Below are 111,102 nucleotides of genomic sequence, written 5' to 3'. Positions count from 1 at the left end.
ATCGATACGCGAGGAGTAGACCACGACTTCATCGGCGGCCTGGGCGGCGCTGCCAATGAATGTGAGGGCCAGGGCAGTCAGTAGACGCTTCGGTGCCAACATGGGAGCAGTCTCTCGATTTCGAAATGAGGCGAAATGATAAGGAGTCCCATTTGCTAGCTCAACCGAACCCGGCGCCGAGGCGTTACCAGATGTTGCGTGGGGCCGCTCTTCAGCACGTTTCGCCGGCGAACCGGCTCCTAGGCTCTGGCCAGCTCAGGGAGATCGCCGCTCAGGCCCAGGGCCTGGCGCACGAAGACCGCCTTGGCCTCGGGCATCTGCTCGATCACCTTGAGGCCGGTGTTGCGCAGCCAGCGCAGTGGCAGCGGATCGGCCTGGAACAACCGTTCGAAGCCTTCCATGGCCGCCATCAGCGCCAGGTTGTGAGGCATGCGCCGGCGCTCGAAACGACTGAGGACCTTGACCTCGGCCAGGCGCTCGCCACGACCGGCCGCTTGCAGCAGCACTTCGGCCAGTACCGCGGCATCAAGGAAGCCCAGGTTGACCCCCTGCCCCGCCAACGGATGGATGGTGTGGGCAGCATCGCCAATCAGCGCCAGGCCTTCGGCCACATAGCGCTTGGCGTGCCGCTGGCGCAGCGGTACGCAGAGCCGCGGGTCGGCACCGAGCACCTGGCCTAGACGGCCTTCGAAGGCGCGCTCCAGCTCAAAGCAGAAGCTCTCGTCGTCCAGGGCCATCAGGCGCTCGGCTTCAGTGGGCGTGGTGGACCAGACAATCGAGCACCAATCCTGCTGCCCATCCCGCACCAGCGGCAGGAAGGCCAGCGGGCCGGTATCGGTGAAGCGCTGCCAGGCGGTCATTTGGTGAGGCCGGCTGCTGCGCACGCTGGTGACAATGGCGTGGTGCAGGTAGTCCCATTCGCGGGTGGCACAACCGGTGAGGCGGCGTACCGCCGAGTTGGCACCGTCGGCGGCGATCACCAGCGGTGCCCGCAACACCCGGCCATCGGCCAGGGTCAGCAGCCAGTCATCGCCGGAGCGGCGCATCTGTTCCAGGCGGGCATTGGCCAGCAGGCCGATATCGCATTCGTGCAGACGTTCGAGCAGGGCGTCCTGCACCACCCGGTTCTCGACGATATGCCCCAGCACCTCGGCATGCACGCTGGACGCCGAGAAGTGGATCTGCCCGGTGCCGCTGCCATCCCAGACCTGCATCTCGCAGTAGGGGCTGCTGCGCCGCCGGACGATGCCGTCCCAGGCGCCCAGGCGTTCGAGGATGCGCTGGCTGGCCGCCGACAAGGCGCTGACCCGGGGTTCGAACGCTGACTCGCCGGCGAAGGGTTTGACACTCAAGGAGCCGCCATCGAGCAGCAGCACTTCCAGGCCGCTGCCCTGCAACGCCAACGCCAAGGCACTGCCGACCATTCCGGCTCCGACAATCAGCACATCTGCGCGCATTTCCATGCTTTAGGCCTGTCTCACTGGCGGCTTACGCCGCACATAAAGGGTTTTATCGACCCGCGCCACCAGGGTGCCGGAGCCGTCATGAATCTCGACCTGCAACTGCGGCAGGTACTTCTCGCCACTGGCGGTCTGCCGGCGGATCTCGTCAAGCAGCGCCGGGTCGAGACTGAACCGGGCGAACACCGGTCCCCTGCCCGGGGCGATGAAATCGATGGCTGCCGCCTTGTCCCAGACGATGTAGTCGCGCCCCAGGTTCTCCATCAGCATCAGCATGAAGAACGGGTCCACCATGGAATACAGGCTGCCACCGAACTGGGTGCCGACATAGTTGCGGTTGTACCAGCCCAGGCCCATGCGAACCTCGACCTCGCGGAAATCCACGCTGATCCGACGTACCCGCACTCCGGCCCCCAGATAGGGTGGATACAGGCTCATCAAGCAGCGCAACAGGCGGGCCTTGCCGAACCGTCGGGTCAGCCACTCACGCATCCGGACGAGTACCCAGGCCCATGGCCTGGCGGGCGAACCAGCGCTTGGCCGGGGGCAGCAGGTCCAGTCCGAGCAAACCGAGATTGCGGCCCACCGACAGCAGCGGCAGCTTGCTGCCAAACAGTCGGGTGACCTGGTCGGAGAACCCCACGGTCAGGCTCTGATCCAGGCGCTGGCGCTCGCGATAGGCCTGCAGCACGGCAAAATCCCCCGGCAACTGCTCGCTGGCCAGCAAGGCATCCGCCAGGGCCTGGGCGTCACGCAGCGACAGGTTGAAGCCCTGGCCGGCAATCGGGTGAAGGCTGTGGGCGGCGTTGCCCAGCACCACCAGATGCGGGCGGACCTGTTCTTCGGCCTCCACCAGGGACAGCGGATACAGATGCCGCGCCCCCACTTGTTTCAGGGTGCCCAGGCGATAACCGAACACGCCCTGCAGTTCGCTGAGGAAACTGCGCTCGTCCAGATCGGCCAGACGCTGGGCGTCCATGCCCTGGCGCGTCCAGATCAGCGCGCAGCGGTTGTCCGGCAAGGGCAGCAGCGCCATCGGGCCATCGTCGGTGAAGCGCTCGAAGGCCATGCCGTTGTGAGCTTCGCTGGGGGTGATGTTGGCAATCAGCGCACTCTGGTTGTAAGGGCGATTCCTGACCCCGATCCCCAGCTGTTCGCGCAAGCCGGAACGACCGCCATCGGCAAGCACCGCCAGATCGCATTCCAGGGTGGTTTCGTCATTCAGGGTCAGCCGATAGCCGCCTTCCAGAGGCTCCAGGCGGGTGACTTCCGCCGGGCAGCGCCAACTGATCACGTCCTTGTCCAGGCCCTGCCACAGGCATTGGCCGAGCCAGGCGTTTTCCACCACATAGCCCAGGGCCGGTACGCCTTCTTCCATGGCCGACAAGCGCGCCGTGGAGAAGCGCCCGCGATCGGACACATGAATCTGTTTGATCGGCTCGGCCCGCCGGGAAATCGCCTGCCACAGGCCCAGGCGCTGGGAGATTTGCCGGGCGCCGAAGGACAGCGCCGAGGAGCGAGCATCGTAGCTGGGCTGGAAGCTGTCGCCGGGGGCGAACGGCTCGATCAGCACGATCTTCCAGCCCCGGGCCTTGGCTCCGGCCTGCAGGGCCAGGGCCAGGCTGGCGCCGACCAGGCCGCCACCGATGATGGCCAGATTGACCCGGCTCATGACGCCTGGACCCGTGCTGCGGCCATCAACGCCTCGATCTCGGCGACGCTCTTCGGTACGCCGCCCGTCAGAATTTCACAGCCCTGCTTGGTTACTACCACGTCGTCCTCGATGCGCACGCCAATGCCGCGCCACTTCTTAGCCACCTGCTGGTTGTCCGGGGAGATATAGATGCCCGGCTCCACGGTCAGCGCCATGCCAACCTCCAACACCCGCCACTCGCCGCCGACCTTGTACTCGCCGACATCGTGTACATCCATGCCCAGCCAGTGTCCGGCGCGGTGCATGTAGAACGCTTTGTAGGCCTCGCTGGCAATCAGCTCATCGACCGCGCCTTCCAGCAGGCCCAACTTCACCAGGCCGGCGGTGATGACCCGAACCGTCGCCTCGTGGGCCTGGTTCCAGTGCTTGTTCGGGGCGATCTCGGCAAACGCCGCTTCCTGGGCTGCCAGCACCAGTTCATAGATCGCCTTCTGCTCGGGCGAGAACGTGCCGTTGACCGGCCAGGTCCGGGTGATATCGCTGGCGTAGCAGTCGATTTCACAACCGGCGTCGATCAGCACCAGATCGCCATCCTTGAGCAGGGCGTCATTCTGTTGGTAGTGCAGGATGCAACTGTTGCGCCCCGCCGCGACGATGGAACCATAAGCCGGCATCTTCGCCCCGCCCTTGCGGAACTCGTAATCCAGTTCGGCCTCCAGACTGAACTCGTGCAGCCCGGGGCGACTGGCCTGCATGGCCCGGATATGGGCCTGGGCGGAAATCCGTGCGGCTTCGCGCATCACCTTCACTTCCGCCGCCGATTTATACAGGCGCATGTCGTGCAGCAGATGATCCAGGGCAACGAATTCGTTCGGCGGCTGGGCGCCAAGGTGCGCTTTGGAGCGGATCACGTTGATCCATTCCATCAGGTGACGATCGAACTCGGGGTTGCTGCCCATGGCCGAATAGACCCGGTCACGACCTTCGATCAGGCCCGGGAGAATGTCGTCGATGTCGGTGATGGGAAACGCATCGTCCGCGCCGTGGTCGCGGATCGCGCCTTCCTGGCCTGCCCGCAGGCCATCCCAGAGCTCGCGCTCGGCATTGCGCTCGCGGCAGAACAGCACGTACTCGCCATGCTCGCGACCGGGCATGAGCACAATCACGGCCTGGGGTTCGGGGAAGCCGCTGAGGTACTGAAAATCACTGTCCTGGCGGTAGACATGCTCCACATCGCGGTTGCGAATGGCCACGGCTGCCGCCGGCAGGATCGCAATGCTGTTGGGCTCCATCTGCGCCATGAGCGCCTTGCGGCGACGACTGTATTCCGTTTTAGGGATATGAATCATGGGCAGATGCAGTTCCCTGTCGATCAGTGCAGAGAAGGCTTGGCAGCCGGTGCAACGGTCTTGTTGGTTTCGGTGAACAGCAGCAACGGCGCGACCCGCAGGTACTCCATCACTTCCATGTAGTCGCTTTCACCGTCGTCGGACTCTTCCAGCGCATCCTGGACCTGGGCGATGGCCGCAAGGTCCTGCAACACTTCAGTGGCCTCGGCGCTCAGAGCGCTGCTGTCACGGGAGTTGAGGCCGAAACCGGCGAGGAAGCCCTGGCACCACTGGCCCAGGGCCGCGGCACGCTCGGTCAGGGGAGCGTCGTCGCTGGGCAGCAGCAGGACCACGGTCATGTCGTCGCTGGTGAGTTCGCCCTTGACCATCTCCTGCAGGCCGATCAAGGCGTTGCGCACGTTGTCTTGCGGCTCGCCTTCGAGCAGCTCGGCGGCGTCCACCAGCCAGCCATCGACCTCGAACCCGGCGCCGGCGCAACTGCGGCCCAGCAACAGGCCGTGCAATTCGGCAGGAGAAACAGGATGGCCACTGCTGCTGAGCAGGGTGGCGAAGGCGTTGTACGGGGAATTCTGAATGGGCATGGGCAGCTAGGCGCCAAGCGGCGCAATGTCTAGAATGAAGGCCTTGTATCGTAGGGCGTGTCATCATTCATTGCCAGCGCCGCGTTGCGCCCAGCGCCCCGTTACAGCGGTCCGCCGGGCCTTGGGCGACGGACAGATTGCCGACCGGACAGCACCGAATGCGCAAGGACCGCTCAGGCCCCCCAGGCGCTGTCCAGCCAGTTGCCACTCATCAGACCAACTTCAGTGGGACACAATGGAAGACACCGACCTGCACGCACTGATGGCCAGACTCGAACTGCTTATTACCCGGGTCGAGCAACTAAAGAGTCAAAACGCACTCTTATTAGCTCAGGAAAAGACCTGGCGCGAGGAACGCGCGCACCTCATTGAAAAAAACGAAATCGCCCGGCGTAAGGTCGAATCGATGATTTCGCGCCTCAAGGCCCTGGAGCAAGACTCATGAGTTCAAGCAATAGCGTTACCGTGCAGATCCTCGACAAAGAATATTCGATCATCTGCCCCCAGGAAGAGCGCAGCAATCTGGTGAGTGCCGCCCGTTACCTGGACGGCAAGATGCGCGAGATCCGCAGCAGCGGCAAAGTCATCGGCGCCGATCGCATCGCGGTCATGGCCGCGCTGAACATCACCCACGACCTGCTGCATCGCCAGGAGCGTCCGGACGTGCAGGCCAGCGCCACCACTCGCGAACAGGTACGGGATCTGCTGGAACGTGTTGACCTGGTCCTGGCCACCGATTCGGACGCAAGCAAAGCTGATTCCTGACAGCGGTTGCGGTATACTCCCGCCACTCCCTGGGGTGCTTGCCAGTTGGCGATGTCCCTGAGCCGATTCGCACTACCCTGGAAGTTGCACGTTGGGCTGGTGTGCATGTCCGCTAGACGGAAAGCCTTAAAGCCTGCTGCATCTTCCGCCTTGAACTTTCGGGTTCAAGGGCTAAGTCGACAGCGGTTCGCCCGGGGAGCCTGAATTGTCAGCCAATGCCAGTTATCCATGCTGGCATTGGTTTTTCCGGGTAGGCTGTTCTGCCATGTCCGACTCTCCATAGCCTCCTCAATGACCGAACCTGCGCCGCTTTCCCGCCCGCAACTTCGACGCATGCTGCGTAAAGCCCGTCGCGCCCTCACGCCAGCCCAGCAACGCCAGGCCGCCCGTGACCTGTACCGCCAACTGGCGCAGAACCCGGTGTTTCGTCGGGCCCGACACCTGTCCCTGTATTTGCCCACCGATGGCGAAATCGATCCGCGCCTGCTGCTGCGCGCTGCCCAACGCCGGGGCAAGGCCACCTACTTGCCTGTGCTCAGTGCCTGGCCACGAACCAAGATGGTGTTCCAGCGCATCCGCTCAGGAGAAAAACTGCGTCCCAATCGCTTTCGCATCCTCGAACCGCGGATCAACGCCGCACGCCAGCGCAAGGTCTGGGCACTGGATCTGGTGCTCCTGCCCCTGGTGGGATTCGATGAAGAGGGAGGTCGCCTGGGAATGGGCGGTGGCTTCTACGACCGCAGCCTGGCGTACCTGGCGCGCCGTCAGAGCTGGCGCAAGCCGACACTGCTGGGCCTGGCTCATGAGTGCCAGAAAGTCGCGAGACTGGATCAGGCCAGCTGGGATGTGCCGCTGCAAGGCAGCGTGACGGATCAGGGATGGTACTGCGCCCGATAGACGTCGTGCTTGCTCAGCGACGCCAGGGCAGGTTCAGCGCTTGAAGGGTTGCGGCTGTTGGGCGATCTCGATCGGAGCATCGGTCTTGTTGGCCCACAAGCTTTGCGCATAACCGGTAGTTACAACGCCCAAACCGAACAAAATAACCAAAATCCATAGTAAATCCGGTTGGCGTTTCATCGATTGCCCCCCCTCGGGCAAGTCACACACGATGACAGCAACGGTTTCCATAACAGGCCGTGCAGCAGCGTCAAGCTTAAAATCCCGGCATTTTGCGATAACGTGAACCGACACGCAAACGCTGGCGTCAACCGACCGTCGGTTTGTCATAAAATCCTCCGACGACCTGCCCAATCACCCTTTGGAGGGTAAGAAACATGGCCTATTGGCTGATGAAATCCGAGCCGGACGAACTCTCGATCCTCGGCCTGCAGCAGCTTGGCCAAGCCCGTTGGGATGGCGTACGCAACTATCAGGCGCGCAATTTTCTGCGCACCATGGCCGTCGGTGACGAGTTCTTTTTCTATCACTCCAGCTGCCCGGAGCCCGGCATCGCCGGTATCGGCCGGATCATCAAGGCGGCCTACCCGGACCCGACCGCCCTGGAGCCGGACAGCCACTACTTCGACCCCAAGGCCAGCGCCGAAAAAAATGCCTGGAGCGCAATCGACGTGGCCCACGTGCGAACTTTCGACAAGGTCCTGCGCCTGGACTACCTCAAGCAGCAGACCGCGCTCGCCGAAATGCCCCTGGTGCAAAAGGGCAGCCGCTTGTCGGTGATGCCAGTCACCGCCGAACAATGGGCTGCCGTCCTCGCCCTGCTCTGAGCATCCTGCTCGTCGCCGGGGCCCGACCCGGGCTGCGGCGGCAGTGACGGCTTTTTTGCCCCGATCGCCATGCAGCCTGCGGACAATAGGTTTAGTCTTGCCCCTTTCATTTGACGAGCATCAAGCGGGCGAGAGCCTGGCTCTGTCAGACTTGGACGCTATTGCCGCAGGACGCAGAATTCATGTCGACGAACCACCGTTCTTCCCGCATTTTCGCTGTTTCCCTCTTGATTCTGTTACTCGCCGCTGGTGGCTTCGGCTACTGGAAGTCGCTCCAGGATCGCCTGCCGGAAGGCCTGAGCATGGGCAATGGCCGTCTCGAGGCCACCGAGGTGCAGATCGCCAGCAAGATCCCCGGACGCCTGGCGGAAGTGCGAGTCAACGAAGGCGACAAAGTGCTCCAGGGACAACTGCTGGCCCGCATGGACACCCGCACCCTGGAGGCCCAGCGCAACCAGGCCGAGGCCGAAGTGCTGCGGGCGCGGGAAAATCTGTCGGCCGCCGAAGCCAACGTCCAACTGCGCCAGAGCGAGCAACTGCTGGCCAACCAGGAGCTCAAGCGCTCCCAGGAACTGTTCCGCCGCGGCTTCGCCAGCCAGCAGATCATCGATCAACAACAGGCTCGGTTGAACACCGGAAATGCCGCCGTACAGGCAGCCCAAGCCCAGGTTGCCGCGGTCAAGGCCGCTGTCGGCGCCGCCCAGGCCCAAGTTGCCCAGCTCACCAGCGAGATCGACGACAGCAGCCTGCGGGCGCCCATCGACGGCATCATCCAGTTGCGCCTGGCCGAGCCCGGCGAAGTCCTGGGTGCCGGCGGCCGGGTGCTGCTGCTGATCGACCCCAACGATCAATACATGAACCTCTACCTGCCGGCCTCGGTGACCGGTCGCCTGACCGTTGGCGATGAGTCTCGAATCCTCCTCGATGCCCTGCCCAACCAGCCACTGCCGGCGAAGATCAGCTTCGTCGCCGCCAAGTCCCAGTTCACCCCCAAAGAAGTAGAAACCCGAGACGAGCGCCAGAAGCTGGTGTTTCGGGTCAAGGTGCGCCTGACTCAACCTGCCGCCGTGCCCCAGGCCAAGCCGGGAATGCCCGGTGCCGGTTATGTGCGCACGGCTCCCGTGGACTGGCCGGCTAACCTGAAATGAGCGGCCTGGCGCTGCAAGCCAGCGGCATTGGTCATCGCTACGGCTCACAGCAGGCCCTGATCGATATCAGCTTCAACCTGCCAGCGGGCACCCGCTGCGGTTTGATCGGGCCGGACGGCGCCGGCAAGTCCAGCCTTCTGGGCTTGATCGCCGGGGTCAAGAAGCTCCAGCAGGGTGAGCTGGAGGTGCTCGGCGGGGCGATTTCCCAGCGCCGTCACCGCCGCAGTCTTTATCCGCGTATCGCCTTCATGCCCCAGGGCCTGGGGGGCAACCTGTACCCCGACCTGTCCATCAGCGAAAACATCCGCTTCTTCGCCACCCTGTTCGGCCTGCCCCGTGACGAATGCGAACAGCGCATGCACAGCTTGCTGCTGGCCACCGACCTGCTGCGCTTTGCCGAGCGTCCGGCGGGCAAGCTGTCCGGCGGGATGAAACAGAAACTCGGCCTGTGCTGCGCATTGATCCATGAACCGGACCTGCTGATTCTCGACGAGCCCACCACCGGGGTCGATCCGCTGTCCCGGCGGCGCTTCTGGGAACTGGTGGAAGACGTGCGCCAACAGCGTCCGCAACTGACCCTGCTGGTGGCCACCGCCTACATGGAAGAAGCCGAGCAGTTCGAACACTGCCTGATGCTCGACAAAGGCCGGATGATTGCCCAGGGCCTGAGCCAGGAACTGGCGAAAGTGACGACCAGCGGCAAGCTGGATGACGCCTTCACCCACTTCCAGGGCGACACGGGCCACGACAATCAGCCGCTGGTCATCCCGCCCCGCTCCGGCGACAACCACGACATCGCCATCGAGGCCCACGAACTGACCCTGCGCTTTGGCGACTTCACCGCGGTCAATAAAGTCAGCTTCGCCATCGGACGCGGAGAAATCTTCGGTTTCCTCGGTTCCAACGGCTGCGGCAAGACCACCACCATGAAGGTCCTCACCGGGCTGATGCCCGCCACCGAAGGCAGCGCCAAACTGCTGGGCAACCCGGTGGACGCCAAGGACCTGGCCACCCGCAAACGGGTCGGCTTCATGTCCCAGAGCTTTTCCCTGTATGGCGAGCTCAGCGTGCGCCAGAACCTGGACCTGCACGCCCGCCTGTTCGATTTGCCGCCGGCGGAAAGCAGCCCGCGCATCGAGGAACTGATCCAGCGCTTCGATCTCGGGGCGATTGCCGAGCAACAGTCCGGCGCCCTGCCCCTGGGCCTGCGCCAGCGCCTGTCCCTGGCGGTGGCGGTGCTGCACCGTCCGGAGGTGCTGATCCTCGACGAGCCCACTTCCGGGGTCGACCCGGCCGCCCGTGACGACTTCTGGCGCCTGCTGATCGAACTGTCCCGGGAACAGGGCGTGACCATCTTCCTCTCCACTCACTTCATGAACGAAGCCCAGCGCTGCGACCGCATTTCGTTGATGCACGCCGGCAAGGTACTGGCCTGTGACACGCCCGCGGCGCTGCAACAGCAGTTTGCCGGCGACACCCTGGAAGCCGCCTTCGTCCGCTGCCTGGAAGAAGCTCAAGGCGCCGCGGATACAGCGCCAGCGCCGCCTCCGGCGGCAGCCACCAGCCACGCCATCGCCCCTCCACGCTCAGGCCTGAGCCTGGCCCGGCTGCTGGCGGTGGCCACCCGCGAAGGCAAGGAACTGCTGCGGGACAAGGTGCGCTTGGGTTTTGCCCTGCTGGGGGCGATCTTCATGATGGTGATCTTTGGCTACGGCATTTCCCTGGATGTGGAAAAGCTCGCCTTCGCCGTCTACGACCAGGACCAGACGCCGCAAAGCCGCGCCTACCTGGAGGCTTTTCGCGGCTCACGCTACTTCGAGGAAAAACCGAGCATCCGCAGCGCCCCTGAACTGCACCGACGCCTGCAACGTTCGGAGATCAAGCTGGCCCTGGAGATCCCGCCCGGCTTTGGCCGCGATCTGTATGCCGGGCGCCAGCCGACTGTGGCCGCCTGGCTGGACGGCGGCATGCCGTTTCGCGCGGAAACCAGCCGCAACTACGTCGAGGCGGTACACCAGGCCAACCTCGAACTCCTGGCCGAACACAGCAGCCCGGCACTGAACTCAAGGCCTGCCGCCAAGCTGGAAACCCGCTTTCGCTACAACCAGGACGTGGTCAGCGTCAACGCCATCGGGCCTGGGGTCATGGCGCTGATCCTGGCGTTCATTCCGGCCATGCTCACCGCCCTGGGTATCGTTCGCGAGAAGGAACTGGGCTCGATCACCAACTTCTATGCCACGCCCCTGACCCGCCTGGAGTTTCTCCTGGGCAAGCAGGCGCCCTACCTGGCGGTGAGCCTGATCAACCTGGGCTTGCTGGTGGCCATGAACCGCTGGTTGTTCGGCGTGCCCTTCAAGGGCAGCGGCCTGACCCTGGCCCTGGGCGGGGTGCTCTACGTGCTGGCCACCACCAGCATGGGCCTGCTGATCTCGGCCTTCACCCGCACCCAGATCGCGGCGATCCTCGGCACCATGATCATCACCAGCCTGCCGACCATTCAGTTCTCCGGCTTGATCGTGCCGCGCTCGTCCCTGGAGGGATCGGCGGCGATCATGGGCCAGCTGTTCCCCGCCGGGCACTTCCTCGACATCGCCGTCGGCACCTTCACCAAAGCCCTGGACCTGCGTGAGCTCTGGCCTCAATGCCTGGCCCTGATCGGGTTCTTCCTTGGCTTCACCGGGCTCAGCCTGGTCATGTTGAAAAAGCAGGAGGTCTGATGAACCGGCTCGCCCATATCCTGCGCCTGGGGTTCAAGGAGCTCACCAGCCTGCGCCACGACAGCGTCCTGCTGCTGTTCCTGTTCTACGCCTTCACCGTGGCCATCTACCTGCCGGCGGCCGGCTCGGTCATCGGCGTGCACCATGCCAGCGTGGCCCTGGTGGACGAGGACCACAGCCCGCTGTCGCGACAGTTGGCAGAATCCCTGCAACCGCCGGAGTTCCAGGTCCCGGCCGCCCTGCCCTACGACCAGTTGGACAACGTCATGGACAGTGGCCAGTACACCTTCGTGATCAACATTCCCGCCAACTTCCAGAGTGACCTGCTGGCCGGCCGCCAGCCGGCGGTGCAGGTCAACGTCGACGCCACCGCCATGAGCCAGGCGTTCATGGGCGCCGGCTACATCGGTCGGATCTTCCAGCGTGAGCTGCTCAACTATGCCAATCAGGCGGATACCGCGAGCAAGGCCCCGGCCCTGCTGACCACCCGTGCCCTGTTCAATACCAATCTGCAAGGCGGCTGGTTCCTGGCGGTGATCCAGATCGTCAACAACATCACCATCCTGGCCATCATCCTCACCGGTACCGCGCTGCTGCGCGAACGCGAGCACGGCACCCTCGACCACCTGCTGGTGCTGCCGCTGACGGCGCTGGAAATCATGCTGGCGAAGGTCTGGAGCAACATGCTGGTGGTGGTGCTGTGCACCTGGATATCACTGGAAGTGATCGTCAAGGGCGTGCTGGGCGTGCCGCTGGCGGGCTCGATGGGGCTGTTCCTGATGGTCACGGCGCTGTATCTGTTCGCCAGCACCGCCCTGGGAATCTTCCTCGCCACCCTGGCCCGTTCGACCCCGCAATTCGGCCTGCTGGCGATCCCGGTGATCATTCCGATGCTGCTGCTGTCCGGCGGCAGCACACCGTTGGACAGCATGCCGCAGTGGCTGCAGTGGGTGATGCAGGGCTCGCCATCCACGCACTTCGTCAGCCTCAGCGCGGCGATCCTGTTTCGTGATGCGGGAGTCAGTGTGGTCTGGCCCGACCTGCTGGCGCTGGCGACGATCGGCCTGTTGTTCTTCACCATTGCCCTGGCGCGCTTTCGCAAGAGCCTGGCCTCGTGAGCCACGCCTTGTAGGAGCCGGCTTGCCGGCGAAGGGGCCTCAGCCCTGTATCGCCCTCTCGGACGTCTTCGCTGGCAAACCGGCTCCTACAGCGGGCAGGCCTATTGGATGATCAGGTTGTTGAACAACAGGTCTTCCACCACCGGCTTGCCGGTTTCATCGTTCATCACCTGTTGCACCTGCTTGAGGGCTTCCTGGCGCAGCTTTTCCTTGGCCTCGACGTTGTTCATGGTCTCGGTGGTCTGCTGGGCAAACAGCGCCACCAGCTGATTGCGAATCAGCGGCTCATTGGCCTTGACCGCCTGGGCCGAGGCATCGCCAGTCACTCGCAGGGCCACATCGGCCTTGTAGACCTTGAGCTTGGGGCCGCCATCCAGGCCGTAGTTGCCGACAAAGGGCGGGCTCAGGCTGATGTAGCTGACTTTCGGTGCTTCGCCTTCTTTGGCCTCTTCAGCCCCGGCTGCCATGGGCAGGGAGAGGGCCAGCAGCAACATGATCCACGCTTTCACAATTCGCTCCTTAATCCGGTTTGCGGCCTAGCATAAAGGCCCGCCCGCCTGAGCCCAAGCACAAGCTTATGGCTGCCCATCAGGGCTGGGCATGCTCGTTGACCGCCTGATTCACACTCCTACACTTATCGGCCACCAACCCCAAAGGAATAGCCCTGATGAAAGCCGTGCTGTGCAAAGCCTTCGGCCCCGCCGAAACACTGGTGCTGGAAGAGGTCGCAAGTCCCGTGCCGAAGAAGAACGAGATCCTCCTGGACGTGCATGCCGCTGGGGTGAATTTTCCGGATACCCTGATCATCGAGGGCAAATACCAGTTCAAGCCACCCTTCCCCTTCTCCCCGGGTGGCGAAGCGGCCGGGATCGTCAGTGCGGTGGGCGAGAAGATCAGCCATCTCAAGGTCGGTGAGCGGGTCATGGCCCTGACCGGCTGGGGCAGCTTTGCCGAACAGGTGGCGGTGCCGGGCTACAACGTGCTGCCGATTCCCGCGGCCATGGACTTCAACACCGCCGCCGCTTTCAGCATGACCTACGGCACCTCGATGCATGCCCTCAAGCAGCGCGGCAACCTGCAGCCCGGTGAAACCCTGTTGGTGCTCGGCGCCTCGGGCGGAGTCGGACTGGCGGCGGTGGAAATCGGCAAGGCCATGGGCGCCCGGGTGATCGCCGCCGCCAGCAGCGCGCAAAAGCTCGCCGTGGCCAAGGCCGCCGGCGCTGATGAACTGATCAACTACAGCGAAAGCAACCTGAAGGACGAGGTCAAGCGCCTGACCGACGGCAACGGCGCCGACGTGATCTACGACCCGGTGGGCGGCGACCTGTTCGATCAGGCCGTGCGCTCCATCGCCTGGAATGGCCGCCTGCTGGTGGTGGGCTTTGCCAGCGGACGCATTCCCGAATTGCCAGTGAACCTGGCACTGCTCAAGGGCGCGGCGGTGGTGGGCGTGTTCTGGGGCTCCTTCGCTCAGCGCCAGCCTCAGGACAACGTGGCGAACTTCCAGCAGCTGTTCGGCTGGTTCGCCGCGGGCAAGCTCAAGCCGCTGGTATCCCAGGTCTATCCTCTGACGGCAGCTGCCCGGGCCATCGATGATCTGGGACAGCGCAAGGCGGTGGGCAAGGTGGTGGTGCAAGTCCGCTGAGCCTGTGGCGGCCCCGGAATAATGCTTCGGGCCCTGTTGTCCCGGGGATTTTCGTCTTCACTGATGGACAGGCTCGCCGCACCGCTGCGGCGAATCCCTTGCCAACCCGAGGACGAATGATGAGCACGATGCTACGCAAACTGTTACTGGGGCTGCTGGCCCTGCCCGGACTGATCATCGGCGCCCAGGCGCCGGCTCAGGCCGATGCCAATGGGCTGCGCAACGCCACGGTACTGATTGTCCGCCACGCCGAGAAACCGGACCAGGGCAGCGGCCTGAGCCCAAGGGGTGAAGAGCGTGCCCAAGCCTACGCCAGGTATTTTGACCCGTTGCAACTGGACGGCCAGAGCCTGGTGCCTCAGCGCCTGATCGCCACCAGCGATACGCCCGACAGCGCGCGGCCACGGCTGACCCTGGAACCCTTGGCCCAGCGACTGAAGCTCGGTATCGAGCAGCCCTATGCCGACAAGCAGGTGGACAAGCTGGTCAAATCCCTGAGCAAGGACAATCAGGCCCAGGTGCTGCTGATTGCCTGGCACCACGGCAAGATCTTTCAACTGATCAATGCTTTTGGCGGCGACGCCCAAGCCCTGGTAGGAGCCAAGTCCTGGCCGGAATCGGTGTACGACTGGCTGATAGTGCTGCGCTTCGACGACCACGGAAAGCTGCGTAAGGCCCACAGCCAGAAGATCCAGGAGCACCTGCTGCCGGGCGACGGCAGTTGAGCCGGCTCAAGCCGAAGCCACGGCCCCTGAAGACTTGCAGCGCTTGAGCCGCGCCTCCAGATTGCGATCCGGCATGGCATGGCTGCGCAGAGCCTGAACCGTCTGCTCGACATAATCGCGGGTGGTGCCATAACGCCCGCAAGCGCTCTCGAACACCTGGCTCAGCACATGATCCGGCAGATTGCCGGCATAGCTGGGCAGGTGCCGCTCCAGCACGAATCCCAGGGCCTGGACCTGGCTACCATCCTCAAGACGGCAGTTGAGCCAGTGCGGACGGTAAGAGGGATAAGGCATTTCACGTTGCCACAGGGCATACAACGAGGCGTCCAGATGCTCCTCCGGCAGCCGGTAGGCGAAGCCGCTGCAGGAGCCGCCACGATCCAGGCCGAACACCAGGCCCGGCATTTCCGGCGTGCCGCGATGCTCGTGTGACCACAGATACAGACCGCGATGATAGCCATGCACCCGTCCGCGCATGCGCTCGACCGCCGAACACTCCGGGCGCCAGATCAATGAACCGTAGGCAAACAACCAGACCGGACCACCCTTGTGCCGGGCCATGGTGGATTGCATGGAACTGCGAAGTTGTTCGTGGGTCAGCTGCGGCCCCAGATCGAGCCGCGGAGGGTAAGCCAGATTCAGATAACTGGATTCAAGGGCTGTCATGGCGAATAGCGTTCGGCTCCCCGCGTAAAAGAAGTTACTTAATAGAACGCCTGGAAGTAACTACAAGACACATAAGTTTCAAGGCAAGTTAAGTGCCACTAGAGCAGCACTCAAGTTGAAGGCTTATATATAACCTACCGGTATTTATCTAATTAGATAAATACCGATGGGCTATATACAGAGTTATAACGGACAGCCCCGACCAGATGCCGTCAGGGGCGCGGAGCGTAGGCGAACACGTCGGCCCGCATCTGATGAGCGTCCATCCCGGCATTCACCAGCGCGTCCAGGGTGGCGTAGATCATGGCCGGCGAGCCGCTGGCATAGACGTGTACTGCCGACAGATCGGTGATGTCCTCGCACACCGCCTCGTGCAGCATGCCGCAGCGTCCCTCCCAGCCGCACAGGTCGCTGACCACCTTGTGCAGGTACAGGTTGGGCAACTGCTGCCATTCATCCCAGTGTTCCAGCTGGTAGAAGTCCTCTGGCCGACGCACGCCCCAATACAGATGCACCGGGTGCTTGAAGCCCTTGGCCCGGCAGTGCTCGATCAGGCTGTGCATCTGCGCCATGCCGGTCCCGGCGGCGATCAGCACCAGCGGACCGTCCGGCAGCTCGGCCAGGTGGGTATCGCCGAACGGCATCTCGACCCGCGCCATGCGCTCGCGTTGCAGCTGCTGCATCAGGCTTTGCGCACTGTTTTCGCGCACCAGCACGTGCAACTCCAGGTCCCGCCCGCAATGGGGCGCCGAAGCCAGGGAGAACGCCGACTTCTCGCCGTTATCGCGTTCCAGCATCAGGTACTGGCCGGCGTGATAGCGGGGTGGCTTGCCGGCCGGAGCCCGCAGCCTGACCCGCCAGACATCGCCGCCGACTTCCAGGCATTCAGTGAGCTGACACGACAGGCTGCGCACCGGCAACTCTCCCAGCGCAAGGACGCCATCCCACAGCACGATGCAGTCTTCCAGCGGCTCTGCAATGCAAGTGTAGAACTCGCCGTGATCACGCACATCGCCGGCTTGCTGCACGCTGCCTTCCACCAGCAGCGCCGCACACACATGGCAGTTGCCATTGCGACAGCTTTGCGGGCATTCATAGCCCAGGCGCCGCGCCGCATCGAGAATCCGCTCGCCGGGCAGCGTCTCAAGCACCGCTCCGGAGGGCTGCAAGGTTACACGCATCAATCTATTCCTAACTGATTCCAGATGGCATCGATCCGGCGGGTGACCGCCTCATCCTTGACGATGACCCGGCCCCACTCTCGGGTGGTTTCTCCGGGCCACTTGTGAGTGGCGTCGAGCCCCATCTTCGAACCCAGGCCGGATACCGGCGAGGCGAAGTCGAGGTAGTCGATCGGGGTATTGTCGATCATCACCGTGTCGCGCTTGGGGTCCATGCGCGTGGTGATGGCCCAGATCACATCGTTCCAGTCCCGGGCATTGATATCGTCGTCGGTGACGATAACGAACTTGGTGTACATGAACTGTCGCAAAAACGACCAGACACCCAGCATCACGCGCTTGGCGTGCCCCGGGTACTGCTTCTTCATGGTCACCACCGCCATGCGGTAGGAGCAGCCCTCGGGTGGCAGGTAGAAGTCGGTGATCTCCGGGAACTGCTTCTGCAGGATCGGCACGAACACTTCGTTCAGCGCCACGCCGAGGATCGCCGGCTCATCCGGTGGCCGCCCGGTGTAGGTGCTGTGGTAGATCGGCTTGATGCGATGGGTGATGCGCTCCACGGTGAACACCGGGAAGCTGTCGACTTCGTTGTAGTAACCGGTGTGGTCGCCGTACGGACCTTCATCGGCCATTTCGCCGGGGTGAATCACCCCTTCGAGAACGATTTCTGCGGAGGCCGGAACCTGCAGGTCGTTGCCGCGGCACTTCACCAGCTCGGTGCGATTGCCCCGCAGCAGGCCGGCGAAGGCGTATTCGGAAAGGCTGTCCGGCACTGGGGTCACCGCGCCGAGAATGGTTGCCGGGTCCGCGCCCAGGGCCACGGACACCGGGAACGGCTGGCCCGGGTGCTTCTCGCACCACTCGCGGTAATCCAGCGCGCCGCCACGGTGGCTCAACCAGCGCATGATCACCTTGTTGCGGCCAATCACCTGCTGGCGATAGATCCCCAGGTTCTGCCGGTCCTTGTTCGGGCCCTTGGTCACCGTCAGGCCCCAAGTGATCAGCGGGCCGACATCGCCGGGCCAGCAGGTCTGCACCGGCAGCATGCCGAGGTCGACGTCGTCGCCTTCGATCACCACTTCCTGGCACACCGCATCCTTGACCACCTTGGGCGCCATGGAAATGATCTTGCGGAAGATCGGCAGCTTGGACCAGGCGTCCTTCAAGCCCTTGGGCGGCTCCGGCTCCTTGAGGAAGGCCAGCAACTTGCCGATCTCGCGCAGCTCGCTGACCGCATCGGCGCCCATCCCCAGGGCCACGCGCTCGGGGGTGCCGAACAGGTTGCCGAGCACGGGAATGTCGTAACCGGTGGGGTTTTCAAACAGCAGGGCCGGGCCTTTGGCGCGCAAGGTGCGATCGCAGACCTCGGTCATTTCCAGCACTGGGGACACCGGGACCTGGATGCGCTTGAGTTCCGAGCGCTGTTCCAGGCCGCTGATAAAGTCGCGCAAGTCGCGATACTGCATGCGTGAGCCTCGTTTTCGCCGTGGCATTCGGGGCAGGCAGTTTAGCGCCGAACCCACAGGTTCAGAATAGAGAATGTCAGATAGCAAAAAGCCGGGTTTCCCCGGCTCTTGCTGGCCTGATCGATTTACTTGCGCTTCATCGACAGGAAGAACTCATCGTTGGTCTTGGTCTGTTTCAGCTTGTCGACCAGGAACTCGATGGCAGCGACTTCATCCATCGGATGCAGCAGCTTGCGCAGGATCCACATGCGCTGCAGCTCGTCATCGGCAGTCAGCAGCTCTTCACGGCGGGTGCCGGACTTGTTGATGTTGATGGCCGGGAATACGCGTTTCTCGGCAATACGGCGGTCCAGGGGCAGCTCCATGTTGCCGGTACCCTTGAACTCTTCGTAGATCACTTCATCCATCTTCGAGCCGGTTTCAACCAGCGCGGTAGCGATGATGGTCAGCGAGCCGCCTTCTTCGATGTTGCGCGCGGCGCCGAAGAAACGCTTCGGTTTCTCCAGGGCGTGGGCATCGACACCACCGGTCAGGACCTTGCCGGAGCTCGGGATCACGGTGTTGTAGGCACGGGCCAGACGGGTGATGGAGTCCAGCAGGATCACCACGTCCTTCTTGTGCTCGACCAGGCGCTTGGCCTTCTCGATCACCATCTCGGCCACTTGCACGTGACGGGTTGGCGGCTCGTCGAAGGTGGAAGCAACCACTTCGCCACGCACGGTGCGCTGCATCTCGGTTACTTCTTCCGGACGCTCGTCGATCAACAGCACGATCAGATGAACTTCCGGGTTATTACGCGTGATGTTCGCCGCAATGTTCTGCAGCATGATGGTCTTGCCCGCCTTCGGCGGAGCAACGATCAGACCGCGCTGGCCCTTGCCGATCGGCGCGCACAGGTCGATGACACGGCCGGTCAGGTCTTCGGTGGAACCGTTGCCGGCTTCCATCTTCATGCGCACGGTCGGGAACAGCGGCGTCAGGTTTTCGAACAGAATCTTGTTCTTGGCGTTCTCGGGACGGTCGTAGTTGATGGTATCGACCTTGAGCAGCGCGAAGTAACGCTCGCCTTCCTTGGGAGGGCGGATCTTGCCAACGATGGTGTCACCGGTGCGCAAGTTGAAGCGACGGATCTGGCTTGGCGAGACGTAGATATCGTCCGGGCCGGCCAGGTAGGAGGCGTCGGAGGAGCGAAGGAAGCCGAAGCCGTCCTGGAGGATCTCCAGCACGCCATCACCGGAGATTTCCTCACCGCTTTTCGCGTGCTTTTTCAGCAGGGAGAAAATCACGTCCTGCTTGCGCGAACGGGCCATATTTTCTATGCCCATCTGTTCGGCCAATTCGAGCAGTTCGGTAATCGGCTTTTGCTTGAGTTCAGTCAGATTCATATAGGAATGACGTAATCATTTATAGAGGGGGGAAATTAAGCTTTTGGCTTAATGAGGCCGCGCCGCGGAGAAGGCGACAGGATCGCGTACTTATTCGAAAAGGAGAGCGTCGGCGACGGCTTGCAGGGGGCACTGGAGAAACCAGTGCGGGGCCGAATGTAACACCTGAGTTTCGGAGCGTCTAGCCCTCGATCACGAAAAAGCCCCGCATTTTGCGGGGCTTTTCCAGGGCACTGAAATCGACGCTTAGATGTTGGCGTCGAGGAAAGCGGCCAGTTGCGACTTGGACAGTGCGCCGACCTTGGTGGCCTCGACATTGCCGTTCTTGAACAGCATCAGAGTCGGGATACCACGCACGCCGTGCTTGGCCGGGGTTTCCGAGTTTTCGTCGATGTTCAGCTTGGCAACGGTCAATTTGCCTTTGTAGGTTTCAGCAATTTCGTCCAGAACCGGAGCGATCATCTTGCATGGGCCGCACCACTCAGCCCAGTAGTCGACCAGTACAGCGCCTTCGGCTTTGAGTACGTCGGTCTCGAAGCTGGCGTCGCTGACGTGTTTGATAAGATCGCTGCTCATGGAATTCTCCAGGTTGTAAGCAAAAAAACGTGGCCCATCATATCTGCCCTTCCCGCGTTCAGGAAGCCGGAGATGATTGACTCTCACTATGGTGCCCCATGAGTTTGGGTATAGCTCAGCTCAGGCAGACGCGGGGGTCACAAAGGCGATTCCAGTGCGCAGGGCAGCATTGCGCACATGCTCCTGCATGGCCTTTTGCGCCGCTCCGGAAGCATGCCGGACCAGGGCCCGGAGGATCTTGCGATGCTCCTGCCAGGTTTCCATGGCCCGCTCGGGCCGGATGAACGGTAGCTTCTGACTCTCCAGGAAGATCTCGGCACTGGCGCTGAGGATACTCAGCATCGCCTGATTGCCGCTGGCCAGGAGGATCTTCTGGTGAAACTCGAAGTCCAGCCGCGCCGCCGCCTCGAAATCCCCGGCCCGCAACTCACTGCGCATGGCCTGCACATTGTCTTCCAGGGCATCCAGCTCATCGGCGGTCAGGGTCACCGCCGCCAGACCCGCAGCGAACCCCTCCAGGGCATAACGCAACTGAAAGATATCCACCGGCGAGGCCTGGGCGGCGAACGGCCAGCTCAATCCGGCACCGGCCGGAACCGTTTCAGGCACCTGGACGAACACCCCCTTGCCCGGCTGCACGCTGATCATCCCCAGGGCACTCAAGGATGACAGAGCCTCGCGCAGCGACGCCCGACTGACCCCCAATTGCACCGCCAGCTCCCGCTGCGAGGGCAGCGCATCCCCCGGACCAAAGCCCCGTTCGATGATCAATTGGCGAATGGCTTGCAGGGCCAGTTCGGGTACGGCACGGGTGATCGAATTCATGGATGGGCGGTTGACCGGTGCAGGAAAAGCTCCCTTGTAAAGCTATTCGCCGAACCCGGCAAGTCGTGCCCCACAGGGGTTCGGTGCTGTCCGGTGATGCTCGATCCAGGTGCGAAAAAACGCCCAACTGTTCAGACCAGTAAGACCGAAAAAACCACGGTGAACCGCGTATCCACGGCCTTTTCCGGGTATTGGCATGGCCTGTGCTCTGTCGCCACACAGCATTCACTTCCCAAGACCTGCGGAGATTCGCCATGACCAAACGCTGTTGCGCCCTGCTCTCTGCCCTGTTCGCCAGCCTGCTGCTGAGCCAGGCCCCGGCCCAGGCCAGCGCCCTGGACGACGTGCTGGCCCGCGGTACCCTCAAGGTGGCCGTGCCCCAGGATTTCCCGCCGTTCGGTTCGGTGGGCCCGGACATGCAGCCCCGCGGCCTGGACATCGACACCGCCCGCCTGCTGGCCGAACAGCTCAAGGTCAAGCTGGAGCTGACCCCGGTGAACAGCACCAACCGAATTCCGTTCCTCACCACCGGCAAGGTCGACCTGGTGATTTCCAGCCTCGGCAAGAACCCGGAACGGGAAAAGGTCATCGATTTCTCTCGGGCTTACGCACCCTTCTACCTCGCGGTGTTCGGCCCGCCCGATGCCGCCATCGCCAGCCTCGACGACCTCAAGGGCAAGACCATCAGCGTCACCCGTGGCGCCATCGAAGACATCGAGCTGACCGCCGTGGCGCCCCAGGGCGCGACCATCAAGCGCTTCGAGGACAACAACTCGACCATCGCCGCCTACCTCGCCGGCCAGGTCGACCTGATCGCCAGCGGCAACGTGGTGATGGTCGCCATCAGCCAGCGCAACCCGAAGCGCATCCCGGCGATGAAGATCAAGCTCAAGGACTCGCCGGTCTACGTCGGGGTCAACAAGAACCAGCCGGAGCTGCTGGACAAGGTCAACCAGATCCTCACTGCCGCCAAGGCCGACGGCGCCCTGGAGAAAAACTCCCAGCAGTGGCTCAAGGAGCCGCTGCCGGCCGACCTTTGACCGCCCACCCGGAGCTAGAGCATGGCTTATCAGTTCGACTTCCTGCCGGTGCTGGAAAACACCGGCCTGCTGCTGCGCGGCGCGCTGTTCACCCTGGAACTGACCACCATCGGCACGCTGCTCGGGGTCAGCCTGGGGATCATCGGCGCCCTGGTGCGGGCCTGGAGGATTCAGCCCCTGGCGGCGGCGTTCGGCGTCTACGTCGAGCTGATCCGCAATACCCCGTTCCTGGTGCAGCTGTTCTTCATCTTCTTCGGCCTGCCGTCCCTGGGCCTGCAGATTTCCGAGTGGCAGGCGGCAGTGCTGGCCATGGTGATCAACCTCGGCGCCTATTCCACGGAAATCATCCGCGCCGGCATCCAGGCAATCCCCAAGGGCCAGCTGGAAGCCGCCGCAGCCCTGGCCATGAGCCGTTTCGAAGCCTTTCGCCACGTGGTGCTGCTGCCAGCCCTGGGCAAGGTCTGGCCGGCCCTGTGCAGCCAGATCATCATCGTCATGCTGGGCTCTGCGGTGTGCTCGCAGATCGCCACCGAGGAACTGAGCTTCGCCGCCAACTTCATTCAATCGCGCAATTTCCGCGCCTTTGAAACCTACGCCCTGACCACCCTGATCTACCTGTGCATGGCCTTGCTGATCCGTCAGTTGCTGAACTGGATCGGTCAGCGCTACATCCTGAGGAGCAGCCGATGAGCGACTTCAGTTTCTGGGACATCCTGCGCAACCTGCTCAGCGGCCTGCAGTGGACCCTGCTGCTATCCCTGGTGGCCTTTATCGGCGGCGGCCTGATCGGCCTGCTGATCATGACCCTGCGGATCTCCGACAAGGGCTGGGCCCGCTCCTGCGCCCGCACCTATATAGAACTGTTCCAGGGCACACCGCTGCTGATGCAGCTGTTCCTGGTGTTCTTCGGCATCGCCCTGCTGGGGGTGGATATCTCACCCTGGCTGGCCGCCGCCATCGCCCTGACCCTGTTCACCAGCGCCTACCTGGCGGAGATCTGGCGCGGCTGCGTCGAGTCGATTCCCCATGGCCAGTGGGAAGCCTCGTCAAGCCTGGCCCTGAGCCCCTATGAACAGCTGCGCCACGTGATCCTGCCACAAGCGCTGCGCATCGCCGTGGCGCCCACCGTGGGCTTCTCGGTGCAAGTGGTCAAAGGCACCGCGGTGACCTCGATCATCGGTTTCACCGAGCTGACCAAGACCGGCAGCATGCTGGCCAACGCCACCTTCGAGCCCTTCATGGTCTATGGCCTGGTGGCCCTCGGTTACTTCCTGCTGTGCTACCCCCTGTCCCTCAGTGCCCGCTACCTGGAAAGGAAACTGCATGCCTCTGCTTAGAATTTCCGCCCTGCATAAATACTACGGCGACCACCATGTGCTCAAAGGCATCGACCTGAGCATCGAGGAAGGCCAGGTGGTGGCGATCATCGGACGCAGCGGCTCGGGCAAGAGCACTCTGCTACGCACCCTCAACGGCCTGGAGTCGATCAACGACGGGGTCATCGAGGTTGACGGTGAATACCTGGATGCCGCCCGCGCCGACCTGCGCAGCCTGCGGCAGAAGGTCGGCATGGTGTTCCAGCAGTTCAATCTGTTCCCCCACCTGAGCGTGGGCGAGAACGTGATGCTGGCCCCGCAGGTGGTGCAGAAGGTGCCCAAGGCCCGGGCTGCCGAGCTGGCGCGGCAGATGCTGGCCCGGGTCGGCCTGGCGGAGAAATTCGACGCCTTCCCCGATCGCCTGTCCGGCGGTCAGCAACAACGGGTGGCGATCGCCCGGGCCTTGGCGATGTCGCCCAAGGTGCTGCTGTGCGATGAAATCACCTCGGCCCTGGACCCTGAGCTGGTCAATGAAGTGCTCAGCGTGGTGCGCCAGCTGGCCCGGGACGGCATGACCCTGATCATGGTCACCCATGAGATGCGCTTTGCCCGGGAAGTGGGTGACAAACTGGTGTTCATGCACCAGGGCAAGGTGCATGAAGTGGGCGATCCGAAGCTATTGTTCGCCAACCCGCAGACCGCCGAACTGGCGAACTTCATCGGCAGCACCGAGCAGGCTTGAGGCCAGCCGGTCGCAGGGGCCGGCTGACGGGCGTACAGCGACAGCAGCGCCTGCCGCAGGTTTTGTGCGTTGAATCAACGCATTGGACACTGCGCGTTGGCGCAGGCCGTTGATCGTGGCAGGATGGCGAGGTTATCGACCGAGACCCCCAACCATGCCCCAATCCCAAGCCAAGAATCTGTCCCTGATCGCCGCAATCGATCTGGGCTCCAACAGCTTTCACATGGTCGTGGCCAAGGCCCGGAACGGTGAGATCCGCATACTCGAGCGGCTCGGTGAGAAGGTCCAACTGGCCGCCGGCATCGACGAAGAACGCCAGCTCAACGAAGAATCCATGCAGCGCGGGCTCGACTGCCTCAAGCGCTTCGCCCAACTGATCAACGGCATGCCGCCGGGCACGGTGCGTATCGTCGGCACCAACGCCCTGCGCGAGGCGCGCAACCGTGGCGAATTCATTCGCCGTGCCGAAGAAATCCTCGGCCACCCGGTGGAAGTCATCTCCGGCCGTGAAGAAGCCCGCCTGATCTACCTCGGGGTGTCCCACACCCTGGCCGACACCCCGGGTAAACGCCTGGTGGCCGACATCGGCGGCGGCAGTACCGAATTCATCATCGGTCAGCGCTTCGAGCCGCTGCTGCGCGAGAGCCTGCAGATGGGTTGTGTGAGCTTCACCCAGCGCTACTTCCGCGACGGCAAGGTCACCCCCGCCCGCTACGCCCAGGCCTACACCGCCGCGCGCCTGGAAATCATGAGCATCGAACATGCCTTGCATCGCCTGACCTGGGACGAAGCCATCGGCTCGTCCGGAACCATCCGCGCCATCGGCCTGGCCCTCAAGGCCGGCGGCCAGGGCACTGGCGAAGTCAACGCCGAAGGCCTGGCCTGGCTCAAGCGCAAGCTGTTCAAGCTGGGCGACGCCGAGAAGATCGACTTCGAAGGCATCAAGCCCGACCGCCGGGCGATCTTCCCAGCGGGCCTGGCGATTCTCGAAGCGATCTTCGACGCCCTGGAACTGCAGCGCATGGACCACTGCGAGGGCGCCCTGCGTGAAGGCGTGCTCTACGACCTGCTGGGCCGTCACCACCACGAAGACGTCCGCGAACGCACCCTCAGCTCGTTGATGGAGCGTTACCACGTCGACCTGGAACAGGCCTCGCGCGTCGAAGGCAAGGCCCTGCGTGCCTTCGACCAGGTCGCCGCGGACTGGGACCTGGAAGACGGCGTCTGGCGCGAACTGCTGGGCTGGGCGGCCAAGGTCCACGAAGTGGGCCTGGATATCGCCCACTACCACTACCACAAGCACGGCGCCTACCTGATCGAGCACTCGGACCTGGCCGGTTTCTCCCGGGAAGACCAGCAGATGCTGGCGCTGCTGGTGCGTGGCCACCGCCGCAACATCCCCAAGGAAAAATTCGCCGAGTTCGGCGACGACGGCATCAAGCTGATCCGTCTGTGCGTGCTGCTGCGTTTCGCCATCCTGTTCCACCACATCCGCGGCACTCAGCAGATGCCCCAGGTGAGCCTGCGCGCCAGCGGCGATCAGCTGGATGTGGAGTTCCCGGAGCACTGGCTGGATGAAAACCAGCTGACCCAGGCCGACTTCGCCCTGGAAGCCGAATGGCTGACCCGGGTCGGCATCGTGCTCAACGTCCGCTGACCTGCCACGGACCTGTAGGAGCCGGCTTGCCGGCGAAGAGGCCGCGAAACCTTGCATCACTCGCTGGGAAGTCTTCGCTGGCAAGCCAGCTCCTACAGCTCTTGCAAACCGCACAAAAAAGGCCAGCCCGGTACTCGGGCTGGCCTTTTTCATTGACGCCTGTCGCGCTTAACGCACCGGCAACACCGGGCTGCCAAGGCGCTCCAGCAAGGTCGCCTGGGCACTGCGCGGATTCTGGTTGCCGGTCGGCGTGTTACGGATGTAACGACCGTCGGACTGCAGGCTCCAGCTGTGGGTGTTATCGGTGAGATAGCTTTCCAGCTCTTTCTTGACCCGCAGGATCAGCTTCTTGCCTTCCACCGGGAAGCAGGTTTCGACCCGTTTATCGAGGTTGCGCTCCATCCAGTCGGCACTGGACAGGAACATCTGTTCCTCGCCGCCGTTGAGGAAGTAGAACACCCGGGTGTGCTCCAGGAAGCGGCCGATGATCGAGCGCACGTGGATGTTGTGCGATACCCCGGCAATCCCCGGACGCAGGCAGCACATGCCGCGCACCACCAGATCGATGCGCACGCCGGACTGGCTGGCCTTGTACAACGCGCGAATGATCTTCGGATCGGTCAGCGAGTTGAACTTGGCGATGATGTGCGCGGGCTTGCCGTCCAGGGCGAACTGAGTCTCCCGGGCGATCATGTCGAGCATGCCCTTCTTCAGGGTGAACGGCGCATGCAACAGCTTCTTCATGCGCAGGGTCTTGCCCATGCCGATCAGCTGGCTGAACAGTTTGCCAACGTCTTCGCACAAGGCGTCATCGGAGGTCAGCAAGCTGTAGTCGGTGTACAGACGGGCGTTGGCCGCGTGGTAGTTGCCGGTGCCCAGGTGCGCATAACGCACGATTTCGCCGGCTTCGCGACGCAGGATCAGCATCATCTTGGCGTGGGTCTTGAAACCCACCACGCCGTAGATCACCACCGCGCCGGCCGCTTGCAGGCGGCTGGCCATCTGCAGGTTGGATTCTTCGTCGAACCGCGCCCGCAATTCGATCACCGCGGTGACCTCCTTGCCATTGCGCGCCGCATCCACCAGGGCATCGACGATTTCCGAGTTGGCGCCGCTGCGGTACAGGGTCTGGCGCACCGCCAGCACGTGCGGGTCCTTGGCGGCCTGGCGCAGCAGGTCGACCACCGGGGTGAAGGATTCGAACGGGTGCAGCAGCAGGATGTCCTGCTTGCTGACGACGCTGAAGATGTTCTCGCTGTTCTGCAGCAGCTTGGGAATCTGCGGGGTGAACGGGGTGTATTGCAGCTCCGGGTGGCTGTCCAGGCCGGTGATGCTGAACAACCGCGTCAGGTTCACCGGGCCATTGACCTGATACAGCTCGGTTTCGTGCAGGTTGAACTGCTTGAGCAGGTAATCCGACAGGTGTTTCGGGCAGGTGTCGGCCACTTCCAGGCGCACGGCGTCACCGTAGCGCCGGGAGAACAGCTCGCCGCGCAGGGCGCGGGCCAGGTCTTCGACGTCCTCGGTGTCCACCGCCAGGTCGGCGTTACGGGTCAGGCGGAACTGATAGCAGCCTTTTACCTTCATGCCCTGGAACAGGTCATCGGCGTGGGCGTGGATCATCGACGAGAGGAACACATAGTTATCGCCAGGGCCGCCGACTTCTTCCGGCACCTTGATGATCCGCGGCAACAGGCGTGGCGCCGGGATGATCGCCAGGCCCGAATCGCGACCGAAGGCGTCGATGCCTTCCAGCTCGACGATGAAGTTCAGGCTCTTGTTCACCAGCAACGGGAACGGGTGCGTCGGGTCGAGGCCAATGGGGGTGATGATCGGCGCGATCTCGTCGCGGAAGTAGCGGCGTACCCAGGTCTTGAGCTTGGCGGTCCAGTAGCGGCGACGGATGAAGCGAACCTGGTGCTTCTCCAGTTCCGGCAACAGGATGTCGTTGAGGATCGCGTACTGGCGGTCGACCTGACCGTGCACCAGCTCGCTGATCCGCGCCAGCGCCTGATGCGGCTGCAAGCCGTCGGCCCCAGCCTGCTCACGGGCGAAGGTGATCTGCTTCTTCAGGCCGGCGACACGGATCTCGAAGAACTCGTCCAGGTTGCTGGAGAAGATCAGCAGGAACTTCAGGCGCTCCAGCAGCGGGTAGGACTCGTCCAGCGCCTGTTCCAGCACGCGGATGTTGAATTGCAGCTGCGAGAGCTCGCGGTGAATGTACAGGCTGCTGTCATCCAGGTTGGGGATGACAATGGCCGGCGCCGGTGGCGCCTCGGCCACCGCGGGCGCGGGTTCCAGTTCCGGCGGGGTTTCAACCACTGGCTCGACCACCGGCTGAGCGTCTTTTACGGCAACTTCTGAGAGTCCTTCAGTATTCATCGCGTGTTCCTGGGAGGGCTATTTTTGCTCTCGTAACAATTGAGCAGCACGGACGGCAAAGTAAGTCAGGATGCCATCGGCACCCGCACGTTTAAAAGCGGTCAGGGATTCAAGAATAACCCCTTCACCCAACCAGCCATTCTGGATCGCCGCCATGTGCATGGCGTATTCGCCGCTGACCTGATAGACAAAGGTCGGCACCTTGAATTCATCCTTGACCCGAAAAAGGATATCCAGGTACGGCATGCCTGGCTTGACCATGACCATGTCCGCCCCTTCCGCCAGGTCCGCCGCCACTTCATGCAGGGCTTCGTCACCGTTGGCCGGGTCCATCTGGTACGAGGCCTTGTCGGCCTTGCCCAGGTTCAGCGCCGAACCCACCGCATCGCGGAAAGGGCCGTAGTAGGCGCTGGCGTACTTGGCCGAGTAGGCCATGATCCGCACGTTGACGTGCCCCGCCAGCTCCAGGGCTTCGCGGATCGCCTGGACCCGCCCGTCCATCATGTCCGAGGGAGCCACCACCTGGGCGCCGGCCTCGGCGTGGGACAGCGCCTGACGCACCAGGGCATCGACGGTGATGTCGTTCTGTACATAACCCTGTTCGTCGAGGATGCCGTCCTGCCCATGGGTAGTGAAAGGGTCCAGAGCGACGTCGGTGATCACCCCCAGTGCCGGGAAACGTTCGCGCAGGGCGCGGGTGGCACGCTGGGCGATGCCCTCGGGATTCCAGGCTTCGGCCGCGTCCAGGGACTTGAGCCCGGCCGGGGTCACCGGAAACAGCGCCAGGGCCGGAATCCCCAACTCGACCCAGTGCGCCGCCTCTTCCAGCAGCAGGTCGATGGTCAGGCGCTCGACCCCGGGCATCGACGCCACCGCTTCGCGACGGTTCTCACCTTCAAGCACGAATACCGGCAGGATCAGGTCGTCGACGCTCAGCCGGTTTTCACGCACCAGACGGCGAGAGAAATCATCGCGACGGTTACGCCGCAGACGAGTGGCTGGGAACAGGCGGCTGGCAGGGGTAAAGCTCACGGCAGACTCCAGGGCTCGCGCGGGCGGGCGAGCGGCACAGTTATAAGCGGGCATTATGACGAACAGATGACAGTTGTGCTCAAGCTGTTGACCGGCAGCAACACTCATTGTCATTGGCCGAATTGTTCACGTCGAGACACATTTCGATACTTTCCCGAACGTCGTCGAAGGGGTAGGCTGCGCGTTCATTTCGCCAGCATCCAGACAATGCTCCAACAATTTCTTCAGGATTTCGGCTACTTCGCCCTCTTTCTCGGCACGTTTTTCGAAGGCGAGACCATTCTGGTTCTTGCCGGGTTTCTTGCGTTCCGCGGATACATGGATATCAAGCTGGTGATGATCGTCGCCTTCCTCGGCAGCTATGCCGGTGACCAGCTGTGGTACTTCCTGGGACGCAAGCATGGCCGCAAGCTGCTGGCGCGCAAGCCGCGCTGGCAAATGATGGGCGACCGAGCGCTGGAGCATATCCGCAAGCATCCGGATATCTGGGTGCTGAGTTTCCGCTTCGTCTACGGCCTGCGCACCGTGATGCCGGTGGCCATTGGTCTGTCCGGCTATCCGCCGGGCCGCTATTTGCTGCTCAACGGCATTGGCGCGGCCATCTGGGCTGTGGCCCTGGCCCAGGCCGCCTACCATTTCGGCGCGGTCATGGAAGGCATGCTCGGCAGCATCAAGAAGTACGAGCTGTGGGTCCTGGGCGCCCTTCTGGTGCTGGGCTTCGGCCTGTGGCTGCGCCGGCGTTTCAAGAACGCCCGCCTGGCCAAGCAGATCTACGACGCCGAACAGGCCGCCGCGCAAGACAAGACCAAGGCTCCGACCACACCAGTGGAGTGAGACGCTGGTCATTTGGCATGCTGTCGGCACCCTTAACCAGGAGAAACAACCATGAGCAAAAAAGTTGCAGTGATCCTTTCCGGTTGCGGCGTGTTCGACGGTGCCGAGATCCACGAGAGCGTGCTCACCCTGCTGCGCCTCGACCAGCGTGGAGCCCAGGTGCAGTGCTTTGCCCCGAACATCCCGCAGATGCATGTGCTCAACCATCTGACCGGCGAAACCATGGCCGAAACCCGCAACGTGCTGGTGGAATCGGCGCGCATTGCCCGTGGCCAGGTCAAGGACCTGCATGAAGCCAGCGTCGACGACTTCGACGCGCTGATCATTCCCGGCGGCTTCGGTGCAGCCAAGAATCTATCCAGCTTCGCCACCGAAGGCGCGGCCTGCACGGTCCAGGCCGACGTCCTGGCCCTGGCCGAAGCTTTTGCCGAAGCGGGCAAACCGGTAGGCCTGATGTGCATCGCCCCGGCCCTGGCGGCGAAGATCTACGGACCGGGCGTGACCTGCACCATCGGTAACGACGCCGATACCGCAGCGGTCCTGGGCAAGATGGGCGCCAGCCATGCCGAATGCGCCGTAGGCGACATCATCGAAGACAAGGCGCGCAAGCTGGTGAGCACCCCCGCCTACATGCTGGCGCAGTCCATCAGCGAAGCCGCTTCCGGCATCAACAAACTGGTGGACCGGGTGCTGGAACTGACCCACGAAGGCGAATAAGCGCCCCGCCACAAGGACAACCTCCTGTGGCGAGGACACCGTTCAAGCCGGGCCGCTAAGCGGCCGCACAGCCGAATACCGCACTGCAGCCGACTCCCCACCGGCTGCACACACCCAAAGGCTCCTGTGACACACCAGGCCCTTCAGACCTGACGCGACAACCGGGTCAGAATCCGATCCAGCGCATTGGCAAATGCCTGCTTCTCCCGATCGCCATAGGGCGCCTGCCCGCCGCTGACCTGCCCCTGCTCCCGCAGATCGGTAAACAGATTGCGCACCGCCAGGCGCTCGCCCATGTTCTGCGCGTCGAACTCCTTGCCCCGCGGGTCCAGGGCGGCCACACCCTTTTTCACCAGGCGGTCGGCCAACGGCACATCGCTGCAGATCACCAATTCGCCCGGCACCGCGTGCTCCACCAGATAATCGTCGGCGGCATCCGGACCGCTGGGCACCACGATCAGCCGGACGCAGGCAAACGCCGGCTTGATCTGCGCCTGCCCGGCCACCAGCACCACCTCGAACTGACGCTTCAAGGCGAAGCGCACCACCTGATCCTTGGCCGCCTTGGGGCAAGCGTCGGCATCGATCCACACACGCATTGAATGTTCTCCTTCCAGAATGCAAAACGGGCAAGCCACCCCGTAGAGACGGCTTGCCCGCGATCAACCGCGCAGCGTCAAGAAGCCTGCAAACGCCGCTTCTCACTCAGGCGACTGCGACTATAAAGCACCACGATCGCCAGGATCGCCAGCGCCTGGGCACCCAGCGAGTAAGCGTCGGCATGGATCCCCAGCCAATCGAAATCGAAGAACGGCACCGGCCGGGTGCCGAAGATACCGGCTTCCTGCAAGGCCTTGACCCCGTGCCCGGCGAACACCACCGACAAGGCGCAGAGCAGTGCCGCGTTGATGCCGAAGAACAGCGCCAGCGGCAGCTTGGCCGAGCCCCGCAGGATCACCCAGGCCAGGCCCACCAACAGCACCAGGGCGGTGGCACCGCCAGCCAGTACCGCGTTGTGCCCGGCAGGCCCCGCCTGTAGCCACAGGGTTTCGTAGAACAGGATCACCTCGAACAGCTCGCGATACACCGAGAAGAACGCCAGCACGGCAAAGCCAAAACGCCCGCCGCCGCCCACCAGGCTGCTCTTGATGTAGTCCTGCCAGGCCGCCGCATGCCGACGGTCGTGCATCCACACCCCGAGCCACAGCACCATGACACTGGCGAACAGCGCCGTGGCCCCCTCCAGCAGTTCGCGCTGGGAGCCACTGACGTCGATCACATAAGCCGCCAGAGCCCAGGTACCCAAGCCCGCCAGCAGCGCCAGGCCCCAACCGACGTTGACGCTACGCACCGCCGATTGCTGGCCGGTATTGCGCAGGAAGGCAAGGATCGCCGCCAGCACCAGGATCGCTTCCAGACCTTCGCGCAGCAGGATCAGCAAGCCGGAAATGAAACTCAGGGACCAGCTCAGGCTGTCGCCGCCCAAAAGCTCGGCGGATTCCTTGAGCTTGGCCTTGGCCGCGTCCAGGCGCTGTTCGGCCTGAACCACCGGCAAACCGTCCTGCAGCGACTGACGGTAGGCCATCAGGGCTTTTTCCGTGTCCTTGCGCACCGTGGCATCGACGTTGTCCAGGGAGCTTTCCACCAGCTCGAAGCCCTCCAGATACGCCGCTACCGACAGGTCGTAGGCCTGCTCATGGTCGCCGTTGCGATAGGCCGCGAGACTCTTGTCCAGGGTCGATGCGGTGTAGTCGAGCAACTGCCCCGGACCGCGCTTGACCTGAGGCGGCTGGGCCCGTTGGGCACGGAAGGTCGCGGCTGCCTGCGGGCCCTGGGCGGCCAGCACTTCAGCAGGTGTTTGCCGGGACAGATCGGCCAGGTTGAAGCCCTGCTCGCTCTTGGCCGCCGCCGGATCGGCGCTGAATCCGGCAATGTAGGTCGCCAGGTCCCAACGCTGACGGTCATCCAGCTGATCGGCGAAGGCCGGCATGTCCGTACCTTCGACCCCCAGACCCAGGGTGTTGTAGACCGCGTACAGGCTCAGGCGATCCAGGCGCTCGGCATCTCGCAGATTGGCCGGTGGCGGGGTCATGCCCACACCCGCCGGACCATCGCCAGCACCTTTCTCGCCGTGGCAGACCGAGCAATGCTGGGCATACAGCGGCGCCCCGCGGCTCGGGTCCGGGGTGATGACCGGTGCCTGGCTGACCTCATAGGCCACCGCCAGCTTGGCTCCCATCTGCCGCGCCAGGCGTGCCACCTGGCCGCCCTCGGCGCGCTCGTCCACGGCCTTGCGCAGGCTGGCGATACCTTGCTCCAGCTCGGCCTTCTCCGGCTTGGCCGGCAGATCGGCGATCAGCCCCTGCAAGACCCCGAGAAACTCCACCTGCTCGCGGTATTCGGACTCGTCGACAACCTTGCCGGCTTCAACCGTGGGCGGGTAATCGGCACCAATGTAATCCAGCAGATGCAGGGCCTTGGGCGCGCCGTCGACGGTATCGGCCAGCAGTTTGGTGCTGCAGAGCGCAAGTACCGGCAGCACCAGCAACGCCAGTAAACGGGAAGGGCCAGTCATGAACGAATCTCAAATGGAAATACGAAGTAACATATTGTTCACTCCCAATGAGTTTCGCTCAAGGCTTATTGCCCCGCTGAAACATCTTCGTTCAATAGCCGCTGGCCTCAGGCTGCAGCTTTCGCCGGCTTTGCCAGGCCCTCGCGCCCGAGGAAAAACCGCTCACCGCCCTTCCCGCGGCCTGATCGTCCATCGATAATGCGCCACCTTTCGCAGGTCTCGCCCAGGGAAAAAGAAGTACCCATGGCATCCCGCGCCCTCACCACGATTGCCCTCAGCGCAGTCACTTTGCTTGCAGGCTGTTCGACCTTTCGACCTTTCGCAGCTACGACAACGAGCTCCAGCAGACCAATCGGCAACTGCGCGCCGGCAACCTAGATGCCGCTCTGATCCTGCTGCCGGCTTCGTCTACGAAGCCCCGGGCGAGAAGGACCTGGCCCCGGCCCGGGATTCGGTGCGCATTCCCCTGTCGCGGGACACTTCCCTGTGCTCCTGCGCTAAGGCGTATGCAAACGAAAAAGGCGACCCAGTGGGTCGCCTTTTTTGTTTCTGAAAAACCTAGGCTGCGGCTTTGCGGATGGTCGCCAGCAAGCCCGCGGCACCGAGGAACAGGCCGGCGAAAGTGCGGTTCATTCGACGCTGCTGGACCGGGGTGCGCAACAGGCGCAGGACCTTGGACGCCAGCCCGGTGTAGCCGGCCATGACGATCAGGTCGACCACGATCATGGTGGCGCCGAGGATCAGGTACTGCTTGACCAGGGGCGCATGGGGGTCGATGAACTGCGGCAGCACCGCCAGCATGAACACCAGGGCCTTGGGGTTGCTGATGTTCACCAGGAAGCCGCGGAACATCAGGGCCAAGGGCTTGCCGATAGGACGGACAGCAGCGTCATCGCTCAGATCGCTGGGCAGCGCACGCCATTGCTTGACCGCCAGGTACACCAGGTAGGCCACGCCGAACCACTTGATGGCGTAGAAGGCGGTGGCCGAGGCCGCGAGGATGGCACCGACACCGGCGGCGACAATCGCAATCTGCATGGCCAGGCCCAGTTGCAGGCCCAGGGCGTTCCAGTAACCGCGCCAGAAACCGTATTGCAGGCCGCAGGACATCGACGCAATCGCGCCGGCTCCCGGGGAAAGACTGATTACCCAACTGGCGGCAAAGAACGTCAGCCATGTCTCAAGCACCATCGCACACCTCGGATCCAATTGGTCATGGCTGCCTAAGCTAAACCTCCGCTTGGCGGCTGACCATATTTTTTCGTCGGGAGCCTGTGGCTACAAAGGAGGGTGTTACTTCTCGCCGTTGCCCAAAGGCAGCGCATCCGTGCCCCGCCAGCGCCGCACCGAACGCTGGAAGAACAGGCTGTTGGGTACCTGGACCATGGCGCTGCCGGTGCCGGCCTCCTCGGCTTCGATGAGGGTGGTGTACAGCAGATTGATCGCCACCACCCGGCCCTTTACGCCGGGCTTGTCGACGGTGTCCACCAGCTCCACCACGTCGCCCAGGCGGAACGGGCCGACGGTGAAGATCAGGATCGCGCAGAGCAGGTTGGACAGCACGCTCCACATGGCGAAGAAGGCTACCGCCGCCACGGCGACAAAGCCGGACAGCGCGGTCCACAGCACCGTGGCGGAAACTCCCAGGCGCTCCAGGACGAAGATCACCGCGCTGCCCATGATCAGCCAGCGCAGGCCGCCGCGCAGGGGCATCAGCAACTGCGGCGGGAATGGGTAACGCTGACCCAGGCGAGTCAGGCCTCGGGCCACGAAACGCTGGGCCAGATAGCCCGCCAGGAGAATCAGCAGGATCTGCACGCCCACCCACAACGGACCGATCCACTGCGCCGGCAACGGCAACTGCAGCGCTTCCATCAGGACAGCGCCTCCAGCTCGGCCTGCATGCTTTCCAGCAGTTCCAGGGCCTCCATCCAGGCTTCTTCCAGCTCGGACTCACGGGTCTTGAGCTTGGCCTGCTCGGCCAGCAAGTCGCGCAGCTCATCCTTGCGCGCCGCCTCGTACAAACCGCTGTCGCCGAGACTGGCCTCGATCTTGGCCAGGCGCTCATGCACCTTGCCCAGCTCGGCTTCCAGCTTGTCGGCCTCGCGCTTGTGCGGCGCCAGTTGCTGACGCAACGCCGCAGCAGCCTGGCGCTGGGCCTTCTTGTCGGTCTTGTCCGGGTTGACCGGCGTATTGCTGACCGGGGCATTGCGCTGACGGTAATCCACCAGCCAACGGGTGTAGTCGTCCAGGTCGCCGTCGAACTCCTCGACCTTGCCGTCGGCCACCAGGAAGAAGTTGTCCGTGGTGCTCTTGAGCAGATGACGATCGTGGGACACCACCAGTACCGCACCACTGAACTCTTGCAGGGCCATGGTCAGGGCCAGGCGCATCTCCAGGTCCAGGTGGTTGGTGGGTTCGTCGAGCAGCAACAGGTTCGGCCGTTCCCAGGCGATCAGCGCCAGGGCCAGGCGGGCTTTTTCGCCGCCGGAGAAATTCAGTACCGGCTCGTCGATCCGTGCGCCACGGAAATCGAAGCCGCCGAGGAAGTCACGCAGGGTCTGCTCGCGCTCGGTGGGCGCCAGGCGCTGCAAGTGCAGCAAGGGGCTGGCCTTGGAATCCAGGGAGTCGAGCTGGTGCTGGGCGAAGTAGCCGACAACGGTGTTCTCGCCGCGGGTCAGGCGCCCGGACAACGGCTGCAACTCACCGGAGAGGTTCTTGATCAGGGTCGACTTACCGGCGCCATTGGGACCCAGCAGACCGATACGCGCACCCGGAGTGAGCTGCAGCTTGACCTTCTCCAGGATCGTGCGCTCGCCATACCCCAGGCGGGCATCGGAGAGGTCGATCAGCGGACTGGAAATCTTCGTCGACTCACGGAAGGTGAAGTCGAACGGCGAGTCGACGTGGGCCGCCGACAGTTCCTCCATGCGCTCCAGGGCCTTGATCCGGCTCTGGGCCTGGCGGGCCTTGGTGGCCTGGGCCTTGAAACGGGCGATGTAGCTTTCCATGTGCGCGCGCTGCGCCTGCTGCTTCTCGTAGGCTTGCTGTTGCTGGGCCAGACGCTCGGCACGGGCGCGCTCGAAGGCGCTGTAGCCACCGCGATAGAGGGTGATCTTGCGCTGATCGACATGGGCGACATGATCGACCACGGCATCGAGAAAGTCGCGATCGTGGGAGATCAGCAGCAAGGTGCCGGGGTAACCCTTGAGCCAGTCTTCGAGCCAGATGATGGCGTCGAGGTCCAAGTGGTTGGTCGGCTCGTCGAGCAGCAGCAGGTCCGAGGGGCACATCAGCGCCTGGGCCAGGTTCAGGCGCATCCGCCAGCCCCCGGAGAAGTCGCCGACCTGGCGGTCCATCTGCTCGTTGGTGAAGCCCAGGCCGGCCAGCAACTTGCGCGCCCGGGCGTCGGCGGTGTAGCCGTCGGCGCTGTCCAGCTCGGCATGCAGACGTGCTTGCGCGGCGCCGTCGTGAGCGGCTTCCGCGGCGGCCAGGTCGCGTTGCACCTGGCGCAGGCGCAGGTCGCCGTCGAGCACGTAGTCCACTGCCAGGCGCTCAAGGGTATCGACCTCCTGGCGCATGTGGGCAATGCGCCAATCGACGGGCAGGAAGCAGTCACCCGAATCCGGGTGCAACTCCCCGCGCAGCAGGGCGAACAGGCTGGATTTGCCGGCGCCGTTGGCACCGATCAGACCGGCTTTCTGGCCGGCGTGCAGGGTCAGCTCGGCGTCTTCTAGCAGACGTTGCGGGCCACGCTGTAAAGTCAGGTTCTGAAGTCGAATCATAATGGCGGCGGAGTCTACCAGCTTCGTTCGCAACTGGCGCGAGTAGCACTATGTCCTCTGACCTGTGGAGTTTTTCCCTTGGCACCTATGCCCTTCCCGGCGTGCAGGAGGCCTGCCTGCAACTGCAGGACAGCGGGGCCAATGTCTGCCTGTTGCTGTGTGGCGCCTGGCTTGGCCGGCGAGGCGTGCGTTGCGACGCTCAGCGTTTGCAGCAGTTGCAGGCGCTGGCGGCGCCCTGGCATCGCGACGTGATTCAACCCTTGCGCGACTTGCGCACCGGCTGGCGCCAGGCGGCCCGCGAGGACAGTGAGTTGAGCGCCTTGCGCGAACAGGTCAAGACCCTGGAGCTGGAAGCCGAACGGCAATTGCTGTTGCGCTTGCAGGAGCGGGCACGGCAATGGCCGGACTCTCAGGCAACGAGCCTGGAAGACTGGCTGGAGGGATTGGCGGCCGGAGCCGCCGAACGCAACCGCGACGCGCTGCAGGTGCTGCGCGTCGCGGTGACCGGCGCTTAGGAAGCGCTGGAGGGAGTGCCGGCAGCAGCCGGTGCAGGCGTGGCGGCAGGTGTGCTCGCCGGAGCAGCTGCAGACGCCGTGGGCGCCGGAGCAGCAGGTTTGGCCGCAGCAGGCGCAGGTGCGGCCGGCTTGGCCGCTGGAGTAGCGGTTTTGGTGGCGGCTGGCTTGGCGACCGCAGGTTTCTTCGCGGCAGGTTTTGCCGCTGGTTTCGCTGCAGGCTTGGCGGCTGGCTTGGCCGCAGGTTTCGCTGCCGATGCTGCCGCAGGCTTGGCCGCCGCTGCCGGTTTGCTGGCAGGCTTGGCCGCAGTTTTTGCCGGGGCTTTTGCTACCGCAGGTTTAGCGGCAGTTTTGCTCGCTGCCGGTTTGGCAGCAGCGGTTTTGGTGGCTGCTGGCTTGGCGGCAGGTTTAGCCGCAGACGGGGCGGCTGGTTTAGCAGCCACGGGTTTGGCAGCAGGCTTGGCGGCGGTTTTGGTTGCTGGCTTGGCGGCAGCGGTCTTGGTCGCAACAGGTTTGGCAGCAGCAGGCTTAGCCGCTACGGGCTTGCTCGTCGCAGGTTTGGCGGCGCTGGCGGCAGCAGGTTTTTTCGCAGCGGGTTTGGCCGCTGGCTTGGCAGCGGATTTGGCAGGCGCCTTGGTCGCAGGCTTGGCTGCCGGCTTCTTCGCCGCCACCGCGTCCGGCTTGGCATCACGGGTGCTCAATGCCTTGGCTACCGCTTCCTTCACACGACCAACGCCTTGAGCCAACTTCAGGCTTTCCTGGGCATCGCGCTTGAGTTGCAGAATGTAGCTGCGGGTCTGGGCCTGACGTTCTTTCAATGCGTCCAGCAGGTCTTCGAGTTCCTTCACCGCGGTCTTGGCCTTGGCTTGTGCCTTGGCCTTGCCGGCCGCCGCGGCATCCTGCAATTTGGTGCGCGACTTGTGCAGTTTTTCCTGTGCCTTGCCTCGTTGTTTTTCCAGCTTGGCGAGCAGTTTTTCAGCATCAGCCAAGGCTTGGGAACAAGCGTTTTCCAAATGTTCGAGCAAGCTGCCCGACAACTGTTGGAGCAAATGCAACGGAGTATTTACAGGCTTCTTATTGGCCGACATGGTTTACCTCCTGGCTGACGTGAGTTGCGGCTCATACTAGACCTCTGCTGTTACCGCCGCTAGGGCATGTTGACAGTATCGAAAGCCCGGCGTTGCAGCCGACGGAAAATGTTCTTCGCCACCCTCGAAGTTGCTCAACAGCCCGCCCTTTGTCGCTGGCATAATCCACCGCTACTCAGGCCGGAGAGTGCCCATGTCGCGTTACCTGTTTTTGTCCTTGTGCCTGTTCTTGCCCTTGGCGCAGGCTGCTGCCGAAGCACCGCCCAACGACGCTCATGATCTTGCCTACAGCCTGGGCGCGAGCCTCGGCGAACGGCTGCGCAACGAAGTCCCCGACCTGCAGATCCAGGCGTTGGTGGAGGGATTGAAAGCCGCCTACCAAGGCAAGCCGCTGGCCCTCAAGAGCGAACGCATCGAACAACTCCTGGCCCAGCACGAAGCGCAGATCAGCGAACAGTCGGCCCGGTCACAGATCGAGACGGCGCTGGAAAACGAACGACGTTTTCTCGATCAGGAAAAAGCCAAGCCCGGCGTGCGCCAGCTGGCTGACGGCATCCTGCTGACCGAGCTGGCGCCAGGCAGCGGCAACAAGGCCAGTCCTAACGGTTCGGTCCAGGTGCGCTACACCGGACGCCTGCCTGACGGCACCGTGTTCGATCAGACACAACAGCCCCAATGGTTTCGCCTGGATAGCGTGATTGCCGGCTGGCGCATCGCCTTGGCACAGATGCCCACCGGCGCCAGATGGCGGCTGGTGATTCCTTCGGAACAGGCCTATGGCACCGAAGGCGCGGGCGATCTGATCGCTCCCTACACGCCGCTGGTGTTCGATATTGAATTGCTGGGCGTGGCCGGCTGAATCGCAGAAACAAGAACGGCACGCCTGGGCGTGCCGCTTGCTGATGCTCGAACCTGGTTTCAGGCCTGAGCTACTGTGTCCTGCTTATGGGCGTTGTGCAGCACTTCGATCAGGCAATCTTCCAGCTCGAAGCGTTCGTGCAACAGACCACCCAACTCCTTGAACTTCTGCGCCACACACTGACCCGCATCGCACAGATCGTTGAACGCCAGGAGTTTTTCGGTGATCACGTCGATACGCGGATAAAGGGTATCGGCCAGTTCAAGACCGCGCTTGTCGCCAAAGGCCTTGGCTTCGCTGGTCAGCTGTTCGTAGATTTCAAAATGTCCGGCGGAAACATAGTCCACCAGAATCCCGCAGAATTCCTGCAGCGGCTTCTTGCTCTCGCTCAACGCTTCTGGCTCGGCGCCCAGCGCATCATAGGCTCGAACCAGTTCGTGACGCTCCTGCAACCAGCGATCGATCAGCAGATGCACTCCACCCCAGCGTTCCTGAGCATTCTGACAACTTTCGAGCATGGTGATCTCTCTTCCCTTATGGGTCATGCCATCTGCCCGCCGCCCCCCTTGTTGGAGACTCTGGATCCGGTCGGACACAACAGCATCGAGCAACATAATTCCGGTGACAGGTGCGGGCCAGATTATGCCCGCTCGACAACAGCATCAAGGTACGCAGGAGATAAAGTTCATACAAGCGTTTAATCCGCGCCCTGCCTCCAAACACTGACTCAGGGCAACGCCTCAACCCGGCGTGCAGCCCTCGCCATACGCAGCAGGCGATAGCCGCTGAAGATCAGCATGATCAGGAAAAACAGCAGACTCCACTCGGGCAGGCTCATGTCCAGCAGCGTCCAGGTGACCTCGGCGCAGTCCGAAGTGCCCATGAAGGTCAATTGCAGCGCCTGCCACCAGGACAGCTGGCGCAGCATGAAAGGCATGTCCGGCAGACAGGCCAGGAGCTGCTCGGAAGGAATGTTCTGCAGCAACACATGACGCCCGGCGGTGATCACCCCGAGCAGGCCCAGTATCAGGTTGAGCCCCCAGTAAAGCGCTCGCCCCACACGCCCCGGTCCCTGCGCCACAGCCAGCAGGTTGACCCCGCCGAACATCAGCAGCAACAGGCGCTGCGCGCCCCACAACGGACAGGACTCAAGGCCGCCACCGGTTTGCAGGTTGAATGCCGCCCACGAGGCCAAGGCCCCCGCCAGGAACACCAGGGAGAACAGCACGCGGGAGCCGGCCAGCGACATGAGATATCCGTAACACAAAGAAACAGGCAGCCACGGTAGAGAAAGCGCTCGCGGCTTTCAAGAAGCGCTATGCCGCAGTCGATCGACGAGAGTCAGCGAGCAAGTGCTGCAACCCGGGCCAGAAAAGACCGGTTGCCCATTACAGGCGACCGGCCCTTACAGCGCTTCAGGCCCGCGCCGGGACCGGCAACGGTGATGCCAGCAGACGCTCGTCGAGCATGCCCAACCCCTCCTGGAACAGTTGGTTGCTGCGATCGGTATCGCCCAACTGTGCCAGCAACCGGGCCAGCTCGGCACAGGTTTCAGGGTTGCGCTGCAGGCGCAGGCTGCTTTCCAGATAGTCCCGGGCCTTGCCCCACAGACTGTTCTGCAGGCACAGACGCCCCAGGGTCAGCAGCAGACCGGGATCGTCAGCGTGCTCCTTCAGCCAGTGCTCGGCGGTCTGCAACTGACGAGACGGGTCGCTTCCACGCACCAGGCCGTAGAGCCGCGCCAGATGGCTTTCATACTTGCGCTTTATGGCGGTACGCAGCGCCTCTTCGGCTTCGGCACCGGCCCCCAACTGACGCAACTGCTCGGCGTAGGCCAACACCAGTTGCGGCTCCTGGCGTTGCGCCGAGGTCAGTTGTTGCCAGGCGCGATCGAGAGACTGCAAGCCCGCCACCTGATCCTCTTCACGACGTGCAGCCAGGCTCAGGTTCTCGCCCCAGGCCCGACGTTCCAGTTCCTGCAACTCGCTGGCCGGCAGCGCCTTGTCCTTGCGCAACTCGGGCAGCAAGCGGATCAACGCCGACCAGTCGCCACGCTGCTGATGCAAGCGCTGCAACTGACGCAACACCTGAACGCTGTGCGGATGACGCTCGTGCATGGCTTGCAGGGTGCTCAGGGCGCCTTCGGTATCGCCCCGGTCGGTCTGCAACTGAGCATGACTCAGAGCTACCGCCAACTCCGCCTGGGGCTGCCGGGTCAGCGCCCGCTCCAGTAACCGGTCGCACTCTTCGTAGTGGCCTTGCTCGTTGGCGGCACGGGCCGCACCGAGGTAGTACAGCAGCGGCTGGCGTTCGGCCTCGGCGGCACGGTACAGGTGCTTTTGCGCGCTGGCCCAGCGACCTTCGGCCAGGTCCATCTGGCCCTGCTCGATGGCGATCTGCACCCGGCGACTGCGATTGCGGCTCGACCAGGGATTGACCACGCCACCGGAAACCATCACCAGCTCGATCAACAACTTGATCCCCCAGATCACCAGCCAGACCAGCGCCACCAGGGCCAGGGTCGCCCACAAGCTCGATTCATAGCGGAAGTTGCTGTAGGCGATCAGCACGTAACCGGGATGCTCGGCGATGGCCAGCCCCAGCAAGCCGACGGCGGCGATGACCAACAGCACAATCACGTAGGCGCGTTTCATGGGCTGGTCTCCTGGGCGGTGTTTACCGCAGGCTTGGCCAGGGGCTTGATGGAGTCCTCAGCGTTGAGGTTGCGCCGCTCAAGATAGGCCTGGACCGCGCTCAGGGTCTTGGCCAGGTCTGGAGTGACCACGGTCACCGGCTGCTTGCTCAGTTCGGACAGGCGCTCGAGCATGATCTTGCTCTGCGGATTGTCCTGATTGAAGTTGCCGAGCAGCACATCCCGGGCCTCGGTCAGGGCCTGGGTATAAACCGGCGCCTGGCCATTCAAGGCCGCCCACTGGGCCTGCTCCAGCGCCAGACTCAGGGCCAGGCGCACCTGAGTCAGGCCCTGCCCCGCCAGCAGCGGTCGGATGTTCTTGTCGGCATTGAAGTCGATGCGGAAATAGCGGGAGATCTGATCCCACCACTGCGCCCAGCGGCTCGCGCCATCACCGTCGGCGGTCAGCCCCAGCAACGATTCGCCGCGGTCCTTGTATTCCGGCGCCACCGCACTCAGCTCCAGGACCTGATCACGCAAGGCACCCAATTGCAGGAACAGGCCGGTGCGATCCGGCTGCTCGGTACTGCGCAAGGCCGCCAGGCTCTTGGCCAACTGTTCGCGAGCGGCGAAGGAGCCCGGGTCGTTCTGCTCACGCAGGATGTCGTCGGCGCCCTGGACCAGGGCCTGGGCACTGCTGATGTCCTGCAGAGCGGACAGACGCAGACTGGCCAGGCGCAACAGATGCTCGGCTTCCGCCAGCCGCCAGTCCTTGCGGCTGGCGCCCAGCACGGTTTCCAGGCGCTGGTTCAGACGCTGCTGATCACCTTGCAACTGGGCCACAAGACGCCGCCGGTCTTCCAGCTCGTCGGCGGGCGGCAACTGCTCCAGGCGCGCAGTCAGGCGCTGTTCACTGAGTTTGAAGCTCTGGGCCTGATCCCCCAGGGCCTGCAACTGACTCAGTTGCTGCTGGTGATTGGCTTGCAGGCTGCGCACCTGCCAGATCCCCCAGCCACCGGCCGCGACACCCGCCGCCCCCAGCAGCAGGGCCAGTAGCGCCAACCCGTTGCCACGACGCTCAACGGTTGGGGTCGTGGGCTCAGCAGGTGTTTCGGGCACCGGCTGGACTTCATCTTTAGGCAAGGCTGTTTCGCTCACGTATCCATCCTTTGCGTTAGAGAACGGGCACGGGTTGCTCCCGTAACGCCGTTAGCAAAGCCGCGGCACTGGCGCCACGACAATCCACAACTTTTTCCGCCCCGGCGGCACGCGCCATGTCGGCGACCCGGGGGCTTGGAACAAACAACGGCATCTGCGCCAACTGCGGCCAGTGCGCTCCGGCCAGTTGCAGCAAATGGCTGAAACCCTGTCCACTGCTGACCACCAGCCCGTTCAAGCGTTCCCCCTGAATCCGCTCAAGCAGCGCATCCTCGGCGTAATGCGGTAGGCACCGGCGGTAGAGTTCCAGATAATCGACACTAGCACCAAGCTCACGCAAGCGCTCAGAGAGCAGCTCACGGCCGCCCTCGCCACGCACAATCAGCACCCGGGGATCAGGCCGGCAGATAGCCTCGCGCAATTGGGGAAGGGCAAGCAAGGCTTCACTGTCATCCCCCGCCTGTGGATAAAACACCTGCAAACCGGCGTCCGCAAGGATCTGCCCGGTACCGGCGCCCACGGTAAACCAGCTCTGGGACGGGGGCTGCGGCCAATAGGCGCGCAGCAGTTTCAAGCCAAGATGTGCCGCCGGCTTGCTGACCACGATCAGCGCGCAGTAACGATCCAGCTCAAGCAGGGTCGCGCGTTGCGCGTCAGTGACGGGCAAGGCCTGAATCTCCAGCAACGGCAGGCTGCTACTGAACACCTGGGCGTCGGCCAGGATCGCGGCCAGTGCGGCACCGTCCTCGCTCGGCCGGGTCAGCAGCAGGCGCCAGCCGGTCACTCCTGCTCCGCCTCGCCGTACACCGCGCGCAGGATGTCATCGGCGCCCTGCGCCAGCAGGTCGTCCGCCACTTGCACCCCCAACTCGGTGGCAGATGCCCTAGGGCCACGGGCCTCCGCGCTGAGCAGGCGGCCGCCACTGGGCTCGCCCACCAGCCCGCGCAGCCAGATCTGCTCGCCTTCAAGCACCGCGTAACAGGCGATCGGCACCTGACAGCCGCCGTTGAGGTGCTTGTTCAACGCGCGCTCGGCCATGACCCGGCTGGCGGTATCGGCATGGTGCAGAGGGGCCAGCAGAGCGTGGATTTCAGTGTCGGCACTGCGACATTCAATGCCGACCGCGCCCTGGCCACCGGCAGGCAAGCTATCGTCGACGCTGATCGAGGAGCTGATGCGATCTTCGAATCCCAGACGGATCAGACCAGCTGCCGCAAGGATGATGGCGTCGTATTCGCCGGCGTCCAGCTTGGCCAGACGGGTATTGACGTTGCCCCGCAAAAAACGGATCTGCAGGTCGGGGCGACGGGTCAGCAACTGGGCCTGACGGCGCAGGCTGGAGGTACCCACGACGCTACCTGGCGGCAACTGCTCAAGGCTTTCGTAGGTATTGGAGACAAAGGCGTCGCGCGGATCTTCGCGCTCGCAGATGCAGAACAAACCCAGGCCTTCGGGGAAGTCCATGGGCACATCCTTCATCGAGTGCACGGCGATATCGGCCTGGTTTTCCAGCAGCGCGGTTTCCAGCTCCTTGACGAACAGCCCTTTGCCGCCGATTTTCGACAGGGGCGAGTCCAGCAGTTTGTCGCCACGGCTGACCATGGGCACCAGGGTCACCACAAGGCCCGGATGGGCCTCTTGCAGACGGGCTTTGACGTATTCGGCCTGCCACAAGGCCAGAGCACTTTTGCGGGTAGCGATGCGGATTTCGCGAGAGGACATGGATCAATCCGTACTGAATAGATACGGCAGATAATAACAGCTCAGCCAAAGCAGCTTTGACTTGTATCAGAAACGCAGTGTCCTCCCGACGCCGGGCCTGCCTAGATATGCGGGCAAATAAACGCGCTAGAGCTGTTGCATCATCTTGCGCACGCCCGCTACGTGGCGCCGACTGACGATCAGGGCATCGCCATTGAGCCCCTTGAGATACAGCTGGAAGTGCCCCAGCGGCGTGCGTTGCAAGCGTTCGATTCGCTCGCGGGCCACCAATGCATTGCGGTGGATACGCACGAAGCGATCACCGAATTCATCCTCCAAGGCCTTCAAGGGTTCGTCCAGAAGCACTTCGCCGCTTTCGTGACGCAAGGTCACGTACTTGTGATCGGCAATGAAATACACCACCTGAGCCAGGGGAATCAGCTCGATGCCCTTGCGGGTTCGCGCGCTGATGTGGCTGCGCGGACCGTTGCCGCTCTCCGCCGCCGGCCGGGTCAGGGCAGCCAGTTGCACACGGTTGGGCTTTTCGGCGGCTTTCAAGGCTTCGAGCAACAGCTCGGGGCGCACAGGCTTGACCAGGTGGCAGACACCACTGGCATTGAAGGCCTCAAGGGCGAATTCATCCGGAGCCGCACAAAACACCAGCGCCGGAGGCGTCTCGCGTTCGCACAATTTACCGGCAACCTGCAGACCATCCAGACCCGGCATGCGGACATCGAGCAAGACGATATCCGGCTTCAGGCTGTCGATCAGGCTCAATGCCTCTTCGCCGTTGGTGGCGCTGGGCTCCAGGACACTATATCCCTCGAGCTCACTGACCATCCGGCTCAGGCGCTCGCGGGCTAGGGGTTCGTCATCAACGATCAGGACATTCATATTGCGCTGGATTCCTGCGTGAGTCTCGCACATGGATAGCGTAGACAGGTGGAGTGACGTCCGTCACCGCGATCCACGCTAAGACTAGTGCGAAGGCCAAAAAGTGCCGCAAGTCGGGCACCAATATTTACCCGTACCTGCCCGATACCGCCCAAGGTCGGTGGCTGCGCGACGGTGCCGCAGGGAATGCTGGTATTCAACACAAAGCCCCCTCGTGACTGTGGTCGGCGTCCACCTGGTCCGCACCCGCCTCTTTTCATGGGCGGATTGCCAGAACCTGCGCGGAGTGAACTCGATGGACAGACCTACTGCGAACACGCGAGAGGGTGTTACGCAATTGTGCCGGTCCTCTTGTCCAACTGTAGACGGTTGCCAAGACGATATTGCTCAATCGACAAATATCGTTTGATCGATATCACCATCCGCACTCAAGCCCCCTCCCCCCGATGCGCCGCGGATTGCCCCGACGCCAGTCTCTGCGCCCTCACGGTCGGCGACAAGCCATGCAGGGGCGCCCAGAAGAAAAAAGCTGCCGACCAGTGCCAGCGACAGCCGAGGCAACCCTGTTATCATCGGCGCCTGTTTTTTACGCCATCTTCCTTCAGCAGATCACGAGCGAATTCATGAGCACTGACAAGACCAATCAGTCCTGGGGCGGCCGCTTCAGTGAACCCGTCGACGCCTTCGTCGCCCGCTTCACCGCCTCTGTCACTTTCGACCAGCGCCTGTATCGCCACGACATCATGGGCTCCATTGCCCACGCCACGATGCTGGCCAAGGTCGGCGTGCTCACCGACGCCGAGCGCGACAGCATCATCGACGGCCTGAAGACCATCCAGGGCGAGATCGAGGCCGGCAGCTTCGACTGGCGCGTGGATCTTGAAGACGTGCACATGAACATCGAGGCGCGCCTGACCGACCGCATCGGCATCACCGGCAAGAAACTGCACACCGGCCGCAGCCGCAACGATCAGGTGGCCACCGATATCCGCCTGTGGCTGCGGGACGAGATCGACCTGATCCTGGCCGAGATCACCCGCCTGCAAAAAGGCCTGCTGGAGCTGGCCGAGCGTGAGGCCGAAAGCATCATGCCGGGCTTCACCCACCTGCAGACCGCCCAGCCCGTGACCTTCGGCCACCACATGCTGGCCTGGTTTGAAATGCTCAGCCGTGACTACGAACGCCTGGTGGACTGCCGCAAGCGCACCAACCGCATGCCCCTGGGCAGCGCCGCGCTGGCCGGCACCACCTACCCGATCGATCGCGAGCTGACCTGCCAGCTACTGGGCTTTGAAGCCGTGGGCGGCAACTCCCTGGACAGCGTGTCGGACCGCGATTTCGCCATCGAATTCTGCGCCGCCGCCAGCGTGGCGATGATGCACCTGTCGCGCTTCTCCGAAGAACTGGTGCTGTGGACCAGCGCGCAGTTCCAGTTCATCGATCTGCCGGACCGTTTCTGCACCGGCAGCTCGATCATGCCGCAAAAGAAAAACCCCGACGTACCGGAACTGGTACGCGGCAAGAGCGGCCGGGTATTCGGCGCGCTGATGGGCCTGCTGACCCTGATGAAGGGCCAGCCTCTGGCCTACAACAAGGACAATCAGGAAGACAAGGAACCGCTGTTCGACGCCGCCGACACCTTGCGCGACTCGCTGCGGGCCTTCGCCGACATGATCCCGGCCATCAAGCCCAAGCACGCCATCATGCGTGAGGCCGCCCTGCGCGGTTTCTCCACCGCCACCGACCTGGCGGACTACCTGGTGCGCCGTGGCCTGCCCTTCCGCGACTGCCACGAAATCGTCGGCCACGCGGTGAAGTACGGCGTGGAGAGCGGCAAGGACCTGGCAGAAATGAGCCTGGAAGAACTGCGCCAGTTCAGCGACCAGATCGAGCAGGACGTGTTCGCCGTGCTGACCTTGGAAGGTTCGGTGAATGCCCGTAACCACATCGGCGGCACCGCACCGGCCCAGGTCCGGGCTGCCGTGACTCGCGGCCAGGCCTTGCTGGCCAGCCGCTAAGCCGTCGCTGGTCAGCCTGCTGCCTCAGCAGGCTGACCAGTCACCCGCGCCGCCTTGAGCGCCGCTACTTCCTGGCCGCCACCATGGTCAGGAACTGCGGCATCGCCGCCTCTCTATCCGCCGCTACTCGCTGGGCATTGGGCAACTGCTCCAGACGCTCCAGCAAGGCTTTCGCCGCCGGCATCCCCTCCAGAAAGTCCACCCCGAACAGCTTGTGCCCGACAACCCGAGCCAGGGTCACGCTGTAGAGGAAATACAGATCCGCCACACTCAGGCTGTCGCCGGCCACATAAGGCGCAAATTTGCCGTGCCGCGCCAGGGAGGCAAACCCTAGCAGCAACTCAGCCTTGGACTTTTCCTGGATCGCCGGGGCCACCGACATACCGAAGAACGCCTCGGGATAACAGGCCCGCGCCGGCAGCTCGATATACAGTTCGATCTCCCTGGCCAGCGCCAGCACCTGGGCACGCTGGAATGGATCGCTGGGCAACAACGCCCGACCCGGTTGGGTGTGCTCCAGGTATTCGAGAATCACACTGGTTTCGTTCAGGTATCCGTGCTCGACCTCAAGTACCGGAACCTTGCCCCGTGGACTGATGGCCAATGCCTCCGGAGTCTGGCCACCAGAAAAAACCACCTCTTCGAAGGGCAGGCCTTTCTCCAGCAGCGCCAGCTTGACCATGTTGTAGTAGTTGCTGACAGCGAAACCGTAAAGCTTGAGCATCACATAGCCTCCAGGCCGTGCAGGGGGTTGGCAGCTTTTTTTATAGAAGCTCGATGCACTTCTGGCCAGCAGCATCACCGCCCTGAATACGAGTAAACTGGCGACCTTTCCTTGAGGAGCCTGCCATGAGCGAGCCAACCGATATCGACAACGACGAAGAAGAGTTCGCCGAAAACACCCTGATCGAAGCGATCGAAAACCAGATCGAGAGCGACAACCCGCCGGCGGCCAAAGCCACGTTCAACAAACTGACCCTGGTGGGTTACGAACGGGAGGAAATCCTCAATCTGATGGCTCACGTCCTGGCCATCGAGATCGATGCGATTCTCGAGGAAGACCGCGCCTTCGATACCCAATGGTACGAAGCCGCCTTGCGCGCCCTGCCGCAACTGCCTCCCGAGAAGCCCTGAGCCCGCACACCGGAGCGCTGCCCACAGCAACGCTCCGGCACCGCGCTCGCGCCCCGACTACACTGGCAGCACCCTGCGGCCAAACGCCGCCACCCACAGGTACAAAAGTCCTCAGCGAACGCTGGACACGCCGCCGTTCTGCGGTCACCTTAAGAACGCTGACCTCTCATTCCTAGAAAGTCTGGAGTCCTTATGTCGTATACCCCTGAGTTGGTTGCCGAACTGGAAATCCTTGCACTCTTCAATCTGGACAACTCCCAGGAAGGCCTGAAAATCCATCAGACCGCTGCCCCTTCCGCCATTGCCGCTGCCCAGCGCCTGTTTGACAAAGAACTGATTACCCAAGCCGATGGAGGCTACCTGACCAGTCTTGGCCGCGACGCCGCCGAACACGCCCAAGGCCTGCTGACCATCCTGAACGTCAAAGAAACCGCCTGAACATCGCTCCTCGGCCTGCGGGGTTCCCGTCTGTCGGATTCCGTAGGCACCCTCCCGCCAATACGCTAGAAATCTGGCGTCAAAAAATAAATTGAGCTTAAGACTCGGCCCTGTCTGACGCTAAACTGCTGCCGTTCCGAACCCCGTCACCTTCGAGCTCCGCTTGAAATGCCCCATACCCATGAAATCCGTCCCGTTCTGGATGAAGGAATCGATCGCAAGGTTCTCAGCCAACTGCGCACGCGCTTCCTGACCGTCAATCAAGGACGCCTGGCTCGGGCAATGGAGGGATTGTCGGCACGCCAGCAACTGGTCCTCAACCTGCTGCCGCTGTTCTTTCACGTCAATCACCCGCTGCTGCCCGGCTATGTCTCCGGCGCCACCCCGGCGGGGCTGTCCAACTATGAACCCGATCCACAGGCGCTGGCCGAAGCCCAGCGCCTGACCCGATCCTTTTCCTACAAGCCGCGCCATGGCAACCCGCCGCGGCCGATTCACGGGCTGTTTCTCATGGGCAGCCTGGGCACCCTGGCCCAGGCCGACCAGAGCGATATGGATGTCTGGGTTTGCCACGCCGCAGACTTGAGTGAAACCGAGCTTGCCGAACTGCAGAAGAAATGCCAGCTGCTGGAAGCCTGGGCCGCCAGCCAGGGCGCCGAAGCGCATTTCTTCCTGATCGAGCCCAGCCGCTTTGTCCGTGGCGAACGTGACACCCAGCTCAGTTCGGATGATTGCGGCACCACCCAGCATTACCTGCTACTGGACGAGTTCTACCGCACCGCCATCTGGCTGGCCGGACGCACGCCGCTCTGGTGGCTGGTGCCGGTGTACGAGGAGTCCCGCTATGAGCGCTACATCCACACCCTGCTCTCCAAGCGTTTCGTACCCGCCGAAGAGAATCTGGACCTGGGCCACCTGGCACGCATTCCACCCGGCGAGTTCATCGGGGCCGGACTCTGGCAGCTGTTCAAGGGCATCGAATCACCCTACAAATCGGTACTCAAGCTGCTGCTGATCGAGGTCTACGCCAGTGAACATCCCAGGGTCCAGTGCCTGAGCCTGCGCTTCAAGCAGGCGGTGTTCGCCAACCGCCTGGATCTGGACGAGCTCGACCCCTATATCGTGGTCTACCGGCGCATCGAGGAATACCTCAAGGCCCGGGGAGAGCCGGAACGACTGGAGCTGGTAAGACGCAGCCTGTACCTCAAGGTCAATCGCAAGCTCACCCATGGCACTGGCGCCCGCAGCCCGAACTGGCAGCGGGCCCTGCTGGAACGCCTGGCCAGCGAGTGGGGCTGGGACCAGCGCCAGCTGGCCCTGCTGGACAGTCGCAGTCAATGGAAAGTGCGCCAGGTCAGCAGCGAGCGCCGGGCCCTGGTCAACGAGCTCAACTACAGCTATCGCTTCCTGACCCAGTTCGCCCGCACCGAACAGGCTGCCAGTCTGATCAACAAGCGCGATTTGAACGTGCTGGGCCGACGCCTGTACGCCGCCTTCGAACGCAAGGCAAGGAAGATCGAGTTCATCAACCCCGGCATTGCCCCGGATCTCGCGGAGGACACCCTGACCCTGGTGCAGTCGCCGAACAAGAAAGAACCGGGACAAACCTACTGGGGGTTGTACAACGGCAACCTGACCGCTCTGGAATCGGAACATTTCGCCCCGATCAAGCGCAGCCGGGAACTGCTGGAACTGCTCACCTGGTGCCATCGCAACGGGGTGATCGATAGCAGTACGCGCCTGGCTTTGCACCCTGGCAGCAGCGATCTGAGCGAGTTCGAACTGTTCAACCTGCTGGGCAGCCTGCAGCAGACCGTGGCCCTGCCGCTGGCCACGGTGGAGGACGACCAGCTACTGCACGCCAGCGTACCCGGCGAGGTATTGATTCTGGTGAATGTCGGAGTCGACCCTCTCAAGCATCACCGCGACCTGAACATCCTCATGACCACCGAACGCACCGACTCCCTGAGCTACGCCGGGGTCCGGGAAAATCTGGTGCTGACCCTGGATCAGGTCACTCTCAATAGCTGGAACGAGGTCATGGTCGAGCGCTACGACGCCGAGCACGCACTGCTCGATTGCCTGCGCGACTACCTGAACAGCCTGCCTGCCGGGCCCCAGCCACGCCTGAGAGTCCGCTGCTTCTGCCACAACCGCGCGCAATTCATCGCCCGACGGGTGGAGGAGCTGTTCGAAACCGCGCAGCACTTGTTGCTCAGCCAGCTCAACTACCGCTACCTGATCCAGGTGCAGCAGCACTATCACGTCCTGGAGCTGGTGGCCGGCCAGGTCCGGCACAAGGCCATGGCCCATCCCGCCGCACTGCTGGAATACCTGGGTCAGGAACAAGCCTGCTACAGCCCCTTGCACCTGGACCCGATGGCCCTGGAAGATCACGACCTGGCGCTGATCCTGCCCATGGGCCAGCCCGACTGCATCCAGGTGTTCTACCGGATCGTCGACGAGCAGGCCGAGCTGTACCTGCTCGATGAGCACAATGCCCTGTGGCAGCAAACCCTGCCCTATCACGACGAGCAAAGCCTGCTGGTGCCACTGCAGCGTTTCCTGCAGTCGATTCTCTACCGTCGCGACGCGCTATTGCCGATGAGCAGCAGCCCAGGCGAGAAACCTTTGGACACACTCTACTTTCAGATATTGCCCTCGGGCAGCGGCCGGGCACGCCGGGTAGAGCCGCGCCCAGCGCCGCCGACGCCGGTCGACAAAGCCTTTTATGACGTGCAGGCGATCATCGGCAAGGCCGCACCGGGTCAGGTGCAAGTCTCGCTGTACTGCAATCAACGGGAGTTTTCCGAGCTGGAACATGGTGATCAGCTGTTTGGCGCAGTGGCTCAGGACATCGTCGCCCAGCGCCGCGAACCGCAGCGCTATCGCTGCTACATCACCGACCTGGATCTGTCCGGCCTGCTCGGCGATGGACAAAGCCCGAGCATTCTCTACCTGCGTTACAAGGCCAGCCTGGAGCGCGCGCTGAATGACGCGCTCGAGCAGGTCTAGGCGCGATCAGAGGTGATAGTCGCCAGCGGCTTCCGGCTGGTATTCCACTTCCAGCAGCGTCAGCTTCAGGGTCTTGCCGCCTGGAGCTGGCCAGTCGATGTATTGACCGACCTGCAGGCCCAGCAAGGCGCTGCCCACTGGCGCGAGGATCGAAATCTTGCCCTCGTCGGCATTGGCGTCCTGTGGATAAACCAGAGTCAGGTGATAGTCCTTGCCGCTGCTTTCTTCACGGCAGTGCACACGCGAATTCATGGTGACGACACCGGCCGGAACTTCATCGTGACCCACCAGCGTTTCGGCACGATCCAACTCGGTTTGCAGTGCAATGACGCCTGGCAGCGAGTCGTCCAGGCTGTCGATCAGACGCTCCAGACGTTGCACGTCAAGGCGGGTAAGGATGATGGATGGTGCAGTACTCATGATCCTGGCTGACTCCTATTTTTTCTGCACAAAAAAGCAAAACCCCGCCAAATAAGACGGGGTTCTCACCGGCCTCGATGTAGCGAGGCGAAGCCGGACACTATCACAGCACACTGAATAAACAAACCGTACAAGTACGAACCTAGCGGCCCTCCGCGGCCACGCTCTGCTTGCGCAGCAACGCCTGGGCGCAGATCACTCGCCGGCGCTGATCATCGGCCGAGCGCCATTCGCGAATGTCCTCCACATGACGAAAGCAGCCGCGACAGACCTTCTGCTCATCAAGACGGCACAGGCTGATGCACGGCGAACTCACCGCCGGACTGACGTTGCTGTAGAGAGGCTTGGGCGGGCGCACGGCAGCGGGCTCGGTCACGATCTCAAAGCCCTTCGAACTCAAGCTTGATGTCCGCCTGTTCGAAGACGATGCGTTCCAGCATCTCGCCCAACTGCTCCTCGCTCTTGTCGCACATCCAGCGTTCGCTTTCCTCGTCGTAGTCGAAGTGGAAACCACCGGATCGGGCCGCCAGCCACAGTTGGCGCAGAGGTTCCTGGCGGCTGAAGATCACCTGGCTGCCGTTGTCGAACTTGACGGTGAGCACACCGGCCGAGTTTTCCAGGTCGATGTCCAGGTCGCTCTCATCGAAAATATCCTCCAGCGTCTGCTGGGTAGCGTCCACCAGGTCGTGAAAACGGGCTTCGGTCAAACTCATTGCGGGAACCTCGAATAGTGTCTACTCACGCTCAAGCGCCGCAAGATACGGGCGCTCCCCGGCGAATGCAAAGGATACCGAACAGGCGGACAAATGCGACGCCCATTGCGCCGCCAACCATCCAAAGCCCCTGAACGGGGCCTGGCAAAGGCCCGCTGGACGGGAGTTACGCTGCATAGGCAAGCTGCCGGGTGGCCGGTATACTCGGGCGCAATTTACGCATTCTCAAGGATTTCGCCATGAAGCGCCTGATCTCTTCCCTCGCTGCGCTCGTCGCGGTTGCCTGCCTTGTTACTGCCTGTGGCCAGAAAGGCCCGCTGTATCTGCCTGATGACAGCAAATCCCCTGAAGAGCAGGCCAAGTCGCAATCGAAGTCGCACAAGCACGACACCTACTAAGGGCTCACCATGGACGCTTTCAACTACCGCGACGGTGAGCTGTTCGCGGAAGGCGTAGCCCTGTCCGCCATTGCCGAGCGTTTCGGCACGCCGACCTACGTCTATTCCCGAGCACATATCGAGGCCCAGTACCTGGCCTATGCCGAGGCGCTTGCCGGCATGCCGCATCTGGTCTGCTTCGCGGTAAAGGCCAACTCCAACCTGGGCGTGCTGAATGTCCTGGCCCGCCTGGGCGCAGGGTTCGATATCGTCTCCCGGGGCGAACTGGAGCGGGTCCTGGCCGCTGGCGGCCAGGCCGACAAGATCGTCTTTTCCGGTGTCGGCAAGACCCGTGACGACATGCGTCGCGCCCTGCAAGTCGGCGTCCATTGCTTCAACGTCGAATCCGCCGAAGAGCTGGAACGCCTGCAACAGGTGGCCGCCGAGCTGGGAGTTCGCGCGCCAATATCGCTGCGGGTCAACCCCGACGTCGACGCCGGCACCCACCCCTACATCTCCACCGGGCTCAAGGAAAACAAGTTCGGCATCGACATTGCCACGGCCGAGGATGTGTACATCCGCGCCGCGCAGCTGCCGAACCTGGAGATCGTCGGAGTCGACTGCCATATCGGCTCGCAACTGACCACCCTGGAACCCTTCATCGACGCCCTCGACCGCCTGCTGGAGCTGGTGGATCGCCTTGGCGAATGCGGCATCTATCTGCGCCACATCGATCTGGGTGGCGGCCTGGGCGTGCGGTATCGCGACGAAGAACCACCACTGGCCGCCGACTACGTCAAGGCCGTGCGCCAGCGCCTGGACGGCCGTGACCTGGCCCTGGTGTTCGAACCGGGCCGTTTCATCGTCGCCAACGCCGGCGTGCTGCTGACCCGGGTCGAATACCTCAAGCACACCGAACACAAGGATTTCGCCATCGTCGACGGCGCCATGAACGACCTGATCCGCCCGGCGCTGTACCAGGCCTGGATGGACGTCAGCGCCGTGCAACCACGCGAGACCGAACCCCGTACCTACGACATCGTCGGCCCGATCTGTGAAACCGGCGACTTCCTCGCCAAGGAACGCTCCCTGGCCCTGGCCGAGGGCGACCTGCTGGCGGTGCATTCCGCTGGCGCCTATGGTTTCGTCATGAGCTCGAACTACAACACCCGCGGCCGTGCCGCTGAAGTGCTGGTCGATGGCGACCAGGCTGTTGAAGTGCGTCGCCGCGAGACGGTGGCCGAGTTATTCGCTGGCGAAAGCCTGCTGCCGGAGTAAGACCATGCTGCTGCGTTTTACCAAGATGCACGGCCTGGGCAATGACTTCATGGTTCTCGACCTGGTCAGCCAGCACGCGCATATTCTGCCCAAGCACGCCAAGCAATGGGGTGATCGCAACACCGGGATCGGCTTCGATCAGTTGCTGATCGTCGAGGCCCCGAGCAACCCGGACGTGGATTTCCGCTATCGGATCTTCAACTCCGATGGTTCCGAAGTGGAACAGTGCGGTAACGGTGCCCGCTGCTTCGCCCGCTTCGTGCTGGACAAGCGCCTGACCACCAAGCGCCAGATCCGCGTCGAGACCAAGAGTGGCGTGATCGAACTGGACGTGCGCAACGACGGTCACATCAGCGTCAACATGGGGGCGCCACGCCTGGTGCCGGCGGATATCCCGTTCCAGGCACCGGCCCAGGCCCAGGCCAACAGCTACACACTGGACGTCGATGGCGTCCAGGTCGAGCTGGCCGCCGTGTCCATGGGCAACCCCCACGCCGTGCTGCGGGTGGATGACATCAACAGCGCGCCGGTGCACGAGCTGGGGCCGAAGATCGAGCATCACCCGCGCTTCCCGGCGCGGGTCAATGTCGGCTTTCTCCAGGTGTTGGACCGTCAGCGCGCGCAATTGCGGGTCTGGGAACGCGGCGCCGGGGAAACCCAGGCCTGCGGCACCGGTGCCTGCGCAGCTGCAGTGGCCGCGATCAGCCAGGGGTGGATGGATTCGCCACTATTGATCGACCTGCCAGGCGGACGCCTGTCCATCGAATGGGCAGGTCCAGGCCAACCGGTGATGATGACCGGCCCGGCAGTACGCGTATACGAAGGACAGGTGCGTCTTTAAGTGAGCGAAACCCATGACTGATCAGCCCCAGGCTCCCGCCGCAAAGCCCGACCCAACGCCTTCTGCCGACCTGGACGCAGCCGCCGTCGCTGCGTACCTGGAGGCCCATCCGGACTTCTTCGTCGACCACGACGAGTTGCTCCCGGCCATGCGCATTCCACACCAGCGCGGCGATACCGTGTCGCTGGTGGAGCGACAGATGAAGATCCTGCGCGAGCGCAACATCGAGATGCGCCATCGCCTGTCGCAACTGATGGATGTAGCCCGGGACAACGACCGCCTGTTCGACAAGACCCGCCGCCTGATTCTGGCGCTGATGGACGCCAGCAGCCTCGAAGAAGTGGTGATGAGTGTCGAGGACAGCCTGCGCCAGGACTTCCAGGTGCCCTTCGTCAGCCTGATCCTGTTCAGCGACAACGCGATGCCGGTGGGTCGCTGGGTTTCGGCGGCCGAAGCCCAAGGCGCCATCGGCGGCCTGCTGTCGGAAGGCAAGAGTGTCAGCGGCAACCTGCGCGAACATGAGCTGGACTTCCTCTTCGGCGAAGAACAGCGCAAGCAGATCGGCTCCACCGCGGTGGTCGCCCTGGCGCATCAGGGCATGCATGGCGTCCTGGCCATTGCCAGCCGTGATCCGCAGCACTACAAGAGCTCGGTCGGCACCCTGTTCCTCAACTACATCGCCGAAGTCACCGGCCGGGTTCTGCCGCGCTTCACCCACTCGCTACGCTCGGTACGCTGACCATGCAGCAGCAGCTGGATGCCTACTGCGCGCACCTGCGCAGTGAGCGCCAGGTGTCGCCCCATACCCTGCTGGCCTATCGACGCGACCTCGACAAAGTACTGGGGTTTTGCGAGAAACAGCAGGTCCGCAGCTGGACCGACCTGGATGTCCAGGGCCTGCGCAGCATGATCGCCCGCCTGCACCAGCAGGGTCAGTCGTCCCGCAGCCTGGCACGCCTGCTGTCCGCAGTGCGCGGGCTCTATCACTATCTGAACCGCGAAGGGCTGTGCGATCACGACCCGGCCAACGGCCTGGCGCCGCCCAAGGGCGAACGCCGCCTGCCCAAGACCCTGGACACCGACCGCGCCCTGCAACTGCTCGATGGCGCAGTGGAAGATGACTTCCTGGCCCATCGCGACCAGGCGATCCTGGAGCTGTTCTACTCCTGCGGGCTGCGTCTTTCCGAACTGACCAGCCTTGACCTTGAGCAACTGGATCTGGCGGACGGGCTGGTGCAGGTGCTGGGCAAGGGCAGCAAGACCCGCGTGCTGCCCGTGGGCAAAAAGGCCCGGGAGGCCCTGGCCCTGTGGCTGCCACTGCGTGCCCTGAGCAACCCGCCGGACGGCGCCCTGTTCGTCAGTCAAAAGGGCCGGCGCCTGGGGCCGCGCGCCATCCAACTGCGGGTCAAGGCCGCCGGTGAGCGCGAGCTGGGGCAGAACCTGCATCCGCACATGCTGCGTCATTCCTTTGCCAGCCACCTGCTGGAATCGTCCCAGGACCTGCGCGCCGTGCAGGAGTTGCTGGGGCATTCGGACATCAAGACCACACAGATCTACACCCACCTGGACTTCCAGCACCTGGCAGCGGTCTACGACAGCGCCCACCCTCGGGCCAAACGCAACAAAGGCGGTGAGTAATGACCATCAAACTGATCACCTTCGACCTTGATGACACCCTCTGGGACACCGCTCCGGTGATCGTCAGCGCCGAAGCCACCCTGCGTCAGTGGCTGACCGAGCATGCACCGAATCTTGGCGGCGTACCGGTGGAGCATCTGTGGGCCATTCGCGAACGCGTGCTGCTCGAACAACCGCACCTCAAGTACCGGATCAGCGCCCTGCGCCGCCAGGTGCTGTTCCATGCCCTGGAAGAGGCCGGGTACGAGCACAGCCAAGCCAACCAGCTGGCCGATCAGAGCTTCGAAGTATTCCTGCACGCGCGGCATCAGTTGGAGATCTTTCCCGAGGTGCTGCCGACCCTGGAAGCCCTGGCCAATCACTTCGCCCTGGGGGTGGTCACCAACGGCAATGCCGACGTGCGCCGCCTGGGCCTGGCGGACTACTTCAAGTTCGCCCTGTGCGCCGAAGACATCGGGGTCGCCAAGCCGGATGCCCGGCTGTTCCATGAAGCCCTGCAGCGCGGTGGCGCAACGGCCGATACCGCCGTGCATATCGGCGATCACCCGGGCGACGACATTGCCGGCGCCCAGCAGGCGGGCCTGCGTGCGATCTGGTTCAACCCCAACGGCAAGACCTGGGAAGCCGAGCGCGCGCCAGACGCCGAGATCCGCAGCCTGATTGAACTGCCACGACTGCTGGCCAGCTGGAAATAAGGCAGCGGCTTGCAGCCTCAAGCCTCAAGCCTCAAGCCTCAAGCCTCAAGCCTCAAGCCTCAAGCCTCAAGCCTCAAGCCTCAAGCCTCAAGCCTCAAGCCTCAAGCCTCAAGCCTCAAGCCTCAAGCCTCAAGCCTCAAGCTGCCAGTTTCGGGACCTGGCTTTCAAACCTGAAGCTTGTAGCTTGCCGCTTGAAGCTGCTTTTCTTCCGCCTATGAAAAAGCCCGCAGCGACGGCGGGCTTTTTCAGCAAGCAAGTAGCAAGGCTCAGATAGGCCGGCTGCCGTACTTGTTATCAGGCTTCTTGGGCGGATCGGCGACCACATTGGCCTCGACTTCCTGCACTTTACCGCCACGGGCCAGGAACTCTTCCATGGCACGCGCCAGTGCATCACGCTCCTTGTTCTTGGCTTCGACACTTGGCAGCTCGTCTACCGAGACAGCAGCCTTGGCCTTGCCTTTGGCGGTCGGAGCAGGAACATCACTGCCATCGTCTTCCACCACATCGTCGGCGGCCGCTTCAAGACCTTCTTCGGTATCGTCTTCGTCACCTACTTCGAGGTCGTCGTTTTCCAGATCATCGTCGCTCATGTTCTACCTCATGACTTGCGAAAAGCAGATTAGTTATAGCCCAGCTGCGCCGACTGTCGAAGGCCGCCGGAAAAAAATCAACGTCCACTGATACTCAGCGGCTTATGCCCTATCACCCTGCAGGGTGGCAAGGACTTTGCGAGCACCGCCATGATCGCGATGCTCGCCCAGATAAACACCTTGCCAGGTGCCTAGCGCCAAGCGTCCCGCCGCTACCGGCAAAGTCAGCTGACAGCCTAGCAAACTGGCCTTGAAGTGCGCCGGAAGGTCGTCTTCGCCTTCGTCGTCATGTTCGTACCCGGCCATGCCTTGAGGCACCAGGGTGTTGAAGAAACGCTCGAAGTCACGCCGGACCGCCGGATCGGCGTTCTCGTTGATGGTCAACGAGGCCGAGGTATGTTGCAGCCATAAATGCAGCAGACCAACCCGACACGCCCTCAACTCGGGCAGGCCGGCGAGCAACTCGTCCGTCACCAGGTGAAAGCCCCGGGGCCTGGCCCGCAGGGTAATCAGGGTCTGCTGCCACATACCGATCTCCACGCTTCGGCGCGCATTCTAGCGCGCTCAGTGAAAAAACAAAGCGCCGAATAATCCTGCTTTGGTGTAAGCATTTGTCCTGCTGGAAATTGCCACGACAAACACGCCAATGCTTGTCGGAAAATCCTTTCAGCCGTTCTCGACGACAAACGTCAGGCAAAAAAATGCCCGGCCGGAGCCGGGCTTTTTTCCTACGCGATTACAGGTTGTAACCACGCTCGTTGTGTTGCGCCAGGTCGAGGCCGACCGCTTCTTCTTCCTCGGTGACACGCAGTCCCATGACCGCATCCAGGACCTTGAGGATGATGAAGGTGACGATCGCGGTGTAGATCACCGTGAAGCCGACGCCCTTGGCCTGGATCCAGACCTGTGCCGCGATATCGGTGACGGTGCCGAAGCCGCCCAGGGACGGTGCGGCGAACACGCCCGTGAGGATCGCTCCGAGAATACCGCCGATGCCGTGAACGCCGAAGGCATCCAGGGAGTCGTCATAACCCAGCTTGCGCTTGAGGCTGGTGGCGCAGAAGAAGCACACCACACCCGCCGCCAGGCCAATGATCAGGGCACCCATCGGGCCCACGGTGCCGGCGGCCGGGGTGATGGCGACCAGGCCGGCCACCACACCCGAAGCGATGCCCAGCGCGCTTGGCTTGCCGTGGGTCATCCACTCGGCAAACATCCAGCCCAGGGCGGCGGCGGCCGTTGCGATCTGCGTGACCAGCATGGCCATGCCGGCGGTGCCGTTGGCGGCCGCCGCGGAACCGGCGTTGAAACCGAACCAGCCGACCCACAGCATGGCCGCGCCCATCAGGGTGTAGCCCAGGTTATGCGGCGCCATGGGCGTGGTCGGGAAGCCTTTGCGCTTGCCCAGCACCAGGCAGGCCACCAGCCCGGCGATACCGGCGTTGATGTGGACCACGGTGCCGCCGGCGAAGTCCAGCACGCCCCAGTCGCCCAGCAGAGAACCCGGGCCGCTCCAGACCATGTGGGCAATCGGCGCGTACACCAGGGTGAACCAGACGCCCATGAAGATCAGCATCGCGGAGAACTTCATCCGCTCGGCGAAGGCACCGACGATCAGCGCCGGAGTGATGATGGCGAAGGTCATCTGGAAGGTGACGAACACCGCCTCAGGGAACAACGCCGTCGGGCCGGTCAGGCTGGCCGGGGTGATACCCGCCAGGAAGGCCTTGGACAAGCCGCCCACGAAGGAATTGAGATTGACGACGCCAGCTTCCATCCCGGTGGTATCGAACGCCATGCTGTAGCCATAGATGAACCACAGGACAGTGACCAGACCGGTGATGGCGAAGCACTGCATCATCACGGAAAGAATGTTTTTCGAACGCACCATGCCGCCATAGAACAGCGCCAGCCCGGGAATGGTCATGAACAGCACCAGGGCCGTGGAGGTCAGCATCCACGCGGTGTCGCCGGAGTTTAGCACTGGAGGGGGCACTGGATCTGCCGCCAAGGCCAGGCCAGGCATTACGAGGGACAACAGGGCTCCTAGCCCTGCGAATTTACGCAGAGTCATATTGTTTTCTCCTGGGGCGTTGGGTTTGGCGGCTTAGATGGCGTCGGTATCGGTTTCGCCGGTACGGATGCGAATAGCCTGTTCCAGATTGACCACGAAGATCTTGCCGTCACCGATCTTGCCGGTGTTGGCGGCCTTGGTTATCGCCTCGATAACCCGGTCAAGATCCTTGTCGTCAATGGCGACATCGATCTTCACCTTGGGCAGGAAATCCACCACGTACTCCGCACCGCGATACAGCTCGGTGTGACCTTTCTGCCGGCCGAAGCCTTTGACCTCAGTAACGGTAATGCCCTGCACGCCGATTTCGGACAGCGACTCGCGCACGTCGTCCAACTTGAACGGCTTGATGATGGCAGTGACTAGCTTCATGAAACTCTCTCCCGAATTGGTGGACTTGCCCCAGGAAAACAAACCCGACTCAAGTCTAAGCGCAGTGCCTGGCTTTGTAACGCATCGTCGGCCTTACTCAGCCAGACCGACGCCAGCTAACCGCTCCTGACGAAACATCCCCCCGCGCAGGCTGCCGCACTGCATTCGTCACGGCGACTGCATCAGTGCATGGGTCACCAGGGTCTAAGCAGAAAGCTTGCCAGCTCGGGAAAATTCAGTGATTTCAGTCCTTTGCCCGGCACTGACGGCGAATGCCGGAAAACCAGGTCCTGGATACGCACAAAAACAGTGCGTCGGCGCCCGGCCGGATGCGCGAAAAACGTGCAACCCAGGCTCGCCTGGAGCGTTGCGGCTGCGTGATACACTGCGGGCCGACTGCAATTCAGGACTCTCCCATGCTCGCGCCCAAAGACCTTCTCGACGCCCTGAGCGGCCACGCCTCGCGTTTGCTCAGCGGTGAAACGCCCCTGCCCCGCAATGAAATCGAAAGCCAATTCAAGGCCCTGCTGCAAAGCGGCTTCAGCAAGCTCGACCTGGTCAGCCGGGAAGAGTTCGACAGCCAGATGGTGGTCCTGGCCCGCACCCGCGCACGCCTGGAAAGCCTCGAAGCCAAAGTGGCGGAGCTGGAAGCCCGGCTGAATCCGGCACAAGACTGAACCGCTGGTTCGCCGGCAAGCCGGCTCCTGCAGCCCCGTACCGCAGGAGCCGACTGACCAGCCAAGGCCGCAGCGCCGGCGACATATCCTGTGCCCATTCAGGCGCCTCTCCCGCCACCCCCCTCATCTATCCTTGCAGCAGCACCGCAGGTAGCGGTTCCGCTGTTTCAAGGAAGAACTCCCCATGTCCCTGGCGATCATCCACAGCCGCGCCCAAGTCGGCGTGCAGGCACCCGCCGTCAGCGTTGAAGTGCACCTGGCCAATGGCCTGCCAAGCCTGACCCTGGTGGGCCTGCCGGAAACCGCAGTCAAGGAAAGCAAGGACCGGGTGCGCAGCGCCATTCTCAATGCCGGATTCAATTTCCCCGCGCGCCGCATCACCCTCAACCTGGCACCAGCGGACCTGCCCAAGGATGGCGGGCGCTTCGACCTGGCCATCGCCCTGGGCATCCTCGCCGCCAGCGTGCAGGTGCCGGCCCTGGCCCTGGACAACATCGAATGCCTGGGAGAACTGGCGCTGTCCGGAGCGGTACGGGCGGTGCGCGGCGTGCTCCCCGCCGCGTTGGCGGCACGCGACGCCGGGCGCACCCTGCTGGTGCCCCGCGCCAATGCCGAAGAAGCCTGCCTGGCCAGTGGCCTGGAGGTGATCGCGGTCGAGCATCTGCTGGAAGCCGTGGCCCATTTCAATGGCCACGCACCGATAGCGCCCTACATCAGCGACGGCCTGACACAGAGCCACTCCCCCTACCCCGATCTTCGCGAAGTGCAGGGCCAGCTCGCCGCCAAGCGCGCCTTGCTGATCGCCGCGGCCGGTGCCCACAACCTGCTGTTCAGCGGCCCGCCAGGTACCGGCAAGACCCTGCTGGCCAGCCGTCTGCCGGGCCTGCTGCCACCGTTGCAGGAAGACGAGGCCCTGGAAGTGGCGGCGATTCAATCGGTGACCAGCCACACGCCCCTGCGCCACTGGCCCCAACGGCCGTTTCGTCAGCCTCACCATTCGGCTTCGGGGGCGGCGCTGGTCGGGGGCGGCTCCAAACCTCAACCCGGAGAAATCACCCTGGCCCATCACGGCGTGCTGTTTCTCGATGAGCTACCGGAGTTCGATCGCAAGGTGCTGGAGGTCCTGCGCGAGCCCATGGAGTCCGGACAGATCATCATCTCCCGGGCCCGCGACCGAGTGCAGTTCCCGGCACGCTTCCAACTGGTCGCGGCGATGAACCCCTGCCCCTGTGGCTATCTTGGCGAACCCAGCGGACGCTGCCGCTGCACGCCGGAACAGATCCAGCGCTATCGCAACAAGTTGTCCGGCCCGCTGCTCGATCGCATCGACCTGCACCTGACCGTGGCCCGCGAAGCCACCGCCCTCAACCCCACGCCACAACCGGGCAACGACAGCGCCGGGGCCGCCGCTAAAGTCGCCCGGGCACGCCAGCTGCAAGGCCAGCGCCAGGGCTGTGCCAATGCCTTTCTCGACCTGCCCGGCCTGCGGCGCCATTGCCAGTTATCCACAGCCGACGAGCACTGGCTGGAAGCGGCCTGCGAACGCTTGAACCTGTCGTTGCGCGCCGCTCACCGCCTGCTCAAGGTGGCCAGGACCCTGGCCGATCTGGAGCAGGTGGCAAGCATCAGTCGCGACCATCTGGCCGAGGCGCTGCAGTATCGTCCCGGCGCCGATTGAAGGCTCACTCCTTGGACAGATCCACCAGCGGCGTTGGCCGCACTTCGGTCTGACGCCCCTGCTGGATCTGACTGACACGATTCAAGGCGTCGTCCACCGCGACCTTGTCCGCCAACAGGCTGTAGCGAATCTGAAACTCCCGCTGCTCCTTGGGACCAATAGTCGGCACCAAGTTCAATGGACGCTGATAACGACGGTTGTAGGAAAAACTGGTACCCGGCTCCAACCCGGTCACATAGCCCTGGCCCTGGGTGTCGGTGTTTTTCCACAGCGAAAACACCGGCAACTGCCGGGTGTTGAAGCCCAGCGATACGCCGAGACTACCCGCCTTGTTGTGCAGCACCGCCAGGGTCTCGCCCTGGGCATCGGCATAAGGCACCACGTTGTACACGGTTTCGTCATAGTCGCGGGTCGGGCCGCGGTAGGTCTGCCAGTCCCCCAGGTCGGCCTTGGCCTTGTCGTTGAACGGCGACACCTGCTTCACCGGCGCGGCGAATTTCGCCCCCTGTTCAAGAAACGGGGTGCTGAAGTTGCTGTGGTACAGCGCCTGATATTCCTTCGCATAGTCGCCGTTGTTGGTCAGGCGATCATTGAGGGTGAAGCGGGTGCTACCGGGCTCGGTGACCAGCTCGGTGGCCACGCTGAAGTCGACCTTCTTGAACGCCTGCTCCTTGAGCTCGCCTCGCAGATGAATCGCATAGGGCGGCTGCTCATCGATGTGCAGGGTGACCTTGCTGGCGGGAATATTCGCGGCGCGGCCATGCAGGGTCAGCAACTCGCCATTGTCCATGCCCGGGTGCCCGACCCACTCGTAACCGCAGCGGGTCACCAGCTCGTTGAACCCCTCCAGCCAGCCCAGGCCGCCCCGGCCGTTGAGCTCGATGAACGCCGGGTTGACCACCTCCTTGACGGGTGAGTCCCAGCCCAGGCGCACATCGCCCACCGACGCCTGCAACACGTTCATGCCCCGGGTCGGCACCACCGAAAGCTTCATCACACCATTGTCGATGTCGATGATGCTCACCCCTTCCTGGCGGCCGCCATGCAAGGTGCGCAAGGTCACGGAGAAGGGTTGCGCAGTCTTCAACCCCAACTGCTCACTGGTGATATGCAGGTTTTCAGCGGCCTTGTCGGTGTCGAGCAGCACATAGTCCCAGGCCATGGCGTGGGAGGCGGCGGTCAGCGCGCCGAGGGTGACCAGCAGTTTGAGGGATGTCATGGAAAGGATGCCTTTATTGGAGTTGTGCGATTTTTATAGCGCTGAAGAATCGTTTCAGCAAGCTACAAATCCGCGATTGACCGCACAACTCCGTCAGCGCCCGGCCATCCCTTTCAGCCTTCGAACCCCAGCAGCAGGCCTGCCACTTCCATGACCTCCTGCAACGCTGCCCGAGCAGATTCGGGGGAAGCTCGCAGCAGCAGGTCATCGGCGTAACCCATGGTCTGGGCAAACAGCTGCCGGGCCGCGCGCTGGGGGCTGGCGCAGTGAAACACCCCCGTCTCGACTCCATCGGCAATGATGCCTGCCAGCATTGCCTGCCACTGCCCATTGATTCTCAGGTAAGTCTCGGCCAGCTCGGCGTCGTGCATGGCTTCATCCCAGGCATCGAGCCACAAGGCCCAGCCGTCTTCGGCACAATCGGGCAGACAGTCACGGATGAATCCTTGCAAAGCGTCCATCGGCGCCGCACCGCGCAGGGGCCCGCCCAGCGCCTCCAGTTGTTCATTGGCGAAATGGACGAAAGCTTCGCGGCGCAACTCCTTCCAGTCACTGAAGTAGTGATAGACATGGCTGCGGGACAGGCCGGCATGCTCGGCCAGGTCCCGGGTGGAAACCTCGGCGAAACCCTTGCTGCGGAATAATTCCAGGGCGGCCTGGATGATCTGGTCTTTACGGTCGTTACGCGACATGGGCAATCGGGCCTCTTGGCGCCGAGATGGACGGCGCTTGCATTTTGAGCGATCGCTCAAAGATAATTGAGCAGTCGCTCAATATTAACTCCAATCATTCTTGTGGTGCACTCATGCCCGCCGTCACCCCACTCATTGCCGTGGATCCCAAGCAGAAAATCGGCCAACAGTCCGCCGGCCAGACCCTCAAGGCCATCGCCAGGGCCTACCCGGGCAAGCTGTTCGGCACCTTGTCCCTGGTGGCCCTGGAGAACGCCCTGTTGCTGGCCTATCCGCTGTTCGCCGGCTTCGCGGTGGACTCGATCCTGCGCGGCGACAACGCCCATGCGCTGGTCTACGCCCTGGTGGTGCTGGGCTTCTGGGTAGTGGGCGCGGCGCGGCGGGCAGTGGACACCCGCACCTTCACGCGCATCTACGCGGATCTGGCGGTACCGGTGATCCTCAATCAGCGCCTGCAACAGCAGGACACATCAACCGCTGCGGCGCGGGTGGTGCTGGCCCGGGAGTTCGTCGACTTCTTCGAAAAGCACGTGCCGACCATCGCCACGGCCCTGGTGTCGATCGTCGGCGCCGCGGTGATGCTGCTGGTGATCGAACCCTGGATCGGCCTCGCCTGCCTCGCGGCGCTGTTGTTGTGCGTGACCCTGCTGCCGCGCTTTGCCCGACGCAACCAGCAACTGCACGAACGCCTGAACAACCGGCTGGAAAAGGAAGTCGGCCTGGTGGCCAAGGTCGGTGCCGTCTCGCTACAGCGCCACTATCGCCTGCTGTCGCGGCTGCGCATCGGCCTCTCGGACCGGGAAGCGACAGCCTATCTCTTGCTTGGCGCGGTCGCGGCGCTGTTGTTCGTCATCGCCATCAGCCAGCTGGCGCTGGCGCCCGAGGTCAAGGCCGGCCACGTGTATGCGGTGATGACCTACCTGTGGACCTTCGTCAGCAGCGTCGATGAGGCACCCACCATGGTCGACCAGCTGGCGCGCCTGCGGGATATCGGCAAGCGCGTGGATCCGGGGCTCGCCGAGTCCGCCGAGCCTCGGTAAGACTCGACGCCCGACTCAGCGGAAGCGGTCGACCTCCTGGCGCAGGTCAGCGGCCAGGGTTTCCAGCTCACGGGCGGTGAGCGCCAGGTTGGACACCACTTCACGCTGCTCGCTGTTGGCCTGGGCAATGCTTTGCAGGTTGCTGCTGAGCACCGTGGCAGTGCTGCTCTGTTCCTGAGTCGCGGTGGTGATGGCAGCGAACTGCTCGCCGGCGCTGCGGCTTTGCTCGTCGATCAGGGCCAGGGCCGAGGCGACATTGGCGTTGCGCGACAAGCCTTCCTGCATCAAGCGGTTGCCCTGTTCCATGGTTTCGATGGCGTTGCCGGTTTCCTGCTGGATGCTGTTGATCATCTGCGAGATTTCATCAGTGGCCTCGCGGGTGCGCGACGCCAGGTTGCGCACCTCATCGGCGACCACGGCAAAGCCGCGCCCCTGCTCGCCGGCACGCGCGGCCTCGATGGCAGCGTTGAGGGCCAGCAGGTTGGTCTGATCGGCAATGGCGGTGATCACCCCGACAATCCCGCCAATCTCCTGGGAGCGCTGGCCCAGGGTATTGATCACCGTGGCCGTGCTGTTGAGGGCCCCGGCAATCTGCTCCAGGGACGCCGAAGCCTGCTGCATGGATTCGAGGCCGATATGGGTCTGCTCGGCGTTGTCCTGAGCCAGACGCTGGGTGCTGCCCATGTTGTCGGCAATGTTCAGTGAAGTGGCGCTGAACTCCTCCACCGCCCCGGCCATGCTGGTGATCTCGCCGGACTGTTGCTCCATGCCTTCATAGGCGCCGCTGGACAGACCGGACAAGGCCTGGGCCCGGCCATTGACCTCGGCGGCGGAACGGCGAATGTGCTCGACCATGGTCGACAGGGCTTCGCCCATCTGGTTGAAGCTGCGGGCCAGCTGGCCGATTTCGTCGTGGCTGGAGACATTCAGCCGCGCGCTCAGGTCGCCGCCGCCCAGAGCCTGGGCCTGGCGCACCAGATCGCTCAAGGGCGCCAGCTTGCTGCGCAGCAGCCAGACCGTGGCCCCCACCGCCAGCAGCATCGCCAGCAGGCTGCCGATCACCAGGCGAAGCCCCACGCTCCAGGTCACCGCGCGGATCTCGGCCTTGGGCATGCTGGCCACCACCGACCAGGGGCCACCGGCAAAAGGTACCGCCAGGCTGTAGAAATCCTCGCCCTGATCGCTCCAGAAGCGGCCCTTGCCCGGCTCCTTCGCCGCAGTGGCCATGACCTGCGCGGCCTGATCCAGATCCTGCACACCGGCCGGCGGCACCAGCCATTTGTTCTGCTCGTCCAGCAGGGCCAGGGAACCGCTCTGGCCGATGCGAAAACGCTTGAGATTGGCGAACTGGGCATTCTGCGCATCGGTGTAGTCGAAACCGACGAACAGTACCGCGATGACCTTGCCGGCATGATCCATGACCGGGGTGTACTGGGTCATGTAGAAGCGTTCGAAGAGCAAGGCGCGACCGACATAGCCCTGGCCCGCCATGAGTTTCTGATAGGCCGGGTGGGCATGATCGAGCAAGGTGCCGATGGCCCGGCTGCCGTCCTGCTTGCTCAAGGAGGTGCTGACCCGGATGAAGTCATCGCCGCTGCGCACGAACAGGGTCGCCACCCCGGCGGTCATCTGCTTGAACTCGTCCACTTCCTCGAAGTTGTTGTTGAGCACCACATCCCCCAACTGCAGGCCCGGAGTCTGGACCCCGGCCACGCTCACCGGTTGCTCGGGATGCAGGCTCAGACCGCTGCTGAAGCGGTTTTCGAACAGGCCGCTGAGGCGTTGGGTGCTCTCGCGCAGGCTGCCGTGGAAGGTGTTGAGCTGGTCGGCCAGCAGACGCGCTTCACTGGCCAGATGCTCCTCCCGCGTATCGAGGTTCGCCGAATCCAGCGAGCGCAGGGCAAACAGAGTGCTGCCGCTGATCACCAGGGCAAGTATCAGGGCAAGGGCAAGCCCTAGCTGAGAGGCTATCCGGGCACGGGGTTGGGACATGATGGCTCCTTGCCGAGAAGGCGGATCATCCTGATCGGTCAGCACGCTCGGCGGTAATAATTCTAGGATTTTTAGTAATTTAGGACCTTCCTGAACGCTGGTTCCATAACCCAAGGCTTCGGCGGAGCTCGTCGATACTTGAGCGGATTGCAAGGATATCTGCCCGTGCCCGCCGGCCAGGCACTGCATCGTTTCAGCCGAGGCGCTCTACCTCGGGCAATTGCATGGCCTGGACCTCGCCCTGGAGAAAATCGCTGAGACGCCGCAAACGTTCACCCCCGGGCCGGGTCTTGGGCCATACCAGATAGTAATTCAGGCCACTGGCCACCGCTGTCGGCCAGGGCAGGCTCAGGCGGCCCTGGGCCACATCCTCGGCCACCATCAGCAAATCGCCCATGGACACGCCATAGCCCCGCGCCGCCGCGATCATCCCCAGCTCCAGGGTGTCGAACACCTGCCCGCCCTTGAGCGACACCTGATCGGTAAGCCCCATGTGCTCCAGCCAGCTGCGCCAGTCACGGCGGTCCGGCGTGGGGTGCAAGAGCTCGGTGGCGGCCAGCCGCGCCACATCCCAGGGCTGGTCGTTGAGCAGGTTCGGCGCCCCCACCGGGATCAACAGCTCGGGGAACAGGTAGCTGGCTTCCCAGTCCGGAGGAAAGTGGCCATTGCTCAGCAACACCGCGCAGTCGAAGGGTTCCTGATTGAAATCCACCGAGTCCACGTCCATCCAGGCACTGGTGAGCTGTACCTCGTTGCCCGGCTGCAGGTGGCGGAAGCGGCTGAGCCGTGCCAGCAGCCAGCGCATGGTCAGGGTCGAGGGCGCCTTCATGCGCAGGATGTCGTCTTCGGCCCGCAAGGTATTGCAGGCCCGCTCCAGGGCGCCAAAGCCTTCGCGGATCCCCGGCAGCAGCAGGCGTGCCGCCTCGGTCAGTTGCAGGTTGCGCCCGCTGCGCTGGAACAGCCGACAGGCGAAGTGATCCTCCAGGGTACGGATATGCCGGCTGACCGCGCTTTGGGTAATCGACAGTTCTTCGGCGGCACGGGTGAACGAGCTGTGGCGTGCCGCCGCTTCAAAGGCACGCAAGGCATACAGAGGAGGCAAACGACGAGACATGGATGTGCTCCGGAAAACACCAGCGCGCCAGGCTGGCAGAAAATGGCTTCGCATGAGTTTTTATCATGCCAGCAAGTATTTTTATCCTTTTGTGCTATGCGCTGTAAGCGCCGAGAATCAGCGCTCTCCCCGAATTTTCAAGAATCGAGCCTGATGACCATGCAGCATCCAGCACGCACCGAACTCTGGGCCATCCTGCGGTTGGCGGGGCCGTTGATCGCCTCGCAACTGGCGCACATGCTGATGGTCCTCACCGACACCCTGATGATGGCCCGCATCAGCCCGCAAGCCTTGGCAGGCGGCGGCCTGGGGGCGGCCAGCTATTCCTTTGTGTCGATTTTCTGCATCGGCGTGATTGCCGCGGTGGGCACCCTGGTGGCGATTCGTCAGGGCGCCGGTGACATCGAGGGCGCCGCTCGTCTGACCCAGGCCGGCCTGTGGCTGGCCTGGATCATGGCCCTGGTGGCGGGACTGCTGCTGTGGAACCTCAAACCGCTGTTGTTGCTGTTCGGTCAGACCCCGAGCAACGTCCAGGCTGCCGGCCAGTTCCTGCTGATCCTGCCATTCGCCCTGCCCGGCTACCTGAGTTTCATGGCCCTGCGCGGTTTTACCAGCGCCATCGGCCGGGCCACCCCGGTGATGGTCATCAGCCTGGCGGGGACGGTGGCCAACTTCCTGCTCAACTATGCATTGATCACCGGCATGTTCGGCCTGCCGAAACTGGGATTGGTGGGGATCGGCCTGGTGACCGCCATCGTCGCCAACTGCATGGCCCTGGCCCTGGCCTGGCACATCAAGCGCCATCCGGCCTATGCCGCCTACCCGCTGCGCCGGGGCCTGGCCCGCTTGAATACCCAGTACCTGCGGGAGCTGTGGCGCCTGGGCCTGCCCATTGGCGGCACCTATGCCGTGGAGGTCGGGTTGTTCGCCTTCGCTGCGCTGTGCATGGGCACCATGGGCAGCACCCAGTTGGCGGCGCACCAGATCGCCCTGCAGATCGTGTCAGTGGCGTTCATGGTGCCGGCGGGCATCTCCTACGCCATCACCATGCGCATCGGCCAGCATTACGGTGCCGGGCAACTGCCCGATGCGCGGCTGGCCGGGCGGGTGGGCATCGCCTTCGGCGCGGTGGCGATGCTCGGGTTCGCCATGGTCTTCTGGCTGCTGCCCAACCAGTTGATCGGACTGTTCCTCGACCACAACGACCCGGCATTCGCCGAGGTGATCCGGCTGGCGGTGAGTCTGCTGGCGGTGGCGGCCTGGTTCGAGCTGTTCGACGGCACCCAGACCATCGCCATGGGCGCGATTCGCGGCCTCAAGGACGCCAAGACCACCTTCCTGGTGGGGTTGGGCTGCTACTGGCTGATCGGCGCGCCTGCGGCCTGGCTGATGGCCTTTACCCTGGCCTGGGGACCGACCGGTGTCTGGTGGGGCCTGGCCCTGGGCCTGGCCTGTGCGGCCATTAGCCTGACCCTGGCGTTCGAATGGCGGATGCACCGCATGATCAAGCGCGAGCCCCAAGTCGCGACCGTGAGCCTGTCGGCCGGCGCGACGGAGTGACAGGCGCCGCTCACCGTCGGCCACGGCGGTGAGCGGCGTCTCAGGCGCTGCCGTCCTGCAACGACTGCAGGCTGCTGCCGAAGGTCAGGTAATCCATCAGTTGCGCCAGGGGCAACGGCTTGCTGATCAGGTAGCCCTGGACCTGATCGCAGCCAAAGCCCCGCAGCAACGCCAGTTGCTCTGCGGTTTCCACGCCTTCGGCCACCACATCCAGGTTGAGGTTGTGGGCCAGGTTGATCATGGCGTGCACCAGCTTGCGGTTCTCCTCCCGCTGCTCCATGCCGCCGACAAAGCTCCGGTCGACCTTGAGCAGGGTGATCGGCAGGCTGTTGAGGTGAACGAAAGAGGAGAACCCGGTGCCGAAGTCGTCCAGGGAAAAACGCACCCCCAGGCGCCCGAGGGCATCCATGGTCTGTTTCACCAAGTCACTGCGGCGCATCACGGCGGTTTCCGTCAGCTCGAACTCCAGCCACTGGGCCTCGACGCCGCGCTCGGCAATCAGCCGGCTCAGGGTCGAGAGCAACTGACTGTCCTGGAACTGGCGGAACGACAGGTTGACCGCCATGTGCAGCGGCGGCAGCCCGCGCTCGCGCAGGGCCTGCATGTCCCGCAGGGCACGGGAAATCACCCAGTAGCCCAGGGGCACGATCAGCCCGCTCTGCTCGGCCAGGGGCACGAACTCGCTGGGGGGCAGTAAGCCGCGCTCGCCGTGGCGCCAGCGCACCAGGGCTTCGAGGCCGACGATCTTGCCATCGTGCAGGTTCAACCGGGGCTGGTAATGCAGCTCCAGTTCGTCACGGCGCAAGGCCCGGCGCAGTTCGCTTTCCAGGTCGGCGAGGCTGCGGGCGTTGCGGTTGATCCGCTCGTTGAAGATATGAAAGGTGCAGCCCTGGGTGCTCTTGGCCTGCTGCATGGCGATATGCGCATGCCACATCAACGGGTCGGCGCCGGCATTGGCCCGGGCATGGGCAATTCCCAGGCTGCAGCCGATCAACAGGCTTTCACCGTCGACCCAGTAGGGCTCGGCCATGGCTTCGGTGATGCGTTCGGCCATCCACTCGGCACGCTGGGGCGCGCGGCGGGTGTCGATGAGCAAGGCGAATTCGTCGCTGCCCAGGCGGGCCAGTTGATCTCCGGCCTCCAATTGGCTCTTGAGCCGCGAAACCACCTGCAGGATCAGGCGGTCGCCGGCCTGATGACCGAGGGCGTCGTTGGCGTGGCGAAAGTTGTCCAGGTCCAGATGGCCCAGGGCCAGGCCGCGACCGTCGTTTTCCGCCAGACGCGCAGCCAGCAGGGTCTGGAAGCCCTGGCGGTTGGCGATGCCGGTCAGGGGGTCCTGCTCGGCCAGGCGCTGCAGGGTCGTTTCCAGCACGCCGCGTTCGCGCACGTGGCGCAGGCAACGGCGCAAGGCATCGGTGCTCAGGCAGGAACCCACCAACCAGTCGCTGACGCCCACCGGGGCCACTTCGGGCTCCTGGTCCAGCAACAGGATGGTCGGCAGGCTGCAACGCCCGGGACCGGGCTGCAGTTGCGCAATGGTCAACAGGACCGCATGGCGATCGTCTTCAAACAAACGGCTGACCGACTCCCAGTTGGGAGCACTGATCAATACCACCGAGTCTCCCAACGGAGCGACACACTCACGCAACAACGCTGTCCACACAGGCTCTTCGGCCAGTAGCAGCAAACGCAAGGGTTCGACAGGCTTAGACAAGCTAGCTCCCTAGACTCTGCAAAATAAGTTGGCGGCGGGCATTATGGCGCGCAAATAAGCAATAACAAATGATATTGATTATCATGCGCAATTTCTTGTACCGCTCTAACTCGAACATTAGGCGCATATTCAGCGAGCATCCTGAGGGAAAGTATCAAAACCGGCAAATTTAGATCGCGTTATGCGTCACAAGTCGGAGACAGCAGCAGAATCCGTCCAGCCTGTTAAAATGCCCGCCCTTTTCGCAACCGATCTCCTTTTACTGTCATGTCCCGACTCAATCCCCGGCAGCAAGAAGCCGTGAACTATGTCGGCGGCCCTCTTTTGGTGCTCGCCGGTGCTGGCTCCGGCAAGACCAGCGTGATCACCCGCAAGATTGCCCACCTGATCCAGAACTGCGGTATCCGCGCCCAGTACATCGTCGCCATGACCTTTACCAACAAGGCCGCGCGAGAAATGAAGGAACGGGTCGGCACCCTGCTGCGCGCCGGCGAAGGCCGCGGCCTGACGGTGTCGACCTTCCACAACCTGGGCCTGAACATCATCCGCAAGGAGCATGCGCGGCTGGGCTACAAACCGGGCTTCTCGATCTTCGACGAAACCGACGTCAAGGCCCTGATGACCGACATCATGCAGAAGGAGTATTCCGGGGACGACGGCGTCGACGAGATCAAGAACATGATCGGCGCGTGGAAGAACGACCTGATCCTGCCGGCCCAAGCCCTGGAAAATGCCCGCAACCCCAAGGAACAGACCGCGGCCATCGTCTACACCCACTACCAGCGCACGCTCAAGGCGTTCAACGCGGTGGACTTCGACGACCTGATCCTGCTGCCGGTGAAGCTGTTCGAAGAACACGCCGACATCCTGGAAAAATGGCAGAACAAGGTGCGCTACCTGCTGGTGGACGAATACCAGGACACCAACGCCAGCCAGTACCTGCTGGTGAAAATGCTCATCGGCAAGCGCAACCAGTTCACCGTGGTGGGCGACGACGACCAGTCGATCTACGCCTGGCGCGGCGCGCGGCCGGAAAACCTGATGCTGCTCAAGGAGGACTACCCGTCCCTGAAAGTGGTGATGCTGGAGCAGAACTACCGCTCCACCAGCCGCATCCTGCGCTGCGCCAACGTGCTGATCTCGAACAATCCCCACGAGTTCGAAAAACAGCTGTGGAGCGAAATGGGCCACGGCGACGAGATCCGCGTGATCCGCTGCCGCAACGAAGATGCCGAGGCCGAGCGAGTGGCCATGGAGATCCTCAGCCTGCACCTGCGCACCGACCGGCCCTACAGCGATTTCGCCATTCTTTACCGGGGCAACTACCAGGCCAAGCTGATCGAACTCAAGCTACAGCACCATCAGGTGCCCTATCGCCTGTCCGGCGGCAACAGCTTCTTCGGACGCCAGGAAGTCAAGGACCTGATGGCCTACTTCCGCCTGATCGTGAACCCGGACGATGACAACGCCTTCCTGCGGGTGATCAACGTGCCGCGCCGGGAAATCGGCTCCACGACCCTGGAAAAACTCGGCAACTACGCCACCGAGCGCAAGATCTCGATGTATGCCGCCACCGATGAGATCGGCCTGGGCGAACACCTGGACAGCCGCTTCACCGATCGCCTGGCGCGCTTCAAGCGCTTCATGGACCGGGTCCGTGAACAATGCGCCGGCGAAGACCCGATCTCCGCCCTGCGCAGCATGGTCATGGACATCGACTACGAGAACTGGCTGCGCACCAACAGCTCCAGCGACAAGGCCGCGGACTACCGGATGGGCAACGTCTGGTTCCTGATCGAGGCCCTGAAGAACACCCTGGAAAAAGACGAAGACGGCGAAATGACCGTCGAGGACGCCATCGGCAAGCTGGTCCTGCGGGACATGCTGGAACGCCAGCAGGAAGAGGAAGAAGGCGCCGAGGGTGTTCAGATGATGACCTTGCATGCCTCCAAGGGCCTGGAATTTCCCTACGTGTTCATCATGGGCATGGAAGAGGAAATCCTTCCCCACCGCTCCAGCATCGAAGCCGACACCATCGAGGAAGAACGGCGCCTGGCCTACGTGGGCATCACCCGCGCGCGCCAGACCCTGGCCTTCACCTTTGCCGCCAAGCGCAAGCAGTACGGTGAAATCATCGACTGCGCGCCCAGCCGCTTCCTCGATGAACTGCCCCCGGACGATCTCGCCTGGGAAGGCAACGACGACACGCCGACCGAAGTCAAAGCCGTTCGCGGCAATAGCGCTTTGGCGGATATACGCGCGATGTTAAAGCGCTAAAATCGACTATTTTTAACTGACCTTTGGCGCAACAGGCGCTATTTGAGGAAGCTCCGTGGAAGCACTGCACAAGAAAATTCGCGAAGAAGGCATCGTGCTTTCCGATCAAGTACTGAAAGTCGACGCCTTTCTGAACCATCAGATCGATCCGCAGTTGATGAAGCTGATCGGCGACGAATTCGCCACGCTGTTCAAGGATTCGGGCATCACCAAGATCGTCACCATCGAAGCCTCGGGGATTGCCCCGGCCATCATGACCGGCCTCAATCTGGGCGTACCGGTGATCTTCGCCCGCAAGCACCAGTCCCTGACCCTGACCGAGAACCTGCTGTCGGCCACCGTGTACTCCTTCACCAAACAGGTGGAAAGCACCGTGGCCATCTCGCCGCGGCACCTGACCAGCAGCGACCGCGTGCTGATCATCGACGACTTCCTGGCCAACGGTAAGGCGTCCCAGGCGCTGATCTCGATCATCAAGCAGGCTGGCGCCACCGTGGCCGGCCTGGGCATCGTGATCGAGAAGTCCTTCCAGGGTGGCCGCGCCGAACTGGACGCCCAGGGCTACCGCGTGGAATCCCTGGCCCGGGTCAAATCCCTGGCTGGCGGCGTGGTCACCTTCATCGAATAACCCCACCCGCAGGAGCTGGCTTGTGTAGGAGCTGGCTTGCCAGCGAAGGAGCCCTTCAGAGCAATGCAAGACTTGATGGCCCATTCGCCGGCAAGCCGGCTCCTACGACAACGTGGGTGCCGTGGCCTGCAGCCCTGCCAGCAGGAACCGCTGATACAGCTCCTCCCGCAGTCCATCGGGCTGCTCCAGCCCCATGCGTTCAAGGTGCGCTGCAAATGCCTCAGGTTCCGGTGCATCGAGAGCCGCCTTGCCCAGTTCGAGGATCTCGCTGAGCTTGAACTTGCTCTTGAGCCAGTTCAGCGCCCGCAACAGATCACGCTCCTCGTCGCTGAAGTCGCTGCCCAGCGGATACTCCGGGAACAGCTGGTGGTGACGCGCCTGAATCCTCTGCAGACGCTGTGGGCTGTTGTCGGTAAAACGCGGATCCAGGCAAAAATCCTTCGGCAGCTTGCCGGCTTTCTGCGCCTGCTCCAGCAACCCGGGCTGAAAGCGTGAATCGCTGATATTGAGCAGCGCCTCGATCACCTGCGCATCCGTCCTGCCCCGCAGATCGGCGATGCCGTACTCGGTGATCACGATGTCCCGCAGATGCCGGGGAATGGTGCAGTGCCCGTACTCCCAGACGATGTTGGAGCTCACCTCCCCACCCGACTCGCGCCAGCTGCGCAGGATCAGCACCGAACGGGCATCCGCCAGGGCATGGCCCTGGGCAACGAAGTTGTATTGCCCGCCGACACCGCTCAGCACCTTCCCGCCCTGCAACTGATCGGACACGGCGGCGCCCATCAGGGTCATGGTGAAGGCACTGTTGATAAACCGCGCATCGCGGCGTTGCAGGCGCTTGAGCTCTTCATCGCCATACAGCTCGTTGATGAAACTGATGGCGGTCATGTTGAACTCCGCCAGCTTGGGCTTGGGCAGCTCTCGCAGACGCTGATAGAAACTGTGCGGCCCGAGGAAGAATCCGCCGTGGATCGAAACCCCGCCAGGCGCCCCAAGGTCCAGGGTGCCGGCGTTGGCTTGCCGTTGCAGCTCCAGCGTCGGGTAGACCTTGCGCCGCACAATCCCGGCATCCGCCAGGGCCAGCAGGCCATTGACGAACATTTCACTGCAACCATAGAGCCCCTGGGCAAAGGGCTGGACGCCGCCTTCGCGGTCGATCAGTGCCTGCCAATGATCCACCTGCAGATCCGCCAGCAGGGCGCGATACCCCTGGTTGTCGGCCTGCCGCGCCAGCAAGGCTGCGGTCAGCGCGTCACCCATGGAGCCAATGCCGATCTGCAAGGTGCCGCCGTCGCGCACCAGGGTGCTGGCATGCAGGCCGATGCAGTGATCCTGGACGCTCACCGGCATGTTCGGCGTGGAGAACAGGGTGCTGCGCTCCTCCTCGTCGATCAGCAGGTCGAGGTCCGCGGCGTCGATTTCGCAGTCCCCCGGCATGTAAGGCAGGTCGCTGTGGACCTGGCCGAGGATCAGGATGGTTTCCCCCGCCGCACGGCGCTTGGCAATCATCGGCAGCAGGTCGAGGGTGATGTCCGGGTTGCAGCTCAGGCTCAAGCGTTCGGGGTGCTGCGGATCACGGGCCAGCAGTTGCGCCACCAGGTTCAGGCCGGCGGCATTGATGTCGCGGGCGGCGTGGCTGTAGTTGCTGCTGACGTAATCTTGCTGCGCCGGGTCGCTGTGCAAAAGGCTGCCGGGCTGCATGAAGAACTGCTGGACCCGAACGTTCGCCGGCAGGCTGTCGCGACGCAGGTCGGCGAGAAAGTCCAGTTCCGGGTAGTCGCCGAACACCCGCTCGACAAAAGGCTCGAGAAAGCGCTTCTGCAAACCATCGCCCAGGGATGGCCGGCCCAGGCTCAGGGCGGTGTAGATCGTCAGTTGGCGTTCCGGCAACCGGGCAATGCGCCGGTACAGGGCGTTGACGAAGCGATTGGGTTTGCCCAGCCCCAGGGGCATGCCCAGGTGAATGTGTGGCGGCAAACGGGCAAGCACTTCATCCACCGCATGCTCGATAGAACAGGATTGCAGCATCTGACCCTCCAGGGACTGTCCATGTGTTGAGGTTGGACCGAGCTTGCCGGGAGTTTGCTGCATTGAACAGTGCGTCGAGCGAATTGCGCCCACAAAAAAGCCGCTCGTAAGCGGCTTTTTCGCTGAAGATGGCGGCTTATTTCAGACCGGACATCTTCTGGATTGCACCTTTGAGCTCGTCATCGGAGCAATCGGCGCAGGTGCCTTTAGGCGGCATGGCGTTGATCCCGGTGATGGCCTTGGCCAGGATGCCGTCGAGGCCGCCCTGGTGATCGGCGCGCTCTTTCCAGGCCGCGGTGTCACCGATTTTCGGTGCGCCCAACAGGCCAGTGCCGTGGCAGGCGTTGCAGTGCTTGGCAATCACGTCATCCGGGGACTTCGCGCCACCACCACCGCCCGCAGAGGCGGCCACTTCCATACCCTTGCATTCCTGCCCCTGGACGCAGACCTGGCCGACAGGCTCAAGACGCTTGGCAATGTCGTCATTAGTCGCAGCTTGAGCGCTGACTGCCCAAAGGGCCAATACGGTTGCTGGTGCGGCCAGCATTTTCATAATTAGGTTCACGCGTACACCCTCAATGGTGGCTAGTCACGCCTGCGGCCACGGTTTCGCAGGCGGGCGAAAGTATAACGGTTAGCCCGCCACACTGAAACAACCCCAAAGTCGAAGGGGTCTTATTCGCGGCAAAATGTCGCTGGGGCTTTGTGGCAAGCCTTGCAGGACGCCCCTTGAGCTAGAAGTTCGCCGGAGTGGCTGCGCTGATTAGTCGCGCCGGAACATCGAACGGATTACGGAAACGATGTGGCTTCGTACTCTCAAAGTAGTAGCTGTCACCGGCTTCGAGGACAAAAGTTTCCAGCCCTACCACCAGCTCCAGGCGGCCTTCGAGAAGAATGCCGGTTTCCTCGCCGTCGTGGGTGAGCATCTCTTCGCCGGTGTCGGCACCCGGCGGATAGATTTCATTGAGGAAGGCGATGGCGCGGCTCGGATGAGCCCGACCCACCAGCTTCATGGTGACCGCGCCATCGGAGATGTCGATCAGTTCATGAGCCTTGTAGACGATCTGAGAAGGCGTTTCCTGGAGGATTTCCTCGGAAAAGAATTCGACCATGGACATGGGAATGCCACCCAGCACCTTTCGCAGCGAGCTGATCGAAGGACTGACGCTGTTCTTTTCGATCATTGAAATGGTGCTGTTGGTGACGCCCGCACGCTTGGCGAGCTCACGCTGGGAAAGACCTTTCAGTTTACGGATGGATTGCAGTCGTTCACCGACGTCCAATGCGGCAGCCTCCTAGGCGGGAATCAGGCGTTGTTGTAATTGAGCGTTATCATGGCGACAGCGTTCAGTATTTACAACACTTGCTCCCGATTCCCCCAAAGGCAGGCGACTTTCGGTACAGGCCGCGTAATCTCAGCCTTCGCAGTACACCAGGGGCACCCGGCGCAGGTTGCAGAACAGCTGATAAGGAATGGTTTCGGCAGCCAGCGCGACCTCGCTGGCAAGGATGTTCTTGCCCCACAATTCCACCCTGGAACCCAGCCCGGCCTGTGGCACATCCGTCAGGTCGACACACAGCATGTCCATGGAGACGCGGCCCAGCAGGCGGCTGCGCTGGCCCTCCACCAGCACCGGAGTGCCGGTCGGCGCATGCCGCGGATAGCCGTCGGCGTAGCCCATGGCGACCACGCCGATGCGCATCGGCTTGTCGGTGACGAACTTGGCGCCGTAGCCCACCGGCTCGCCGGCGGGCAGCTCACGCACGCAGATCACCTTGGATTCCAGGGTCATGACCGGCTGCAGCCGCTCGGCCACGGAGTTGTTTTCTTCGAACGGCGTGGCGCCATAAAGCATGATGCCGGGACGCACCCAGTCACTGGGCACGCTCGGCCAGCCCATGACCGCCGGCGAGTTGCGCAAGCTGATTTCAGCCCCCAGCCCCTGTCGAGCCGCTTCGAATACCGCGACCTGCTCGCTGCTGCGCGGGCAGTCCAGCTCGTCAGCGCGGGCAAAGTGGCTCATCAGCACGATCTTCTCGACCTTGCCGCTGGCCAGCAGGCGCTGGTAGGCGCCCTGATAGTCCTTGGGATGCAGACCGACCCGGTGCATGCCCGAATCCAGCTTGAGCCAGACCGTCAGCGGCTTGGCCACGGCGGCCTGCTCGATCGCTTCCAGCTGCCACAGGGAATGCACCACGCACCACAAATCATGCTCGACGATCAGCGCCAACTCGGAGGCTTCGAAGAAACCTTCCAGCAGCAGGATCGGCGCACCAATACCGGCGGCGCGCAGTTCCAGGGCCTCTTCGATGCAGGCCACGGCAAAGCCGTCGGCCTCGCCCTCCAGTGCCTGGGCGCAACGCACAGCGCCATGACCGTAGGCATCGGCCTTGATCACCGCAAGGGCGCGGACACCCGAGACTTCACGGGCCAGTTGGTAGTTGTGACGCAGGGCTTGGAGATCGATCAGGGCACGGGCAGGACGCATGGCGGCAGACTTCTAGGCGGTCATGGGGGAATAAAAAACCGGTGCTGGATGACGGTGAACGCCACCGGCACCGGGAGAGGGATCTTATCGTTTAAGGCAGAGCGGCGACGACCGACAGCTCAACCAGGATTTCCGGCTCACAGAGCTTGGCTTCGACGGTGGCCCGGGCCGGTGCCACGCCTTTTGGCAGCCACTGGTCCCAGACACTGTTCATGCCGGCGAAGTGGGCATCGATGTCCTTCAGGTAGATGGTCACCGACAGCAGCTTGCTCTTGTCGGTGCCCGCCAGATCCAGCAGACGCTCGATGTTGGCCAGGGTTTCCCGGGTTTGCTGTTCGATCCCGGCACTCATGTCATCGCCGACCTGCCCGGACAGATACACCGTACCGCTGTGAGCGACGATCTGACTCATGCGCTCATTGGTGAGCTGGCGCTGGATTGACATGTTTAGCTGACTCCTGAGGGTTGCCATAACGGGAAATATCGAGGCCTTCGGCGCTGATCTGCGGCTTTTTCTTGGCCATCAGATCCGCCAGCAAACGACCGGAACCGCAAGCCATGGTCCAGCCAAGGGTGCCGTGACCGGTGTTGAGGAACAGGTTCTTGAACGGCGTCGCGCCAACAATCGGCGTGCCGTCTGGCGTGGTCGGACGCAGGCCGGTCCAGAAACTGGCCTCGGCCAGATTGCCGCCCTGAGGATAGAGATCGTTGACGATCATCTCCAGCGTTTCACGCCGGCGCGGGTTCAGCGACAGGTCAAAACCGGCGATCTCAGCCATACCGCCAACACGGATGCGGTTGTCGAAACGGGTGATCGCGACCTTGTAGGTCTCGTCGAGGATGGTCGAAGTCGGGGCCATGGCCGGATTGGTGATCGGCACGGTCAGGGAGTACCCCTTGAGCGGGTACACCGGAGCCTTGATGCCCAGCGGCTTGAGCAGTTGCGGCGAGTAGCTGCCCAGGGCCAGCACGTAGCGATCGGCGGTTTCCAGCTTGCCGTCGATCCACACGCCGTTGATCCGGTCACCGGCGAAGTCGAGGCGCTGGATGTCCTGGCCAAAACGGAATTCCACACCCAGTTTGGCGGCCATTTCCGCCAGGCGCGTGGTGAAGATCTGGCAGTCGCCGGTCTGGTCGTTGGGCAGGCGCAGAGCGCCGGCGAGGATGTCGGTGACGCTGGCCAGGGCCGGTTCGACCCGGGCAATGCCGTCACGATCCAGCAACTCGAACGGCACGCCGGACTCCTTGAGCACGGCGATGTCCTTGGCTGCGCCATCCAGTTGCGCCTGGGTACGGAACAGCTGGGTGGTGCCCAGGCTGCGGCCTTCGTAGGCGATGCCGGTTTCCGCCCGCAGTTCGTCGAGGCAGTCGCGACTGTACTCGGACAGACGCACCATGCGCTCCTTGTTCACGGCATAGCGGCTGGCAGTGCAGTTGCGCAGCATCTGCGCCATCCACAGGTATTGATCGATATCGGCGGTGGCCTTGATCGCCAGCGGCGCGTGGCGTTGCAACAGCCACTTGATGGCCTTGAGCGGCACGCCCGGGGCAGCCCAGGGCGAGGCATAGCCAGGCGATACCTGACCGGCGTTGGCGAAACTGGTTTCCATGGCTGCAGCCGGCTGGCGGTCCACCACTGTCACTTCAAACCCGGCCCGGGCCAGGTAATAGGCACTGGTAGTTCCGATAACGCCACTGCCCAAGACCAGAACGCGCATTTTCATTTCCCTCATCGCGGCATGACCGCTGACGTTTGTTATTCAGAGCAAAGATGAGCGCAGTGTAAGAAACAATGAGCAGTGATTTTCACTATATAACCGCCTATATTTGGCGAGAATTCTCGGCAATATGGCTTTTCACGGAGGGGCATCCCCTATGCGCACCAATCATCAGACCCGTCGTGCCCTGGACAAGATAGATCGCAATATCCTGCGGATTCTCCAGGCCGATGGGCGCATTTCCTTCACCGAGCTGGGAGAGCGGGTCGGACTGTCCACGACCCCCTGCACCGAGCGCGTACGCCGCCTGGAGCGCGAGGGAATCATCATGGGCTACAACGCCCGGCTCAATCCGCAGCACCTCAAGGGCAGCCTGCTGGTGTTTGTCGAGATCAGCCTGGACTACAAGTCCGGCGATACCTTCGAGGAATTTCGCCGAGCGGTGCTGAAGCTGCCCCACGTGCTGGAGTGCCATCTGGTGTCCGGCGACTTCGACTACCTGGTCAAGGCGCGGATCTCGGAGATGGCGTCCTATCGCAAGCTGCTGGGGGACATCCTGCTCAAGCTGCCCCACGTGCGGGAATCCAAGAGCTACATCGTCATGGAAGAAGTGAAGGAAAGCCTGAGCCTGCCGATTCCGGATTGAGTCGAGGCGGAGCCAGGCGCTGCGGCGCTTTCGCCGGCAAACCGGCTCCTACGGAGTGCGGGTGGCTAGACCAGGACCTGGCGATTGCTGGCCATGTAGGCGTGGATCTGCTTCTCGACCCGAGGGTGGATCATCTCCACCGGGCGCCGACCGTTGGGGCACGGCAGGCTCGGCGTCGTACCGAACAGACGGCAGATCAGCGGACGCTCGTCATACACCGTGCAGCCATCGGGCCCCAGATGCACACAGTTGAGCTCGTCCATGGCAGCCTCCTGCTCGGCGGCGGTCTTGCGCGGCAGGCGGGACATTTCCTCCGGCGAGGTGGTCACCGGGCCGCAGCAGTCGTGGCAACCAGGAACGCACTCGAAAGAGGGAATCTGCTGACGCAGGCTGCGGACGATTTGACGGTTACAGCTCATGAAAAAGGCTACCGGGACAGGAACAGCCGTGGATTCTGCCTCAAATGCCCCGCAGCAGACAGGGCCGGGCGTCCCGCGGTTGCCGCGACGGAAAGCCCCAGCTTATGCTCCGTGAATTTTTCCAGACGCCACAATCAGGACCCTTTCCATGCCCGCCAGCCCTCAGCACGCCGCCTCCTACTACGCCGCCAGCAGCCTGCCGCAGCCCGACTATCCGGCCCTGGCGGGCGAGCTGACGGCGGACGTATGCGTGGTCGGCGGCGGGTTCTCCGGACTCAATACCGCACTGGAACTGGCCGAGCGCGGGTTCAGCGTGGTCCTGCTGGAAGCCCGCAAGATCGGCTGGGGCGCCAGCGGACGCAACGGCGGGCAACTGATTCGCGGGGTCGGCCACGGCCTTGAGCAGTTCACCAAGGTGATCGGCAGCGATGGCGTGCGCCAGATGAAGCTCATGGGCCTGGAAGCCGTGGACATCGTCCGCCAGCGCATCGAGCGCCTGCAGATCCCCTGCGACCTGACCTGGGGCTACTGCGACCTGGCCAACAAGCCGGCGGACCTTGAAGGCTTCGCCGCAGATGCCGAGGAGCTGCGCAGCCTGGGCTATCGCCATGAAACCCGCCTGTTGCAGGCCGATGAGATGCACAGCGTGGTGGGCTCCAAGCGCTACGTTGGCGGCCTGATCGACATGGGCTCGGGCCATCTGCACCCGCTCAACCTGGCCCTGGGCGAAGCCCGGGCGGCGCAACAGATGGGGGTGCGACTGTTCGAGCATTCGGCCGTCACCCGTATCGACTACGGCCCCGAGGTCAAGGTGCACAGCGCCCGGGGCACGGTCCGCGCAAAGACCCTGGTCCTGGGCTGCAACGCCTACCTCAACGACCTCAACCCGGAGCTGGGGGGCAAGGTCCTGCCCGCCGGCAGCTACATCATCGCCACCGAGCCCTTGAGCCCGGCCCTGGCCCGGGAACTGCTGCCACAGAACATGGCGGTCTGCGACCAGCGCGTGGCCCTGGACTACTACCGGCTCTCGGCCGACCGCCGACTGCTGTTCGGTGGTGCCTGCCACTACTCGGGACGCGACCCCAAGGACATTGCCGCCTACATGCGGCCCAAGATGCTGGAAGTGTTCCCGCAACTGGCCGCAGTGAAGATCGACTACCAGTGGGGCGGCATGATCGGCATCGGCGCCAACCGCCTGCCGCAGATCGGCCGCCTCAAGGACCAACCCAATGTGTATTACGCCCAGGCCTATTCCGGCCACGGCCTGAATGCCACGCACCTGGCGGGCAAACTGCTGGGCGAGGCCATCAGCGGTCAGCACGGCGGTGGCTTCGATCTGTTCGCCCGGGTGCCGCACATCACCTTCCCCGGCGGCAAGCACCTGCGCTCGCCCCTGCTGGCCCTGGGCATGCTCTGGCATCGCCTGAAGGAGCTGGTCTGACGCCCAGCGCCAGCCAGTCGCCGTCGCTCACAGACGCCAGAAGGGCTTGAGGCCCTCGGCCCGCGCCTGCTCGGGACTGAGTCCGACATCGCGCAACTGCGTGGCGGTCAGCTCCAGCAACGCCTTGCGGGTGCGCAGCCGATGCCAGTACAGCCCCCAGGTGCTCAAGCCCGGCGGCACGCTGCGCGGCAGCGTCGCCGCCGACCATTCATGCTCCGCCTCCAGCTCCTGACCGCGTAACGACAGCCGCACATCGCTCAAGCCGTTCATTTGCATTGCTCCTGTTTGCTCAAATTGCCATGAGCAGACATGATGCGTGGCGCCACAAAACCATTACAGACTCAAAACAGCGGTATTAACTCCATACAGTTTTGCCAGAAATAGCGCTGAATCCTGTATTTTCACCCCATCTGTACTGGTTCTCAGCCACCGTCACTTCGAGCCCACGCCATGACCCTCTATGTGAACCTCGCCGAACTCCTGGGCACCCGCATCGAACAGGGCTTCTACCGCCCGGGAGATCGCCTGCCCTCGGTACGCGCCCTGAGCGTCGAGCACGGGGTCAGCCTGAGCACCGTGCAGCAGGCCTATCGCTTGCTGGAAGACAACGGACTGGCGATGCCCAAGCCCAAGTCCGGGTACTTCGTGCCCCCCAGTCGCGAGCTGCCCGCCTTGCCGGCAGTCGGGCGTCCGGCACAAAGGCCGGTGGAAATTTCTCAATGGGACCAGGTCCTGGAGCTGATCCGCGCCGTGCCGCGCAAGGACGTGGTGCAGTTGGGCCGCGGCATGCCGGACATCACCACGCCGACCATGAAGCCCCTGCTGCGAGCCCTGGCCCGCCTCAGCCGGCGCCAGGACATGCCCGGCCTGCACTACGACAACATCTACGGCGTGCTTGAGCTGCGCGAGCAGGTGGCGCGGCTGATGCTCGATTCCGGCTGCCAGCTGGGGGCCGGTGATCTGGTGATCACCACCGGCTGCCACGAGGCGCTGTCCACCAGCATTCGCGCCATCTGCGAGCCGGGGGACATCATCGCCGTCGACTCGCCGAGCTTTCACGGCGCCATGCAGACCCTCAAGGGCCTGGGCATGAAGGCCCTGGAAATCCCCACCGACCCGATTACCGGCATCAGCCTGGAAGCCCTGGAACTTGCCCTGGAACAGTGGCCGATCAAGGCCATACAGTTGACCCCCAACTGCAACAACCCCCTGGGCTACATCATGCCGGAGTCACGCAAGCGGGCATTGCTGACCTTGGCCCAGCGCTTCGACGTGGCAATCATCGAGGACGATGTGTACGGCGAGCTGGCCTACACCTACCCGCGCCCGCGCACCATCAAGTCCTTCGACGACGACGGCCGGGTGCTGCTATGCAGCTCCTTCTCCAAGACCCTGGCCCCGGGCCTGCGCATCGGCTGGGTCGCCCCCGGCCGCTACCTGGAGCGGGTGCTGCACATGAAATACATCAGCACCGGCTCCACGGCCCCGCAGCCGCAGGTGGCCATCGCCGAGTTTCTCAAGAGCGGTCACTTCGAGCCCCATTTGCGCAAGATGCGCACTCAGTACCAGCGCAATCGCGACCTGATGCTCGATTGGGTCAACCGCTACTTCCCCGCCGAGACCCGCGCCAGCCGCCCACAAGGCAGTTTCATGCTGTGGATCGAACTCCCCGAGGGATTTGATGCTCTGAAGCTCAATCGGGTGCTGCTGGATCAGGGCGTGCAGATCGCCGTGGGCAGCATCTTTTCCGCCTCGGGCAAATACCGCAATTGCCTGCGGATGAACTACGCTGCCAAGCCAACCGCGCAGATCGAAGACGCGGTCCGCAAGGTCGGAGCCGCGGCCATCAAGCTGCTCAGCGAGAACCCGGGCTGATCCCGACCTGTTGCAGGAAGCCAGCCGTCCCATGCCAATTCGTGCCGTGATGCGAGATGACCTGACTTGAGCCGTTTACAGGTATTCACCTGGCTTTTACTGCTGAGCCTCGGGCTGGGCGGCTGCGCCACCCTCGAAGTGCCCTACCAGCCCAGCCAGGCCCTGCCCGCCAGCCACTCCAGCTTTGCCCAATCGATCCGGGCCCAGGCCGCCCCCCATCAGGGGCGCTCGGGCTTTCGCCTGCTGTCCAACAGCACCGAGGCCTTCATGGCCCGCGCCGAACTGATCCGCAGCGCGCAGAGCAGCCTCGATCTGCAGTACTACATCGTCCATGACGGGGTCAGCACGCGCATGCTGGTGGACGAGCTGCTCAAGGCCGCCGACCGTGGCGTGCGCGTGCGCATCTTGCTCGACGACACCACCAGCGACGGCCTGGACCAGATCATCGCCACCCTGGCCGCCCACCCACAGATCCAGATCCGCCTGTTCAACCCGCTGCACCTGGGCCGCAGCACCGGGCTGACTCGGGCCATGGGGCGCCTGTTCAACCTGTCGCAGCAGCATCGGAGGATGCACAACAAGCTGTGGCTGGCGGACAACAGCGTGGCCATCGTCGGCGGGCGCAACCTGGGGGACGAGTATTTCGATGCCGAACCCAACCTGAACTTCACCGACATCGACATGCTTAGCGTGGGGCCGGTGGCCGAGCAGCTGGGGCATAGCTTCGACCAGTACTGGAACAGCGCCCTGAGCCGGCCCATCGGCGAGTTCCTGTCCAGTACCCCTTCGGCCAAGGCCCTGGACAACACCCGCCAGCGCCTGGAGGAGTCGCTGCAGGACAACCGCCGGCAAAACCAGGCGCTGTACCGGCAACTGAAGACCTACCGGACCCAGCCGCGCATGGACATCTGGCGCAAGGAGCTGATCTGGGCCTGGAACCAGGCCCTGTGGGACGCACCGACCAAGGTCCTGGCCAAGGGCGATCCAGACCCGCACCTGCTGCTGACCACCCAGCTGGCGCCGGAGCTCAAGGGGGTCAGCAAGGAACTGATCATGGTTTCAGCCTACTTCGTGCCCGGCCAGCCGGGCCTGGTGTACCTCACCGGACGCGCCGACGCCGGGGTGCACGTGAGCCTCCTGACCAACTCCCTGGAAGCCACCGATGTGCCCGCGGTGCACGGCGGCTACGCGCCTTACCGCAAGGCCCTGCTGGAGCACGGGGTACGGCTGTTCGAATTGCGCCGCCAGCCCGGCGACCACGGCGGCAGCGGCCCCCACCTGTTGCGCAGTACCTGGCGCGGTTCGGACTCGAGCCTGCACAGCAAGGCGATGATTTTCGACCGGCAGAAATCCTTTGTCGGCTCGTTCAACTTCGACCCGCGCTCGGTGCTGTGGAACACCGAAGTCGGGGTCCTGGTGGACAGCCCGGAACTGGCCGGGCACCTGCGCGCCCTGGCCCTGCAAGGCATGGCCCCGGCCCTGAGCTACGAAGCCAGGCTGCAGGACGGCAAGATCATCTGGGTGACCGAAGACAACCAACAGTTGCACAGCCTGAGCCGGGAACCGGGCAGTTGGTGGCGGCGCATCAACGCCTGGCTGAGCACCCGCGTCGGCCTGGAGCGCATGCTCTAGATCGACCCGGGCCTGTCAGCGCTTGAGCAGCTGGTTCTGGATAAAGGCCTCCAGCCCCGGCGAGTGATAGAAGCCCATGCAGCGTTCGAAAATCGCGTTGATCGGGTAACCGGCCTCGTTCTTCATCGACGGCCCGCCGACATGGAAGCTGCCCGTCTGCTGCTTGACGAAGTTGCTCAGGGCCCGGGGGCGCAGGCCGGAGCCTTCGCGGTCCAGTTGCACCAGATCGACGAAGTAGGAAGCGTCGTGCAGGTCGAACGCCTTGTAGAACTGCAAACGCTCGTAGTTATCGTCCAGGCACTCCTTGAGCGCCAACTGCTTGAGCCGCTCCACCGACGGCCCCTTGGGCGCGGCATCGGCGAAGCCGGCGAGCGAAAACGTCAGCACCCACAGCGCTGCACCGAACCCCTTGATTGTCTTGAGTGTCATCTGAACGTCCTGATTGAACCAGCAGCCCAGCAGCCTATACCGATTGCGGCACCGCAGCACCCAATGCCCCCTGGCGCAGCAACAGCACAATCAGCCCCAAGGCCCCGGCCACCATCAACCACAGCAAGGCATGGCCGCTGACCCACTGGCTGCCCGCCCCCGCCACCAGCGGCCCGATCAGGCAACCAATGCCCCAGAGTTGCGCCACATGCGCGTTGGCGCGCACCAGGGCGTCATCGCGATAACGCTCGCCGATCAGAATCAATGACAGGGTGAACAAGCCCCCGGCGCTGGCCCCGAACAGCACCCACAACGGCCAGATCAGCACCGTGTGGAGCAACAGCGGGATCGCCAGGCTCGACAACAGCAGTGCCACGGCGCAGCCGGTGAACAGGGAGCGCCGCGACAAGCGATCGGCCAAGGCGCCAATCGGCAGTTGCAGCACCGCATCGCCGACGACCACGGTACTGACCATCGCCAGGGCGATGTCTTCGGTGAAGCCCTGGCGCAGGCAATACACCGGTAACAGCGTCAGGATCATTGCCTCGAAGGCGGCGAACAGTGCCACGGCCCAGGCAATCGCCGGCAGCCCACGGCAAAAGCGCCCCAGGTCACCCAGGGTCACGCTGCAGGCTTCGGTCACTGGCGCGCCGCTGCGGCCGATCAACAGCAAGGGCGATACCAGCAGCAGCCCGACCCCGACCCAGAAGCCGTAGTCAGTTTCGGTGCCCAGGGCTCCCAGCAGCAAAGGCCCGGCCAATTGGCTCAAGGCGTAACAACTGCCATACAGCGCAACCAGCCGCCCACGCCACTGCTCGACCACCAGCTGGTTGATCCAGCTTTCACCGAGGATGAAGACGATGGTCAGAACCGTGCCCAGGCCCAGGCGCAGCACCAGCCACAGCGGGTAATTGGGCAACAGCGCCAGCAATCCAATCGACAGCGCCCCGCCCCACAGGCACAGGCGCATCAGGCCCGCGGTGCCGAAACGAGCTGCCAGGCGGCTGGCGAGCTTGGCCCCAAGCAACACGCCAAAAGCCGGCATCGACGCCATGACGCCAATGGCAAAGGGCCCATAACCCCAGCCTTCCAGGCGAAACGACACCAGCGGCATGCTGACACCCAGGGCCAGGCCAACACTCAGGACAGCGGCCAAAACGGCGAAATAGGTCGCCCAACGCATTTCCACGCTCCTGTGGATCATTGTTCTGCAAGGCACAGACAACACAGCCGGACTCCCCTGGCGGAAAGTCCGGCTGCGCTGTGGATCGAGGGCTGCGGCAGGAAGCCGGCTGGCCGGTGAAAGCGCCCCTGGGGGCGCATCACCTCAAACCCGAAGGCTCAGAGCTTGATCCAGGTCGCTTTCAGCTCGGTGTATTTGTCAAACGCATGCAACGACTTGTCACGACCGTTGCCCGACTGCTTGAAGCCGCCGAAGGGCGCGGTCATGTCGCCGCCGTCGTACTGGTTGACCCAGACGCTGCCGGCACGCAAGGCCTTGGCGGTCAGGTGAGCCTTGGAGATGTTCGCGGTCCACACTGCCGCCGCCAGTCCGTAAGGAGTGTCGTTGGCAATCTGGATCGCCTCTTCCACGCTGTCGAAGGCAATCACCGACAGCACCGGGCCAAAGATCTCTTCCTGGGCAATCTTCATGGCGTTGCTGACGCCATCGAAAATCGTCGGCTCCACGTAGGTGCCGCCCGTTTCCTGCAGGGTGCGCTTGCCACCGGCCACCAGCTTGGCGCCATCGGCATGACCGGCCTCGATGTAGGACAGCACGGTGTTCATCTGCTGGGTGTCCACCAGGGCACCGACGTTGGTGGCCGGGTCCAGTGGATTGCCCGGCTTCCAGGCTTTCAGGGCCTCGATCACCAGAGGCAGGAATTTGTCCTTGATGGAACGCTCCACCAGCAGGCGGGAACCGGCGGTGCAGACTTCGCCCTGGTTGAAGGCAATGGCGCTGGCGGCCGATTCGGCGGCGGCCTGCAGGTCCGGGGCATCGGCGAACACGATGTTCGGGCTCTTGCCGCCGGCTTCCAGCCAGACGCGCTTCATGTTGGATTCACCGGAGTAGACCAGAAGCTGCTTGGCGATCTTGGTAGAACCGGTGAACACCAGAGTGTCCACATCCATGTGCAGGGCCAGGGCCTTGCCCACAGTGTGACCGTAGCCGGGCAGCACGTTGAACACGCCAGCCGGAATCCCGGCTTCCACGGCCAGGGCGGCGATGCGAATGGCGGTCAGCGGGGATTTTTCCGAAGGCTTGAGGATCACCGAGTTGCCGGTGGACAGCGCCGGGCCCAGTTTCCAGCAGGCCATCATCAGCGGGAAGTTCCACGGCACGATGGCCGCGACCACGCCCACTGGCTCACGGGTCACCAGGCCCAGCTGATCATGGGGGGTGGCGGCGACTTCGTCGTAGATCTTGTCGATGGCCTCGCCGCTCCAGCTCAGGGCTTGTGCCGCGCCGGGAACGTCGATTTGCAGGGAGTCGCTGATGGGCTTGCCCATGTCCAGGGTTTCCAGGAGCGCCAGTTCCTCGGCGTGCTGCTTGAGCAGGCCGGCAAAACGGATCATCACCGACTTGCGCTTGGCCGGCGCCAGGCGCGACCAGACGCCGGAATTGAAGGTGGCGCGGGCATTGTCCACGGCGCGCTGGGCATCGACGGCGTCACAGCTGGCAATGCTCGCCAATACACGGCCGTCGACCGGGCTGATGCACTCGAAAGTGTCGTTGGAAACGGCTGCGGTGTATTCACCGTTGATGTAGGCGCGGCCTTCGATTTTCAGGTCGCGGGCACGTTGTTCCCAGTCGGCACGAGTCAGGGTGGTCATACGAGTGTCCTCCTCTTATTTGAATACAAGCGCCACGCGAACTACGCCGGCACTCATGAAGAATTCTGCCCGGCCAGCCTGTTTTCGGCCAAAGGCACCCGCCACCCTAAACCAGCGACACCTGTACTTTCAATATATTTGACAAAGCCCGGGCAAACGCCATTGCTATGTGCATTTTAATAAACATAGACTTTGGCCTTCATAGCCACTCGCGCCGCAATCACGGGGGAATACAAGAATGAGCATCCACAACGTCGTCGACTTCAGCCAGGCCAACACCGAGGGCGAACGCTACCGCCCTGCTCCGGAGAAAGTCCTCAAGGGCGATCCTGAGCAAGCGGTGTTCAACCATTACGGCAGCCCCTGCGGGCAGCTCAACGCCGGGATCTGGGAAGGCGCCGTGGGCCAATGGACGGTGAACTTCACCGAACACGAATACTGCGAGATTCTTCAGGGCGTTTCAGTGCTGCGTGACAACGACGGCAATGCCAAGACCCTGCGTGCCGGCGACCGCTTCGTGATCCCGGCCGGCTTCAAGGGCACCTGGGAAGTGCTGGAGCCCTGCCGCAAGGTCTACGTGGCGTTCGAACAGAAAGCCTGAATCTCAGGCACAAAAAAACCCGCTTGAAGGCGGGTTTTTTTGTCAGAAGAAAAATCAATTACTTGATTTTGCCTTCCTTGTAGATCACGTGCTTGCGAACAACCGGATCATATTTCTTGATCTCGATTTTGTCCGGAGTAGTACGCTTGTTCTTGTCGGTAGTGTAGAAGTGACCAGTACCGGCGCTCGAGATCAAACGAATCAATTCACGCATGATTAGCTCCCTTAAACCTTGCCGCCATCGCGACGGATTTCGGCCAGCACGACATCAATGCCGCGCTTGTCGATGATACGCATGCCTTTGGCAGATACGCGCAGACGCACAAAGCGTTTCTCGGACTCAACCCAGAAGCGGTGATGCTGCAGGTTCGGCAGGAAACGACGACGGGTTTTGTTGTTTGCGTGGGAAATGTTATTCCCAGTCACCGGACCCTTACCGGTAACTTGACAGACTCTAGACATGCCTCAGCCCTCTAAAACCACATGCCCAACCCGGCATGGGTTGGCCGCTTAATCTCTCAGTCATTTGGCGCCAGGCGCCGCGTTTCTTTAGGGTCTTACCGGCTACACCTACAAGCGAAGGAACCGGGCCCCTAGAAAAGAGCGCTGCTTTATACCAGAAAGACCCCATAGCAACAACAGCCGCTGTGCGCAGGATGATGAAAAGTCCTGATTTTCTTGCGCCGGACGCCTGCGGCAAAGGCTACCGCAGAAATCTACCGCTCGTCGCAGAATATATTTGCAACATTCTCCAACAGGAAATTCGCCAAACGCGGGGCAGCAGATCGGCCAGCAATTGCCTGCGGGGCGCAGGCGCAACTCCGGGTTTTGGCCCCGGATACAAAAGGGGATAGTCATTTCATAAAGAGGCCACTAGGGTAGGGCATTTCCAGACTGCACTCGCAGATGGGCCTTCGATCTGCACAAGGAACCCGACCATGCGTCTCGCCGCCCTCCCGCTCCTGCTCGCCCCCTTTCTGAGCCCATTGGCCCAGGCCGCCGCACTGAGCGTCTGTACCGAAGCCAGCCCGGAAGGCTTCGACGTGGTGCAGTACAACTCGCTGACCACCACCAATGCGTCCGCCGACGTGCTGATGAATCGCCTGGTGGAGTTCGATGCCGCCAGCGGCAAGGTGGTCCCCAGCCTGGCTGACAGTTGGGAGGTGTCCGCCGACGGCCTGAGCTATGTCTTCAAGCTGCACCCCAAGGTCAAGTTCCACCGCACCGACTACTTCACCCCCAGCCGCGAGCTGAGCGCCGAAGACGTGAAGTTCAGCTTCGAGCGCATGCTCGATCCGGCCCACCCGTGGCACAAAGTCACCCAGAGCGGCTTCCCGCACGCCCAGTCCCTGCAACTGCCCAGCCTGATCAAGAGAATCGATGCCCTGGATCCGCTGACCGTGCGTTTCACCCTGGATCATGCCGACTCGACCTTCCTCGCCACCCTGAGCATGGGCTTTGCCTCGATCTACTCTGCGGAATACGCCGACCAGTTGCTCAAGGCCGGCACTCCGGAGAAGCTCAACAGCCAGCCGATCGGCAGCGGCCCCTTTATTTTCGGGCGTTTCCAGAAAGACGCGTCGATTCGCTACAAAGCCAACCGCGACTACTTTGCCGGCAAACCGGCAGTGGACTCGCTGATCTTCGCCATCACCCCGGACGCCAACGTGCGCCTGCAGAAACTGCGGCGCAACGAATGCCAGATCGCCCTGTCACCCAAGCCCCTGGACGTCCAGGCAGCCAGTGAAGACCCCACGCTGAAGGTCGAGAAAACCGCGGCCTTCATGACCGCCTTCGTCGCGATCAACAGCCAGCACCCCCCCTTGGACAAGCCCGAAGTGCGCCAGGCAATCAACCTGGCCTTCGACAAACCCCATTACCTCAAGGCCGTGTTCGAAGACACCGCCGAGGCCGCCAACGGCCCGTATCCGCCCAATACCTGGAGCTACGCCAAGGAACTGCCCGGCTATGCCCACGACCCGGAAAAAGCGCGCCAACTGCTGGCCAAGGCCGGCCTGAAAAACGGCTTCGAGACCACCATCTGGACCCGCCCCTCCGGCAGCCTGCTCAACCCCAACCCCAGCCTGGGCGCCCAGCTGCTGCAGGCCGACCTGGCCCAAGTGGGGATCCAGGCAGAAATCCGCGTGATCGAATGGGGCGAGCTGATCCGTCGGGCCAAAGCCGGCGAGCATGACCTGCTGTTCATGGGCTGGTCCGGCGATAACGGCGACCCGGATAACTTCCTCACCCCGCAGTTCACCTGCTCAGCCGTCAAATCCGGCACCAACTTCGCCCGTTATTGCGACCAGAACCTGGACAAGCTGATCACCGCCGGCAAGACCACCGGCGAACAGGGTGTGCGCAGCAAGCTGTACCAACAGGCCCAGACCCAGATCCAGCAGCAGGCGCTGTGGCTGCCCCTGGCCCACCCGACTGCTTTCGCCCTCACCCGCCAGCAGGTCGAGGGCTATCAGGTGAGCCCCTTCGGCCGCCAGGATTACTCGAAGGTCAGCGTCAAATGAACCCCAGGTGTGCCCCAAGGCCAGCACAGGCGTTGAGGCACACCACGTTCAGATCCAGCCGTACTCGGCCATGGACAACGGGTCACCCTCGCCAACGATGAAGTGGTCCAGCACCCGCACATCGATCAACTCCAGCGCCTCCTGCAAGCGCCGGGTGACGATCCGGTCCGCCGGGCTGGGCTCACAGATGCCCGACGGATGGTTATGACAGAGAATCACCGCCGCAGCGTTATGCGCCAGGGTGCGCTTGAGCACCTGTCGCGGGTAAACCGTGGTGCTGTCGATCGACCCTTGAAACAACACCTCAAAGGCCAGGACCCGATGCTTGGTGTCGAGGAACAGACAGCCAAACACCTCGTGCGGCTGGTGCCGCAGCATCGACTTCAGGTAATCGCGCACCACCAGCGGGCTCTCCAGCGCCGACTGCCGGTGGAGTCTTTCCGCCAGATGCCGGCGCGCCATCTCCAGCACGGCCTGCAGCAGGGCGTACTTGGCCGGGCCTAGCCCCAGTTGCCGGGTGAAGGTCATTTGATCCGCCTCCAGTAGCCGGCGCAGGCTGCCGAAACGCTGCAGCAAGTGCCGCGCCAGGTCCACCGCGCTTTTTCCGGCCACCCCGGTACGCAGGAAAATAGCCAGCAACTCGGCGTCGGAAAGACTGATAGCGCCCTGCTCCAGAAGCCGCTCCCGCGGGCGCTCCGCCGCGGGCCAATCACGAATGCTCATCACACCTCCCTGTGCATGGCGCCGCTGTTCCACAGCGGGCGCTGTGCTATCTTAGCCACCCTCTTTTTGCGTGGTATTTCACCTGGGGAGGGGGCATGCCACGCAGCAATCACTGAACGGAAAGACAGGCCTATGCAGCGGCTGTATCGGAAACGCATCGTGCTCGGCGTCGGCGGCGGCATTGCCGCCTATAAGAGCGCGGAGCTGGTTCGCCGACTCCTCGACCAGGGCGCCGAGGTGCGCGTGGTCATGACCCGGGGCGGCAGTGAGTTCATCACCCCGCTGACCATGCAGGCCCTCTCCGGGCACCCTGTTCACCTCGACCTGCTGGATCCGGCCGCCGAAGCCGCCATGGGCCATATCGAACTGGCCAAATGGGCCGATCTGGTCCTGATCGCCCCCGCCACCGCTGACCTGATCGCCCGCCTGGCCCAGGGCATCGCCGATGACCTGCTGACGACCCTGGTCCTGGCCACCGATGCCACAGTCGCCATCGCTCCGGCCATGAACCAGGCCATGTGGCGTGATCCTGCGACCCAGGCCAACACCCAACTGCTGCAAAGTCGTGGCCTGCGGGTCTTCGGCCCGGCCTCCGGGAGCCAGGCCTGTGGCGACGTCGGCCTGGGCCGCATGCTGGAAGCCAACGATCTGGCGCTGTGCGCCGCCGACTGCTTCCAGCACCAGGCACTGACCGGCAAACACCTGCTGATCACCGCCGGGCCGACTCAGGAAAACATCGATCCGGTGCGCTACATCACCAACCATAGCTCAGGAAAAATGGGCTTCGCCCTGGCCGAGGCCGCTGTCGAGGCCGGTGCCCGGGTCACTCTGATCACCGGACCGGTGCACCTGCCGACCCCCGACAGAGTCACGCGGATCGACGTGGTCAGCGCTCGCGACATGCTCGCGGCCTGTGAAGCGGCCATCCCGTGCGACGTTTTCATCGCCTCTGCGGCGGTCGCGGACTACCGCCCGGAAGTCGTTGCCCCACAGAAATTAAAGAAAGACCCTACGAAAGGTGATGGCCTGCTACTACAGATGGTGCGTAACCCAGACATCCTGGCCACCATCGCCAGCCGGCCGGATCGCCCTTTCAGTGTCGGTTTCGCCGCCGAAACCGAGAATCTGCTCGACTACGCTGCACGCAAATTGAAGGACAAGAACCTCGACCTGATCGTCGCCAACGACGTGGCCAACCCGAGCATTGGCTTCAACAGCGAGGAAAACGCCTGCAGCGTGATTGACCGGGAGTTGCACGCAACTCTCTTCGCCCAGACCAGCAAGGGCAAGATTGCCCGCCAACTGATCTCTTTCATCGCCGAACGGCTGAACCAGGTTTAACTCGCATGCACGCTTTACAAGCCAAGATCCTCGACCCACGCATCGGCAACGAATTCCCCCTGCCGCAGTACGCCACGCCCGGCTCCGCCGGGCTCGACCTGCGGGCCATGCTCAAGCAAGACACGGTCCTGGAGCCGGGCCAGACCCTGCTGATTCCAACCGGCTTGTCGGTCTATATCGGCGATCCGGGCCTGGCGGCGCTGATCCTGCCGCGCTCGGGCCTGGGCCATAAGCACGGCATTGTGCTGGGCAATCTGGTGGGCCTGATCGACTCGGACTACCAGGGCGAACTGATGGTGTCCTGCTGGAACCGTGGCCAGACCGCATTCAACATCGCCGTCGGCGAACGCATCGCCCAACTGGTGCTGGTGCCTGTGGTCCAGGCGCATTTCGAAGTGGTCGAAGCCTTTGACGAAAGCCAGCGCGGCGCCGGCGGCTTCGGTCACTCCGGCAGCCACTGATGACCCCACCTCGGGTCGGGCCCCTCGCCCGGCCCGAGAATCACTGCCGGGCATTCAAGGGCCAATGACCGCGGCTATCTGCATCACGCTTCGGGCCCGCCAGGCCGGGCCTTTGAGCCGCCAAGCCCCGGCAGGCCCGGGGTAGATAGCACTTTCACACTACGAACTCTATGCTGAAACCGCCGTCATACCCTTGAGCTTGAGCCCGCCGGCCCGCCATTTACCGGCCGTACTGCCCCCCTTCAGATGGAGCACCCTCAGTGATGAGCAACGCAGCTAACGTCGCCCCGACATTCCCTGACAGCATCTTCCGCGCCTACGACATCCGCGGCGTTGTACCGCAATCCCTGACCGCCGAAACCGCGTACTGGATCGGCCGCGCCATCGGCTCCCAGAGCCTGGCTCAGGACGAGCCCAACGTCTGCGTAGGCCGGGACGGCCGCCTGTCCGGCCCGGAGCTGGTGGAGCAACTGATTCAGGGCCTGCACGACAGCGGCTGCCACGTTGCCGACGTGGGCCTGGTGCCGACTCCAGCCCTGTACTACGCCGCCAATGTCCTGGCCGGCAAGTCCGGGGTGATGCTCACCGGCAGCCACAACCCGTCGAACTACAACGGCTTCAAGATCGTCATCGCCGGCGACACCCTGGCCAATGAACAGATCCAGGCCCTGCACCAGCGCCTCAAGAGCAACGACCTGAGCAGCACCCAGGGCAGCGTCACCCGGGTCGACATCCTGCCGCGCTACGCCGAGGAGATCACCCGCGACATCAAGCTGGCCCGACGCCTGAAGGTCGTGGTGGACTGTGGCAACGGCGCCGCCGGGGTCATCGCTCCGCAGCTGATCGAAGCCCTGAACTGCGAAGTCATCCCGCTGTTCTGCGAGGTGGACGGCAACTTCCCCAACCACCACCCGGATCCGGGCAAGCCTGAAAACCTCGAAGACCTGATCGCCAAGGTCAAGGAAACCGGGGCCGACCTGGGCCTGGCCTTCGACGGCGACGGCGATCGCGTCGGCGTGGTGACCAACACCGGCAGCATCGTCTACCCCGATCGCCTGCTGATGCTGTTCGCCAAGGACGTGGTGGCGCGCAACCCGGACGCGGAAATCATCTTCGACGTCAAATGCACTCGGCGCCTGATTCCGCTGATCAAGGAATATGGCGGTCGTCCGCTAATGTGGAAGACCGGTCACTCGTTGATCAAAAAGAAAATGAAACAGACCGGCGCCCTGCTGGCCGGCGAGATGAGCGGCCACGTGTTCTTCAAGGAGCGCTGGTTCGGTTTCGACGACGGCATTTACAGCGCCGCACGGTTGCTGGAGATTCTCAGCAAGGAAAAATCCACTGCAGAAGAGTTGTTCGCGACCTTCCCGGACGATATTTCTACGCCGGAGATCAATATCCATGTGACCGAAGAGAGCAAATTCAGCATCATTGATGCCCTGCACGACGCGCAATGGGGCGCAGGCGCCGACCTGACCACCATTGACGGCGTACGAGTCGACTATGCCAAGGGCTGGGGCCTGGTTCGCGCCTCCAACACCACCCCTGTGCTGGTGCTGCGCTTCGAGGCTGATGACGAAGCCGAGCTGCAGCGGATTAAGGACGTGTTCCACGTCCAGCTGAAACGTGTTGCACCTGATCTCCAACTACCGTTTTGACTGTTTGAAGCACCGGAGCCCTGAATGACCATCGAACGCGATGCCGCCGCCAATACCGCCAAGGTCCTATCCGAAGCGCTGCCTTACATTCGCCGCTATGTCGGCAAGACCCTGGTGATCAAGTACGGCGGCAACGCTATGGAAAGCGAGGAGCTGAAAACCGGCTTCGCCCGCGACATCGTGCTGATGAAGGCTGTCGGGATCAACCCGGTGGTGGTGCACGGCGGCGGCCCGCAGATCGGCGACCTGCTCAAGCGCCTGTCGATTGAAAGCCACTTTGTCGATGGCATGCGCGTGACCGACGCGCAAACCATGGACGTGGTGGAGATGGTCCTGGGCGGCCAGGTCAACAAGGACATCGTCAACCTGATCAACCGGCATGGCGGCAGCGCCATCGGCCTGACCGGTAAAGATGCCGAGCTGATCCGTGCGAAAAAGCTCACCGTGACCCGCAAGACACCGGAAATGACCACGCCGGAAATCATTGATATCGGCCATGTGGGCGAAGTGGTCGGGATCAACACCGACCTGCTGAACCTGCTGGTCAAGGGTGATTTCATACCGGTGATCGCGCCGATTGGCGTTGGCGCCAATGGCGAGTCCTACAACATCAACGCCGACCTGGTGGCCGGCAAGGTGGCCGAAGCGCTGAAAGCCGAGAAGCTGATGCTGCTGACCAACATCGCCGGCCTGATGGACAAGTCAGGCAAGGTCTTGACTGGCCTGAGCACCCAGCAAGTCGACGAACTGATCGCCGACGGCACCATCTACGGCGGCATGCTGCCGAAAATCCGCTGCGCCCTGGAAGCGGTGCAAGGCGGCGTCGGCAGTTCGCTAATCATCGACGGTCGCGTGCCCAACGCGATTCTGCTGGAGATCTTCACCGATACCGGCGTCGGCACCCTGATCAGCAATCGCAAACGCCCTTAAGCGCCAGCGAAAAAAAGCCCCCGCCCGGAATACCGGGCGGGGGCTTTTTTGTCGACGCAATCTTTGCAGGAGCCGGCTCCTACAGGTCAGATGCCGTATTGCGCGCGGTAGGCTTCCACTGCGGGCAGATGCTGCTTGAGCGCTGGGTCGTCTGCCAGGAACTGGAGGACCTGGGTCAGGGAAACGATGCTCACCACGGGAATACCGAAGTCACGCTCGACTTCCTGGATCGCCGACAGCTCGCCGTTGCCGCGTTCCTGGCGGTTCAAGGCGATCAACACGCCCGCCGCCTTGGCACCATCCTGAGATTCGATGATCTGCATCACCTCGCGAATAGCGGTGCCTGCGGTGATCACGTCATCAATGATCAGCACATCGCCGGTCAATGGCGCGCCTACCAGGCTGCCACCTTCGCCATGCGCCTTGGCTTCCTTGCGGTTGAAGCACCAAGGCAGATCGCGCTGATGATGCTCAGCCAGAGCAACGGCCGTAGCCGCCGCCAGAGGAATGCCTTTATACGCCGGGCCAAACAGCACATCGAAGGGAATGCCGCTTTCGACGATCGCCGCGGCATAGAAACGCCCCAGCTGGGCCAGGGCCGAACCGCTGTTGAACAGGCCGGCATTGAAGAAGTAAGGGCTGGTACGCCCGGACTTCAGGGTGAACTCACCGAAGCGCAAAACCCCGCGATCGATGGCAAAACGAATGAAATCGCGCTGATACGCCTGCATGAAAAAACCCCAGATACCACGGATTTAGCTAATTAGGTAGAGCTCGGGTATCATACACGCACGTGATTTTTGGGGCCATTTATGCGGATCATCAGTGTGAACGTCAATGGTATTCAGGCTGCAGTGGAGCGTGGTTTGCTCAGTTGGCTGCAGGCACAGAATGCCGACGTCATCTGCCTGCAGGACACCCGCGCCTCTGCCTTTGAACTGGATGACCCAGCCTTCCAACTGGATGGCTACTTCCTTTATGCCTGCGATGCTGAAGTCCCCGCCCAAGGCGGCGTGGCTTTGTATTCGCGGTTGCAGCCGAAGGCGGTCATCAGCGGCCTCGGCTTCGAGACAGCCGATCGTTACGGGCGCTACCTGCAAGCCGATTTCGACAAGGTCAGCATCGCGACCTTGCTGCTTCCATCAGGGCAGAACGGCGATGAAGACTTGAACCAGAAGTTCAAGCTAATGGACGACTTCGCCCGTTATCTGGATAAGCAGCGGCGCAAACGTCGCGAGTACATCTATTGTGGCTCGCTGTACGTGGCGCAACAAAAGCTGGATATCAAGAACTGGCGTGACAGCCAGCAATCTCCAGGCTTCCTGGCACCCGAGCGTGCCTGGATGGATGAGATCATTGGCAACATGGGTTATGTCGACGCACTGCGCGAAGTCAGCCGCGAAGGCGATCAGTACAGCTGGTGGCCGGACAACGAACAGGCTGAGATGCTCAACCTGGGCTGGCGCTTTGACTACCAGCTGCTGACTCCCGGCCTGCGCCGCTTTGTCCGCAGCGCTCGCTTGCCGCGTCAGCCACGCTTCTCGCAGCACGCACCACTGATCGTGGACTATGACTGGACGCTGACCATCTAAGCGTCTTTTCAGAGCCACAAAAAAGCCGACAGCAATGTCGGCTTTTTTGTGGCTACCCACCCTACTTGATCAGGCGCCAGGTGAAGGGATAACGATACGGCACGCCCTCACCCGCCTTGACCCCACCAATGATGGTCAGCACCAGGGCGCCAATCGCCAGCAGGCCGAACATAAAGAAACCGATCACCACGATCATCAACAGGAAACAGACTGCTGACGCAATGGCAACCGTCAGCTGGAAGTTCAGCGCTTCCTTGCCCTGGGCATCGATAAAGGGATCCGTTTCGCGCTTCATCTGCCAGAGAATCAGCGGCCCGATCAGCGTACCGAAGGGAACCCAGATCCCCAGCAAGGCGGACAAGTGACAAAACATCGCCCATTGCCGGACTTCATGGCTCGGCGCAGGTTGTGGCAGTTGCTCATCACTCATGCTGCTCTCCTTGCTGAAGACCGGCGCCCATCAATCGGCGAGCGCCGCCTGCTGCAGTTGGAAAATCTCGTTCATGCCTTGCTGGGCCAGAGCCAGCATCGCATTCAGTTCGGCCGGCTGGAACGGCGCGCCCTCGGCAGTGCCCTGCACTTCGATGAAACCACCGGTGCTGGTCATGACGACATTGAGGTCGGTTTCGGCAGCCGAGTCTTCCAGGTAATCCAGGTCCAGGACCGGCTCACCCTGGTACATACCCACCGATACTGCGGCAATCATCTGCTTCAGTGGGTCGCCACCTTTCAGGCCGCCGCGCTTCTTGATCACTTTCAAGGCGTCGACCAGAGCCACCATAGCGCCAGTGATCGATGCGGTACGGGTACCGCCATCAGCCTGGATCACATCGCAATCGACATACAGGGTGATGTCGCCCAGCTTGGACATGTCCAGTGCGGCGCGCAGGGAGCGACCGATCAGGCGCTGGATTTCCAGGGTGCGGCCGCCTTGCTTGCCACGGCTGGCTTCACGCTGGTTACGCTCACCGGTGGACCGCGGCAGCATGCCGTATTCGGCCGTCAGCCAGCCCTGCCCCTGGCCCTTGAGGAAGCGTGGCACGCCATTCTCGACACTGACCGTGCAGATCACTTTGGTATCACCGAACTCGACCAGTACAGATCCCTCGGCGTGTTTGGTGTAGTTGCGGGTAATGCGGATCGAGCGGAGCTGATCGGCAGCGCGACCACTTGGACGTTTCATAGGGGAATACCTGTACGAGGACGGAAAACTGCCGGGCATTATAAAGCCCGCAACCGCGCCAGGGCACGCCTAAAAAGGCCAAAGGCGCATTTGTGCGTCAGATTGATCCTGTTGCGACGACCTGCGACCCATTGCCTGCAGCAGGGTTTGGGGCGCCTGCCGCACTGCGCTACAATCCTGCGCCTTCGCCGCCTACCGGCTTTAATTTATCTATCAGGCCTGCTCAGCCCGCTTGCGGTTGGCGTTGGCACTGAATCGGAGGTACCTCCATGGTGCATAGCATGACCGCCTTCGCACGGGTCGAACAGGCCGGAACCCGGGGCACGCTGAGCTGGGAGTTGCGCTCGGTCAACAGCCGTTACCTGGAGCCGCACCTGCGGTTGCCGGAAGCCTTCCGCGACCTCGAAGGTGTAATCCGCGAAGCACTGCGCCAGGGTTTGTCCCGAGGCAAAGTCGAATGCACCCTGCGCTTCACCGAGGAAACCACCGGCAAGCCATTGCAGGTCGACCGTGAGCGGGCAGCACAGCTGGTCGCAGCGGCCGAGACGGTTGCCGGCCTGATCAAGCAGCCGGCAGCCCTGAACCCACTGGAAGTCCTGGCCTGGCCTGGCGTGCTGGTGGCCGACGCCAGTGATCCGCAAGCCTTGAACAGCGATGCCCTGGCCCTGTTCAACCAGGGCCTGAAGGAATTGAAGAGCGGTCGCGAACGCGAGGGGGCCGAGCTGGCCCGCCTGATCAACGAGCGCCTGTCCTCCATAGAGGAAGATGTCGCGACACTGCGCGAGCTGGTTCCGCAGATGCTCGCGACCCAGCGCCAGAAAGTCCTCGACCGTTTCGCCGACATGCAGGTCGAGCTGGACCCGACTCGTCTCGAGCAAGAGATGGTCCTGCTGGCACAGAAAAGCGACGTCGCCGAAGAACTGGATCGCCTGAGCACCCACATCATCGAAGTACGTCGCGTGCTCAAGTCCGGCGGCGCTGCCGGGCGGCGCCTGGACTTCCTGATGCAGGAACTCAACCGCGAAGCCAATACCCTGGGCTCCAAGGCCTTCGACCCGCGCAGCACTCAGGCTGCGGTCAACCTCAAGGTGTTGATCGAGCAGATGCGCGAACAAGTGCAGAACATTGAGTAAGGCAACTGACATGACCCACAGCACCGGCACCCTGTACATCATTTCCGCTCCATCGGGCGCAGGCAAAAGCAGCCTGGTCAAGGCCCTGACCGACGCCAACCCGGAAATCCGCGTCTCGATCTCCCACACCACCCGCGCCATGCGCCCGGGTGAAGTGAATGGCGTGAACTATCACTTCGTCGAACGCAGCGAGTTCGTGAAGATGATCGAGCACGGCGACTTTCTGGAGCGCGCCGAAGTCTTCGGCAATCTCTATGGAACCTCGCAAAGCCACCTGCAGCAGACTCTGGACGAAGGCCACGACCTGATCCTGGAAATCGACTGGCAAGGCGCCGAGCAGGTGCGCAAGCTGATGCCACAGGCGCGTTCGATCTTCATCCTGCCACCGTCCTTGCAGGCCTTGCACCAGCGCCTGACCAACCGCGGACAAGACAGCGACGAGATCATCGATGGACGGATGCGTGAAGCCGTCAGCGAAATGAGCCACTACGTCGACTACGACTACCTGATCATCAACGACGATTTCGCCCACGCGCTGGACGATCTGAAGGCCATTTTCCGCTCCAATCAACTGCAACAGAAACGTCAGCAGCAGCGTTTCGGCAAGTTGCTGGCCGAACTGCTGGGCTAAAACAGCACTTCCCAAAACCGCTGCAAGCGCTTTACATTGGTACTTGCAGCGCGTTGAAGAGCTTGGTCAAAAAATCAGCGCTTCCCTAAACGCTGGTGTTTTTTTAAACTGCTGAGTCCGCTCGCCCATCCGGGCAGCGCGCATATTGCATTTGCTACGAGGAAGACCATGGCCCGCGTAACCGTTGAAGACTGTCTAGAACACGTGGATAACCGCTTTGAGCTGGTCATGCTCTCTACCAAGCGTGCCCGTCAACTGGCAACCGGCGGCAAAGAGCCGAAAGTGGCATGGGAAAACGACAAGCCTACCGTTGTCGCCCTGCGCGAAATCGCTGAAGGCCTGATCGACTATGCAGCCATCGCCGAAGCCGAAATCGTTGAAGACGAGCCGCTTTTTGCTGCTTTCGAGGACGAGTCCAACGAGGCCGTCTGAGCCTATGCCTGGTCGACGTAGCACGGCGCGGGATCACAGCTTACGGCAGGAGATATCATGCCGAGCATAGACGCCCTCGCCGATCGCTTATCGACCTATCTCGGCACGGACCAGGTCAATCTGGTCCGCCGAGCGTATTTCTACGCCGAACAAGCCCATGACGGCCAGCGCCGCCGCAGCGGCGAGGCGTACGTCACGCACCCACTCGCGGTAGCGAACATTCTTGCCGACATGCACATGGACCATCAGAGCCTGATGGCCGCGATGCTGCATGACGTGATCGAAGACACCGGCATCGCCAAGGAAGCGCTCAGCGCGCAGTTTGGTGAAACCGTGGCCGAACTCGTGGACGGGGTCAGCAAACTGACCCAGATGAACTTCGAGACCAAGGCCGAAGCCCAAGCGGAAAACTTCCAGAAGATGGCCATGGCCATGGCTCGCGATATTCGCGTGATCCTGGTCAAGCTGGCCGACCGCCTGCACAACATGCGCACCCTGGAAGTGCTCTCCGGCGAAAAACGCCGACGGATCGCCAAGGAAACCCTGGAGATCTACGCCCCCATCGCCAATCGCCTGGGCATGCACAGCATCCGCATCGAATTCGAAGACCTGGGCTTCAAGGCGATGCACCCGATGCGTTCCGCGCGAATCTACCAGGCGGTCAAGCGCGCCCGGGGCAATCGCAAGGAAATCGTCAACAAGATCGAAGAATCCCTCAGCCACTGCCTGGCCATCGACGGCATCCAGGGCGAGGTCAGCGGTCGCCAGAAGCACCTGTACGGTATCTACAAGAAAATGCGCGGCAAACGCCGGGCCTTCAACGAGATCATGGACGTCTACGCGTTCCGCATCATCGTCGACAAGGTAGACACCTGCTATCGGGTACTCGGCGCTGTACACAATCTGTACAAACCGCTGCCGGGACGCTTCAAGGACTACATCGCCATTCCCAAGGCCAACGGCTATCAGTCGCTGCATACCACACTGTTCGGCATGCACGGAGTACCGATCGAGATCCAGATCCGTACCCGGGAAATGGAAGAAATGGCCAATAACGGCATCGCCGCCCACTGGCTGTACAAATCCAGTGGCGACGAACAGCCCAAAGGCACCCATGCCCGCGCCCGACAATGGGTCAAGGGCGTGCTGGAAATGCAGCAACGCGCCGGCAACTCCCTGGAATTCATCGAGAGCGTGAAGATCGACCTGTTCCCGGACGAGGTCTACGTGTTCACGCCCAAAGGCCGGATCATGGAGCTGCCGAAGGGCTCCACCGCCGTGGACTTCGCCTACGCGGTGCACACCGATGTGGGCAACAGTTGCATCGCCTGCCGGATCAACCGCCGCCTGGCGCCGCTGTCGGAACCCCTGCAAAGCGGCTCCACCGTGGAAATCGTCAGCGCCCCAGGGGCACGCCCAAATCCGGCCTGGCTGAATTTCGTGGTCACCGGCAAGGCCCGTACCCACATCCGCCACGCCCTCAAACTGCAACGCCGCTCCGAGTCCATCAGCCTCGGCGAACGCCTGCTGAACAAGGTACTCAACGGCTTCGACAGCTCCCTGGAAAAAATTCCGGCGGAACGCATTCAGGCAATTCTTCAGGAATACCGCCTGGAACTGATCGAAGACTTGCTGGAAGACATCGGCCTGGGCAATCGCATGGCCTACGTCGTGGCCCGGCGCCTGCTGGGCGAAGGCGAACAGCTGCCAAGCCCGGAAGGCCCGCTGGCGATCCGCGGCACCGAAGGCCTGGTGCTGAGCTACGCCAAATGCTGCACGCCGATCCCTGGCGACCCGATCGTCGGCCACCTGTCCGCCGGCAAAGGGATGGTGGTGCACCTGGACAACTGCCGCAATATCAGCGAAATCCGCCACAACCCGGAAAAATGCATCCAGCTGTCCTGGGCCAAGGATGTCACTGGCGAGTTCAACGTCGAACTGCGCGTCGAGCTGGAACACCAGCGCGGCCTGATCGCGCTGCTGGCCAGCAGCGTCAACGCCGCCGACGGCAACATCGAGAAAATCAGCATGGACGAACGCGATGGTCGCATCAGCGTGGTCCAACTGGTGGTCAGCGTGCACGACCGCGTGCACCTGGCTCGCGTGATCAAGAAACTGCGCGCCCTGACCGGGGTCATCCGCATCACCCGCATGCGCGCGTAGCCCGTCCATTACAAGGAGTCATTCATGACCAAGACCGTTATCACCAGCGAAAAGGCCCCGGCCGCCATCGGCACCTACTCCCAGGCAATCAAGGCGGGCAACACCATCTACATGTCGGGCCAGATTCCCCTCGATCCAAAAACCATGGAACTGGTGGAAGGCTTCGAAGCCCAGACCGTCCAGGTCTTCGAGAACCTCAAATCGGTAGCCGAGGCCGCTGGCGGTTCGTTCAAGGACATCGTCAAGCTGAACATCTTCCTCACCGACCTGAGCCACTTCGCCAAGGTCAACGAGATCATGGGCAAGTACTTCCAACAGCCATACCCAGCCCGCGCCGCCATCGGCGTGGCCGCCCTGCCAAAGGGCGCACAGGTTGAAATGGATGCCATTCTGGTCATCGAGTAACACCCGCGGCGCAGCTGTTCAGGCTGCGCCGTTTTCGTTCTGAAAGGATTTCGTCATGCGCCAAGCGCTAGCTGTTTCGCTGCTCGCCGTATTGCTCGGCGGTTGTGCCAGCGACCCCGCCAAAAACGATGTCGGCGGCATCTGGATCAATCAGGTAGCGATCGACGCAGCCTCCAAGGGCGGCCCATTGCGTGAAGCGCTCCAGGCTTACGGCCCGAACCTGGAATGGGAACTCAACACCAAGGCAGGTCAGGCCCGTTACACCAATGGCTTCGAAACCATCGAAGGCAAGATCGTCAACGACGGTTCAAGCACTGCAAAGGTCGAGTTCTACGGCAGCGCCGCTACAGAGCTGAAACGCAACGGCAAGCAATTGCTGCAGGTGGCCAACGACAACGAACCCGAACAGGTATTCGTCCCACCCAAGGACCCGGCACCCGAAGGCGCGCCACTGGGCGCCAACTTTGAGCGCGCGCTGTACTCGGCCTACCTGGGCGGCACGTGGAAAATCGTCAGTGGTCCGGGAATGGGCAACGAAGTCCAGTTCCAGGCCAACGGCGCCGTGCAAGGCCTGCCGGGGGCCGATCGCTACGCCCTGTGCCTGGCCGGCGACTGCGCATCCATGAGCGGCGGCAACGACAGCATCTGGTTGCAGCTCAACGGCCAGGGCAATTCCTGGATCTTCGTGCGCAAGGACCAGCAGTTGGAGATCTTCCAGGCAGTGAACAGCGCACTGGCGGATGAAGTGCCATCGCTGATGCCGGGCAACCAGCAATGGCTGCTGCAAAAGCAATGACCCGTCTATAGCCGCTGCCCAAAGCAGCGGCTACGGTCCGATTCAGCCTTGCCCCTGAAGAATCGCCGCATAGCCCTGGCGATAACTCAGATAACGCGGCACCCAGCCCAAGGCCCGGGCCCGGGCATTGCTGCAGCGCTTGCTACCGGTGCGGCGCACGCTGGCATCATCCGCCCACTCGGTCACACCCAGGTATTCACGCAGCCAGCCGACCACCTCCGCCAGCGGCGCAGGCGCATCGTCGACGCCTATATAGCAATCTTCCAGGGCTGCACCACGACGGTCCGCCTCCAGCAGGAAAGCCAACAGGCCCGCCGCATCGTCGGCATGAATGCGATTGCCATACAAAGGCGGATCAATCGCCACCCGATACCCGCGACGCACCTGGGTCAGCAGCCATTCACGCCCCGGCCCGTAGATTCCGGTCAGGCGCACCCGCGTTGCAGGCAGCCCACTGTTCAAGGCCACCTGCTCGGCTTCCAGCATCAAACGGCCCGAGTAGCCGCTCGCCAGGGCCGGCGAGTTCTCATCGACCCATTCACCGCCCTTCTGCTCGTAGACACTGCTGCTGGACACGAACAACAGGCGCTTGGGCTGCTGACCATGCTGCTTGAGCCAGCTCAGCACATGCTGCAGGCCCTCGACATAGGCCGCGCGATACCCCGCCTCGTCATGCTCGGTGGCCGCCGCGCAGTACACCAGATAATCCAGGGGCGCCTGTGGCCAGTCCTTCGGGCACTGCTCGCTGAACAAGTCACCAGCGACGCCAATCACTCCCTGCGGCAGGCGCGAAACCGTCCGGCGCAAGCCATAAACCCGCCATTGCTCAGCCAGCAGTTGAGTCGCCAGGCGACTCCCGACATCACCGCAACCGGCGATCAAAACAGAGGGGGAGGACATCAGAAAACTCCTTTCAGAAAGGCCAAGACTAGCCTCGGCTTTGGATGAACGGCTAGAAATCGAGGAAAAATAGTTACTGTATTACTTTTGTTAACAAGAATTAATTGCAATAATAACCGCCCATTTGTTCTCGGCCCAGCGAGGCCTAGAAGGACATTCAACCCTTTCCTCCTCTCAGGTCCGGCCAGCATGACAAGCAATCCACTCTCCGCCTCGCCAACCAAACGCCCAAGCCCACTGCGCGCCGTAAGCGCGGTTGCTGCGCTGCTGTGCAGCCTGCTGCTGGCTCCGACCGCGGCCTTCGCCGACCAGCACGCCCCAGCCACCGCGCCCGCCGCCAGCGCTCCGGTCGCCGAACACCCTCAGACTGACCCGGCAGCCCCTCTGGCCACTGCGCCAGCCACCGATCCGGCCCATGCCGAAGGCCTTCCGGTAGCAGGCCAGGACAGCACCGAAGTCCTCGAAGCCGACAACAGCCTGGGCATGGCCCATGACCTGTCGCCCTGGGGCATGTACCAGAACGCCGACATCATCGTGAAACTGGTGATGATCGGCCTGGCCATCGCCTCGATCATCACCTGGACCATCTGGATCGCCAAAGGCTTCGAACTGCTGGGCGCCAAGCGGCGTCTGCGCAGTGAAATCGCCGCCCTGAAAAAGGCCACCACGCTCAAAGAGGCCAGCGCCACGGCCGCCAAGGAGGGTACCCTCGCCCACCTGCTGGTCCACGACGCCCTGGAAGAAATGCGCCTGTCGGCCAACAGCCGCGAGAAAGAAGGCATCAAGGAACGGGTCAGCTTCCGCCTTGAACGCCTGGTGGCTGCCTGCGGCCGCAACATGAGCAGCGGCACCGGCGTACTCGCCACCATCGGTTCCACCGCGCCGTTCGTCGGCCTGTTCGGCACCGTGTGGGGCATCATGAACAGCTTCATCGGCATCGCCAAAACCCAGACCACCAACCTCGCCGTGGTCGCCCCGGGCATCGCCGAAGCCCTGCTGGCCACCGCCCTGGGTCTGGTTGCCGCGATCCCTGCGGTGGTGATCTACAACGTCTTCGCTCGCTCCATCACCGGCTACCGCGCCCAGGTGGCCGACGCCTCGGCAGAAGTCCTGCTGCTGGTCAGCCGCGACCTGGACCACCAGCCAGCCGAGCGCTCCACACAACCGCACATGGTGAAAGTGGGGTAATCAGCCATGGGCTTACATTTGAAAGAAGGCGCAGGCGACGACCTGGCCGAAAACCACGAAATCAACGTCACGCCGTTCATCGACGTGATGCTGGTGTTGCTGATCATCTTCATGGTCGCCGCCCCGCTGGCCACCGTGGACATCAAGGTCGACCTTCCCGCCTCCAGCGCCAAACCGGCGCCGCGCCCGGAAAAACCGGTGTTCCTCAGCGTCAAGGCCGACCAGCGTCTGTTTATCGGCGAAGAGGAAGTCAAGGCCGAAACCCTGGGCACCATCCTCGACGCCCGCACCCAAGGCAAGAAGGACACGACCATCTTCTTCCAGGCCGACAAGGGCGTGAACTACGGCGATCTGATGAGCGTCATGGACAACCTGCGGGCCGCCGGCTACCTGAAAGTCGGCCTGGTCGGGCTTGAGACGGCAGCCAAGAAATGATCACGACGCGCCAAAGACTGACGCGTTACGGCGGTAGCCTGGCAGTGGTGCTGGGCGTCCATGCGCTGGCGATCTTCCTCGCCCTCAACTGGTCCAAACCACAACCAATACCCATTCCACCCCAGGCCATGGTGGTGGACCTGGCCCCTGCCCCCGTGCCGCCTCCGCCGGCCCCACCGAAGGTGGTGACCCCGCCGCACCCGCCCGCGCCGGTGGAAGAACTGCCGCTGCCCAAGCTCGCCGAAGCGCCGAAACCGACTATTTCAGTGCCCAAGCCGGCCAAGCCGAAGCCCAAGCCACAGCCGCCAAAACCGGTGGTCAAGCCCGAGCCGCCCAAGGAAAAGCCTTCCGAGGAAAAGCCCAGCGACGCTCCGGTCACACCCGCCC

Annotated in this window: 112 protein-coding genes, 1 other RNA gene and 3 pseudogenes (1 of these 116 only partly in view); 55 read left to right on the top strand and 61 right to left on the bottom strand. The window is 63.0% G+C overall.

The genetic code is table 11. The annotated features are described in order from the left end of the window. From DNK59_RS24820 to DNK59_RS24795, 6 genes are all read right to left on the bottom strand, one after another. Positions 1-102 carry the 5' portion of an extracellular solute-binding protein gene (locus DNK59_RS24820; RefSeq protein WP_110724958.1) on the bottom strand. 900 nt of this gene lie to the left of the window's left edge, so 102 of the gene's 1,002 nt are visible here — the first part of the coding sequence; it begins with the start codon at positions 100-102; its stop codon lies off the left edge, out of view. Positions 103-239: 137 nt separating this feature from the next. Next, positions 240-1,457 carry a 2-octaprenyl-3-methyl-6-methoxy-1,4-benzoquinol hydroxylase gene (locus tag DNK59_RS24815; protein WP_177431300.1) on the bottom strand — a complete coding sequence of 406 codons (1,218 nt, stop codon included), beginning with the start codon at positions 1,455-1,457 and terminating at the stop codon, positions 240-242. Between the two features lie 9 nt (positions 1,458-1,466). Next, the gene (locus tag DNK59_RS24810; RefSeq protein ID WP_110724956.1) at positions 1,467-1,952 is read right to left on the bottom strand and encodes a DUF4442 domain-containing protein; all 486 of its coding nucleotides are present in this window, start codon (positions 1,950-1,952) and stop codon (positions 1,467-1,469) included. Continuing rightward, a complete protein-coding gene (gene ubiH, locus DNK59_RS24805) occupies positions 1,945-3,132 on the bottom strand; it encodes a 2-octaprenyl-6-methoxyphenyl hydroxylase (RefSeq protein WP_110724955.1) in 1,188 nt (395 codons plus the stop codon). Before ubiH ends, DNK59_RS24810 begins: the two co-directional genes overlap by 8 nt. Next, positions 3,129-4,463, bottom strand: coding sequence for a Xaa-Pro aminopeptidase (gene pepP / locus DNK59_RS24800; protein WP_110724954.1), 1,335 nt, complete (start codon positions 4,461-4,463; stop codon positions 3,129-3,131). The genes ubiH and pepP overlap by 4 nt, the downstream gene beginning before the upstream one ends. A gap of 23 nt (positions 4,464-4,486) precedes the next feature. After that, positions 4,487-5,044 (bottom strand): YecA family protein, encoded by a 558-nt coding sequence (locus DNK59_RS24795; RefSeq protein ID WP_016962903.1) that lies wholly within the window; start codon positions 5,042-5,044, stop codon positions 4,487-4,489. Positions 5,045-5,279: 235 nt separating this feature from the next. On the opposite strand from DNK59_RS24795, the gene DNK59_RS24790 reads away from it, so the two are divergent. From DNK59_RS24790 to DNK59_RS24775, 4 genes are all read left to right on the top strand, one after another. Beyond that, the gene (locus DNK59_RS24790; RefSeq protein ID WP_011064144.1) at positions 5,280-5,489 is read left to right on the top strand and encodes a TIGR02449 family protein; all 210 of its coding nucleotides are present in this window, start codon (positions 5,280-5,282) and stop codon (positions 5,487-5,489) included. Next, complete coding sequence (locus tag DNK59_RS24785) at positions 5,486-5,809, top strand: cell division protein ZapA (protein WP_016962902.1); 324 nt, start codon at positions 5,486-5,488, stop codon at positions 5,807-5,809. The genes DNK59_RS24790 and DNK59_RS24785 overlap by 4 nt, the downstream gene beginning before the upstream one ends. 23 nt (positions 5,810-5,832) lie before the next feature. Beyond that, a non-coding RNA gene (ssrS, locus tag DNK59_RS24780) (6S RNA) lies at positions 5,833-6,011 on the top strand. 89 nt (positions 6,012-6,100) lie between these two features. Next, the gene (locus DNK59_RS24775) at positions 6,101-6,706 is read left to right on the top strand and encodes a 5-formyltetrahydrofolate cyclo-ligase (RefSeq protein ID WP_110724953.1); all 606 of its coding nucleotides are present in this window, start codon (positions 6,101-6,103) and stop codon (positions 6,704-6,706) included. A 33-nt stretch (positions 6,707-6,739) separates the two neighbouring features. Here the strand turns inward: DNK59_RS24775 and DNK59_RS31955 are convergent, their stop codons facing one another. Further along, a complete protein-coding gene (locus DNK59_RS31955; RefSeq protein ID WP_085984450.1) occupies positions 6,740-6,886 on the bottom strand; it encodes a hypothetical protein in 147 nt (48 codons plus the stop codon). Between the two features lie 197 nt (positions 6,887-7,083). Between DNK59_RS31955 and DNK59_RS24765 the strand changes: the two genes are divergently transcribed. The 4 genes from DNK59_RS24765 (at position 7,084) to DNK59_RS24750 (ending at position 12,516) form a co-directional block, all read left to right on the top strand. After that, positions 7,084-7,533 (top strand): EVE domain-containing protein, encoded by a 450-nt coding sequence (locus DNK59_RS24765; RefSeq protein ID WP_110724952.1) that lies wholly within the window; start codon positions 7,084-7,086, stop codon positions 7,531-7,533. 182 nt (positions 7,534-7,715) lie between these two features. After that, on the top strand, positions 7,716-8,681 hold the full coding sequence (locus tag DNK59_RS24760; protein WP_110724951.1) for an HlyD family secretion protein: 966 nt from the start codon (positions 7,716-7,718) through the stop codon (positions 8,679-8,681). Beyond that, positions 8,678-11,398: a ribosome-associated ATPase/putative transporter RbbA gene (rbbA, locus tag DNK59_RS24755; RefSeq protein WP_110724950.1), complete on the top strand. Its 2,721-nt coding sequence runs from the start codon at positions 8,678-8,680 to the stop codon at positions 11,396-11,398. The genes DNK59_RS24760 and rbbA overlap by 4 nt, the downstream gene beginning before the upstream one ends. Next, positions 11,398-12,516: an ABC transporter permease gene (locus DNK59_RS24750; protein WP_110724949.1), complete on the top strand. Its 1,119-nt coding sequence runs from the start codon at positions 11,398-11,400 to the stop codon at positions 12,514-12,516. Before rbbA ends, DNK59_RS24750 begins: the two co-directional genes overlap by 1 nt. 101 nt (positions 12,517-12,617) lie before the next feature. Here the strand turns inward: DNK59_RS24750 and DNK59_RS24745 are convergent, their stop codons facing one another. Then, on the bottom strand, positions 12,618-13,025 hold the full coding sequence (locus tag DNK59_RS24745) for a flagellar basal body-associated protein FliL (protein ID WP_016967181.1): 408 nt from the start codon (positions 13,023-13,025) through the stop codon (positions 12,618-12,620). A gap of 158 nt (positions 13,026-13,183) precedes the next feature. On the opposite strand from DNK59_RS24745, the gene DNK59_RS24740 reads away from it, so the two are divergent. Together DNK59_RS24740 and DNK59_RS24735 are read left to right on the top strand one after the other, a co-directional pair. After that, positions 13,184-14,161 (top strand): NADPH:quinone oxidoreductase family protein, encoded by a 978-nt coding sequence (locus DNK59_RS24740; RefSeq protein ID WP_110724948.1) that lies wholly within the window; start codon positions 13,184-13,186, stop codon positions 14,159-14,161. Between the two features lie 119 nt (positions 14,162-14,280). Further along, a complete protein-coding gene (locus DNK59_RS24735; RefSeq protein ID WP_110724947.1) occupies positions 14,281-14,886 on the top strand; it encodes a flagellar basal body-associated protein FliL in 606 nt (201 codons plus the stop codon). Positions 14,887-14,892: 6 nt separating this feature from the next. Here the strand turns inward: DNK59_RS24735 and DNK59_RS24730 are convergent, their stop codons facing one another. The 6 genes from DNK59_RS24730 to DNK59_RS24705 form a co-directional block, all read right to left on the bottom strand. Then, positions 14,893-15,552: a gamma-glutamylcyclotransferase gene (locus tag DNK59_RS24730; RefSeq protein WP_092317423.1), complete on the bottom strand. Its 660-nt coding sequence runs from the start codon at positions 15,550-15,552 to the stop codon at positions 14,893-14,895. Between the two features lie 212 nt (positions 15,553-15,764). Next, positions 15,765-16,733: a CDP-6-deoxy-delta-3,4-glucoseen reductase gene (locus tag DNK59_RS24725; RefSeq protein ID WP_110724946.1), complete on the bottom strand. Its 969-nt coding sequence runs from the start codon at positions 16,731-16,733 to the stop codon at positions 15,765-15,767. Next, positions 16,733-18,199, bottom strand: coding sequence for a 4-hydroxy-3-polyprenylbenzoate decarboxylase (gene ubiD, locus DNK59_RS24720; RefSeq protein WP_092317429.1), 1,467 nt, complete (start codon positions 18,197-18,199; stop codon positions 16,733-16,735). Before ubiD ends, DNK59_RS24725 begins: the two co-directional genes overlap by 1 nt. 125 nt (positions 18,200-18,324) lie before the next feature. After that, positions 18,325-19,584 (bottom strand): transcription termination factor Rho, encoded by a 1,260-nt coding sequence (rho, locus tag DNK59_RS24715; protein WP_016967176.1) that lies wholly within the window; start codon positions 19,582-19,584, stop codon positions 18,325-18,327. 246 nt (positions 19,585-19,830) lie between these two features. Continuing rightward, positions 19,831-20,160, bottom strand: a complete 330-nt coding sequence (trxA, locus tag DNK59_RS24710) for a thioredoxin TrxA (protein ID WP_060841651.1) — start codon at positions 20,158-20,160, stop codon at positions 19,831-19,833. Positions 20,161-20,280: 120 nt separating this feature from the next. Then, positions 20,281-20,985 (bottom strand): FadR/GntR family transcriptional regulator, encoded by a 705-nt coding sequence (locus tag DNK59_RS24705; protein ID WP_092317432.1) that lies wholly within the window; start codon positions 20,983-20,985, stop codon positions 20,281-20,283. Positions 20,986-21,239: 254 nt separating this feature from the next. Between DNK59_RS24705 and DNK59_RS24700 the strand changes: the two genes are divergently transcribed. From DNK59_RS24700 to ppx, 5 genes are all read left to right on the top strand, one after another. Next, positions 21,240-22,025 (top strand): transporter substrate-binding domain-containing protein, encoded by a 786-nt coding sequence (locus tag DNK59_RS24700; RefSeq protein WP_110724945.1) that lies wholly within the window; start codon positions 21,240-21,242, stop codon positions 22,023-22,025. 21 nt (positions 22,026-22,046) lie between these two features. After that, entirely contained in the window at positions 22,047-22,715 is a 669-nt protein-coding gene (locus tag DNK59_RS24695; protein WP_110724944.1) for an amino acid ABC transporter permease, read from the top strand. Continuing rightward, a complete protein-coding gene (locus DNK59_RS24690; protein WP_110724943.1) occupies positions 22,712-23,362 on the top strand; it encodes an amino acid ABC transporter permease in 651 nt (216 codons plus the stop codon). Before DNK59_RS24695 ends, DNK59_RS24690 begins: the two co-directional genes overlap by 4 nt. Next, entirely contained in the window at positions 23,349-24,083 is a 735-nt protein-coding gene (locus DNK59_RS24685) for an amino acid ABC transporter ATP-binding protein (protein ID WP_092317438.1), read from the top strand. Before DNK59_RS24690 ends, DNK59_RS24685 begins: the two co-directional genes overlap by 14 nt. A gap of 154 nt (positions 24,084-24,237) precedes the next feature. Continuing rightward, positions 24,238-25,740 (top strand): exopolyphosphatase, encoded by a 1,503-nt coding sequence (gene ppx / locus DNK59_RS24680; protein WP_092317441.1) that lies wholly within the window; start codon positions 24,238-24,240, stop codon positions 25,738-25,740. Positions 25,741-25,908: 168 nt separating this feature from the next. Here ppx and ppk1 read toward each other — a convergent pair whose 3' ends face one another. Together ppk1 and hemB are read right to left on the bottom strand one after the other, a co-directional pair. Then, positions 25,909-28,122, bottom strand: a complete 2,214-nt coding sequence (gene ppk1, locus DNK59_RS24675) for a polyphosphate kinase 1 (RefSeq protein ID WP_110724942.1) — start codon at positions 28,120-28,122, stop codon at positions 25,909-25,911. Positions 28,123-28,140: 18 nt separating this feature from the next. After that, entirely contained in the window at positions 28,141-29,154 is a 1,014-nt protein-coding gene (hemB, locus tag DNK59_RS24670; protein ID WP_092317447.1) for a porphobilinogen synthase, read from the bottom strand. 207 nt (positions 29,155-29,361) lie between these two features. On the opposite strand from hemB, the gene DNK59_RS24665 reads away from it, so the two are divergent. Together DNK59_RS24665 and elbB are read left to right on the top strand one after the other, a co-directional pair. Further along, positions 29,362-29,988: a DedA family protein gene (locus tag DNK59_RS24665; protein WP_092317450.1), complete on the top strand. Its 627-nt coding sequence runs from the start codon at positions 29,362-29,364 to the stop codon at positions 29,986-29,988. Positions 29,989-30,039: 51 nt separating this feature from the next. Further along, positions 30,040-30,705, top strand: a complete 666-nt coding sequence (elbB, locus tag DNK59_RS24660) for an isoprenoid biosynthesis glyoxalase ElbB (RefSeq protein WP_092317453.1) — start codon at positions 30,040-30,042, stop codon at positions 30,703-30,705. A gap of 143 nt (positions 30,706-30,848) precedes the next feature. On the opposite strand, the gene DNK59_RS24655 is transcribed toward elbB, so the two are convergent. The 5 genes from DNK59_RS24655 to DNK59_RS24635 all read right to left on the bottom strand — a co-directional run bounded on the left by DNK59_RS24655 (position 30,849) and on the right by DNK59_RS24635 (position 37,065). Continuing rightward, on the bottom strand, positions 30,849-31,304 hold the full coding sequence (locus DNK59_RS24655; RefSeq protein WP_092317456.1) for a YaiI/YqxD family protein: 456 nt from the start codon (positions 31,302-31,304) through the stop codon (positions 30,849-30,851). Between the two features lie 77 nt (positions 31,305-31,381). After that, entirely contained in the window at positions 31,382-33,280 is a 1,899-nt protein-coding gene (locus DNK59_RS24650) for an FTR1 family protein (protein WP_110724941.1), read from the bottom strand. A gap of 558 nt (positions 33,281-33,838) precedes the next feature. Then, positions 33,839-34,471, bottom strand: a complete 633-nt coding sequence (locus DNK59_RS24645) for a LysE family transporter (protein ID WP_110724940.1) — start codon at positions 34,469-34,471, stop codon at positions 33,839-33,841. A gap of 102 nt (positions 34,472-34,573) precedes the next feature. Further along, positions 34,574-35,155, bottom strand: a complete 582-nt coding sequence (locus tag DNK59_RS24640) for a mechanosensitive ion channel family protein (RefSeq protein WP_110724939.1) — start codon at positions 35,153-35,155, stop codon at positions 34,574-34,576. Then, a complete protein-coding gene (locus DNK59_RS24635) occupies positions 35,155-37,065 on the bottom strand; it encodes an ATP-binding cassette domain-containing protein (protein ID WP_110724938.1) in 1,911 nt (636 codons plus the stop codon). The genes DNK59_RS24640 and DNK59_RS24635 overlap by 1 nt, the downstream gene beginning before the upstream one ends. Before the next feature lie 50 nt (positions 37,066-37,115). Between DNK59_RS24635 and DNK59_RS24630 the strand changes: the two genes are divergently transcribed. Continuing rightward, on the top strand, positions 37,116-37,580 hold the full coding sequence (locus DNK59_RS24630) for a TIGR02444 family protein (RefSeq protein WP_110724937.1): 465 nt from the start codon (positions 37,116-37,118) through the stop codon (positions 37,578-37,580). Here the strand turns inward: DNK59_RS24630 and DNK59_RS24625 are convergent. Beyond that, a complete protein-coding gene (locus DNK59_RS24625; RefSeq protein WP_110724936.1) occupies positions 37,577-38,665 on the bottom strand; it encodes an AlgP family protein in 1,089 nt (362 codons plus the stop codon). The genes DNK59_RS24630 and DNK59_RS24625 overlap by 4 nt on opposite strands. A gap of 193 nt (positions 38,666-38,858) precedes the next feature. Between DNK59_RS24625 and DNK59_RS24620 the strand changes: the two genes are divergently transcribed. Beyond that, positions 38,859-39,524 (top strand): FKBP-type peptidyl-prolyl cis-trans isomerase, encoded by a 666-nt coding sequence (locus DNK59_RS24620; RefSeq protein WP_092317481.1) that lies wholly within the window; start codon positions 38,859-38,861, stop codon positions 39,522-39,524. Between the two features lie 59 nt (positions 39,525-39,583). On the opposite strand, the gene rsd is transcribed toward DNK59_RS24620, so the two are convergent. The 7 genes from rsd to DNK59_RS24585 all read right to left on the bottom strand — a co-directional run bounded on the left by rsd (position 39,584) and on the right by DNK59_RS24585 (position 45,909). Beyond that, the gene (gene rsd / locus DNK59_RS24615) at positions 39,584-40,042 is read right to left on the bottom strand and encodes a sigma D regulator (protein WP_110724935.1); all 459 of its coding nucleotides are present in this window, start codon (positions 40,040-40,042) and stop codon (positions 39,584-39,586) included. Positions 40,043-40,251: 209 nt separating this feature from the next. Then, positions 40,252-40,773, bottom strand: coding sequence for a disulfide bond formation protein B (locus tag DNK59_RS24610; protein WP_110724934.1), 522 nt, complete (start codon positions 40,771-40,773; stop codon positions 40,252-40,254). A 166-nt stretch (positions 40,774-40,939) separates the two neighbouring features. Continuing rightward, entirely contained in the window at positions 40,940-42,178 is a 1,239-nt protein-coding gene (locus DNK59_RS24605) for a heme biosynthesis protein HemY (protein ID WP_110724933.1), read from the bottom strand. Continuing rightward, a complete protein-coding gene (locus DNK59_RS24600; protein ID WP_110724932.1) occupies positions 42,175-43,314 on the bottom strand; it encodes a uroporphyrinogen-III C-methyltransferase in 1,140 nt (379 codons plus the stop codon). Before DNK59_RS24600 ends, DNK59_RS24605 begins: the two co-directional genes overlap by 4 nt. A 16-nt stretch (positions 43,315-43,330) precedes the next feature. Continuing rightward, positions 43,331-44,098 carry a uroporphyrinogen-III synthase gene (locus tag DNK59_RS24595; RefSeq protein ID WP_110724931.1) on the bottom strand — a complete coding sequence of 256 codons (768 nt, stop codon included), beginning with the start codon at positions 44,096-44,098 and terminating at the stop codon, positions 43,331-43,333. Further along, positions 44,095-45,036: a hydroxymethylbilane synthase gene (hemC, locus tag DNK59_RS24590; RefSeq protein WP_092317497.1), complete on the bottom strand. Its 942-nt coding sequence runs from the start codon at positions 45,034-45,036 to the stop codon at positions 44,095-44,097. Before hemC ends, DNK59_RS24595 begins: the two co-directional genes overlap by 4 nt. Positions 45,037-45,162: 126 nt before the next feature. Further along, a complete protein-coding gene (locus tag DNK59_RS24585; protein WP_016966940.1) occupies positions 45,163-45,909 on the bottom strand; it encodes a LytTR family DNA-binding domain-containing protein in 747 nt (248 codons plus the stop codon). A gap of 623 nt (positions 45,910-46,532) precedes the next feature. On the opposite strand from DNK59_RS24585, the gene argH reads away from it, so the two are divergent. Beyond that, entirely contained in the window at positions 46,533-47,927 is a 1,395-nt protein-coding gene (gene argH, locus DNK59_RS24575; protein ID WP_092317506.1) for an argininosuccinate lyase, read from the top strand. Between the two features lie 64 nt (positions 47,928-47,991). On the opposite strand, the gene DNK59_RS24570 is transcribed toward argH, so the two are convergent. Continuing rightward, positions 47,992-48,651, bottom strand: a complete 660-nt coding sequence (locus tag DNK59_RS24570; protein ID WP_110724929.1) for a glutathione S-transferase family protein — start codon at positions 48,649-48,651, stop codon at positions 47,992-47,994. 125 nt (positions 48,652-48,776) lie between these two features. Here DNK59_RS24570 and DNK59_RS24565 point away from each other — a divergent pair, with 125 nt between their 5' ends. The 3 genes from DNK59_RS24565 to DNK59_RS24555 all read left to right on the top strand — a co-directional run bounded on the left by DNK59_RS24565 (position 48,777) and on the right by DNK59_RS24555 (position 52,514). After that, a complete protein-coding gene (locus DNK59_RS24565) occupies positions 48,777-49,061 on the top strand; it encodes a hypothetical protein (protein WP_092317512.1) in 285 nt (94 codons plus the stop codon). Positions 49,062-49,253: 192 nt separating this feature from the next. Next, positions 49,254-49,499: a TIGR02647 family protein gene (locus DNK59_RS24560; RefSeq protein ID WP_110724928.1), complete on the top strand. Its 246-nt coding sequence runs from the start codon at positions 49,254-49,256 to the stop codon at positions 49,497-49,499. A gap of 168 nt (positions 49,500-49,667) precedes the next feature. Further along, positions 49,668-52,514: a class I adenylate cyclase gene (locus DNK59_RS24555; protein ID WP_110724927.1), complete on the top strand. Its 2,847-nt coding sequence runs from the start codon at positions 49,668-49,670 to the stop codon at positions 52,512-52,514. 6 nt (positions 52,515-52,520) lie between these two features. On the opposite strand, the gene rnk is transcribed toward DNK59_RS24555, so the two are convergent. The 3 genes from rnk to cyaY form a co-directional block, all read right to left on the bottom strand. Next, positions 52,521-52,934 carry a nucleoside diphosphate kinase regulator gene (rnk, locus tag DNK59_RS24550; protein ID WP_011064182.1) on the bottom strand — a complete coding sequence of 138 codons (414 nt, stop codon included), beginning with the start codon at positions 52,932-52,934 and terminating at the stop codon, positions 52,521-52,523. Between the two features lie 142 nt (positions 52,935-53,076). Beyond that, positions 53,077-53,310 (bottom strand): DUF1289 domain-containing protein, encoded by a 234-nt coding sequence (locus tag DNK59_RS24545; RefSeq protein ID WP_092320554.1) that lies wholly within the window; start codon positions 53,308-53,310, stop codon positions 53,077-53,079. 4 nt (positions 53,311-53,314) lie between these two features. Then, positions 53,315-53,647: an iron donor protein CyaY gene (gene cyaY, locus DNK59_RS24540; protein ID WP_092317518.1), complete on the bottom strand. Its 333-nt coding sequence runs from the start codon at positions 53,645-53,647 to the stop codon at positions 53,315-53,317. Between the two features lie 239 nt (positions 53,648-53,886). On the opposite strand from cyaY, the gene DNK59_RS24535 reads away from it, so the two are divergent. Genes DNK59_RS24535 through DNK59_RS24510 form a run of 6 tightly spaced genes read left to right on the top strand, consistent with a single transcriptional unit; the run spans position 53,887 to position 58,476 of the window. Continuing rightward, on the top strand, positions 53,887-54,045 hold the full coding sequence (locus tag DNK59_RS24535) for a lipoprotein (protein ID WP_082729310.1): 159 nt from the start codon (positions 53,887-53,889) through the stop codon (positions 54,043-54,045). A 9-nt stretch (positions 54,046-54,054) separates the two neighbouring features. Further along, complete coding sequence (lysA, locus tag DNK59_RS24530) at positions 54,055-55,302, top strand: diaminopimelate decarboxylase (RefSeq protein ID WP_110724926.1); 1,248 nt, start codon at positions 54,055-54,057, stop codon at positions 55,300-55,302. A gap of 4 nt (positions 55,303-55,306) precedes the next feature. After that, entirely contained in the window at positions 55,307-56,143 is an 837-nt protein-coding gene (gene dapF, locus DNK59_RS24525) for a diaminopimelate epimerase (RefSeq protein ID WP_110724925.1), read from the top strand. A 13-nt stretch (positions 56,144-56,156) separates the two neighbouring features. Further along, a complete protein-coding gene (locus DNK59_RS24520; RefSeq protein ID WP_092317524.1) occupies positions 56,157-56,882 on the top strand; it encodes a DUF484 family protein in 726 nt (241 codons plus the stop codon). A gap of 2 nt (positions 56,883-56,884) precedes the next feature. Beyond that, on the top strand, positions 56,885-57,781 hold the full coding sequence (xerC, locus tag DNK59_RS24515; protein ID WP_110724924.1) for a tyrosine recombinase XerC: 897 nt from the start codon (positions 56,885-56,887) through the stop codon (positions 57,779-57,781). Then, positions 57,781-58,476 (top strand): HAD family hydrolase, encoded by a 696-nt coding sequence (locus DNK59_RS24510; protein WP_110724923.1) that lies wholly within the window; start codon positions 57,781-57,783, stop codon positions 58,474-58,476. The genes xerC and DNK59_RS24510 overlap by 1 nt, the downstream gene beginning before the upstream one ends. A gap of 266 nt (positions 58,477-58,742) precedes the next feature. On the opposite strand, the gene sutA is transcribed toward DNK59_RS24510, so the two are convergent. The 4 genes from sutA to glnK all read right to left on the bottom strand — a co-directional run bounded on the left by sutA (position 58,743) and on the right by glnK (position 61,512). Continuing rightward, complete coding sequence (gene sutA, locus DNK59_RS24505) at positions 58,743-59,066, bottom strand: transcriptional regulator SutA (protein WP_016965454.1); 324 nt, start codon at positions 59,064-59,066, stop codon at positions 58,743-58,745. A 102-nt stretch (positions 59,067-59,168) separates the two neighbouring features. Beyond that, entirely contained in the window at positions 59,169-59,594 is a 426-nt protein-coding gene (locus tag DNK59_RS24500) for a secondary thiamine-phosphate synthase enzyme YjbQ (protein ID WP_092317533.1), read from the bottom strand. A 208-nt stretch (positions 59,595-59,802) separates the two neighbouring features. Further along, positions 59,803-61,140 carry an ammonium transporter gene (locus DNK59_RS24495; protein ID WP_047306599.1) on the bottom strand — a complete coding sequence of 446 codons (1,338 nt, stop codon included), beginning with the start codon at positions 61,138-61,140 and terminating at the stop codon, positions 59,803-59,805. 33 nt (positions 61,141-61,173) lie between these two features. Next, the gene (glnK, locus tag DNK59_RS24490) at positions 61,174-61,512 is read right to left on the bottom strand and encodes a P-II family nitrogen regulator (RefSeq protein ID WP_002555808.1); all 339 of its coding nucleotides are present in this window, start codon (positions 61,510-61,512) and stop codon (positions 61,174-61,176) included. Positions 61,513-61,928: 416 nt separating this feature from the next. On the opposite strand from glnK, the gene DNK59_RS24485 reads away from it, so the two are divergent. Next, entirely contained in the window at positions 61,929-62,189 is a 261-nt protein-coding gene (locus DNK59_RS24485; RefSeq protein WP_092317536.1) for an accessory factor UbiK family protein, read from the top strand. Between the two features lie 184 nt (positions 62,190-62,373). Further along, on the top strand, positions 62,374-63,867 hold the full coding sequence (locus DNK59_RS24480; RefSeq protein WP_110724922.1) for a YifB family Mg chelatase-like AAA ATPase: 1,494 nt from the start codon (positions 62,374-62,376) through the stop codon (positions 63,865-63,867). A 4-nt stretch (positions 63,868-63,871) separates the two neighbouring features. Here DNK59_RS24480 and DNK59_RS24475 read toward each other — a convergent pair whose 3' ends face one another. Both DNK59_RS24475 and DNK59_RS24470 read right to left on the bottom strand, forming a co-directional pair. Further along, positions 63,872-65,086: an aldose 1-epimerase family protein gene (locus DNK59_RS24475; protein WP_092317542.1), complete on the bottom strand. Its 1,215-nt coding sequence runs from the start codon at positions 65,084-65,086 to the stop codon at positions 63,872-63,874. A gap of 113 nt (positions 65,087-65,199) precedes the next feature. After that, positions 65,200-65,778: a TetR/AcrR family transcriptional regulator gene (locus DNK59_RS24470; protein WP_110724921.1), complete on the bottom strand. Its 579-nt coding sequence runs from the start codon at positions 65,776-65,778 to the stop codon at positions 65,200-65,202. A 26-nt stretch (positions 65,779-65,804) separates the two neighbouring features. Here DNK59_RS24470 and DNK59_RS24465 point away from each other — a divergent pair, with 26 nt between their 5' ends. Continuing rightward, positions 65,805-66,818 (top strand): ABC transporter six-transmembrane domain-containing protein, encoded by a 1,014-nt coding sequence (locus DNK59_RS24465; RefSeq protein ID WP_110724920.1) that lies wholly within the window; start codon positions 65,805-65,807, stop codon positions 66,816-66,818. A gap of 15 nt (positions 66,819-66,833) precedes the next feature. Here the strand turns inward: DNK59_RS24465 and DNK59_RS32595 are convergent, their stop codons facing one another. The 3 genes and pseudogenes from DNK59_RS32595 to DNK59_RS24455 form a co-directional block, all read right to left on the bottom strand. Further along, entirely contained in the window at positions 66,834-67,556 is a 723-nt protein-coding gene (locus DNK59_RS32595) for a methyl-accepting chemotaxis protein (RefSeq protein WP_371920322.1), read from the bottom strand. Between the two features lie 132 nt (positions 67,557-67,688). Continuing rightward, positions 67,689-68,810 (bottom strand): annotated as a pseudogene (locus DNK59_RS32590) (Cache 3/Cache 2 fusion domain-containing protein); the annotation flags it as partial. 193 nt (positions 68,811-69,003) lie between these two features. Continuing rightward, on the bottom strand, positions 69,004-69,924 hold the full coding sequence (locus tag DNK59_RS24455; protein WP_092317554.1) for a LysR substrate-binding domain-containing protein: 921 nt from the start codon (positions 69,922-69,924) through the stop codon (positions 69,004-69,006). A gap of 159 nt (positions 69,925-70,083) precedes the next feature. On the opposite strand from DNK59_RS24455, the gene DNK59_RS24450 reads away from it, so the two are divergent. Beyond that, a complete protein-coding gene (locus tag DNK59_RS24450; protein ID WP_177431299.1) occupies positions 70,084-71,484 on the top strand; it encodes a NorM family multidrug efflux MATE transporter in 1,401 nt (466 codons plus the stop codon). 40 nt (positions 71,485-71,524) lie between these two features. Here the strand turns inward: DNK59_RS24450 and DNK59_RS24445 are convergent, their stop codons facing one another. Beyond that, positions 71,525-73,198 (bottom strand): bifunctional diguanylate cyclase/phosphodiesterase, encoded by a 1,674-nt coding sequence (locus DNK59_RS24445; RefSeq protein ID WP_110724918.1) that lies wholly within the window; start codon positions 73,196-73,198, stop codon positions 71,525-71,527. Between the two features lie 267 nt (positions 73,199-73,465). On the opposite strand from DNK59_RS24445, the gene rep reads away from it, so the two are divergent. Together rep and DNK59_RS24435 are read left to right on the top strand one after the other, a co-directional pair. Then, positions 73,466-75,475: a DNA helicase Rep gene (gene rep, locus DNK59_RS24440; RefSeq protein WP_092317563.1), complete on the top strand. Its 2,010-nt coding sequence runs from the start codon at positions 73,466-73,468 to the stop codon at positions 75,473-75,475. A 55-nt stretch (positions 75,476-75,530) separates the two neighbouring features. Further along, on the top strand, positions 75,531-76,103 hold the full coding sequence (locus DNK59_RS24435; RefSeq protein ID WP_016968070.1) for a xanthine phosphoribosyltransferase: 573 nt from the start codon (positions 75,531-75,533) through the stop codon (positions 76,101-76,103). Positions 76,104-76,205: 102 nt separating this feature from the next. On the opposite strand, the gene DNK59_RS24430 is transcribed toward DNK59_RS24435, so the two are convergent. The 6 genes from DNK59_RS24430 to dadA all read right to left on the bottom strand — a co-directional run bounded on the left by DNK59_RS24430 (position 76,206) and on the right by dadA (position 82,341). After that, entirely contained in the window at positions 76,206-78,134 is a 1,929-nt protein-coding gene (locus DNK59_RS24430) for an acetyl-CoA hydrolase/transferase C-terminal domain-containing protein (protein WP_110724917.1), read from the bottom strand. A 136-nt stretch (positions 78,135-78,270) separates the two neighbouring features. Further along, entirely contained in the window at positions 78,271-78,687 is a 417-nt protein-coding gene (locus tag DNK59_RS24425) for a cytochrome c5 family protein (protein WP_011064205.1), read from the bottom strand. Between the two features lie 181 nt (positions 78,688-78,868). Then, complete coding sequence (locus DNK59_RS24420; protein ID WP_015637462.1) at positions 78,869-79,417, bottom strand: cupin domain-containing protein; 549 nt, start codon at positions 79,415-79,417, stop codon at positions 78,869-78,871. A gap of 132 nt (positions 79,418-79,549) precedes the next feature. After that, positions 79,550-80,623 (bottom strand): alanine racemase, encoded by a 1,074-nt coding sequence (gene alr, locus DNK59_RS24415; RefSeq protein ID WP_110724916.1) that lies wholly within the window; start codon positions 80,621-80,623, stop codon positions 79,550-79,552. Between the two features lie 91 nt (positions 80,624-80,714). Continuing rightward, on the bottom strand, positions 80,715-81,068 hold the full coding sequence (locus DNK59_RS24410; RefSeq protein WP_110724915.1) for a RidA family protein: 354 nt from the start codon (positions 81,066-81,068) through the stop codon (positions 80,715-80,717). Beyond that, positions 81,040-82,341 carry a D-amino acid dehydrogenase gene (dadA, locus tag DNK59_RS24405; RefSeq protein WP_110725057.1) on the bottom strand — a complete coding sequence of 434 codons (1,302 nt, stop codon included), beginning with the start codon at positions 82,339-82,341 and terminating at the stop codon, positions 81,040-81,042. Before dadA ends, DNK59_RS24410 begins: the two co-directional genes overlap by 29 nt. Before the next feature lie 157 nt (positions 82,342-82,498). On the opposite strand from dadA, the gene DNK59_RS24400 reads away from it, so the two are divergent. Further along, a complete protein-coding gene (locus DNK59_RS24400) occupies positions 82,499-82,987 on the top strand; it encodes an Lrp/AsnC ligand binding domain-containing protein (RefSeq protein WP_011064210.1) in 489 nt (162 codons plus the stop codon). A 65-nt stretch (positions 82,988-83,052) separates the two neighbouring features. On the opposite strand, the gene DNK59_RS24395 is transcribed toward DNK59_RS24400, so the two are convergent. Next, on the bottom strand, positions 83,053-83,406 hold the full coding sequence (locus tag DNK59_RS24395) for a YkgJ family cysteine cluster protein (protein WP_092317578.1): 354 nt from the start codon (positions 83,404-83,406) through the stop codon (positions 83,053-83,055). A 148-nt stretch (positions 83,407-83,554) separates the two neighbouring features. On the opposite strand from DNK59_RS24395, the gene DNK59_RS24390 reads away from it, so the two are divergent. After that, positions 83,555-84,847: an FAD-binding oxidoreductase gene (locus DNK59_RS24390; RefSeq protein WP_092317581.1), complete on the top strand. Its 1,293-nt coding sequence runs from the start codon at positions 83,555-83,557 to the stop codon at positions 84,845-84,847. A gap of 27 nt (positions 84,848-84,874) precedes the next feature. On the opposite strand, the gene DNK59_RS24385 is transcribed toward DNK59_RS24390, so the two are convergent. Next, positions 84,875-85,117, bottom strand: a complete 243-nt coding sequence (locus DNK59_RS24385; RefSeq protein ID WP_092317584.1) for a DUF1127 domain-containing protein — start codon at positions 85,115-85,117, stop codon at positions 84,875-84,877. Between the two features lie 180 nt (positions 85,118-85,297). Between DNK59_RS24385 and DNK59_RS24380 the strand changes: the two genes are divergently transcribed. Together DNK59_RS24380 and DNK59_RS24375 are read left to right on the top strand one after the other, a co-directional pair. Further along, positions 85,298-86,722: a PLP-dependent aminotransferase family protein gene (locus DNK59_RS24380; RefSeq protein WP_110724914.1), complete on the top strand. Its 1,425-nt coding sequence runs from the start codon at positions 85,298-85,300 to the stop codon at positions 86,720-86,722. Positions 86,723-86,788: 66 nt separating this feature from the next. Beyond that, positions 86,789-88,354, top strand: coding sequence for a phospholipase D family protein (locus DNK59_RS24375; protein ID WP_110724913.1), 1,566 nt, complete (start codon positions 86,789-86,791; stop codon positions 88,352-88,354). 15 nt (positions 88,355-88,369) lie between these two features. Here DNK59_RS24375 and DNK59_RS24370 read toward each other — a convergent pair whose 3' ends face one another. From DNK59_RS24370 to DNK59_RS24360, 3 genes are all read right to left on the bottom strand, one after another. Next, positions 88,370-88,783: a hypothetical protein gene (locus DNK59_RS24370; protein ID WP_110724912.1), complete on the bottom strand. Its 414-nt coding sequence runs from the start codon at positions 88,781-88,783 to the stop codon at positions 88,370-88,372. Between the two features lie 34 nt (positions 88,784-88,817). Further along, a complete protein-coding gene (locus DNK59_RS24365) occupies positions 88,818-89,966 on the bottom strand; it encodes an MFS transporter (protein ID WP_092317596.1) in 1,149 nt (382 codons plus the stop codon). A 158-nt stretch (positions 89,967-90,124) separates the two neighbouring features. Further along, on the bottom strand, positions 90,125-91,618 hold the full coding sequence (locus tag DNK59_RS24360) for an aldehyde dehydrogenase (RefSeq protein WP_110724911.1): 1,494 nt from the start codon (positions 91,616-91,618) through the stop codon (positions 90,125-90,127). Positions 91,619-91,856: 238 nt separating this feature from the next. Between DNK59_RS24360 and DNK59_RS24355 the strand changes: the two genes are divergently transcribed. Then, positions 91,857-92,219 (top strand): cupin domain-containing protein, encoded by a 363-nt coding sequence (locus DNK59_RS24355; protein ID WP_060841712.1) that lies wholly within the window; start codon positions 91,857-91,859, stop codon positions 92,217-92,219. Between the two features lie 58 nt (positions 92,220-92,277). Here the strand turns inward: DNK59_RS24355 and rpmG are convergent, their stop codons facing one another. Together rpmG and rpmB are read right to left on the bottom strand one after the other, a co-directional pair. Then, on the bottom strand, positions 92,278-92,433 hold the full coding sequence (rpmG, locus tag DNK59_RS24350; protein ID WP_003177274.1) for a 50S ribosomal protein L33: 156 nt from the start codon (positions 92,431-92,433) through the stop codon (positions 92,278-92,280). A gap of 11 nt (positions 92,434-92,444) precedes the next feature. Further along, positions 92,445-92,681, bottom strand: coding sequence for a 50S ribosomal protein L28 (gene rpmB, locus DNK59_RS24345; RefSeq protein ID WP_011064219.1), 237 nt, complete (start codon positions 92,679-92,681; stop codon positions 92,445-92,447). A 476-nt stretch (positions 92,682-93,157) separates the two neighbouring features. Between rpmB and DNK59_RS24340 the strand changes: the two genes are divergently transcribed. After that, positions 93,158-94,741, top strand: a complete 1,584-nt coding sequence (locus DNK59_RS24340; RefSeq protein ID WP_110724910.1) for an ABC transporter substrate-binding protein — start codon at positions 93,158-93,160, stop codon at positions 94,739-94,741. 48 nt (positions 94,742-94,789) lie between these two features. Here DNK59_RS24340 and radC read toward each other — a convergent pair whose 3' ends face one another. Further along, positions 94,790-95,464, bottom strand: coding sequence for a DNA repair protein RadC (gene radC / locus DNK59_RS24335; protein ID WP_092317604.1), 675 nt, complete (start codon positions 95,462-95,464; stop codon positions 94,790-94,792). Positions 95,465-95,596: 132 nt separating this feature from the next. Between radC and coaBC the strand changes: the two genes are divergently transcribed. From coaBC to argB, 4 genes and pseudogenes are all read left to right on the top strand, one after another. Continuing rightward, entirely contained in the window at positions 95,597-96,805 is a 1,209-nt protein-coding gene (gene coaBC, locus DNK59_RS24330; RefSeq protein WP_060841715.1) for a bifunctional phosphopantothenoylcysteine decarboxylase/phosphopantothenate--cysteine ligase CoaBC, read from the top strand. 5 nt (positions 96,806-96,810) lie between these two features. Continuing rightward, positions 96,811-97,266 carry a dUTP diphosphatase gene (gene dut / locus DNK59_RS24325; RefSeq protein ID WP_016967155.1) on the top strand — a complete coding sequence of 152 codons (456 nt, stop codon included), beginning with the start codon at positions 96,811-96,813 and terminating at the stop codon, positions 97,264-97,266. A 260-nt stretch (positions 97,267-97,526) separates the two neighbouring features. After that, positions 97,527-98,927, top strand: a pseudogene (locus DNK59_RS24320) (phosphomannomutase/phosphoglucomutase); the annotation flags it as partial. A 24-nt stretch (positions 98,928-98,951) separates the two neighbouring features. Then, positions 98,952-99,857, top strand: coding sequence for an acetylglutamate kinase (gene argB / locus DNK59_RS24315; RefSeq protein ID WP_016967157.1), 906 nt, complete (start codon positions 98,952-98,954; stop codon positions 99,855-99,857). Positions 99,858-99,943: 86 nt separating this feature from the next. On the opposite strand, the gene pyrE is transcribed toward argB, so the two are convergent. Further along, positions 99,944-100,588 carry an orotate phosphoribosyltransferase gene (pyrE, locus tag DNK59_RS24310; protein WP_011064226.1) on the bottom strand — a complete coding sequence of 215 codons (645 nt, stop codon included), beginning with the start codon at positions 100,586-100,588 and terminating at the stop codon, positions 99,944-99,946. 81 nt (positions 100,589-100,669) lie between these two features. Here pyrE and DNK59_RS24305 point away from each other — a divergent pair, with 81 nt between their 5' ends. Beyond that, positions 100,670-101,449, top strand: coding sequence for an exodeoxyribonuclease III (locus tag DNK59_RS24305; RefSeq protein WP_011064227.1), 780 nt, complete (start codon positions 100,670-100,672; stop codon positions 101,447-101,449). Positions 101,450-101,510: 61 nt separating this feature from the next. On the opposite strand, the gene DNK59_RS24300 is transcribed toward DNK59_RS24305, so the two are convergent. Both DNK59_RS24300 and rph read right to left on the bottom strand, forming a co-directional pair. After that, entirely contained in the window at positions 101,511-101,879 is a 369-nt protein-coding gene (locus DNK59_RS24300; RefSeq protein WP_016964144.1) for a DUF4870 domain-containing protein, read from the bottom strand. A 30-nt stretch (positions 101,880-101,909) separates the two neighbouring features. Continuing rightward, entirely contained in the window at positions 101,910-102,632 is a 723-nt protein-coding gene (gene rph, locus DNK59_RS24295; protein WP_016964145.1) for a ribonuclease PH, read from the bottom strand. Between the two features lie 269 nt (positions 102,633-102,901). On the opposite strand from rph, the gene DNK59_RS24290 reads away from it, so the two are divergent. The 6 genes from DNK59_RS24290 (at position 102,902) to DNK59_RS24265 (ending at position 108,192) form a co-directional block, all read left to right on the top strand. Then, positions 102,902-103,765 (top strand): YicC/YloC family endoribonuclease, encoded by an 864-nt coding sequence (locus tag DNK59_RS24290; RefSeq protein WP_110724908.1) that lies wholly within the window; start codon positions 102,902-102,904, stop codon positions 103,763-103,765. A 10-nt stretch (positions 103,766-103,775) separates the two neighbouring features. Further along, positions 103,776-104,396: a guanylate kinase gene (gene gmk / locus DNK59_RS24285; RefSeq protein ID WP_092317619.1), complete on the top strand. Its 621-nt coding sequence runs from the start codon at positions 103,776-103,778 to the stop codon at positions 104,394-104,396. Positions 104,397-104,564: 168 nt separating this feature from the next. Continuing rightward, complete coding sequence (gene rpoZ, locus DNK59_RS24280; RefSeq protein WP_007921129.1) at positions 104,565-104,828, top strand: DNA-directed RNA polymerase subunit omega; 264 nt, start codon at positions 104,565-104,567, stop codon at positions 104,826-104,828. A 57-nt stretch (positions 104,829-104,885) separates the two neighbouring features. After that, positions 104,886-106,991: a bifunctional GTP diphosphokinase/guanosine-3',5'-bis pyrophosphate 3'-pyrophosphohydrolase gene (spoT, locus tag DNK59_RS24275; protein ID WP_092317622.1), complete on the top strand. Its 2,106-nt coding sequence runs from the start codon at positions 104,886-104,888 to the stop codon at positions 106,989-106,991. Between the two features lie 24 nt (positions 106,992-107,015). Further along, the gene (locus DNK59_RS24270; RefSeq protein WP_110724907.1) at positions 107,016-107,396 is read left to right on the top strand and encodes a RidA family protein; all 381 of its coding nucleotides are present in this window, start codon (positions 107,016-107,018) and stop codon (positions 107,394-107,396) included. Between the two features lie 55 nt (positions 107,397-107,451). After that, complete coding sequence (locus DNK59_RS24265) at positions 107,452-108,192, top strand: hypothetical protein (protein ID WP_092317625.1); 741 nt, start codon at positions 107,452-107,454, stop codon at positions 108,190-108,192. Between the two features lie 42 nt (positions 108,193-108,234). On the opposite strand, the gene DNK59_RS24260 is transcribed toward DNK59_RS24265, so the two are convergent. Further along, on the bottom strand, positions 108,235-109,092 hold the full coding sequence (locus tag DNK59_RS24260; RefSeq protein ID WP_110724906.1) for an NAD-dependent epimerase/dehydratase family protein: 858 nt from the start codon (positions 109,090-109,092) through the stop codon (positions 108,235-108,237). A gap of 189 nt (positions 109,093-109,281) precedes the next feature. On the opposite strand from DNK59_RS24260, the gene exbB reads away from it, so the two are divergent. The 3 genes and pseudogenes from exbB to DNK59_RS24245 all read left to right on the top strand — a co-directional run. Continuing rightward, positions 109,282-110,280, top strand: coding sequence for a tonB-system energizer ExbB (gene exbB / locus DNK59_RS24255; protein WP_110724905.1), 999 nt, complete (start codon positions 109,282-109,284; stop codon positions 110,278-110,280). A gap of 6 nt (positions 110,281-110,286) precedes the next feature. Beyond that, the gene (gene exbD / locus DNK59_RS24250; RefSeq protein WP_110724904.1) at positions 110,287-110,715 is read left to right on the top strand and encodes a TonB system transport protein ExbD; all 429 of its coding nucleotides are present in this window, start codon (positions 110,287-110,289) and stop codon (positions 110,713-110,715) included. Further along, positions 110,712-111,102 (top strand): annotated as a pseudogene (locus tag DNK59_RS24245) (energy transducer TonB); the annotation flags it as partial. The gene exbD and the pseudogene DNK59_RS24245, both read left to right, overlap by 4 nt.

The organism is Pseudomonas sp. TKO26, from assembly GCF_003225665.1.
GTDB lineage: Bacteria > Pseudomonadota > Gammaproteobacteria > Pseudomonadales > Pseudomonadaceae > Aquipseudomonas > Aquipseudomonas saponiphila.
Note: the sequence above shows the minus strand (reverse complement) of the source record. Positions and strands in the feature narration are given on the sequence as shown.

Excerpts from the sequence above, each read along its gene's own strand:
- exbD (WP_110724904.1), top strand. The coding sequence starts at position 110,287 with ATGGGCTTACATTTGAAAGAAGGCGCAGGCGACGACCTGGCCGAAAAC.
- DNK59_RS24630 (WP_110724937.1), top strand. The coding sequence starts at position 37,116 with ATGTCCTCTGACCTGTGGAGTTTTTCCCTTGGCACCTATGCCCTTCCC.
- radC (WP_092317604.1), bottom strand. The coding sequence starts at position 95,464 with ATGAGCATTCGTGATTGGCCCGCGGCGGAGCGCCCGCGGGAGCGGCTT.
- spoT (WP_092317622.1), top strand. The coding sequence starts at position 104,886 with ATGCCGAGCATAGACGCCCTCGCCGATCGCTTATCGACCTATCTCGGC.
- rph (WP_016964145.1), bottom strand. The coding sequence starts at position 102,632 with ATGAAACGTCCAAGTGGTCGCGCTGCCGATCAGCTCCGCTCGATCCGC.
- DNK59_RS24795 (WP_016962903.1), bottom strand. The coding sequence starts at position 5,044 with ATGCCCATTCAGAATTCCCCGTACAACGCCTTCGCCACCCTGCTCAGC.
- DNK59_RS24620 (WP_092317481.1), top strand. The coding sequence starts at position 38,859 with ATGTCGCGTTACCTGTTTTTGTCCTTGTGCCTGTTCTTGCCCTTGGCG.
- DNK59_RS24790 (WP_011064144.1), top strand. The coding sequence starts at position 5,280 with ATGGAAGACACCGACCTGCACGCACTGATGGCCAGACTCGAACTGCTT.
- DNK59_RS24425 (WP_011064205.1), bottom strand. The coding sequence starts at position 78,687 with ATGAAAATGCTGGCCGCACCAGCAACCGTATTGGCCCTTTGGGCAGTC.
- ubiH (WP_110724955.1), bottom strand. The coding sequence starts at position 3,132 with ATGAGCCGGGTCAATCTGGCCATCATCGGTGGCGGCCTGGTCGGCGCC.
- rho (WP_016967176.1), bottom strand. The coding sequence starts at position 19,584 with ATGAATCTGACTGAACTCAAGCAAAAGCCGATTACCGAACTGCTCGAA.
- coaBC (WP_060841715.1), top strand. The coding sequence starts at position 95,597 with ATGCAGCGGCTGTATCGGAAACGCATCGTGCTCGGCGTCGGCGGCGGC.
- DNK59_RS24400 (WP_011064210.1), top strand. The coding sequence starts at position 82,499 with ATGCGCACCAATCATCAGACCCGTCGTGCCCTGGACAAGATAGATCGC.
- DNK59_RS24775 (WP_110724953.1), top strand. The coding sequence starts at position 6,101 with ATGACCGAACCTGCGCCGCTTTCCCGCCCGCAACTTCGACGCATGCTG.
- rpmG (WP_003177274.1), bottom strand. The coding sequence starts at position 92,433 with ATGCGTGAATTGATTCGTTTGATCTCGAGCGCCGGTACTGGTCACTTC.
- DNK59_RS24380 (WP_110724914.1), top strand. The coding sequence starts at position 85,298 with ATGACCCTCTATGTGAACCTCGCCGAACTCCTGGGCACCCGCATCGAA.
- DNK59_RS24605 (WP_110724933.1), bottom strand. The coding sequence starts at position 42,178 with ATGAAACGCGCCTACGTGATTGTGCTGTTGGTCATCGCCGCCGTCGGC.
- lysA (WP_110724926.1), top strand. The coding sequence starts at position 54,055 with ATGGACGCTTTCAACTACCGCGACGGTGAGCTGTTCGCGGAAGGCGTA.
- rsd (WP_110724935.1), bottom strand. The coding sequence starts at position 40,042 with ATGCTCGAAAGTTGTCAGAATGCTCAGGAACGCTGGGGTGGAGTGCAT.
- DNK59_RS31955 (WP_085984450.1), bottom strand. The coding sequence starts at position 6,886 with ATGAAACGCCAACCGGATTTACTATGGATTTTGGTTATTTTGTTCGGT.
- DNK59_RS24685 (WP_092317438.1), top strand. The coding sequence starts at position 23,349 with ATGCCTCTGCTTAGAATTTCCGCCCTGCATAAATACTACGGCGACCAC.
- DNK59_RS24730 (WP_092317423.1), bottom strand. The coding sequence starts at position 15,552 with ATGACAGCCCTTGAATCCAGTTATCTGAATCTGGCTTACCCTCCGCGG.
- xerC (WP_110724924.1), top strand. The coding sequence starts at position 56,885 with ATGCAGCAGCAGCTGGATGCCTACTGCGCGCACCTGCGCAGTGAGCGC.
- DNK59_RS24480 (WP_110724922.1), top strand. The coding sequence starts at position 62,374 with ATGTCCCTGGCGATCATCCACAGCCGCGCCCAAGTCGGCGTGCAGGCA.
- hemC (WP_092317497.1), bottom strand. The coding sequence starts at position 45,036 with ATGTCCTCTCGCGAAATCCGCATCGCTACCCGCAAAAGTGCTCTGGCC.
- DNK59_RS24360 (WP_110724911.1), bottom strand. The coding sequence starts at position 91,618 with ATGACCACCCTGACTCGTGCCGACTGGGAACAACGTGCCCGCGACCTG.
- DNK59_RS32595 (WP_371920322.1), bottom strand. The coding sequence starts at position 67,556 with ATGGCCGGGGCGGTGGAGGAGTTCAGCGCCACTTCACTGAACATTGCC.
- DNK59_RS24750 (WP_110724949.1), top strand. The coding sequence starts at position 11,398 with ATGAACCGGCTCGCCCATATCCTGCGCCTGGGGTTCAAGGAGCTCACC.
- DNK59_RS24500 (WP_092317533.1), bottom strand. The coding sequence starts at position 59,594 with ATGTGGCAGCAGACCCTGATTACCCTGCGGGCCAGGCCCCGGGGCTTT.
- DNK59_RS24810 (WP_110724956.1), bottom strand. The coding sequence starts at position 1,952 with ATGCGTGAGTGGCTGACCCGACGGTTCGGCAAGGCCCGCCTGTTGCGC.
- DNK59_RS24645 (WP_110724940.1), bottom strand. The coding sequence starts at position 34,471 with ATGGTGCTTGAGACATGGCTGACGTTCTTTGCCGCCAGTTGGGTAATC.
- gmk (WP_092317619.1), top strand. The coding sequence starts at position 103,776 with ATGACCCACAGCACCGGCACCCTGTACATCATTTCCGCTCCATCGGGC.
- DNK59_RS24260 (WP_110724906.1), bottom strand. The coding sequence starts at position 109,092 with ATGTCCTCCCCCTCTGTTTTGATCGCCGGTTGCGGTGATGTCGGGAGT.
- rnk (WP_011064182.1), bottom strand. The coding sequence starts at position 52,934 with ATGAGTACTGCACCATCCATCATCCTTACCCGCCTTGACGTGCAACGT.
- DNK59_RS24585 (WP_016966940.1), bottom strand. The coding sequence starts at position 45,909 with ATGAATGTCCTGATCGTTGATGACGAACCCCTAGCCCGCGAGCGCCTG.
- DNK59_RS24370 (WP_110724912.1), bottom strand. The coding sequence starts at position 88,783 with ATGACACTCAAGACAATCAAGGGGTTCGGTGCAGCGCTGTGGGTGCTG.
- DNK59_RS24450 (WP_177431299.1), top strand. The coding sequence starts at position 70,084 with ATGCAGCATCCAGCACGCACCGAACTCTGGGCCATCCTGCGGTTGGCG.
- DNK59_RS24430 (WP_110724917.1), bottom strand. The coding sequence starts at position 78,134 with ATGCTGCAATCCTGTTCTATCGAGCATGCGGTGGATGAAGTGCTTGCC.
- DNK59_RS24410 (WP_110724915.1), bottom strand. The coding sequence starts at position 81,068 with ATGTCAATCCAGCGCCAGCTCACCAATGAGCGCATGAGTCAGATCGTC.
- DNK59_RS24535 (WP_082729310.1), top strand. The coding sequence starts at position 53,887 with ATGAAGCGCCTGATCTCTTCCCTCGCTGCGCTCGTCGCGGTTGCCTGC.
- DNK59_RS24815 (WP_177431300.1), bottom strand. The coding sequence starts at position 1,457 with ATGCGCGCAGATGTGCTGATTGTCGGAGCCGGAATGGTCGGCAGTGCC.
- dadA (WP_110725057.1), bottom strand. The coding sequence starts at position 82,341 with ATGCGCGTTCTGGTCTTGGGCAGTGGCGTTATCGGAACTACCAGTGCC.
- DNK59_RS24735 (WP_110724947.1), top strand. The coding sequence starts at position 14,281 with ATGAGCACGATGCTACGCAAACTGTTACTGGGGCTGCTGGCCCTGCCC.
- DNK59_RS24475 (WP_092317542.1), bottom strand. The coding sequence starts at position 65,086 with ATGACATCCCTCAAACTGCTGGTCACCCTCGGCGCGCTGACCGCCGCC.
- DNK59_RS24510 (WP_110724923.1), top strand. The coding sequence starts at position 57,781 with ATGACCATCAAACTGATCACCTTCGACCTTGATGACACCCTCTGGGAC.
- rpmB (WP_011064219.1), bottom strand. The coding sequence starts at position 92,681 with ATGTCTAGAGTCTGTCAAGTTACCGGTAAGGGTCCGGTGACTGGGAAT.
- argB (WP_016967157.1), top strand. The coding sequence starts at position 98,952 with ATGACCATCGAACGCGATGCCGCCGCCAATACCGCCAAGGTCCTATCC.
- DNK59_RS24570 (WP_110724929.1), bottom strand. The coding sequence starts at position 48,651 with ATGCTCAAGCTTTACGGTTTCGCTGTCAGCAACTACTACAACATGGTC.
- DNK59_RS24560 (WP_110724928.1), top strand. The coding sequence starts at position 49,254 with ATGTCGTATACCCCTGAGTTGGTTGCCGAACTGGAAATCCTTGCACTC.
- dapF (WP_110724925.1), top strand. The coding sequence starts at position 55,307 with ATGCTGCTGCGTTTTACCAAGATGCACGGCCTGGGCAATGACTTCATG.
- DNK59_RS24765 (WP_110724952.1), top strand. The coding sequence starts at position 7,084 with ATGGCCTATTGGCTGATGAAATCCGAGCCGGACGAACTCTCGATCCTC.
- rep (WP_092317563.1), top strand. The coding sequence starts at position 73,466 with ATGTCCCGACTCAATCCCCGGCAGCAAGAAGCCGTGAACTATGTCGGC.
- elbB (WP_092317453.1), top strand. The coding sequence starts at position 30,040 with ATGAGCAAAAAAGTTGCAGTGATCCTTTCCGGTTGCGGCGTGTTCGAC.
- DNK59_RS24270 (WP_110724907.1), top strand. The coding sequence starts at position 107,016 with ATGACCAAGACCGTTATCACCAGCGAAAAGGCCCCGGCCGCCATCGGC.
- argH (WP_092317506.1), top strand. The coding sequence starts at position 46,533 with ATGAGCACTGACAAGACCAATCAGTCCTGGGGCGGCCGCTTCAGTGAA.
- DNK59_RS24705 (WP_092317432.1), bottom strand. The coding sequence starts at position 20,985 with ATGAATTCGATCACCCGTGCCGTACCCGAACTGGCCCTGCAAGCCATT.
- DNK59_RS24625 (WP_110724936.1), bottom strand. The coding sequence starts at position 38,665 with ATGTCGGCCAATAAGAAGCCTGTAAATACTCCGTTGCATTTGCTCCAA.
- DNK59_RS24300 (WP_016964144.1), bottom strand. The coding sequence starts at position 101,879 with ATGAGTGATGAGCAACTGCCACAACCTGCGCCGAGCCATGAAGTCCGG.
- DNK59_RS24365 (WP_092317596.1), bottom strand. The coding sequence starts at position 89,966 with ATGCGTTGGGCGACCTATTTCGCCGTTTTGGCCGCTGTCCTGAGTGTT.
- DNK59_RS24555 (WP_110724927.1), top strand. The coding sequence starts at position 49,668 with ATGCCCCATACCCATGAAATCCGTCCCGTTCTGGATGAAGGAATCGAT.
- sutA (WP_016965454.1), bottom strand. The coding sequence starts at position 59,066 with ATGAGCGACGATGATCTGGAAAACGACGACCTCGAAGTAGGTGACGAA.
- cyaY (WP_092317518.1), bottom strand. The coding sequence starts at position 53,647 with ATGAGTTTGACCGAAGCCCGTTTTCACGACCTGGTGGACGCTACCCAG.
- DNK59_RS24390 (WP_092317581.1), top strand. The coding sequence starts at position 83,555 with ATGCCCGCCAGCCCTCAGCACGCCGCCTCCTACTACGCCGCCAGCAGC.
- DNK59_RS24565 (WP_092317512.1), top strand. The coding sequence starts at position 48,777 with ATGAGCGAGCCAACCGATATCGACAACGACGAAGAAGAGTTCGCCGAA.
- ppx (WP_092317441.1), top strand. The coding sequence starts at position 24,238 with ATGCCCCAATCCCAAGCCAAGAATCTGTCCCTGATCGCCGCAATCGAT.
- dut (WP_016967155.1), top strand. The coding sequence starts at position 96,811 with ATGCACGCTTTACAAGCCAAGATCCTCGACCCACGCATCGGCAACGAA.
- ubiD (WP_092317429.1), bottom strand. The coding sequence starts at position 18,199 with ATGCAGTATCGCGACTTGCGCGACTTTATCAGCGGCCTGGAACAGCGC.
- DNK59_RS24455 (WP_092317554.1), bottom strand. The coding sequence starts at position 69,924 with ATGTCTCGTCGTTTGCCTCCTCTGTATGCCTTGCGTGCCTTTGAAGCG.
- DNK59_RS24355 (WP_060841712.1), top strand. The coding sequence starts at position 91,857 with ATGAGCATCCACAACGTCGTCGACTTCAGCCAGGCCAACACCGAGGGC.
- DNK59_RS24760 (WP_110724951.1), top strand. The coding sequence starts at position 7,716 with ATGTCGACGAACCACCGTTCTTCCCGCATTTTCGCTGTTTCCCTCTTG.
- DNK59_RS24695 (WP_110724944.1), top strand. The coding sequence starts at position 22,047 with ATGGCTTATCAGTTCGACTTCCTGCCGGTGCTGGAAAACACCGGCCTG.
- DNK59_RS24635 (WP_110724938.1), bottom strand. The coding sequence starts at position 37,065 with ATGATTCGACTTCAGAACCTGACTTTACAGCGTGGCCCGCAACGTCTG.
- DNK59_RS24305 (WP_011064227.1), top strand. The coding sequence starts at position 100,670 with ATGCGGATCATCAGTGTGAACGTCAATGGTATTCAGGCTGCAGTGGAG.
- DNK59_RS24640 (WP_110724939.1), bottom strand. The coding sequence starts at position 35,155 with ATGGAAGCGCTGCAGTTGCCGTTGCCGGCGCAGTGGATCGGTCCGTTG.
- DNK59_RS24495 (WP_047306599.1), bottom strand. The coding sequence starts at position 61,140 with ATGACTCTGCGTAAATTCGCAGGGCTAGGAGCCCTGTTGTCCCTCGTA.
- DNK59_RS24690 (WP_110724943.1), top strand. The coding sequence starts at position 22,712 with ATGAGCGACTTCAGTTTCTGGGACATCCTGCGCAACCTGCTCAGCGGC.
- DNK59_RS24465 (WP_110724920.1), top strand. The coding sequence starts at position 65,805 with ATGGACGGCGCTTGCATTTTGAGCGATCGCTCAAAGATAATTGAGCAG.
- DNK59_RS24385 (WP_092317584.1), bottom strand. The coding sequence starts at position 85,117 with ATGAACGGCTTGAGCGATGTGCGGCTGTCGTTACGCGGTCAGGAGCTG.
- DNK59_RS24655 (WP_092317456.1), bottom strand. The coding sequence starts at position 31,304 with ATGCGTGTGTGGATCGATGCCGACGCTTGCCCCAAGGCGGCCAAGGAT.
- trxA (WP_060841651.1), bottom strand. The coding sequence starts at position 20,160 with ATGAGCAGCGATCTTATCAAACACGTCAGCGACGCCAGCTTCGAGACC.
- rpoZ (WP_007921129.1), top strand. The coding sequence starts at position 104,565 with ATGGCCCGCGTAACCGTTGAAGACTGTCTAGAACACGTGGATAACCGC.
- DNK59_RS24725 (WP_110724946.1), bottom strand. The coding sequence starts at position 16,733 with ATGCGTGTAACCTTGCAGCCCTCCGGAGCGGTGCTTGAGACGCTGCCC.
- glnK (WP_002555808.1), bottom strand. The coding sequence starts at position 61,512 with ATGAAGCTAGTCACTGCCATCATCAAGCCGTTCAAGTTGGACGACGTG.
- DNK59_RS24290 (WP_110724908.1), top strand. The coding sequence starts at position 102,902 with ATGGTGCATAGCATGACCGCCTTCGCACGGGTCGAACAGGCCGGAACC.
- DNK59_RS24340 (WP_110724910.1), top strand. The coding sequence starts at position 93,158 with ATGCGTCTCGCCGCCCTCCCGCTCCTGCTCGCCCCCTTTCTGAGCCCA.
- DNK59_RS24485 (WP_092317536.1), top strand. The coding sequence starts at position 61,929 with ATGCTCGCGCCCAAAGACCTTCTCGACGCCCTGAGCGGCCACGCCTCG.
- exbB (WP_110724905.1), top strand. The coding sequence starts at position 109,282 with ATGACAAGCAATCCACTCTCCGCCTCGCCAACCAAACGCCCAAGCCCA.
- DNK59_RS24470 (WP_110724921.1), bottom strand. The coding sequence starts at position 65,778 with ATGTCGCGTAACGACCGTAAAGACCAGATCATCCAGGCCGCCCTGGAA.
- DNK59_RS24650 (WP_110724941.1), bottom strand. The coding sequence starts at position 33,280 with ATGACTGGCCCTTCCCGTTTACTGGCGTTGCTGGTGCTGCCGGTACTT.
- DNK59_RS24700 (WP_110724945.1), top strand. The coding sequence starts at position 21,240 with ATGACCAAACGCTGTTGCGCCCTGCTCTCTGCCCTGTTCGCCAGCCTG.
- DNK59_RS24665 (WP_092317450.1), top strand. The coding sequence starts at position 29,362 with ATGCTCCAACAATTTCTTCAGGATTTCGGCTACTTCGCCCTCTTTCTC.
- DNK59_RS24520 (WP_092317524.1), top strand. The coding sequence starts at position 56,157 with ATGACTGATCAGCCCCAGGCTCCCGCCGCAAAGCCCGACCCAACGCCT.
- DNK59_RS24740 (WP_110724948.1), top strand. The coding sequence starts at position 13,184 with ATGAAAGCCGTGCTGTGCAAAGCCTTCGGCCCCGCCGAAACACTGGTG.
- pepP (WP_110724954.1), bottom strand. The coding sequence starts at position 4,463 with ATGATTCATATCCCTAAAACGGAATACAGTCGTCGCCGCAAGGCGCTC.
- DNK59_RS24265 (WP_092317625.1), top strand. The coding sequence starts at position 107,452 with ATGCGCCAAGCGCTAGCTGTTTCGCTGCTCGCCGTATTGCTCGGCGGT.
- pyrE (WP_011064226.1), bottom strand. The coding sequence starts at position 100,588 with ATGCAGGCGTATCAGCGCGATTTCATTCGTTTTGCCATCGATCGCGGG.
- DNK59_RS24785 (WP_016962902.1), top strand. The coding sequence starts at position 5,486 with ATGAGTTCAAGCAATAGCGTTACCGTGCAGATCCTCGACAAAGAATAT.
- rbbA (WP_110724950.1), top strand. The coding sequence starts at position 8,678 with ATGAGCGGCCTGGCGCTGCAAGCCAGCGGCATTGGTCATCGCTACGGC.
- DNK59_RS24395 (WP_092317578.1), bottom strand. The coding sequence starts at position 83,406 with ATGAGCTGTAACCGTCAAATCGTCCGCAGCCTGCGTCAGCAGATTCCC.
- alr (WP_110724916.1), bottom strand. The coding sequence starts at position 80,623 with ATGCGTCCTGCCCGTGCCCTGATCGATCTCCAAGCCCTGCGTCACAAC.
- ppk1 (WP_110724942.1), bottom strand. The coding sequence starts at position 28,122 with ATGAATACTGAAGGACTCTCAGAAGTTGCCGTAAAAGACGCTCAGCCG.
- DNK59_RS24610 (WP_110724934.1), bottom strand. The coding sequence starts at position 40,773 with ATGTCGCTGGCCGGCTCCCGCGTGCTGTTCTCCCTGGTGTTCCTGGCG.